Below are 109,899 nucleotides of genomic sequence, written 5' to 3'. Positions count from 1 at the left end.
GCCAGATGGTGCACTTCCATCTGAAGAACGCGGAGAGCTGGGGCAACGCGAAGACGGGCGCCGACCTGGCCGCGCAGGTCGACCCCGCCTTCGTGCTCGGGGAGGCGGTGACGCGCCTGTCGGTCTAACCGTCCCGGCGGGCACCGGTGGGCGCCGTCGCACGGGCGGCCACCTGGCCCGCGGGCTTGCCGCCGGCCGTCGGCGAGGTGTTCACCGCGGGGGCGGTGAGGAAGCGCTTCCAGCCCTCCGCGGGGGTCTGGCCGACCTTGAGCGTCCGCAGCTTGGCGAGTACGGCGGGGTCCTGGGCGTCGAGCCAGTCGGCGAGCTGACGGAACGACACGCAGCGGACCTCGGGCTTCACACAGACGTGAGCAATCGTTTCCTCAATGGCGCGCATGTACGTGCCGCCGTTCCAGGACTCGAAGTGGTTCCCGATGATCACGGGTGCGCGGTTGCCCTGGTAGGAGCGGTTGAAGGCCTGGATCAGGCCGTCGCGCATCTGGTTGCCCCAGAACCGGTGCATCGCCGGGTCGCCCTTGGTGGTGCCGGACTGGTTGACCATGAAGTTGTAGTCCATCGACAGCGTCTCGAAGGCCCGGCCGGGGACGGGGACGAGGTGCATCGACAGGTCCCACAGGGAGCCGTTCTTCTTGGGCCAGACCTGGTTGTTGACGCCGCTCGTGTCGTAGCGGAAGCCCAGTTCGCTCGCGGCGCGCACGAAGTTGTCGCGGCCTTCCAGGCAGGGGGTGCGGGCGCCGACGAGCTCCTTGTCGTAGTCGAAGGGGAGCGGCTCCTCCTTCACCAGGCCGGAGTTGGTCTTCCAGTTCTTCACGAAGGACTTGGCCTGGGCGATCTCGCTCTTCCAGTCCTCGACGGACCAGGTGCCGACCCCGCCGTTGGGGCCGCAGAAGTGCCCGTTGAAGTGTGTGCCGATCTCGTTGCCCTCGAGCCAGGCGCCGCGCAGTTCGCGCACGGTGTCGCGGATGCCCTCGGTGTCGTTGAAGCCGATGTCGGAGCGGCCGGGGGCGTGGCCGGGCGGGCTGTAGAGCGCGGCCTTCTCCTCCGGCAGCAGGTAGACGCCGCTGAGGAAGTACGTCATCTTCGCGTTGTACTGCTTGCCGACACGGCGGAAGTGGGAGAACAGCTTCTGGCTGTCCTCGCCGGCGCCGTCCCAGGAGAAGACGACGAACTGCGGGGGGCGCTGACCCGGCGCCAGACGCGTCGGCTTCTCCAGACCCGGCTGGAGGCCGGTGTAGGCGGTGGAGCCGTCGCCGATCAGCTTGACGCGGCTCTTCGGTGGAACGGCTCCCTTCTCGGGGCCCCGGGCACCGGCTCCGGGAGGCTCGTCGGAGCCTCCGCATCCCGCCAGCCCGGTGATCAGCGCCACCGCGACGGTGCCGATCACGATCCTCTTCCTGACAGCCCTCATCGGCCCACCCTTCCGTTTTGCCGGGTTCGTGTGCGAGCGTCGCCAACGTCGCACCGGAAGCCGCACAGAGCCGGTATGACGAGCCGTATAGAAGGATTAATCACCAACTCGGGTGAATCGCCGGGTCATGGCCTCGAACCGGGCACGGGCCGTCGCGACCGGGCGTTGGAGTGGGCGTGGGGTGAACCGGCGGCGGGGCGGGGACGTGGTGGGGGTGGGTGGCCTTCCTCGTCCACGCGCCCGGCGGCGACCCGGGAGGCCCGCCCGACCGTACGTGCCGTCCGGAGCGCCCGGCTGCAGCCATCCGCCTGAGAGGTCTAAACCAATGCGCTGGAAACCCTTGTCACCCGCGCATCCGGCTGGTGAGCTATGGGCCGGGACACATCGGACGCCCTGGGAATGGGAGATGTCGTGAGCAATGAGAGCCTGGCCAATCTGCTGCGGGAGGATCGCCGATTCGCCCCGCCCGCCGAGCTGGCCGCGCGGGCCAATGTGACGGCGGCCGCGTACGAGCGGGCGGCGGCGGACAGGCTCGGCTTCTGGGCCGAGCAGGCGCGCCGTCTCACCTGGGCCACCGAGCCCACCGAGACGCTCGACTGGTCGAATCCGCCGTTCGCCAAGTGGTTCGCCGACGGCACGCTCAATGTGGCGTACAACTGCGTGGACCGGCATGTGGAGGCCGGGCTCGGCGACCGGGTCGCCATCCACTTCGAGGGCGAGCCGGGCGACAGCCGCACCATCACCTACGCGCAGCTCAAGGACGAGGTCAGCCGCGCCGCGCACGCGCTGACGGAGCTCGGCGTCCGCAAGGGCGACCGGGTCGCGGTCTACATGCCGATGATCCCCGAGGCGGCCGTGGCCATGCTGGCGTGCGCGCGGATCGGCGCGGCGCACTCCGTGGTGTTCGGCGGCTTCTCGGCGGACGCCATCGCGGCCCGCATCCAGGACGCCGACGCCAAGGTGGTCATCACCGCCGACGGCGGCTACCGGCGCGGCAAGCCGTCCGCGCTGAAGCCGGCCGTCGACGAGGCCCTGGGCCGGGTCGACGGCGTCGAGCGGGTGCTCGTGGTGCGCCGCACCGGGCAGGACGTGGCCTGGACCGAGGGCCGGGACGTCTGGTGGCACGAGATCGTCGACCGTCAGAGCGCCGAGCACACACCCGAGGCGTTCGAGGCCGAGCACCCGCTGTTCATCCTCTACACCTCCGGCACCACCGGTAAGCCGAAGGGCATCCTGCACACCTCCGGCGGCTACCTCACGCAGGCCGCGTACACCCACCACGCCGTCTTCGACCTGAAGCCGGAGACGGACGTCTACTGGTGCACGGCCGACATCGGCTGGGTCACCGGCCACTCGTACATCGTGTACGGGCCGCTGGCCAACGGCGCGACGCAGGTCATGTACGAGGGCACGCCGGACACGCCGCACCAGGGCCGCTTCTGGGAGATCGTGCAGAAGTACGGCGTCACGATCCTCTACACGGCGCCGACCGCGATCCGGACGTTCATGAAGTGGGGCGATGACATCCCCGCGAAGTTCGACCTGTCGAGCCTGCGCGTACTGGGCTCCGTCGGCGAGCCGATCAACCCGGAGGCGTGGATCTGGTACCGGGAGCACATCGGCGGCGGGCGCTGCCCGATCGTGGACACCTGGTGGCAGACCGAGACCGGCGCGATGATGATCTCGCCGCTGCCCGGCGTGACCGAGGCCAAGCCCGGTTCGGCGCAGCGGCCGCTGCCCGGCATCTCCGCGACCGTCGTCGACGACGAGGCGAACGAGGTGCCCAACGGCGGGGGCGGCTATCTGGTGCTCACCGAGCCGTGGCCGTCGATGCTGCGCACCATCTGGGCTGACGACCAGCGGTTCATCGACACCTACTGGTCCCGCTTCGAGGGCAAGTACTTCGCGGGCGACGGGGCCAAGAAGGACGAGGACGGCGACATCTGGCTGCTCGGCCGGGTGGACGACGTGATGCTCGTGTCGGGCCACAACATCTCCACCACGGAGGTCGAGTCGGCTCTCGTCTCGCACCCCAAGGTCGCGGAGGCCGCCGTCGTCGGCGCCGCCGACGAGACGACCGGTCAGGCCATCGTGGCGTTCGTGATCCTGCGCGGCAGTGCGACCCAGGCGGCGGAGGCGGAGCCCGACGCGCTCGTCGCGGAGCTGCGTGACCATGTCGGCGCGACGCTCGGGCCGATCGCCAAGCCCAAGCGGATCCTGCCTGTCGCGGAGCTGCCCAAGACGCGCTCCGGCAAGATCATGCGGCGGCTGCTGCGCGATGTGGCCGAGAACCGGCAGCTCGGCGATGTCACGACGCTGACGGACTCGTCCGTGATGGACCTGATCCAGGCCAAGCTGCCGGCCGCGCCGAGCGAGGACTGAGCGACGACGCCTCCGGCGGGGCGAGGCCGACGGGGGCCGGGCTCGGGCGGTGCGCTTCGCAGCGCACCGAGCCTGGCACCCCGGTGGGTACGCTTCGCGGCGCGCTGAGCCCAGCGCCCCGTAGGGGTCCGGTACGGCGACTGAGGCCGGGCCTGTGCGGGCCTTGCCCGGCGGTGTGCTGTGCCGGGGGCCCGGCTGATGGACCGCGCTCCGCCGACGGACGGGCCTGGTGCCCCCTGGAGGTGCGCTGCGCCCACCGAGGTCGCCGCGCACCCGCCTGGGTGCGACCCGCGCCAGCGAGCCTGGCCTCCGGACAGCTCTGGATGCGTGGCAGAACGGGCCCGCGCCCGCCACCGCTGAACGTGCCCCGTGCCCGAGTGCGTGACGCGTTGGACAGGCACCCGCCAGGTCCGCTGTGTGCCCACCTCCCCCACCCTCGGCTTCGCTCGAGCAGGCCACCCCCATCGCCCCGCCCCCCTGGACGAAGTCCTCGGGGCAGGCACGCATGCCCACAGCGGGAAGCGGACGCGCGCGTCCCTGGCGCCCGGCGTGGATCCGCGACGTGCAGCAGCACCGGGATTCGGCGTCAGGACGGCGGCGGGCCCACGTCCGGAGGCGTGGGGGGACGGGTGCTGGGCAGGGGGGAGGGGGCGGTGACGCCGTGCCGCGGGTCCATTTTGGCTTTAAAGTGAGAATTGTCGGATAAGCCCTTGCGTCCTCGCGCCCTGCCTGTATGGTGTGCCGCGCATCTACAAAGCGATAAAAGTCCAAAGGGGCGCCGGGAAGTCTGGTCGGCATGTGAATCGCCATGTCCACCGACACCACCGGAGGTCCCCGTACCGTGGCCGCGTCCAAGGCGCCCAAGTCGCCTGACACCAACAGCCCCGACGGCACCAGCAGCACGGGCAGCAGCAGCACCGCCACCGCCGCCGAGCGCAGGCTCCTCGCACGCTTGTCGCTGCCCGAGCGGACCTTCGTGCTCGACGCCCTGCGCGCCGAGACTGTCGGCGGCGTCCTGCTCCTCGTCGCCGCCGTCGCCGCCCTGATCTGGGCGAACACACCGCTGAGCGACAGCTACGAGGCGGTCCGCGAGTTCCACATCGGGCCCTCCGCGATCGGGCTCGACCTCTCGATCCAGCACTGGGCGGCCGACGGGCTCCTCGCGATCTTCTTCTTCGTCGCCGGTATCGAGCTCAAGCGCGAGATGGTCGCGGGCGAGCTGCGCGACCCGAAGGCCGCCGCGCTGCCGGTCGTCGCCGCGCTCTGCGGCATGATCGCCCCCGCCCTCGTCTATGTGGTGGTCAACACGACCGGCGGCGGTTCGCTCGACGGCTGGGCCGTCCCGACCGCCACCGACATCGCCTTCGCGCTCGCCGTGCTGGCCGTCATCGGCACCTCGCTGCCCTCCGCGCTCCGGGCCTTCCTGCTCACGCTGGCCGTCGTCGACGACCTGTTCGCCATCCTGATCATCGCGGTGTTCTTCACCAGCGACCTGAACTTCGCCGCGCTCGGAGGCGCCGCCGCCGGACTGGCCCTCTTCTGGTTCCTGCTCCGCAAGGGCGTGCGCGGCTGGTACGTGTACGTGCCGCTCGCCGTGGCGATCTGGGGCCTGATGTACAACAGCGGGGTCCACGCCACCATCGCCGGCGTCGCCATGGGCCTGATGCTCCGCTGCTCCCGCCGCGAGGGCGAGGACCACTCCCCCGGCGAGCACATCGAGCACATGGTGCGCCCGCTGTCCGCCGGCTTCGCGGTGCCGATGTTCGCCCTGTTCTCGGCGGGTGTGGCCGTCTCCGGCGGCGCGATGCGGGACGTGTTCACCCAGCCGGAGACGCTGGGCGTCGTCCTCGGCCTGGTCGTCGGCAAGGCCGTCGGCATCTTCGGCGGCACATGGCTGACCGCCCGCTTCACCCGCGCCAAGCTGAACGAGGACCTCGCCTGGGCGGACCTGTTCGCCGTCGCCACCCTCGCCGGCATCGGCTTCACCGTCTCCCTGCTGATCGGCGAGCTCGCCTTCGAGGGCAACGCCCAGCTCACCGACGAGGTGAAGGCCGCCGTCCTCACCGGCTCGCTGATCGCCGCGCTGCTCGCCACCGTCCTGCTGAAGCTCCGCGTCCGCAAGTACCGGGCCATGGTCGAGGCGGAGGAGCGCGACGAGGACATGAGCGGCGTCCCCGACATCTACGAGGTCGACGACCCCGAGCACCACCGGCGCCTCGCCGCGATCTACGAGCGGAAGGCCGCCGAGCACCGCCGCCGGGCCGAAGAAGCGGGGGCAGCGCGCGGGAACGGCGACGGTCCGGCATGATCTGAGGTCGGACCGTTGACGAGAGAGGGAGCGAGACGATGAGCCACCCCGCCGGGAGGACCGGTATCGCCGGGAACGGTGCAGAGGCCAGTCTCGGTCAGCTGGTCGCCTCCGCGACCGCCGAGATGTCCGCGCTGGTGCACGACGAGATCGCCCTGGCCAAGGCCCAGCTCCGGCAGGACGTCAAGCGGGGCGCCATCAGCGGCATGGGCTTCGCGGCGGCCGGCATGGTGCTGCTCTTCTCGCTGCCGATGCTGAGCTTCGCGCTCGCGTACGGGTTCCGGGCGTGGACCGGCTGGCACATGTCGGTCTGCTTCCTGCTCTCCTTCGCCGTGAACGTCGTGGTGGCGGGCCTGCTGGGCCTCGTCGGCGCGGTGTTCGCGAAGAAGGCGAAGCGCGGCAAGGGCCCGCAGAAGACCGCCGCGTCCGTGAAGCAGACCGCCGCGGTGCTGCAGAACGTCAAGCCGCACCCCCGCCCCGACAGCTCCGCCGTCCAGGAGAAGGCCGCGGTTGTGGCACGCTCGTCCGTATGACCGTCCCAGAGAGCAGTACCGGCGCCCCCGGCGGCCCCGTCCGGATCGACGGCCCGTGGACGCACCGCGACGTGGCGGCCAACGGGGCGCGGTTCCACATCGCGGAGATGGGCGACGGTCCGCTGGTCCTGCTGCTGCACGGTTTCCCGCAGTTCTGGTGGACGTGGCGGCACCAGCTGCCGGCGCTCGCCGAGGCCGGGTTCCGTGCCGTCGCGATGGACCTGCGCGGCGTGGGCGGCAGCGACCGCACCCCGCGCGGCTACGACCCGGCCAACCTGGCCCTCGACATCACCGGGGTCGTACGGTCCCTGGGCGAGCCCGACGCGGCGCTGGTCGGCCACGACCTGGGCGGGTACCTGGCGTGGACGGCCGCGGTGATGCGGCCCAAGCTGGTCCGGCGCCTGGCTGTCTCGTCGATGCCGCACCCGCGGCGGTGGCGGTCGGCGATGCTCTCGGACTTCGCGCAGACCCGCGCCGGCTCCTATGTGTGGGGCTTCCAGCGCCCGTGGCTGCCCGAGCGGCGGCTGGTCGCGGACGACGCGGCGCTCGTGGGACGGCTGATCCGCGAGTGGTCCGGGCCGTGCGAGCCGGACGACGAGACCCTCGACGTGTACCGGCGGGCGATGGCGATCCCCTCGACCGCGCACTGCTCCATCGAGCCGTACCGGTGGATGGTCCGCTCGCTGGCGCGCCCCGACGGCATCCAGTTCAACCGGCGCATGAAGCGGCCGGTGCGGGTGCCGACGCTCCATCTGCACGGCTCCGCCGACCCGGTGATGCGCACCCGCAGCGCCGCGGGTTCCGGCCAGTACGTCGAAGCCCCGTACCGCTGGCGGCTGTTCGACGGACTTGGCCACTACCCGCACGAGGAGGACCCGTTGGCGTTCTCCGCGGAGCTCGTCAACTGGCTGAAGGACCCCGAGCCGGACCGCTGAGGCCGCGCGCCGCCGGGCCGCCGGTCGGCCGAAGGCACGTGAACCGGCGGGAACCGCTGTCCTACGATCGGCCAAATGCCCGACGCATAGGCCAATTGGCCGTCCCCCGGGCGGTTACCGACCTTGGGGCCCGGGCACACGTCCGGGTATGGGCTGGACGCACGACCAAGTTGACGCCGCACGCAACCGCCGCACCGCCGCGGTGCCGCCTCCCGAGAGGAGCGGCAGCCCGCGCGACCCGGAGCTGGACGCCCGCCTCGGCATCCCGCGCATCCTGCGCCGAAGGGCCCGCTGGGTCTCCGCCCGCCTGCGGCACCAGCGCGACTGACGGCGCGCGCCGCACGGCTGTACGAGTCCACGCGTCCTGGCGTCCCGCCGTACGGGCCGCCCCGCGCCCCGGCACCCGACCGCACCGCCAAGGCCGGCCGGACGCCCCGGAACCCGACCGCCGCGAACGGCGCGCCAGGCCCCGGTGAGCGCCAGGCCCCAGCACGAGGCCCGGTGAGCGCCAGGCCCCAGCACGAGGCCCGGTGAGCGCCAGGCCCCAGCACGAGGCCCGGTAGGTGCCAAGCCCCAGCGCCAGGCGCCAGGCCCCGGTGGGGCGTCAGAGCGCGCAGCTCTGGCTGTCCACCTGCTGATTGGCGCTCAGGCCGAGGGCGATGTCCTCGCGGATCTCGTCCACCGTCAGCGCGTATCCGGTGTTCGCGTCGTCCAGGGACCGCGCGAAGATCACGCCGTACACCTTGCCGTCCGCGGTGAGGAGCGGGCCGCCGGAGTTGCCCTGGCGGACCGTCGCGAACAGCGAGTACACGTCGCGGCGGACCTCGCCGCGCTGGTAGATGTCCGGGCCGCTGGCGTTGATCCGGCCCCGGACGCGCGCCGAGCGGACGTCGTACGCGCCGTTCTCCGGGAAGCCGGCGACGATGGCGCTGTCGCCGCTGCGCGCGTCGGTCTCGGTGAACTCCAGCGGCCTGGCCTTCAGCTCCGGCACGTCCAGTACGGCGATGTCGCGCTGCCAGTCGTAGAGGACGACCTTCGCGTCGTACAGCCGTCCCTGGCCGCCTATCTGGACGGTCGGTTCGTTGACCCCGCCCACCACGTGCGCGTTGGTCATGACGCGGCGCTCGCCGAAGACGAAACCGGTGCCCTCCAGGACCTTGCCGCAGCCGCTCGCCGTGCCCACGACCTTGACGATGGACTGCTGGGCGCGGGCGGCGACCGGGCTGTCCGCGAGCGCCGGGTCCGGCGGGCGGACCTCGGTGATGGGCTCGTTCGCGAAGGGGCTGAAGACCGGCGGGAAGCCGTTCTGCGCCAGCATCGACGTGAAGTCCGTGAACAGCGTGTCGGCCTTGAAGGGCATCACCTCGCTCACGCCCAGCAGCACCCGCGAGTCGCGGGCCTCCTTGCCGACCGCCGGCACCACCGTCTTCGCGAGGGCGCTGCCGAGGAGCCAGGCGACGAGGAGCATCGCCACCACGTTGACCAGCGCGCCGCCCGTGGCGTCGAGGGCGCGGGCGGGCGACCAGGTGATGTGGCGGCGCAGTTTGTTACCCAGGTGCGTGGTGAGGGTCTGCCCGATGGAGGCGAGGATCAGCACGACGGCGATCGCGACGATGGCCGCGGCCGTGGAGACCTCGGCGTCACCCGTGAGCGGGCCCCACACGAGCGGCAGCAGATAGACGGCGACGAGGCCGCCGCCGAGGAATCCGATCACGGACAGGATGCCGACCACGAACCCCTGTCGGTACCCGACGATCGCGAACCACACGGCGGCGACCAGCAGCAGGATGTCCAGCACGTTCACCGTCATTAGCCTCGCAGATTCGTCTCCGGTGGCCCCGTACGGCCGCGGAGCCCAGCAGTCAGCCTGTCATGCACGCCAGTCGAGCGGGACCTGCCGCCCCCGGTCCCAGGGCTCCTCCCACCCGGCGAAGTGCAGGAGCCGGTCGATCAGCCCGGCCGTGAACCCCCACACGAGGGCGGACTCGACCAGGAAGGCGGGGCCCTTGTAGCCGCTGGGGTGGACGGCCGTGGAGCGGTTGGCGGGGTCCGCGAGGTCCGCCACGGGCACCGTGAAGACCCGCGCGGTCTCGGCCGGGTCCACGGCGCCGACCGGGCTCGGCTGTCTCCACCACCCGAGTACGGGCGTGACGACGAAGCCGCTCACCGGGATGTACAGGCGGGGCAGCACGGAGAAGACCTGGACGCCCGACGGGTCGAGGCCGGTCTCCTCCTCGGCCTCCCGCAGCGCGGCGCGCAGCGGGCCGAGCGTGGCCGGGTCGCCGTCCTCGGGGTCGAGGGCGCCGCCGGGGAAGGACGGCTGCCCGGCGTGTGAGCGCAGCGTCCCGGAGCGCTCCATCAGCAGCAGCTCGGGGCCGCGCTCGCCCTCACCGAAGAGGATCAGCACGGCGGCCTGGCGGCCCCCCTCCGGCGGCGGCAGGAACCGGCTGAGCTGCTCGGGCTCGATCGTGCGGGCAGCCTTCGCCACGGGCTCCAGCCAGGCGGGCAGCCCTTCCACGCTGACGTCGACGGACGGCAGCCCGCCGACGCCCCCGGCGTCTTCCCTCGCACGCGTCATCGGCACCCCCACCTCACCCAACGCGTCCCGGCCCCGAGATCGTTCCGCCCGCTCAGACCGCCTCCTCGGCCGCGTCCGCGTCGCCCGTGCCCAGCGGGGCGGCCGGACGGCCCGGAAAGTCGGGCGGCGGGGCGAGACGCTGCCCCGGATACCCGCCCATCTCGTACTTCAGCAGCTTCTTCGCCTTCTCCGGGTCGGTCTCGCCCTCTCCGTAGGCGGGGCAGAGCGGCGCGATCGGGCAGGCGCCGCACGCGGGCTTGCGGGCGTGGCAGATGCGCCGGCCGTGGAAGATCACCCGGTGGGAGAGCATCGTCCACTCGGACTTCGGGAAGAGGCCGGCGACGACCACCTCCACCTTCTCCGGGTCCTCCTCGTCGGTCCACTTCCAGCGGCGGACCAGCCGGCCGAAGTGGGTGTCGACGGTGATGCCGGGGACTCCGAAGGCGTTGCCGAGGACCACGTTGGCCGTCTTGCGGCCGACGCCGGGGAGCGTGACCAGGTCCTCCAGGCGGCCGGGGACCTCTCCGTCGAACCGGTCGCGCAGGGCCGTGGACAGGCCGATCAGGGAGCGGGCCTTGGCGCGGAAGAAGCCGGTGGGCCGGATGATCTCCTCCAGCTCCTCCGGTACGGCCGCCGCCATGTCCTCGGGCGTGGGATACCTCGCGAAGAGGGCCGGTGTCGTCTGGTTCACCCGCAGGTCGGTGGTCTGGGCGGACAGGACGGTCGCCACGAGCAGCTCGAAGGGGTTGCGGAAGTCCAGCTCCGGGTGGGCGTACGGGTAGACCTCCGCGAGCTCGCGGTTGATCCGGCGCGCCCGGCGGACCAGGGCGAGGCGGGATTCCGGCACGCTCGCCTTCTTTGTCGCCTTTGCCCGCTTTCGTACGGATTTCCCGGACGCGGCCGGGGCGTGTTCGCCCACAGCGGAATTCTGCTCCCCGGACTCTTTCCCGGACACTCTCCCGGCCCCCTCGGCGTGCGCTCTCACCGGCGAATTGGACACCCGGCCAGCCTAAGCGGAGCCACCGACATCCGCCCTGGGCACGGGCGATGTGGACCCAATCGGGCCCCTGGCGTACGGACACGCGTACCAGTACGTCAAACTTGTTGTGATTGATCGCACGGCACATAACCTGCGGGGGCCGGACCCCCCGGGGGGCCGCGTCCCACAGCGTCCTCCGGAAGAGCACCGCACAGTCCGGCATCATGGGGACCAACGTCCCTGAGCAGGTCGACATAGGAGTGAACTCGTGGACGACGTTCTGCGGCGCGCCCCGCTCTTCGCGGCGCTCGATGACGAGCAGGCCGCGGAGCTCCGCGCCTCGATGAGTGAGGTGACGCTCGCCCGCGGCGACGCCCTCTTCCACGAAGGCGACCCGGGCGACCGGCTCTACGTGGTCACCGAAGGCAAGGTCAAGCTCCACCGCACGTCCCCCGACGGCCGCGAGAACATGCTCGCCGTCCTCGGCCCGGGCGAGCTGATCGGCGAGCTGTCCCTGTTCGACCCGGGTCCGCGTACGGCCACGGCGACCGCCCTGACCGAGGTCAAGCTGCTCGGCCTGGGCCACGGCGACCTCCAGCCCTGGCTGAACGCCCGCCCCGAGGTGGCCTCGGCCCTGCTGCGCGCCGTCGCCCGCCGGCTCCGCAAGACCAACGACCAGATGTCCGACCTGGTCTTCTCCGACGTGCCCGGCCGTGTCGCCCGTGCGCTCCTCGACCTGTCGCGCCGCTTCGGCGTGCAGTCGGAGGAGGGCATCCACGTGGTGCACGACCTCACCCAGGAGGAGCTGGCCCAGCTCGTCGGCGCGTCCCGCGAGACGGTCAACAAGGCCCTCGCGGACTTCGCCGGCCGCGGCTGGCTGCGCCTGGAGGCGCGCGCCGTGATCCTGCTGGACGTCGAGCGCCTGGCGAAGCGCTCCCGCTGACCGCCTCACGCGCGTTACGCACGCCGAAGGGCCGCCCCGCAGTCACTGCGGGGCGGCCCTTCGGCGTGCGCGTACGGCGCGGGGTGCCCGCGTCAGTTCTTCTTGCCGTCCACGATCACCGGCGTGCCGCCGCCGCTGCCGCAGGGCACCGCGTAGACCGGGTTCTGCGCGGCGGCCTCCTTGAAGGCCTCGATGCACTGGTTGAGCAGGACCTTGTCGCTCAGGGAGCTGGTGAGGATCTTGTTGGCGCGGGCGATGCCCTCCGCCTCGATCCGGCGCCGCTCGGCCTCCGCGGTGGCCGTACGGGCGGCCTCCTGGGCGCGCTCGGTGGCCTGCTGCTGCTGGATCTTGCGGTCGATCTGGTCCTGGAGCTGCTCGGACGGCTTGACGTTCCGCAGGTTCACGGTCGTCACGTCGATGCCGCGCGGCGCCAGGCGCTCCTTGATCAGCTCACCGATCTCGGCGTTGATCTTCTCGCGGGCGGAGGTGTAGCCCTCCTCGCTCGTGTGGCGCGCGAAGACGTTGCGGACGATCTCCCGGCTGTCCGGGAAGACCAGCCGCTGCTGGATGGCCGACTCGTTGCCCGCGAGCCGGTACAGCTCGACCGCCTTCGTCGGCGTGACCGCCCACTTCACGGTCAGCTCCGCGTACATCACCCCGCCCTGAGAGGAGCGGACCTCCACCACGTCCTTGTCGGAGAGGTTGAGGTCGACGGGGCGGGTGGAGAAGGTGGTGACGGTGGTGAACGGCGAGATGAGGTTCATGCCCGGCTTCATCGGCGTACCGACCTTGCCGAACGTCACCGGTACACCGACCTCGTACGCGCCGACGACGTGCACGCAGCTCACCACGCCCGCCAGCAGGCCCGCGAGCAGGGCGCCCACCGCGCCGAGCCGGAAGGGGCCGCGGCCCTCGCCGCGCCCGACGACGAACAGCACCACCGCGGCTATGAGCAGCAGGATGGACAGGACAAACACGAAGATCCCCCCGAGATACGGCATGTGGCCCGACGACAGATGTAAGCGGAGCGTAAAGCATGCTTCCCCGCCGGGGATCCCGCCGCTGTCGCGATCGCGTACCGACTTCGCCACGACCCGGCGTCAGCGCGCGCCGCACCGCCCCACACACCGTCAGGGCGGTGGCGCGTCAGATCAGACCGTGCTCCGAGAGGTATTCCAGCTGCGCCCGTACGGAGAGCTCGGCGGCCGGCCACAGGGACCGGTCCACGTCCGCGTACACGTGCGCCACGACCTCGGCGGGCGTGGTGTAGCCGTCCTCCACGGCGGTCTCCACCTGGGCGAGCCGGTTCGCGCGGTGCGCGAGATAGAACTCCACGGCGCCCTGCGCGTCGTCCAGGACGGGCCCGTGGCCCGGCAGGACGGTGTGCACCCCGTCGTCCACGGTCAGGGACCGCAGCCGGCGCAGCGAGTCCAGGTAGTCCCCGAGCCGCCCGTCCGGGTGCGCGACCATCGTCGTGCCGCGCCCGAGGACCGTGTCGCCGGTCAGCACGGCGCGGTCGGCCGGCAGGTGGAAGCTGAGCGAGTCCGCGGTGTGGCCGGGCGTCGGCACGACCCGCAGTTCCAGCCCGCCGACCTCGATGACCTGGCCCGCCGACAGACCCTCGTCGCCCAGCCGCAGCGCCGGGTCCAGGGCCCGTACGGGCGTCCCGGTCAGCTCGGCGAACCGGGCGGCGCCCTCCGCGTGGTCGGGGTGGCCGTGCGTGAGCAGCGTGAGGGCGACCCGCTTGCCGAGGCGCTCGGTGGTGTCCCGTACGCGCGCCAGATGTCCCTCGTCGAGGGGGCCGGGGTCCACGACGACGGCGAGCGGCGAGTCGGGCTCGGCCAGCACCCAGGTGTTGGTGCCGTCCAGGGTCATGGCGGACGGGTTGGGCGCCAGGACGTTCACGGCCCGCTCGGTGGCGGGTCCGGACACGACGGCGCCGCGGGGCTGGCCGGGCAGGGCGGCGGCGTCGGTCATACGGCGCCTCCGGTGCGCGCGGCCCCGGCGGCGCCGGGCGCGGTGGGGGCTTCGGGGCCGCCGGGCGAGCCGGGCACGTGCTTGGTGAACTCGTCGTGGCCGGGCCAGGTCAGCACCACCCGGTCCCCGTCGAGGCGGGCCTGCGCGAGCACGGGCGTGAGGTCCTGGTGCCGGGCCGCGGCGAGGACGGCCTCCGGGGAGTCGTAGGCGGTCAGGGCGCGCAGCGTCGCGATGGTGGGCGGCATCATCAGCAGCTCGCCCCGGTCGTAGCCGGCGGCGGCGTCGGCGGGGCGCGTCCACACGGTGCGGTCGGCCTCCGTGGAGGCGTTGGAGGCGCGCTGGCCCGCCGGGAGCGCGGCGACGAAGAACCAGGTGTCGTAGCGGCGCGGCTCGAACTCCGGGGTGATCCAGCGGGCCCAGGCGCCCAGCAGGTCGGAGCGCAGGACGAGGTCGCGCTCGTCGAGGAACTCCGCGAAGGACAGCTCGCGCGCCACGAGCGCGGCGCGGGCCTTCTCCCAGTCGCCGCCCGTCGTGTCCCCGACCACCGTGTCCGGGGTGGGACCGGCGAGCAGGACACCGGCCTCTTCGTACGTCTCGCGGACCGCCGCGCACACGATGGCCTGCGCCTCCTGCGGCGTGGCCACGCCGAGGCGCCCGGCCCACTCGGCGGGCGCGGGGCCCGCCCAGCGCACCGGCTGCTCGTCGCGCGGGTCGACACCGCCGCCGGGGTAGGCGTAGGCGCCGCCGGCGAAGGCCATGGAGGTGCGGCGGCGCAGCATGTGCACCTCGGTCGCCTCGCCGGCGCCGCGCAGCAACATCACGGTGGCGGCGCGCCGGGGCGCCACGGCCGTCAGCTCACCGGCCGCGAGGGCGCGGATGCGGTCGGGCCATTCCGGTGGGTACCACTGACCATTGGACATGGCCGGAGCCTATGCCGATCGGACCGGATGTTCGAGAGCGTCCGGGCGGCCGCCGCGCGGGGCGTCCACGCGCCCGCGCGGACGCGAAACGCGGCTCCACGCGCGCGTGGATACGGAACGCGGCTCCACGCGCGCGCAGGCACCGCCTACGCGCGCGTGGAACCGCGGAACGGACGTCGCGCCGGGGGCTCAGGCCTCCGGGCGCAGCTCCACCTGGATCTCCACCTCGACGGGCGAGTCCAGCGGCAGCACCGAGACGCCGACGGCGCTGCGGGCGTGGACACCGGCCTCGCCGAGGATCTCGCCCAGCAGCTCGCTCGCGCCGTTCAGCACGGCCGGCTGGCCGGTGAAGTCGGGCGCGGACGCGACGAAGCCGACGACCTTCACGACGCGCGCGATCCGGTCCAGGTCGCCCGCCACGGACTTCACCGCGGCCAGCGCGTTGAGCGCGCAGACGCGGGCCAGGTCGTGGGCCTCCTCCGGCGTGACCTCGGCGCCCACCTTGCCGGTGACCGGCAGCTTGCCGTCCACCATGGGCAGCTGGCCCGCCGTGTACACGTACACACCGCTGCGGACGGCCGGCTGGTACGCGGCCAGCGGCGGCACGACCTGCGGCAGCGTCAGGCCGCGCTCGGCGAGTGCGGCCTCGACGCGCCCGGTCACGCCTTCTCCCGCTTCAGGTAGGCCACGAGCTGCTCGGGGTTGTTCGGGCCGGGGACGACCTGGACCAGCTCCCAGCCGTCCTCGCCCCAGGTGTCCAGAATCTGCTTGGTCGCGTGCACGAGAAGCGGCACAGTCGCGTATTCCCACTTGGTCATGGGCCGACTGTAGCCGCTGCCGCGCACGGCCCCGGGGCAGCCTCCTGCGTGGGCCGACGCGCCACTGGTTACGCTCGCCCTGTGAGCAGGCTCCAGGTCGTCAGCGGCAAGGGCGGTACCGGTAAGACGACGGTCGCCGCCGCCCTCGCGCTCGCCCTCGCGACGGAGGGCAGTCGGACCCTCCTCGTGGAGGTCGAAGGCAGACAGGGCATCGCACAGCTCTTCGGGACGCGGCCGCTTCCCTACGAGGAACGCAAGATCGCCGTGGCGCCGGGCGGCGGGGAGGTGTACGCCCTCGCGATCGACGCCGAACAGGCCCTGCTCGACTACCTCCAGATGTTCTACAAGCTGGGTGCTGCGGGCCGGGCGCTGAAGAAGCTCGGCGCGGTCGACTTCGCGACGACGATCGCACCGGGCGTACGGGACGTGCTCCTCACCGGCAAGGCGTGCGAGGCGGTCCGCCGCAAGGACAGGTCGGGCCGGTTCGTCTACGACCACGTCGTGATGGACGCCCCGCCGACGGGCCGCGTCACCCGCTTCCTGAACGTCAACGACGAGGTCGCGGGACTGGCCCGGATGGGCCCGGTCCACCACCAGGCGCAGGCGGTGATGCGGGTCATCAAGTCGCCGGAGACGGCCGTGCACCTGGTGACCCTGCTGGAGGAGATGCCGGTCCAGGAGACCGCGGACGGCATCGCCGAGCTGCGCGCCGCGGAGCTGCCGGTGGGCAACGTCCTGGTGAACATGGTCCGCCCGCGCCTCCTCGACGAGGACGCGGTACGGGCCGCCGCCGGCGACCGGCGCGCGGACGTGGCCCGGGCCCTGGCGGCGGCCGGGGTGGAGGGCGCGGACCTGCTGGTGGACCCGCTGCTCGCGCAGGCCGCCGAGCACGCGCGGCGCGTGGAGCTGGAGCGGGAGCAGCGGGAGGCGCTGGCGAAGCTCCAGGTGCCGACGTACGAACTGCCGCTGCTGGGCGGGGGCGTGGACCTCGCCGGGCTGTACCGGCTGGCCAGGGAACTGCGGGGGAACCTCGGGGTGAGCGACGCATGACGGCCGTGGAGGCGGTACCGGCACCCGGCGCGGTGGGCGCGCTGGAGGTGGACCCGCTGCTGGACGACCCGGGGACCCGGATCGTGGTGTGCTGCGGTTCGGGCGGGGTGGGCAAGACGACGACGGCCGCCGCGCTGGGGCTGCGGGCGGCGGAGCGGGGCCGGAAGGTGGTCGTCCTGACCATCGACCCGGCCCGCCGGCTGGCGCAGTCGATGGGCATCGAGGAGCTGGACAACACCCCGCGCCGGGTGCCGGGCATCGACGCGTCGGCCGGTGGTGAGCTGCACGCCATGATGCTCGACATGAAGCGCACGTTCGACGAGATCGTCGAGGCGCACGCGGATCCGGAGCGGGCCCGCGCGATCCTGGCCAACCCCTTCTACCAGTCGCTGTCGGCCGGCTTCGCGGGCACGCAGGAGTACATGGCGATGGAGAAGCTGGGCCAGCTGCGGGCGCGCGACGAGTGGGACCTGATCGTCGTGGACACGCCGCCGTCGCGGTCGGCGCTGGACTTCCTGGACGCGCCGAAGCGGCTGGGGTCGTTCCTGGACGGCCGGCTCATCCGGGCGCTGATGGCCCCGGCGAAGGTGGGCGGCCGGGCGGGGATGAGGTTCCTGAACGCCGGCATGTCGATGATGACCGGCACCCTGGGGAAGCTGCTGGGGGGTCAGCTGCTGCGGGACGTGCAGACGTTCGTCGCGGCGATGGACACGATGTTCGGCGGCTTCCGTACCCGGGCCGACGCCACGTACCGGCTGCTGCAGGCGCCCGGTACGGCCTTCCTGGTGGTGGCCGCGCCGGAGCGGGACGCGCTGCGGGAGGCCGCGTACTTCGTGGAGCGGCTGGCCGCGGAGGACATGCCGCTGCAGGGCCTGGTGCTGAACCGGGTGCACGGGAGCGGTGCCGGGGAGCTGTCGGCGGAGCGCGCGCTCGCGGCGGCGGAAAATCTTGACGGGTCCGGCATGGCGGATCGGGCGGGCGGGCAAACTGGTGTGGGTGGCCCGGCGGCCACCTCCCCCGAGGCTCCCGCACCCGATTCCACGACCGAGGTCCCGCCCGCTGTCGCCGCGTTGACGGCGGGGCTCCTGCGGCTCCACGCGGAGCGGATGCAGGTGCTCGACCGTGAGCGGCGCACACGTGACCGGTTCTCCGAACTGCACCCGGACGTCCCCGTGACGGAGGTTCCGGCGCTCGCCGAGGACGTCCACGACCTGAAGGCCCTGCGCGCCATCGGCACGCATTTGGCGGCGCCGCGACAGGCCCGCTGAAGCCCCGCGCGGGGCTCCGCACGGCCACCGGCCGACCGTAGGCAGACACGCGGCGGCCGGGCACGGAGGCGTACCGCAGCACGGCGCGCCGGGACGGCGCATGTGCACCACCACACCGGCCTGCGGACCCACCGGGCCGGCGGACGCACCGCTCCCGGGGCGCGCCACGGCACCGATCGGCGCACCTCGACGGCGCGACGATCCCGGGGCGCGCGGACCGCGGGCCAGGCCGCACCGGCGGACGCACCGTCACACCGGCCGCGGACCACCCGCCCTGCGGGCACGACGGACCCGCGGACACACCGGTCCCGCACACGCGCCGCTGTGGGTGCGCGTCGGCGGGGTGCCGACGGCTCAGCCGGCCGCCGCGTACGTCTCGTACGTCTCGTCGTCGTCGAGCGCGACCGGCAGGATGCCCGCGCTGCGCTCGTATTCCGTACGCGCCGTCTCCAGGAGGCGCCGCCAGGAGGTCACGGTCGGCCGCCGCCGCAGCAGGGCGCGCCGTTCGCGTTCCGTCATCCCACCCCACACGCCGAACTCGACGCGGTTGTCCAGCGCGTCGGCCAGGCACTCGGTCCGCACCGGGCATCCGGTGCACACCGCCTTGGCCCTGTTCTGCGCCGCTCCTTGTACGAACAGTTCATCCGGATCGGTAGTGCGGCAGGCCGCCTGCGCACTCCAGTCAGCTACCCAGCCCATGCCGGCGCCGTCCTCTCCCGAATCGAGGCTCCCCCACGGCGACAGCGGCATATTCACCGCTGCCAGTTGAGGACGTTACGGAAGGTCGACACAGCGCAACACCCCCGACGGGCCCAATCTTGAATGGCCCGAACGGACTATGCGTGCGCGGCAGATCACCCAGGGGAGTGACCCCAGGACACACCGGACGAAAGACCCACAGCGGGCCATTCCCTACCGGGTCGGACGGGCCATATCCGCGCACACCGGGACACCGGCGGTGCGTCGCGCCGTCGTTGAACGCGAGGTGGGGGGTGGGACGTAGTACCGGGGTGGGCGGCGCCGTGGTGCCGTTCGGGAGAGCGGGCGGGGACGGTGCCCTGACCACGACGGCGCGCGGGTGCGACCGCTGTGACAGTTGTGAACAGCTTAGGCCAAGGCCTGTACGCGTGTCCGGGGAATGCGCACGTACGCGCCCGAGCGCGCCGTGAGGCCCCGCCGGCCGGCCCACGCGGTCCGGGGCCGACCCGGCCGGGAGAGAATCCGGGCATGGTGATGGCACGGCACTTGTACGCCTCGGCGCCCGTCGTGGACGGGCGCCCGCTGCTGGACGAACCCGGCTTCTGGCCCGCCTATCTGGCGGACCTGGCCGAGGGGTTCGCGCCCGAGGCGTTCGGATCGGACGCGGGCGACGCGGACGCCATGCTGGACACGCTCCGGGACCCGTCGGCGTGGCCCGTGTTCACCGTGCCGCTGACCGACGGCTTCGCGATCGTCGTGCACTTCTGCAACGGCGAGGAGTTCCCGACCGCGGACTGCTTCCTCACCCACCCCAAATGGGGCATCGACCTCGTCCTCGCCAGTGACGATCAGGACCGCGTCGGCCCCGGGCTGTGCTGGCCCGAGCTCGCCGCCCTGCTGGAGGCACCGCCCGGCGCGGCGGGCGTCACGGACCCCCACGCCCGCCTCCTCCTTCTCCTTCCGGTCCTCGGCGACGCGGACGTCCCGGAGGAGGCCGTGACGACCGTGGCGGCGGCACTGGCCGCTCAGGGCGCGCCCGAGCCGTGCGAGGCGCTGGCCGCGCGCCTGCTCCGGGGGCACCCCCTGTGGGGCGCCGGGCACTGGTGGTTCGACGAGGACGAACGGAGCTGGCTCTGCGAGGGCGACCACAGCCCCCGCAAGGTGCCGCTCGGCGACCACCTGCCGCCGCACCGGCGAGCCGCCCTCGAAGCCTGCCTCACCCCCCGCTGACCGGCTCGGCCGCGGTGACGGCGGCCGTCCACGCGGCCACCGGCGGCCTCTTCGGCGGTCCGGAGGCAGCCGGATGTCACGGTCTGGTACTCGAACTCTCCGAGAAGCACCCGCTCACACGGAACGCTCATAAGTACGGATTAGGCTTCCCCCATGCCAAAGAACCGCTCGGGCGGGGGTCTGACCGCGACCCAGCAGGCCGCCAAGTTCCTCGGTGTCAGCGTGCTCTCCGGAGTCGTACTCGCCGGCATCGCGATGCCCGCGGCGGGAGCCCTCGGCCTCGCCGCGAAGGGGACGGTCCAGGGGTTCGACGAGATCCCGGCCAACATGAAGAGGCCCCCGCTGAGTCAGCGCACCCAGATTCTGGACGCCGACGGCGGTCTGATCGCGACGGTCTACTCCCGCGACCGCACGGTGGTCCCGCTGGAGGACATCTCGCCGTACATGCAGAAGGCGATCATCGCGATCGAGGACTCCCGCTACTACGAGCACGGCGCGGTCGACCTCAAGGGCATCCTGCGCGCGGTCAACCGCAACGCGCAGGAGGGCGGCGCCACCCAGGGCGCCTCCACGCTGACGCAGCAGTACGTGAAGAACGTCTTCGTCGAGGAGGCAGGCGACGACCGCGACAAGGTCGCGCAGGCCACTCAGAAGACCCTGGGCCGCAAGATCCAGGAGCTGAAGTACGCGATCCAGGTCGAGAAGGAACTCGGGAAGAAGACGATCCTCGAGAACTACCTCAACATCACCTTCTTCGGCCAGCAGGCGTACGGCATCGAGGCGGCGTCGCAGCGGTACTTCTCCAAGCACGCCAAGGACCTGGAACTCGGCGAGGCCGCGATGCTCGCCGGGCTCGTCCAGTCGCCCAGCCGGTACGACCCGGTCAACGACGTGGAGGAGGCCACCAACCGCCGCAACATCGTCCTCCAGCGGATGGTCGCCGTCGGCGACATCAGCCAGGCCGAGGCCGACAAGGCGAAGGCCGAGCCGATCAAGCTGAAGGTGACCCGGCCCAAGAACGGCTGCATCACCGCGCGCGACGGCGCCGGCTTCTTCTGCGACTACGTGCGCGAGGTCTTCCTCTCCGACCCGGTCTTCGGCAAGTCCCGCGAGGAGCGCGCCAAGGTCTGGAACCGCGGCGGCCTGACGATCAAGACGACGCTCGACCCGCAGGCGCAGAAGGCCGCGCAGGACTCGCTGAAGGACCACGTCTACCAGTCCGACAAGGTCGCCGCCGCGATCACGATGGTCCAGCCCGGCACGGGCAAGATCCTCGCGATGGGCCAGTCCAAGCCGTACGGCTTCGGCAAGAACGAGACGCAGATCAACTACTCGGTCAACCGGGGCATGGGCGGGTCGAACTTCGGCTTCCCGACCGGTTCGACGTTCAAGCCGTTCGTCGCCGCGGCCGCCATCGAGCGGGGCAAGCCGGCGACGCAGATCTACCCGTCGCCGTACAAGATGCCGTACCCGGACTCGGTCCAGTCCTGCAGCGGCAAGCCCTGGCGCAACTGGGGCAACGACACGGTCGAGAACGAGAACGAGTCGGAGGTCGGCCCGTACGACCTCAAGGACGCCATGGCCATGTCGGTCAACACGTACTTCGTGCAGATGCTCGGCGAGATCGGCATGTGCCCGGTCGTGGAGATGACCGACAAGCTCGGCGTCACCATGGGCGACGACAAGAAGCTGCCCGAGAAGCCGTCCGCGCTGACCCTCGGCTCGCAGGGCATGTCGCCGCTGACCATGGCGTCCGCTTACGCGGCCTTCGCCAACCGGGGCACGTACTGCACGCCGACCGCCATCGAGTCGATCAAGACGAGCGACGGCCGCAGCCTGAAGGTGCCGCGCTCGACGTGCGAGCGCGCGATGAGCGAGCAGACGGCGGACACGATCAACACGCTGCTGCGCGGCGTGATCGACTCCGGTACGGGCAAGGCCGCCGGCCTGCAGTCCCGCGACAGCGCCGGCAAGACGGGTACGACCGACAGCCGCCGCAACGCCTGGTTCGTCGGCTACACCCCGAACCTGTCGGGCGCGGTCTGGGTGGGCAGCCCGACCCAGCAGGTGAAGATGGAGTACATCACCATCGGCGGGCGCTACCACGACAAGGTCTTCGGCGGGCAGGTGCCCGGCCCCATCTGGAAGGACGCCGTGTCGGGCGCCCTGGAGGGCCACCCGGCGCCCGACTTCGCCACCGTGCCGATCCCGGACGCCCCGAAGCCGCAGCCCCCGGCCGCCCCGGGCGGTGACAACCGGCCGGGCGGCGGAAACGGCGGAAACCAGCCGCGCCCGGGCTTCTCGTTCCCGACGGACCTGATCGGCGGCGGAAACGGCAACGGGAACGGCAACGGAGGCCGGGACCGCTAGCAGGAGCCGCGAACAGCAGGAGGGCGTCCCCCGGCCGGGGGACGCCCTCCTCGCGTCACCGGTCCGCCGGCTAGCCGGCCAGCAGCTGCTTGACCACGGCGGCGACGCGGCCGCCCTCGGCGCGGCCGGCCACCTTCGGGTTCACGATCTTCATCACGGCGCCCATGGCACGCGGCCCCTCGGCGCCGGCCGCCCGGGCCTCCTCGACCGCCTCGGCCACGATCCCGCTCAGCTCGTCGTCGGTCAGCTGCTTCGGCAGGTACGCGTCGAGGATCTCGCCCTCCGCGCGCTCCCGCTCGGCCTGCTCGGCGCGACCGCCCTGGGCGAACGCCTCGGCCGCCTCACGGCGCTTCTTCGCCTCCTTGGCGATCACCTTCTGCACCTCGTCGTCGGAGAGCTCACGGGCCTGCTTGCCCGAGACCTCCTCCTTGGTGACGGCGGCGAGGGTCAGCCGAAGGGTCGAGGAGCGGAGCTCGTCACGCGCCCTGATCGCCTCCGTGAGGTCTTCCTGCAACTTGGACTTGAGCGTGGTCATGCGCACCAGCATGACAGGTGGCCGACCGCCCCCGCCCGCCCATTTCCCGCACCCGGACCCCCGGGGCGCCCGCGCCCCCACCCGCGGTTCTGCCGCTCCCGCCCGCGGGGTGCCCGCGCCCCCGCCCGCGGTTCTGCCGCTCCCGCCCGCGGTTCTGCCGCTGCCTCCCCCGTCTGCGACCATGGTCGTCATGCGCGCGCGATACGGAGTACCCCTCGGCATCACTGCACTGGGCGCGGCCGGTCTGGCCTACGCCGCCGGTTTCGAAGCCCGCTCCTTCCGGCTCCGCCGGGTGACCGTCCCGGTCCTGCCGCGCGGCATGCGTCCGCTGCGGGTGCTCCAGGTCTCCGACATCCACATGGTGAGCGGCCAGCGCAAGAAGCAGCGATGGCTCCAGACCCTGGCCGGCCTGCGCCCCGACTTCGTGGTGAACACCGGCGACAACCTCTCCGACCCGGAGGGCGTACCGGAGCTGCTGGACGCGCTCGGCCCCCTCCTCGACTACCCGGGCGTGTACGTCTTCGGCTCCAACGACTACTACGGCCCGAAGCTCCGCAACCCGGCCCGCTACCTCTTCGAGAAGATGCAGGGCCGCCACGGCCTGAACGGCAACCCCCCGGCCGTCGGCGTCGTCCACAACCCGTGGGAGAAGATCCGGGACGCCTTCGACGCGGCCGGCTGGGTGGACCTCACCAACACGCGGGGCCGCCTCAAGGTGGAGGGCCTGGAGCTGGCCTTCACGGGCCTCGACGACCCGCACATCAAGCGGGACCGGTACGAGAAGGTCGCGGGCGGCCCGGAGCGGGACGCCGACCTCTCGGTGGGCGTCGTCCACGCCCCGTACCTGCGCTCCCTCGACGCGTTCACCGCCGACGGCTACCCGCTCATCCTGGCCGGCCACACCCACGGCGGGCAGCTGTGCGTCCCCTTCTACGGCGCGCTGGTCACCAACTGCGACCTGGACACGGACCGCGCGAAGGGCCTCTCCACCCACCGCGCGGGCGGCCACACGGCTTACCTCCACGTCTCCGCCGGCTGCGGCACCAACCGCTACACCCCGGTCCGCTTCGCCTGCCCCCCGGAGGCCACCCTGCTCACGCTGACCCCCCGCGCGTGAGCCCCCGCGAAACCGGATTTCGTCTCCGGCCGCCGGTGGGCTAAAGTAAACGTCGTCGCCAGGACAACAACGGCGACATCGGGGTGTAGCGCAGCTTGGCAGCGCGCTTCGTTCGGGACGAAGAGGTCGTGGGTTCAAATCCCGCCACCCCGACAGCCGAAACAGCAGGTGAGGCACCTACAGATATCTGTAGGTGCCTCACCTGTTTTGCGTGCTGCCGCCTGCTGCGTCGCGGCGATCGTCAGGAGTGCCGGCAGCGCAGCGCCAGGAGTCGGGCGGGGGCCGGCGCTGTCGGCGTGAGGAGGGCTTCGGCCGCCGTGGTGAGCGGGAGCAGGGCGGTCCCTCCCGGCGGTGCCGCTCCGCGGCGGTGTGACGGGGCGTCGGGCCAGCGGTCGTCCGTGCGGGCGTGTGGCACCGGGGTCAGTTCTCGGGGGTCGCCGTGTTCTGTGCGGGGGCCAGGACCGCGGTGACGACCTTGCCGGTCGTGGCCGCTACGTCCGCCACGAACCGCAGGCGTCCGACGCCGAGTCGGCGCAGGGCCGGGCCGTGGTCCGTGGCGACGAGGACGGCCGCCGCGTACAGGGGGAGTCGCCACAGGGCCATCACCGGGCGTCGTAGAGCGCGGGGCAACTCGGTCAGGGACGCGCGCAGTCGCTCGCAGTGGAACGGGATGTGGCGCCGCTCGTCGGCCAGGATGCGTCCCGCCACGTCCGTGGCGAGCGCGTCGTCGGCGCCCTCGTACAGGGCGCGGTAATAGCGTACCGCCACCACTTCCGCGATCATCAGCACGAGCAGTTCCGTGCGGAGGCCCAGCACGCGCCGCAGCCGTACGAAGGCCGTGTCGCTCCAGTGACCGGCCAGGGGTGGCACGCCGCCCGCCGCCAGCAGCCGGGCGAGGAGGCGGGCGTGGTTCTGCTCCTCGGCGACGAAGAGCCGGACCGCCCGCGCGTAGTCGCCGTCCCCGGCCTTGTCCGCCTTCCCGACCAAATTCGCGCCGTCCCCGTCCTCGCCGACCTGGAAGCGCTGGATACTCGCCCACACCGCCGGGTGCAGCGTCGCGCCGCGCTCCCAGTCCGGGTCCCCCTGGGCGCGCCGGCGTTCGCGCTCGTCCTCGAACCGCCGTGTCCATGTGGCGAAGGCGCCGCCCGTCCGCACCAGGTCCCCCTCTCCGGCGGCACGATCGTGTGCCCCGGAGAAGGGAGACGCCGCGTCCCGCCGAACCGTTCCCCCGGCGCGGTCGTGGTGGCCGGCCGACGGGGCGGCAGGCGGATGCCCCCGCCTCAGCCGTAGGTCTCCCGGCGGCGCCGCTCGTGGGGGCGGGTGCCCTGGCCCGCGCCGTTCACCGCGGTGAGGGACGGGAGGGACGCGCCGCTGTTCCAGAGGCCCAGGTGGTCTCTGTGGACGGCGACGATCTCGTTGTGCGTCGCGAACCGCTCGGCGGGGGCGGTGAAGTACGTCGTGGCCACGAAGACCGCCACGTCCGCCCTGAAGTGGACCTTCGCGCCCAGGAGGTCGCGGACCTCACGGCTCGGGATCTTGTTCCTGGGCGTGTACCGCTTGCACTGGATCACCATGCTGCGCCCGTCCGGGAGGCGGCCCAGCACGTCGGCGCCGTTGTCGTGGGAGCCGCCGACCCGCCGTACCTCCGTGCAGCCGTCCCGTCGGCACAGCCCCACGACGAAGTCCTCGAACTCGGTGCCGGTCATGGCGTCCACCTCGGCCAGGGTCCGGTGCCCCGCCCGTACCGCCTCCTCCCGGCGCCACCTCCGGTCGCCGCCCCTCAGCAGCCGGTCCGTGCGCCACAGCCACCAGCCGCCCGCGCAGGCGCCGCCGAGGACCAGCGCGGCGAGCAGGTAGGGCCAGATCACCGACCAGTACGCCACCAGTACGAACAGGGCCACCGCCCCGGCCGTCGCCGCCGCCTTCACCCGCTGCTCGCGCCGCTTACGCGCCGCCGTCCGTCGTGGTCTCCGTGCCGCCGCCATGGCCCCTCTCCCCCGTTCGGATCAGCTGTCAGCAGTCTCGGGAGGGCCGGCCGGGGCGGGGAAGGGCGCGGGTCGGCCAGTGGCCGAAAGGGGGGTGAGGGGTGAGATGCGGTCGCCGTCGCCCGTACGGGGTCTGCCGGGTCGCCGCGCGGGCGGGGGCGCCGCAGGCTGCTCGTACACATGGGTTGGCGTTCCCGGCCCGGCCGCCCTTCGGGGCGGTGGGCGGCGGCGAGAGGGCACGGCGATGAGCGATACGGCGGGGCACGGCCACGACCGGGCGCCGGGGCACGCCCGCGCGCACCACGAAGGCGAGGGGGCCACCCGGAGCGCCGCCCCCGTGCGCGGAGGCGGCGCGGCGGGCGGGCCGGGGTGGGCCTCGTCGGCCGGGGCGATGCTGGCGGGGGTCCTGCTGCTGGTGCAGGGCGTGCTGGGCATGGTCCAGGGCGTCGTGGGCATCGCCGAGGACGAGGTGTACGGCATCCTCGGCGACTACGTCTTCGAGTTCAGCGTCACCGCGTGGGGCTGGATCCATCTCGTCCTCGGCCTGGTCCTCGCCGTGATCGGTTGGGGCATCCTGCGTGGGGCGTCCTGGGCGAAGGCGGGCGGTGTGGCGCTGGCCTCCCTCGCGGTGATCGCCAACTTCGTCTGGCTGCCGTACCAGCCGGTGTGGGGCTTCGTCTCGATCGCGATCGGCGTCTTCGTCATCTGGGCCCTGTGCACCGTCGACACCCCGCCCGCGCCCCGCTGACCAGCCCCGCCACCGGTGAGCGGGCCGCCTGTGGACAAAGCCGGGAGTACTTGTCCACAGGCTCGGCGGGATGTCGGTGGGGCGGAGCATGATGGACGGCATGACTGAGCCGACCGACACCGCTTCCACGCCCGAGCCGATCACGTCCGCGGGTGCTTCCCCTGCCGCCACGACCTCGTCCGCCTCTGCCTCCTCCGCCGACGCGTGGTCCGCTCTGCCCGACTGGGAGAAGCGGTTCCGGGCCCCGAGGGTGTCGCTGCCCGACTGGGCGGAGGACGCCCCGAGCCGCGCGCTGTTCGTGTCGAACGCGACCGGGACGTACGAGCTGTACGCCTGGGACCGGGACACGGGCGAGCAGCGCCAGGTCACGGACCGGCCGAACGGCACAACCGACGGGGTGCTGTCGCCGGACGGCGAGTGGATCTGGTGGTTCGCGGACACGGACGGCGACGAGTTCGGGGTGTGGATGAGGCAGCCCTTCGCGGGCGGCGCCGACGAGCCGGCGGTGCCCGGGCTCGCCGCGTCGTACCCGGCGGGCCTGGCGATAGGCCGCGACGGCACGGCGGTCGTGGGCCGGTCCCTGGACGACGAGGGCTCGTCCGTCCATGTGGTCCGGCCGGGCGGCGAGCCGGTGGAGATCTACCGGCACCGCGAGTCGGCCGGCGTCGGGGACCTGTCGTACGACGGGTCGCTCGTGGCGATCGAGCACACCGAGCACGGTGACGCCATGCACGCGGCCCTGCGCGTGGTGCGGCTCGACGGCGCGCTGGTGGCCGAGCTGGACGACACGAAGGGCGGGACGAAGGCCCTGGGCCTGGCCGTGATGGGCTTCGCCCCGGTGGCCGGTGACGCGCGGCTGCTCGTGGGGCACCAGCGGCGCGGCCGGTGGGAGCCGATGATCTGGGACGTCGAGTCGGGCCGGGAGACCGAGCTGGGCCTGGACCTGCCGGGCGACGTGGGCGCGGAGTGGTATCCGGACGGTTCGGGGCTGCTGATCACCCATGACTTCGAGGCGCGTACGGAGCTGTGGCGGTACGACATCGCCTCGGCGCGGCTGACGCGGGTGGACACGCCGGCCGGTTCCGTGTCGGCCGCGACGGCCCGCCCGGACGGGACGGTGGAGTACCTGTGGTCGTCGGCGGCCGTGCCCCCCGTGGTGCGTTCGACGAGCGGCGCGGTCGTCCTGGACCCGCCCGGCCCGCAGGCCCCGCCCTCGGTGCCGGTGGAGGACGTGTGGGTGGAGGGGCCCGGCGGGCGGATCCACGCGCTGGTGCAGCGTCCGGCGGGGGCGACGGGCCCGCTGCCGACCGTGTTCGACCTGCACGGCGGCCCCGCCTGGCACTACAGCGACACCTTCGCGGCCGGTCCCGCCGTGTGGCTGGACCACGGGTTCGCGGTGGTGCGGGTGAACTACCGGGGCTCCACCGGGTACGGCCGGGAGTGGACGGACGCGCTGCGGCACCGGGTCGGCCTGATCGAGCTGGAGGACGTGGCGGCGGTGCGCGAGTGGGCCGTCTCGTCGGGCCTGGCCGACCCGGAGCGCCTGGTCCTCACCGGCGGCTCGTGGGGCGGCTACCTCACGCTGCTGGGCCTGGGCACGCAGCCTGACATATGGGCGGTGGGCATCGCCGACGTCCCGGTCGCCGACTACGTCACCGCCTACCAGGACCAGATGGAGGCGCTGCGGCCGCTGGACCGGACGCTGTTCGGAGGCTCCCCGGAGGAGGTGCCGGAGCGGTTCCGGGCCTCGTCCCCGATCACGTACGTGGACGACGTGCGGGCGCCGGTGTACATCGCGGCGGGCGTCAATGACCCGCGCTGCCCCATCCGGCAGGTGGAGAACTACGTGGAGCGGCTCGCGGCACGCGGCGCGGTGCACGAGCTGTACCGGTACGACGCCGGGCACGGCTCCCTGGTGGTGGAGGAACGGATCAAGCAGGTGCGGCAGGAACTGGAGTTCGCGCTGCGGCACCTGCCCGCCGCGACCGGGACCCGACCGGAGGGAAGGTGACGGCGTTCCGTACCGTGGAGGGGTGTACCGGTTCCTGACGACACCCCGCTGGTGGGGGATCAACGTCTTCGTGCTGCTGGCGATCCCGTTCTGCCTCTACATGGGGACCTGGCAGCTGGGCAGGTTCGAGGACCGCGTCGAGTCGCACCGGGAGGCGGAGCAGCGGCCCGCCGCCCAGGCCGAGCAGCCGGCGGTGCCGCTGGCCGAGCTGCTGCCGGTCGACAAGGAGACGTCGGGCCGCCAGGCGACGGCGAGCGGCCGGTACGGGAAGCAGTTCCTGGTGCCCGGCCGCGAGCTGGACGGCGAGACCGGGTCGTACGTGCTGACGCTGCTGCACACCCCGGAGGGCAAGGCCCTGCCGGTGGTGCGGGGCTGGCTCCCGAAGGGCGCCGCCGCCCCGGCCCCGCCGTCCGGCGAGGTGACCGTGACGGGGGCGCTCCAGGCGTCGGAGCACGCCGGCAGCGGGGGCGTCCGCGCCGCCGGCGGGCTCCCCGCCGGGCAGCTGGGCGTCATCAGCGCGGCGTCGCTGGTGAACCTGGTGCCGGACGACGTGTACGACGCGTGGGTGACGCTCACGGAGTCGCCCGCCGGGCTGAAGCCGGTGCCGGCCGCGGCGGCGGTGGGCACGGGGCTGGACCTGAAGGCGTTCCAGAACCTGGGCTACACGGGCGAGTGGTTCGTGTTCGCCGGGTTCGTGTTGTTCATGTGGTTCCGGCTGGTGCGCCGCGAGGCGGAGGCGGAACGCGACCGCGCCCTGGGCCTGGAGCCCGAGTCCCCCCTGACCTGAGCCACCGGTAGAGCCGACGGGGCGGTGACCGCTGCCGGGGCGATGGCCGGTGCGGGGGCGGTGACTGGTGCCGGGGCGATGGCCGGTGCGGGGGCGGTGACTGGTGCTGGGGCCGGTGCCGGGGCGGCGGTGCTGGGCTCCCCGCCTCATCGGGCGAGCCCTGGTGGCGGGCTGGCCCCTGCCGGGGTTCCCCCGCTCGTCCGGCCAGCCTGTGGCGGTGGGTCGGCCGGGTGATGGGGCGGCCTGGGCGGTGGGCCGACCCGGGCGGTGGACCGACCCGGGCGATGGGCTGGACCGGCGGGGGGGGCGGTGGATGGCGGGGAGGGTGACGCGGCGCGCCGCCTTCCGGCTCCCGTTCTCGGCTGTCGCTCCAGCGATCCCGGACGGGTTTCGGTAGCGCCGTGCCGGGCCCGGGATCCCGTGCTCCGAGTTCGGCCCTCGGTACGCCGGGTCCGGCCGGGAGCCAGACGCCTGCCTTGGCCTGCGGTGCCCCCGGCCGGCCGGACCGCGGGTGCCTGGCCTGCCCCAACGGGCTGAGCGGGCGCCCACCGCCCGGGCCCGCGGGCCTGGTCGGGCCGCGGGCCGGGTGGGCGCCTGTGCGCAGACGAGGCGGCCGGGCGGGTCAGGCGGGGAGGAGACCGGTGCGGTAGATGGTTCCCGCGCAGGCGTTGGGGATGGTGACGGCCGCCTGCGGGCCGCCCGCGCCCGGGGTATGGGTGACCGTCACGCTGCCGTCCGCCGTGTCCTCGGCGGGCAGCATCTGCGGTTCCACCGCCGTGCCCGCGTCCGTGTCCGTGCCGCCCTCGGCCGTGCCGGTGGTCGCGCCCGCCGTGGGCGGCGGCGGTTCCTCGGTGGGGGTCGACGGGGCGGTGGGCGTCGGGGACTGCTCGCCGCCGCCTCCGCTGCCGCCGCCGCTGCCGCCATCGCCGCTGCCGCCTCCGCCGTTCGCCGGGCAGGTCTCGCTCGGCACCCACGCGAACTTCACGTCGTACGCGCCCGACGGCTTCAGCACCAGGCTGCCGACCGTCGCGGACGGGTCGGGCAGGCCCGACGCGGCGTCGCCCGCCGTGTGCCGGACGACGCTGATGCGGCCCGGGTCGGCCGCGCCGCTCGTGCCGAAGCCGACCGTGCCGGACGCGGTGACCGCGCAGTCGCTGCTGGAGACGTTGGCGATGCGGAACGTTCCGTAGACCGTGCCGTCCCCGGTGGGGCCGCTCGTCTCCGCGAGGCTCACACCGAGCTGGCCGGCCTCGCACAGCGGCACGGTCGCGGGGGCGGACGTGGCCCTGTCGGGGGCGCCGTCCGCGCCGTCGGAGGCGCTGGTGCCCGCGCTGGTCGGCGTCCCGCTCGGGTTGGCGCCGTCCTTGCCGGAGCCGTTCAGCTCGCCGGAGGGGCTGCCCGCGGCCTCCTCGCCGGCGGGGCCCTGGGCGTCGCCGGTGCCGCCCTGGACCTGTTCGCCGTGCCCGGCGTTGACCGGGTTGGCCTCGGCCGCCGTGTCGGACGCCGCGACATGCACGAACGCGGGGACGCCCGTGCCCAGCAGGATCACCGCGGCCGCCGCGCCGACGAGCGCCTGCCGCTTGCGGGCCCGCCGCGCGGGTACGGCCCGCCGGAGGTGGTCGAGCGCGCCCGGTGAGGGTTCGAGGTCTTCCACGGCGCCCTGGAGCAGCCGTCGCAGCGCCAGCTCGTCCCCGCCGAGGCCGTCGGCCCCGAGGCCGGACCCGAGGTCGAACACGTCGGGACCGTCGGAGGAGGCGGAGCCTGAGAAGGCGGGAGCGGAGGAGGCAGGGGTGGAGAAGCCGGAGGGGGGCGTGGAGTGGCCGTGCGGGGTGGAGTCCGGCTGCGCGGACGCGGCGGATTCCTGCCGCGGGCCGGCCTCCGAACGAACGGCGTCCGGCTGCGCGGAGTCCGATCGCGCGGCCTCCGACCGCGCCGCGTCCGTCTGCGGCACGGCGTCCGACTGCGTGGAGTCCGACGGCGTGGAGTCCGGCTGCGTGGAGTCCGACCCCGTGGCGTCCGGCTGCGGTTCGTCCGGCTGGGGCGCGGCGTCCGGCTGTGCGTCGTCCAGCGCGGGCTCGTCGTCCCGCTGCGCGTCGCCCGCAGGTGCCGGGCCCGCGGGGGATGGGTCGGCAGGGGACGGGGCGGCCGGGGTGGTCTCGGACGCTGCGCCCTGCTCGGCCTGCGTTCCCGGTTCCTCGCCGGGGGCGGGCCGGGAGGCGGAAGGTTCTGGGGTGTTCACTGCGTCGTTTCCAGTCCGATGGTTCGACGGCCCGTCCGGCCCGTTGTGCTCGGTCATGCCTTCGCTCCCATGGCGACGCGCAGGGCGGCTATGCCGCGGGAGCCGTACGCCTTCACCGACCCGAGCGATATGCCCAGCGTCTCGGCGACCTGCGCCTCGGTCATGTCCGCGAAGTACCGCAGGACGAGGACCTCGCGCTGGCGGCGCTGCAGCCCGCGCATCGCCTTGATCAGCGCGTCGCGCTCCAGCTGGTCGTACGCGCCCTCCTCCGCGCTCGCCATGTCGGGCATCGGCTTCGAGAGGAGCTTCAGCCCGAGTATGCGGCGGCGCAGGGCGGACCGGGAGAGGTTGACGACCGTCTGGCGCAGGTACGCCAGGGTCTTCTCGGGGTCGCGGACCCGCTTGCGGGCGGAGTGGACGCGGATGAACGCCTCCTGGACGACGTCCTCGCAGGAGGCCGTGTCGTCGAGGAGCAGCGCGGCGAGACCGAGCAGCGACCGGTAGTGGGCGCGGTAGGTCTCGGTGAGGTGGTCGACGGTGGTGCCCGACGTCATCGTCTCGTCGGCCTTGTCACGCGGGTACGGGACGCCTGCGCGGCGCGTGGCGGGCATGGGCGCGATCACCGGCATGCCGCCGCCGCGGCGCCGTTCGCGCGGGGCCCGCTGGGGCGGCCGCAGGAGCGGGAGGACCGCCGCGCCGCCGCGAAGAGGGGCCGCTGCTGTGATGTCGAGTACCTCTGGCACGTCTGTTGGACACGTCGCCCCCCGTCAGGGTTGTACGCGCACGCCACCTGATCTGACGGTGCGTCGTTCGCCCTCATGCGTATCCGCTCTCCCATTGCCCCGTTCGCGCGGAGCGCGTGGAGCGACCCCGGAGACGCCCGTCCGCCGGCCACCGGTTGCGGCAGGGGGGCAGGAGCATCGTCGAACATGCCATCGCCCCAGTTCAAGCGGCGCAGGCCGAGGTCTTTCCCACAGGGCGTTCACAGATCCTACAAAGGTGCCGGGCCCCGTCCACCAGGTATTCGGAGCCTCGGCGCGGCAGCCGGCGCCGGGTCGCCGCCTCAGACGCGGGACGGGTCGCCCGCGGCGAGTTGCGCGGCGACGAGTTCGGCGATCTGCGCGGTGTTGAGCGCGGCGCCCTTGCGCAGGTTGTCGCCGCACGCGAAGAAGTCGAGGGCGTGTGCGTCGTCGAGGTCGCGGCGGACCCGGCCGACCCACGTGGGGTCGGTGCCGACGACGTCGGCGGGGGTGGGGAAGTCGCCCGCGACGGGGTCGTCGTAGAGGACGACCCCGGGCGAGGTGGCGAGGATCTCATGGGCGCGCGCCACGGTGACGGGCTGTCCGAACCGGGCGTGGACGGCGACGGAGTGGGTGGTGAGGACGGGTACGCGTACGCAGGTGGCGGCGACCCGCAGCCCCGGCAGCCCGAGCACCCGGCGGGTCTCGGCCCGTATCCGCAGCTCCTCCGACGACCAGCCGCCGTCCTCGGGCGTGCCCGACCAGGGGACGACGTTCAGGGCGAGGGGCGCGGCGAACGGCGCCGTCCCGTCGTCGCCGAGCGCCCTGCGTACGTCTCCGGGGGCGGCGCCCAGGCCGGTGCCGGCGACGGTCGCGAGCTGGGCGCGCAGCGCGTCGGCGCCGGCCTGTCCGGCGCCGGACGCGGCCTGGTAGGTGGAGACGACCAGTTCCTCGAGGCCGAACTCGGCGTGCAGCGCCCCGAGGGCGACGATCAGGGTGAGGGTGGCGCAGCCGGGTCCGGCGACGATGCCGCGCGGCCGGAGGCGGGCGGCGTGCGGGTTGACCTCGGGGACGACCAGCGGGACGTCCGGGTCGTCGCGGAACGCGGGGGACGCGTCCACGGCTACGGCGCCCAGGGCGACGGCTGTCGGCGCCCAGCGGGCGGCGACCTCCCGCGGCACCAGGAACACCGCGACGTCGACGCCCCGCAGCGCGTCCTCGTCCAGGGCCAGGACCTCGGTGGGGGCGCCGCGCACGGTGAGCTCGCGGCCGGCGGAGCGGGGCGACGCGAGCAGGCGTATCTCGCCCCAGACGTCGGCGCGCTGCGACAGGATCTGGAGCATGACGGCCCCGGCGGCCCCGGTCGCCCCGACGACGGCCAGCGCCGGTTTCCCGCCGTGCGGGCGGGTCGGGCCGGGCTGCGGCGGGATTTCGCGCAGGGCCCCGCCCGGCGGCTGCTCGGGCGGGGTCCGGGGCGGCGACTGCCAGTTCCTCACCGGGTCCGTCGGGGGGTCGCGGGGCGGGGCCCGGTGGGGGTCAGCGGCCCGTGCCGCCGTAGACGACGGCCTCGGCCGTGTCGCTGTCCAGGCCGAAGGCGGTGTGGACGGCGCGTACGGCCTCGTTGACGTCGTCGGCGCGGGTGACGACCGAGATGCGGATCTCCGAGGTGGAGATCAGCTCGATGTTGACGCCCGCGTTGGACAGCGCCTCGAAGAACGAGGCGGTGACGCCCGGGTTGGTCTTCATGCCCGCGCCGACCAGGGAGATCTTGCCGATCTGGTCGTCGTAGCGCAGGGACTCGAAGCCGATGGACTCCTTCTGCCTCTCCAGGGCGTCGATGGCCTTGCGGCCCTCGGTCTTGGGCAGCGTGAAGGAGATGTCCGTCAGGCCCGTGGACGCGGCGGAGACGTTCTGCACCACCATGTCGAGGTTGATCTCCGCGTCCGCGATGGTGCGGAAGATCGCGGCGGCCTCGCCCGGCTTGTCGGGCACGCCGACGACGGTGATCTTCGCCTCGGAGGTGTCGTGGGCGACACCGGAGATGATGGCCTGCTCCACCTTGCGGTCCCCTCGCGGTTCGTTGCTGACCCACGTGCCCTGGAGCCCCGAGAAGGAGGAGCGGACGTGGATCGGGATGTTGTATCGGCGCGCGTACTCGACGCAGCGGTGCAGAAGCACCTTGGAGCCGGAGCTGGCGAGCTCCAGCATGTCCTCGAAGGAGATCCAGTCGATCTTCTTCGCCTTCTTCACGACCCGGGGGTCGGCGGTGAAGACGCCGTCGACGTCGGTGTAGATCTCGCAGACCTCGGCGTCCAGCGCCGCGGCGAGGGCCACGGCGGTGGTGTCCGAGCCGCCCCGGCCGAGGGTGGTGATGTCCTTCTTGTCCTGGGACACGCCCTGGAAGCCGGCGACGATGGCGATGTTGCCCTCGTCCAGCGCGGTGCGGATACGGCCCGGCGTGACATCGATGATGCGCGCTTTGTTGTGGACCGAGTCGGTGATGACGCCTGCCTGGCTGCCCGTGAACGACTGGGCCTCGTGGCCCAGGTTTTTGATCGCCATGGCCAGCAGCGCCATGGAGATTCGCTCTCCGGCCGTCAGCAGCATGTCGAACTCACGTCCGGCGGGCATCGGGGATACCTGCTCGGCGAGATCGATCAGCTCGTCCGTCGTGTCGCCCATCGCGGAAACGACGACGACCACCTGGTGGCCGTTCTTCTTCGCTTCCACGATTCGCTTGGCGACGCGCTTGATGCCCTCGGCATCGGCAACGGAGGAGCCTCCGTACTTCTGCACGACAAGGCCCACGTGCGCTCCTCGCTCAGTCCGTTTGCGGTCGGCTCAGTCTAACGAGCGACCGGGAAACGCCCCCGGGATGTCACATCCTGAGATGTCCCGCTCATTACGTGATCAGCTCGGGGGCGTCACCCGGCCACGCCGGGCCCCTGCCCAGCGCCGACGCCCCCACGCGGAATGTGTCCCGGCTCACGTACGGGTCCCCGGCGGAACCCCGTGCGCCGGGCCTGGGGCCTACTTGCGGGTGCGGATGCCGAGCGGCGCGGCGATCTCCTGGATCATCACGCGCCCCGCCTCCTCGGCCAGCGCCTCGTCGGCCAGGTCCTCGTCCGTGTCGAGGCCGTCCAGCGCCTCCAGCGGCTGGTCCAGCCGTACGTGGGAGACCAGCGACTGCAGGGCCCTCAAGGTCGCGGAGGCGGTCGGGCCCCAGTTGGAGAAGTACGAGAACTGCCACCACCACAGCGCCTCGGTCGTGCGCCCCGCCCGGTAGTGGGCCAGCCCGTGCCGGAGGTCCATGATGATGTCGGCCAGGCTGTCGGAGATCCGGGACGGGACGGGTGCCTTGCGGGGCTCGTACGGGTCGAAGACCTCCGAGAAGACGTCCACCGGGTCCAGCATGGCGGCGAACCGTTCCCGCAGGTCGTCGACGTCCATGTCGGGACCCGTGTCCGGTTCGTACCGCTCCTCGGGGACGATGTCCTCGTGCGCCCCGAGCCGGCCGCCGGCGAGCAGCAGCTGCGACACCTCCAGCAGCAGGAACGGGATCGCGCTGTCGGGCTCGTCGCCCTTGGCCACTTCCGTGGTGGCCACGATGAAGGACTCGATGGAGTCGGCGATCTGGACCGCGAAGCTGTCGGGGTCCAGCGAGTGGGCGTGGAGAGTGGCGTCAGACATCGAGGAGTCGTCTCCCTTCGAACGCGCGACCGAGCGTGACCTCGTCGGCGTATTCCAGGTCGCCGCCAACGGGGAGCCCGCTGGCGAGGCGCGTGACCTTCAGGCCCATGGGCTTGACCATCCGCGCGAGGTACGTCGCGGTGGCCTCCCCTTCCAGGTTGGGGTCGGTCGCCAGGATCAGCTCGGTGACCGTGCCGTCCGCGAGGCGGGCCAGCAGTTCCCTGATCCGCAGGTCGTCGGGGCCCACGCCCTCGATCGGGCTGATCGCGCCGCCGAGCACGTGGTACCGCCCCCGGAACTCGCGCGTCCGCTCGATGGCGACGACGTCCTTGGGCTCCTCGACCACGCAGATGACCGCGTCGTCCCGGCGCGGGTCGCGGCAGATGCCGCACCGCTCCTCCTGGGCGACGTTCCCGCAGACCGCGCAGAACCGGACCTTCTCCTTGACCTCCAGGAGCGCGTGCGCCAGCCGGCGGACGTCCGTCGGCTCGGCCTGGAGGATGTGGAAGGCGATCCGCTGCGCGCTCTTGGGACCGACGCCTGGCAGCCTGCCCAGCTCGTCGATGAGGTCCTGGACCACGCCTTCGTACAACGGAACGCCTCTCCGGGAGTGCAGTCTTGATGGTTACGGTAGTTGCTGCGGGGTGCGCCGCAGAAGACTCGGCGTGAACCCGCCGCGTCCGCCGGATGATCGGCGCAGGTGCGGCGGGCGGCCGACTCGGGCCGGACGGGCAGGCCCGGCCCCGAGGGACGGGGCCCCGCCCCGCGAGGACAGCCCCCCGCAGGACAGGCGCCCCGCCAGGGCAGCCCGCCCCGAAGGGCGGCCCGGCCTCAGAAGGGCAGGCCCGGCATTCCGCCCAGCCCCTGCGCCAGCGGGCCGAGCTTCTGCTGCTGGAGCTGCTGCGCGTTCTCGTTCGCCGCCTGCACGGCCGCGACGACCAGGTCGGCCAGCGTCTCCGTGTCCTCCGGGTCGACCGCCTTGGGGTCGATGACCAGGGCCCGCAGCTCCCCGGAGCCGGTGACCGTGGCCTTCACGAGGCCGCCGCCCGCCTGGCCCTCGACCTCCGTGCGGGCCAGCTCCTCCTGGGCCCGCGCGAGGTCCTGCTGCATCTTCTGGGCCTGCTGGAGCAGCTGCTGCATGTTGGGCTGACCACCACCGGGGATCACGGTCACTCCTGCGCGTCGACGACGATTCTTCGGTTACGCCGAGCCTACGTGGTCGCCGCGCGGCGCGCCCCACGCACAGGTATCCACTCTTTCGGGTGAACGACGGGCGCGCCCTCTACCTGATCACGGCCCTCTTCCGTGCGGAAATCCCGCGATTACGTCTCCGGGGACCACCATTCGGCGGTAGGAAGGGCTCCGCACGACCACACCCACCCGTGAATCCCTACGGAACGTCACGCAGAGTCACGCAGAGCGCAGAGGAGTGCCCCGGTGAGCCAGCCGGAGATGCAGCCCGGGGGGCCAGCCCGGGGGGAGGACCTGACGGGACGGCCGTTCCCGCTCGGCGACTGGGGCGAGCCGGCCGAGCGGCTGCACGAGCTGTACCGGTGGGTCGAGGGGAACGCGCTGCGCACCGCCGACTGGTACCTCGCCGACCGGGTGTGGAAGCGGCGCGGAGCCCGCGCGCTGCGCACCGGCACGGCGCTGGGGGGCGTCCTGGGGGCCGCGCTGCCGCTGCTGGACCTGACGGACGCGCTGGACGGGGCGGCGGGGTGGGGGTACCTGTCGCTGCTGCTCGCGGCGGCCTGCCTGGCCTGCGACCGGTACTTCGGGGTGACGTCCGGCTGGATGCGGGACGTCGCGACGGCGCAGGCGGTGCAGCGGCGGCTGCAGGCGCTGCAGTTCGACTGGGCGTCGGAGAGCGTGCGGGAGGTGCTGGGCCCGGCCGAGGGCACGTCCGCGGAGGCCGCCGAGCGGTGCCTGGGGGTGCTGCGGCGGTTCTCGGAGGATGTGACGGAGCTGGTGCGGGCGGAGACGGCCGACTGGATGGTGGAGTTCCGGGCGGGCCCCGCGCCGCTGGCCACGCAAGCGCTGGGCAGCGCGCCGGTCCGTTCCGACGCGGCGCCCGGCCACTCGGGCAGCAGGCTCCTGTCCCCGCCCACCCGTCCGAACATGCCGCGCCAGCGGCCCCCGGAGCCCCGCTAGCCGCCGCCGGCCGTGCCCTCGCCACCGACGGCCGGGGCGCGCGTGGAGCGGCGGCGCGCTTCCGTCCCTAGCGGGCGGAGGCGAGCGCCGAAAGCCGCTGCCGCGTCTCCCTGAGCGAGGCCACCTCGGCGTCGAGGCGTCGCGCCAGGGCATCGAGCTCGGCCCGCAGGTCGGGGCACATCTCCAGGGAGATACCGTGCTCACCCGAACGGGCGCAGTCGAGGTAGCGGCGGATGGTCCCGGTCCCGAGACCCGCGGCGATCATCGCCCTGATCTGCGCCACACGCGCGATGTCGGACTCGGTGTAGACCCTGTAGCCGCTGCGGTCGCGCTCGGGGACGAGGAGCCCGCGGTCCTCGTAGTGGCGCAGCGCTCGCGCCGACACCCCGGTCAGCGCGGCGAGCTGACTGATACGCATGGGCCCCTCCCGTGATTTGACCTTCACGCCGGCGTGAAGCCTTACCGTCCAGCGCCATGACATTGAAGACAACCCCGCGGCGGGCCACGATCATCCACGGCTACGCCGCGACACCCGAGGATCACTGGTTCGGATGGCTCGCCGCGCGGCTCGAAGCCCGTGGCATCACCACGGCCGTTCCCGCCCTTCCGGACGCCGAGGCTCCCGACCCCGACCGCTGGTCGGCGGCCGTGGCGGCCCGTGTCGGTACGCCGGACGAGGGCTCGGCCCTGGTGGCGCACAGCCTCGGCTGCGTCACGGCCCTGCGCCATCTGCGCTCGCTGCGGGGTCCCTGGCGCCTCGGCGCGCTGGTGCTCGTCTCGGGGTTCGTCGACCCGCTGCCGGCCCTTCCGGCGCTGGACCCCCACGTCCGCGGGCCGCTGGACCTGGCGGGGATAGGCGACCACGTCGACCGGCTCACCGTGATCCGGTCGGACGCGGACCCCTTCGTACCACCGGGCCACACCGACCGCCTCGCCGGGCTCCTGGGGACGTCGGCACAGGTCGTTCCCGGAGCCGGCCATTTCCTCGCGTCCGACGGGGTGACGTCGCTTCCCGAGGCCCTCGCGGCGATCGCACCGCCAAGCCCGGCGGAGGGCTGACGCGCGCGGGCGCGGCGGGCCGCCCGGTCAGCTGAAGATGATCATCGAGCCCTGGCCCAGGCTCCGGGTGGCCGCCGCGTGCAGGCCCAGCCAGACGTGCCGCTCCCGCGCGAACGGGCTGTCGTCGTACGGGATCGGGGCCGCCGGCTCCTCCAGCGAGGTCGGGTGCCGGGGCGGCTCGGGCGCCGCCGGGGGGTTCGCCGGGTCGATGCCGATCGACGGCGCCACGTACTCCAGCTCCCGCAGCAGCCCCTGCGCCGAGCCCAAAGGGCCGCCGCCCGCGAGGAGTTCCTCGGTCGACAGCGGCGCGGGGAAGTCCACCGGGACGTACGCGCCCGCGTGGTCGTAGTGCCACACCAGGTGCGACCGCTGCGCGGTCGCCTCGAACATCTCCAGCAACTGCTCGTAGTCGCCGCCCAGTTCGTCGACCGGGGTGACGGCGAGGCCGCACACCTGGAGCAGGTACGCGCGGCGCAGGAAGTGCAGGGCGTCGTAGTCGAATCCGGCGACCGGCGCCACGTCGCCCGACAGGCCCGGCATGTACGCGAAGACCGGCACCGTCGGCAGCCCCGACTCGGTCAGCGCCCGGTCGTACGCCGCGATCTCCTCGGCGAACGGGTTGTCAGGGCTGTGGCACAGCACGTCGACCAGGGGGACCAGCCACAGGTCACAGGCCAAGGTGGGCTCGCTCTCGAGTCGGGATGCGGGTGTCCGCCGGTCGGCACAGGGTACGTCGGGTCAGTGAGTGATACCCCCGGGTCCCGCGCCCGAAGCCCCCGGGTCCTGGCGCCCGAAGCCCCGGGTCCCGCGCCCGAAGCCCCCGGGTCCTGGCACCCGCAGCGCCCCGGCACCCCCTGACGCCCGCGGGCACCCGCGCCGCGGCGCCCGGAGCCCGAACGCGCCGCGTACCGCCCCTACTCCGGGCGTTCGGGCGCGGTGCGCGGAGCCGGGAGGCGCTCCAGGTGGGCCGCCCAGTCCAGGGAGTGGGCCTGGTACGCGTCCAGCAGGGCCACGACCCGCCGGGCGTCGCCCGCCTCGACGGCGTCCACCAGTTCCTCGTGGCCGCTCCACAGCCAGTCCCGCACCCGCCGGTCGCCCCGCAGGTACGGCACGGCGAACACCCACGCCTGGACGCGCAGCCGGTGCAGGAACTCGGCGATGTAGTGGTTGGCCACCAGGCCCGCCAACTCCCGCCAGAACCTCAGGTCGTAGCCGATCAGGATGTCGAGGTCCCCGGCCCGCGCGGCCCGCGCCGCCGCCTCCGCACGGCGCCGCACCGACACCAGCGCCTCGACCGGCACGCAGGAGCGGGGGGCGGCAGCGCCGGGCTCGGGCGGGGAGCACGGGCGGGCGCCGGCGGACGGCGGCTCGGGCGCGACGCACGGGCGGGGGTCGGCGGACAGCGCCTCGCCGGCCGCGCCGCGCCGGCTGCGCAGGATGCCGTCGACGATCAGCGAGCGGGCCTCCACCATCCCCCGGTAGTCCTCCACCGTGAACTGGTGGACGCGGAAGCCCTTGTGCTGGTCGGAGTCGAGCAGGCCCTGCGCGGACAGGTCGACCAGCGCCTCGCGCACCGGCGTCGCGGACACCCCGTACTGCTCCGCGATCTGCTTGACCGTGAATTCCCGCCCCGGCTGGAGACGCCCCGCGAGCACCTCGTCACGCAGCGCGTCCGCGATCTGCTGGCGCAGAGTACTGCGGGTGACAGGTCCGCTCGCGGGCATGTGGCAGGTCCCCTCCGTCCGGTTTCGGACACCTTAAGCCAGTCGGAGGGGGTCACCCGTAGGGGTCGGGCGAGGCGCGGATCACACCGGAGGGTTACGCGGTGTACTCGTCCACCACCGAGAGCGCTTCGTCCAGCGCCGCGAGGCCCTCCTTCGCCTCGGCGTCCGTCAGGTTGCACGCCGGTACGACGTGGGTGCGGTTCATGTTGACGAACGGCCACAGTCCGCGCGACCGGCAGGCCGCCGCGAACGCGGCCATCGGGGCGTTGGCCTCCCCCGACGCCCCGTAGGGGACGAGCGGCTCCCGCGTCTCCCGGTTCCGTACGAGCTCGAGCGCCCAGAAGGCGCCGAGCCCTCGCACCTCGCCCACCGACGGGTGCCGCTCGGCGAGCGCGCGCAGGCCCGGCCCGAGGACCTCGGCGCCCAGCCGGTCGGCGGCCTCCACGACGCGCTCCTCGTCCATGGCGCGGATCGTCGCGACGGCGGCCGCGCAGGCCAGGGGGTGGCCCGAGTAGGTGAGCCCGCCCGGGTAGGGGCGCCGGTCGAAGGTCGCGGCGATCTCCCCGGACAGGGCGACACCGCCCAGGGGGACGTACCCGGAGTTCACGCCCTTGGCGAAGGTCAGCAGGTCGGGCACCACGTCGTGGTGCTCGGCCGCGAACCAGCGGCCGGTCCGCCCGAAGCCGGCCATGACCTCGTCCAGGACGAGGACGATGCCGTGCCGGTCGCACAGTTCCCGTACGCCCCGCAGGTAGCCGGGCGGCGGCGGCATGATCCCGGCCGTGCCGGGGACCGTCTCCAGCACGATCGCGGCGACGGTGGCGGGGCCTTCGAAGACCAGGGTGTCCTCCAGGTGCGCGAGCGCCCGCTCGCACTCCTGCGCCTCGCTGTCGGAGTGGAACGGCGAGCGGTAGAGGAACGGCCCCCAGAAGTGGACCACCCCGGCCGCGCCCGTGTCGGACGGCCAGCGCCTCGGGTCGCCGGTCAGGTGGATGGCCGTGGAGGTGGCGCCGTGGTACGAGCGGTACGCGCTGAGCACCTTGTGGCGGCCGGTGTGCAGCCGGGCCATCCGTACGGCGTTCTCGACGGCCTCGGCGCCGCCGTTGGTGAAGAAGATCTTGTCCAGGTCGCCGGGGGTGCGCTCGGCGATGAGCCGGGCGGCCTCCGACCGCGCCTCCACGGCGAAGCCGGGTGCGAAGGTGACGAGCCGGGCGGCCTGCTCCTGGATCGCGGCGACGACCCTCGGGTGCTGGTAGCCGATGTTGGTGAAGACGAGTCCGCTGGTGAAGTCGAGGTAGCGGTTGCCGTCGTGGTCCCAGAAGTACGCGCCCTCCGCGCCGGCGACGGCCGGCGGGTCGATGAGCGCCTGGGCGGACCAGGAGTGGAAGACGTGCGCCCGGTCGGCGGCCTTCACGGCGGCACCGCGGGCCGGGTCGGGAACGGCGGGGGACGGTATCCGGTCAGGGGTCATGGGGGCGAGCGTAAAAGCGTTGGCAGGGCGCGGACAGGGCCAGGTTGTATGGCCGTGGCCGCCGGGGTCGGCAGGGTGTCCGGCCACTGCGGTCCTCGTTGACAGCATTCTGTCTTTTTGACAGACTGCTGTCATCACAGCGTGAAGGTTCGCAGGTACGGATACGGGCGCAGCGCCCAGGAGGCCGCCATGACCAGCACCACCGGCACCACGCACACCACCACCCCCCGCAAGACCGTCCATCTGGCCGTGTACGACACGTTCGCCGACTGGGAGACGGGCCACGCGACCGCCTGGCTGGCACGCGGCGGGTACGAGATCCGCACGGTCGGCCCGACGACCGACCCGGTCACCACCATCGGCGGTCTGCGCATCACCCCCGACCTGGCGCTCGCGGAGCTGTACGCGGACGACAGCGCCATGCTGATCCTCACCGGCGCCGACCTGTGGGACGAGACCGACGACCTGGCGCCGTTCGCCGCGAAGGCCCGCGCGTTCCTCGACGCGGGCGTGCCCGTCGCGGCGATCTGCGGGGCGACCGCCGGGCTGGCCCGCGCGGGGCTGCTCGACGACCGGCCGCACACCAGCTCCGCCGCCCCCTATCTGGAGGCCACCGGCTACAAGGGCGGCAAGCACTACGTGGAGGCCGACGCCGTGACGGCCGAGGACCTCATCACCGCCGGTTCGACGGAGCCGGTCGCCTTCGCCCGCGAGGTGCTGGGCCGCCTCGGCGTGTTCGAGGGCGAGCGGCTGGACGCCTGGTACCGGCTGTTCCACCACTCGGACCCGGCCGCGTACGAGCTGCTCGCCGCCGAGGAGCCGGAGGACGCGTGAGCTCCCGCACCGAGGACCCGGGCGGCCGCGACGGCGGGCACCGCGAGGACGCCGCCGGGGGCCGGGCCCGGCAGGAACTGCTGTCGCGCACGGCGCTGGGCGTGTTCCGGCTGAACGGCCAGCTGCTCGCCGTGTCCGAGGAGTTGGCACGCCCGGCCGGTCTGACGGCCGCCTGGTGGCAGGTGCTGGGCGCCGTCCTGCGCGAGCCGCTGCCGGTCGCCGGGATCGCCCGCGCCATGGGCATCACCCGGCAGAGCGTCCAGCGGATCGCGGACCTCCTGGTGGAGCGGGGCCTCGCCGCGTACGCCCCGAATCCGGCGCACCGCCGCGCCAAGCTGCTCGCGCCGACCGAGGAGGGCCGCGCGGCGGTGGCCCGGATCGCGCCGGGCCACGCGGACCTCGCGGCGCGGCTCGCCGCCGAGCTGGGCGACGAGGCGTTCGCGGAGACCGCCCTGGTGCTGGAGCGCCTGTCGCGCGCCCTCGACGCGGTCAACGCCCGAGGCGGGCACGTCGGGTAAGGTGCCCGGGACGTCACCGGCACATACGGCACCGAGGAGGTGGGACCCATCAACGCCAGGCAAGGCAGGGTGCTCCCCTCGACGGGCGGTACGGCGGTCACGCCGCGGCCGTAGCGGATCCGCCGGGAGCACCGCGCGCATCGCGTACGCGGCCCCGAAAGGCTTCCACGTGTCCACGACCCCCGAAGCACACCCCCGGCACACCCCCGCGTCCGGTCACACCCCGGCGCCCCCGCCCACCCCTTCGCCCCCGCACACCTCCGCCTCCCACGCCCCCGCACCGGAGCCGTCCGGCCACCTCGCGCCCGTCGTCGCGGCGCTGCGTGCCGCCGGGTGCGTGTTCGCGGAGGAGGAGGCGCGGCTGCTGCTGGCCGCCGCCCGCGACAGCGGCGAGCTGGCGGCGATGGTCGCCGCACGGGCCGCCGGCCGGCCGCTGGAACACATCGTCGGCTGGGCCGAGTTCGGAGGCCTGCGCGTGGCGGTGGACGAGGGCGTCTTCGTACCGCGCCGCCGCACCGAGTTCCTGGTGGAGCGGGCGACCGCCCTCGTGCGCGGCCGCGCCCGCCCGCTCGTCGTGGACCTGTGCTGCGGTACGGGCGCGCTGGGCGCCGCGCTCGTCGCGGCCCTGGGCGGCGCGGCCGACCTGCACGCGGCCGACATCGACCCGGCGGCCGTGCGCTGCGCCCGCCGCAACATCGCGCCGCTGGGCGGCCGCGTCCACGAGGGCGACCTGTTCGCGGCGCTGCCGCCCGACCTGCGCGGCCGGGTCGACGTGCTGCTGGCGAACGTCCCGTACGTCCCGACCGCCGAGGTGCCCCTGCTCCCCGCCGAGGCGCGCGTCCACGAGGCGCTGGTCGCCCTCGACGGGGGCGCGGACGGGCTGGAGGTGCTGCGCAGGGTCGCCGCCGACGCGGGCGACTGGCTCGCGCCGGGCGGCAGCCTGCTGTTCGAGACGAGCGCCGCGCAGGCGCCCGCCGCCGCCCGGATCGCGGAGGCGTCCGGGGTGCTCGGCGCCCGGATCGCGTCGTGCGAGGACCGGTACGCGACGGTCGTCATCGCCACCCGGCACCCGCGCCCCGGCCGCACGCCCCGCGGCGACCGCCCGGCCCGCGGCGGCATCGCGCCCCGCGGCCCCCGGGACTGATCGCCCAGCGGCGGTTTCCCGTCAACCACACCAGCCCCACCCGACATCACCGCGGGTCGCAAGGGGTCGGCTCACCGGCGGTACGGCGCTTTCCAGCCGTCCATGCCGCTTTGTGACCGCGCTCACTTCGCCATGATCCGTACCGGACTAGCGTCAACAGCGGCTGACCACCACACAACCGAAAAACCGAAACAGGGGGAACATCATGACGCGTACCCGTGCGCGCATAGTCGCCGTCGGTCTGACCGCCGCGCTGGCCCTTCCGGCCGGCGTCGCCGTCGCCGGCGAGATCAACAACAGCCGCCTGCCCTTCTCGATCGCCACCGCGGGGTCGAAGGAGGACGGCGACCGCTGGAAGGGCACGAGCACCAACCGCGCCAAGGCGTGCGGTGACGTCCCGACCAGCGACCTGAAGACGTTCAGCGCGTACGTCTACCAGGACAAGTCGCTGATGCCGGACCCGAAGATCGCGTCGACGTCGCGGAACTACAAGGACGCCTTCGGCTGCGGCTCCGCGGGCACGACGACCCGGAATGGTAATTACTACACGAAGGCGACCTGGGCGGGCGTCCCCGGAAGCCGTGCCGTCGGCTTCGTCTCCGCCCACAACTGACGCCCCTCACCCACCAGGGAAGTCGTGTCCGTAGAAAGTGACATCGCCGCGGCCGGCACCACGCCGGTCGCGGCGGTCGAGGGCGCCACGGTCCGCTACAAGACCGTGGTCGCCCTCGACGCCGTGCGAGCGGAGTTCCGCCCCGGCACCACCGCGCTGCTCGGCCCGAACGGCGCGGGCAAGACGACGCTGCTCTCGCTGCTGAGCACCGCCCGCCGCCCCGACGAGGGGACCGTCTCGCTGCTGGGCGAGCCGGTCGGCGGGCGGGCCCGGGTGCGCCGGGTCCGCGAGCGCGTCGGCGTGCTGCCCCAGTCGTTCGGCTACTACCCGCGCTTCACCGTCCGCGAGTTCGTCGAGTACGCGGCCTGGCTGCGCAAGGTGCCGCGCGCCCGGCGGGCCGAGCGGACCCGGGAGGCGCTGCGCCTGGTCGAGCTGGAGAAGTACGCCGACCGGCGGATGGGCGAGCTGTCGGGCGGCATGCTGCGCCGCGCCGGGATCGCCCAGGCCGTGGTGAACGAGCCCGCGCTCGTCCTGCTGGACGAGCCGACGGTCGGCCTGGACCCGGCCCAGCGGGTCGGCTTCCGCGGCCTGATCCAGAACCTCGGGGAGCGTGCCGCCGTGGTGATGAGCACCCACCTCGCGGAGGACGTGGCGCACGTCTGCGACCGCGTCCACGTCCTGCTCGACGGGCGGGTCCGCTTCACCGGCTCCATCGGCGAGCTGTGCGCGCGGGCCCCCGGCGACGCGCCCGGCGAGGAGATCAGCGGCCCGGCCGTGGAGGCCGGTTACCTGGCCGTGGTCGGGCCCGGCGGGAACGGGGCCGGGTCGTGACGCGTGTCCTCCTCCACGAGATGCGGCGGGGAGAGGCCGGCAAGGTGGCCCTCCTGTCGGCCGTCGCCGGCGCCTGGTACCTGGCGTCCGCCGACCCCGCGTCCAGCGACTGGATCGGCTGGTGGAACCAGGCGTCCATCAAGGTGCAGGTCTTCGGCGTCATCGTGATGGGCTCCCTGATGAGCGCCGCCGCCGCGTGGAGCGCGAGCCGCTCCCGGCGCACCCGCACCGCCCTGTGGGCGGACACGACACCCCGGGGCGGCTGGCCGCAGGCCCTGCTGCTGTGGGCGGCGGCGTGGCTGTGGTCGCTGGTCGCCTACGCCGTGATGACCGCCATCGCCTTCCAGCGCACCGCGGCCGTCAGCGACGTCACCGAGCCGGTCTGGTCGCCGCTGCTGCTGGGCGCCGCGATGACCGGCCTCCAGATCGCCGCCGGGGTCGCCGCGGGCACACTGCTGCCGACGCGGATCACCGCGCCCGTCATGGGCCTGTTCTGGTACGCGCTGTTCGTCGTCTTCGCGTTCGTGCCCGAGCTGCCCCTCGCGCACCTCTTCCCGGCCATCGACGAGCATCTCGACACGGCGTACGAGCCGCACACGGCCCGCCTGCTCGTCGCGACCGCCTGGTGCGCCGCCGCCGCGCTCACGCTGCTCGCCGTGCCCGCGCTGGTGCGCCGCGCGACGCTGTCGCCGGGCCCGCTCGTCGTGGTGCCCGCGCTGGTCGCCGTGGTGGCCGGGGGCGCGCTGCTCGCCTTCCGCACGCCGGAGTCCCATTCGTACTGGGCGGTGCCGGCGGAGCAGCCCGCGCGGCCGCTCTGCGTCACGGAAGGCCGTACGAAGGCGTGCCTGTGGCCCGCCGACCGGCATCTGCTGCCGGAGGTGACGGCGGCGGCCCGCACGGTGGACCGCGCGCTGGGCACGCTCACCGGCTTCCACCGCTCCTTCTACGAGACCGGCCTCACCCCGCCCGCGGGAGCGGCGAACGGCCCCGGCGGCGCGGGCCCCGGCGGTCCGGGCGCCGCCGAACTGCCCGTCAACCGCCCCGTGGTGGACGAGCGGTCCATGGCCGGGACGATGCTCGACGCCGCGCTCCCGCAGCCGCCCGCCGACTGCGAACCGCGCGTGCTCGACGAGTCGGGCGGCTACCCCGACACGTTCCTGGTCCAGGCCGTGATCCACTCGCGCGCCGGCTTCCCGGCCCCGTACTACGGCGACCGGTTCGGCGCCGCCGTCGAGCGGGTCCTCAAGGCACCGGCCGCCGAGCAGGACGCCTGGCTGAGCGCCGCCGCCCGCGAGATCGCCGCCTGCCGCCCCGTACCGCCGCTCCCCCGGACCGGCCGGTGAACCCCGTCCTCGCGCTCGCCCGCAGCCGCAACGTGCCGCGCGCCGCCGCCGGGGCGCTGCTCGTCGCCCTGGCCGCGACCGTGTTCACCGGCGCCCGGCTGGACTTCCCGGACTTCCGGTACCTGGTGGACTTCAGCGTCCCGATCGCCGCCGTGGCCCCGGTGGCGTACGCGGTGGTCCTGGGCACCACCCTGCACTCCCCCATGGCGCTGCTGGAGCACACGGCGGCGCAACCCCTGGAGGCGTACCGCCGCGCGCACCTGTGCGCCCTCACGCTGCTGGCCGTCGCCCTGTCGGCGCTGCCCATGGCGGCGGGCCTGCCCTTCGAGGTCTTCGCGGCCTCGGCCCGCAACGCGGCCGGATACCTGGGCCTCGCGGTGATCAGCGCCCGCTTCCTCGGCAGCGGCCTGGCGTGGCTGCTGCCGCTCGGCACGTTCGGGCCGACGCTGCTGCTGGGCGTGGGCGAGGACAACACCCCGGAGTGGTGGGCCTGGTCCATCGAGAACGCCGCCACGCCGTCCGCCCTGGTCATCGCCGCCGTACTGTGGCTGACGGCCCTGGTCCTGCCCGGCGCGCCGCCGCGCGCGGACGACCGGGCGGAGGAGTAGGGCCCGCTCCCTGCCTGCCGGGGCGGCGCACCGGGCTCGGCGTGCGCGTTCCGCGCCGGGCGGGGCCCGCTGCCCGGCGGCCCGGCGAAGGCAGGTGCGTACGCGCGGCGGTATGCGAGGATGCGGGCACAGGCCCTGGACCCCCCGTGAAACGCCGGGCCGCATCGAGCAGTTGGCAGGAGGGCAGCCATGAGCGACACACTCCGGTGGTCCACGTCCGGCCGCGGTGACTCCGGTGGCGGCGCGTGCGACGAGGCCGCGGCCTGCTCGCAGGCCGTCCACGGCCGCGACTCCGGGACCCCCGACGGCGGTTCGTCCGCCGTCACCCCCGCGACCAGGGCGGCGTTCCCCGTGGGCGCCACCGCTCCGTGAGAACCGTGATCGCCGGGCGGCTGGTCGAACTGCCCGGCACCATCGCGGCGATCAGGGCCGCGCTGGACGAGGACCGGGTGAAGGTGTTCGACGCGGAGATCCCGCACGTTCCGGTGGCCGAGCTGCCGCTCGCGCTGGCGCGGTGGGCGCTGTCCACGACGGACGCGGACCGGGAGGACGCCGAGCTGTTCGAGCGCCTGTCGCGGGGCGAGGACGTACGGGGGTGAACTGCTACCGCCTCCAGTACGCGCCCCCGGCCGACCTGGCGCTCGACTCGATGGACGCGGCGCTGCGCACGCGCTTCGACGCGGGGATGCGGACGCTGCTGGTGCCGGACCCGTACGGATCCGGCTCGGTGCCGATAGGCCCGGACGAGGACCGGCGGGAGGCCACGGTGTCGGGTGTGGTGATCCGGTACTACGTCAGCCGCGGCGTGGCGACGGTGACGGTGGTACGCGTCGTGTACGTCTGAGGAACCGGCGCGCGCCCCGGCCGCGGACGCCCCCGCCGGCGGCGGCCGGGGCCGGCAGGGCGCCGGCCGTCCCCGGGACGGCGGACAGCGCGGTCGGACGGTCAGGTCGCCCCGGCGGGTGCACCCGCCGGGGGGCCCAGCCGGACCCGGCGTCCGCGGAAGTCGATTGACGCGCCTTCAGGCGGGCGGTTGGCTGCCGGGATGAGTGAAGAACTTCGCATCGAACGGGTCGACGGCGAGCGCGGCGTCGAGGACTGGCAGTTCGTCCACAACACCGTCATCCCCACGCATCTGCTCTCCCTGGACGACGTCCGCGAGCGGTCCGGGCGGAACGTCCTGGAGGTCGCCTACCTCGGTGACACCGTCGCGGGGTGCACCACCGTACGGCCGCCGGGCGGCGACGCGCCGGACACGGCGACGGTGATCGCGCGCGTCCTGCCCGACCACCGGGGCCGGGGCCACGGGCGCGAGCTGTACGCGCGGGCGCTGGGGCAGGCCCGCGAGCTGGGCGCCGCGCGGATCGAGACGGTGGTGTTGTCCTCGAACGAGTCGGGGCTGCGCTTCGCCCTGCGGAACGGCTTCGTGGAGATCGAGCGGTACCTCCTGGAGGGCGACACCATCCCGTGGATAGACCTGCGGCTGGCGTGAAACAGCCGCCCGGGCCCGCCCGCCGGGAAAAACCCTGGGGGGCGGGCCCGGTCATGCGCTACGGTGTACCCATCGAACGAGACGAGACGTCTCGTCTCGCACTACCGAAGCAGACAAGGGGCCGCTCATGCACCGTGAACACCTCGTCACCGCCGCACCCGGCGTCACCCTGTGGGCCGAGGAGCGGGGCGCGGCCGACGCCCCGCCGCTGCTGCTGATCATGGGCGCCCAGGCGTCCGGGATCGCCTGGCCCGACGCGCTGGTGGACGCGCTGGCCGCCCGTCACCGGGTCATCCGCTACGACCACCGCGACACCGGCCGGTCCACCTGGTCCTACGACACGGAGCCGTACGCCGTGACCGACCTGGCGCGGGACGCGGTCGCCGTGCTCGACGCCCTCGGCGTGGACCGGGCGCACGTGGTCGGCATGTCGCTGGGCGGGATGCTGGCCCAGCTGCTCATCGCCGACCGCCCGGAACGGCTCCACAGCGCCACGCTCATCGGCACGAGCGCGCTCAGCACCACCCCGTACACCGCGCCCGACGGGACCGTCACGCCCGTGGAGGAGCTGCCGTCCATCGACCCGCGCATCCTGGAGATGTGGGCCGGCCGGCCCGAGGACCTCGACACGGAGGCCGAACTGGACTGGCGGGTCGAGCACTGGCGGCTGCTGAACGGCGACGGGGTCCCGTTCGACGCGGCGGAGGCGCGGGCGCTGGAGCGGCGCGTGCTGGACCACACCGGTCACGCGCGGGTCAGCACCGCCCACGCGCGCGCCGAGCACTCGGGGATGCTCCGCACCGAAGAGCTGGCGGCGACGGAGGTGCCGACGCTGGTCGTGTCGGCCACCGCCGAGCCCGTGTTCCCGCCGCCGCACCCGCAGCACCTGGCGCAGGTCATCCGGGGCGCCCGCCTGGCGGAGATCCCCGGCATGGGGCACGCCCTCCCGGCCCCGGTGCTGGAGCCGCTGGCGAAGGCGATCCTGTCCCACACGGCGGCGTGAGCCGCGGGCACGGGGATCCTCGCGCGCGCGTCCACGCGCGCGAGGGGGGCACCGGAAGGGGCGGGCCCGTACCGGAGGACGTCCGTACGGGCCCGCCCCCAGGCCTCAGCAGTACAGGTTCGCGCCGGGCGCGACGCCCAGGATCTGGGTGAACTGCTGGTACTTCGTCACCCGGCTCTGCACCTGGGCCGGGTTGCGGCCGTCGCACTCCAGGGCGCCGTTGATGGAGCGGATCGTCTGGCCGAAGCCGGCGCCGGTCACCATGGCGTTGTGCGCGGTCATCGTGCCGGGGCCGTTCTGGGTGTTCCAGTACCAGAGGGCGGTCTTCCACGCGACGGCCGCCTCGCGCTCCACGCGGTGCGGGTTGTTCAGCAGGTCGATGCCGAGGGCGTCGCCGGCCGCCTTGTAGTTGAAGTTCCAGCTGAGCTGGATCGGTCCGCGGCCGTAGTACGCGGCCTGGCCGGCCGGACAGCCGTACGGCTGCGTCGCGTCGCAGTAGTGCGGGTAGTTGGCGGTGTTCTGCTCGACGATGTGGACGAGGCCGCCCGTCTCGTGGCTGACGTTCGCCAGGAAGGCCGCCGCCTCCTGCTTGCTGACGGTGGCGCCGCCGGTCGTCGCGAAGGCCGGGTAGGCGCTGAGCGCCGCCTTGAGGCCGCTGTACGTGTAGAAGGGGTTCCTGTTCGGGAACATCTGGTTGAACTGCGCCTCGGAGACGACGAATCCGGACGGCGCGGGGTCGGTCGGGCCGGGGCCGGGCGTGCCGGAGCCGCAGGCACCCTGGTCGGACCAGACGTCGGAGGCGCCCGGACGCTCGTTCTGCGTCCACCACTTGGCCTGCCAGTTGCGGCCGTTGTACGAGGCGGTGTTGCCGCCCACGTACACGGAGGACGAGCTCCACGGGGCGGCGCAGTCGGCGGCGGACGCGGTGGAGGCGGGGAGGAGGACCGTGAGGCCCGCGGCCGTGGCGAACGCGGCGAGCAGGGCACCGAAGCGTCGTGACACGTCAACACTCCTTCGACGGGTGTGGGGGTGCCGGTCACTCCACCGCATTGGTCTGGACCTGTCAATAGGTCCAGACCAAAAACCGCCAAAGGTCCATGCGCACGACGGGCACGCCCCCCGCCCCGCCCGCACCCCGCACCCGCCCGCGTACGCGAAGGGGCGTCCGGCCACGTCGGCCGGGCGCCCCGTACGCCACCGGGGACCCGCGCCCCCGTCAGCTCGGCACGCGCAGGGCCAGCAGGGCCACGTCGTCCTCGTTCTGCGGAGGCCGCGCCCGCTGGAGCAGCTCGTCCGTGAACGACTCCAGCGGCCGGTGCGCCAGCGACGCCGCGTGCCGCCGCAGCCGGTCCAGGCCCTCGTCCAGCGAACGGCCCGGAGCCTCGATCAGGCCGTCCGTGTACAGCAGCAGCGTCGAGCCCGGCGGCAGTTCGGCCGACGCGTCCGTACGGCTCACCCGCACCCGGTGCGCGCCCAGGCCCAGCAGCACCCCGTGCCCATCGGTCAGATACCGCGCCACCCCGTCACGCGTCACCAGCAGCGGCGGCGGATGGCCGGCGTTCGTCCACGACAGCTCGCACCGCCCCTCGTCCGACACGGTCAGCCGTCCGAACGTCATCGTCGCCATGGACACCTCGGCGATGTGCAGCGACGCGTGGTCCAGCCAGTCCACGATCTTGCTGGGCGGCTCCTTCTGCGACCAGGCGTACGCCCGCAGCATGTTCCGCAGCTGCGCCATCCCCGCCGCCGCGTCCAGGTCGTGGCCCACCACGTCACCGATGGCCAGGGCCAGCACCCCGTCGCTGAGCGCGAACGCGTCGTACCAGTCGCCGCCCACGTGCGACGCGTCCGGCGCGGCCAGGTACCGGGCCGTGATGCCCAGGCCCGGCACCCTCGGCAGCTGCGGCAGCAGATGCCGCTGCATCGTCTCCGCGACCATCCGCTGCCGCTGGTACAGCCGGGCGTTGGCCAGCGCGAGCCCGGCCCGGCGCGTGATGTCCTCCAGCAGCGCCACGTCCGCCGCCGTGAACGCCTCCGGCCGCTGCGACCGGCCCAGCGTCAGCGCCCCGAGGATCTCCCGCAGGCCGCGGATCGGCGAGATCACCGCCGAGTGCATCCCCGTCGCCTCGAACAGCCGCCGCTGCTCCAGGGCCACACCCGAATCCGGCGGCCCCTGATACGTCTCGGGGCCGGCCAGCGCCGACGACTCCCCGCGCAGCGCGCGCGACAGCGGCATCGGCGACTCCTCGGGAACCGGCGGCATCGGGCCCTCCAGGTCCTCCCGGTGCACCAGCGCGTCGCCCTTGGCGTGCACCACCGCCGTACGCCACACCTCGTCGTTCTCGGTGATCAGGTCGACGACCGCCCAGTCCGCGAGCCGGGGCACCACCAGCGCGACCAGCCGCCGCAGCGCCTCGTCCACGTCGAGCGTGGAGGTCAGCGTCGTGGTCGTCTCGGCCAGCAGGGCCAGCCGCTCCAGCTCGCTCAGGGACGCGGCCGGCTCCGGGTTCTCGGCCGGCGCCTGTACGGCGGCGCCCTCCTCGGCGTGGACCACCACCAGCGTCGACGCCGCACCGTCGCCCGGCGCGCACGGCACCGCCAGCCACGACACGGGCAGCAGCGAACCGTCGCCCCGCTCCAGCCACTGCTCCTCACCCTGCCGCGGCCGTCCCGAGAGGATCGCCTGCCGCACCGGGCAGCTGGCGCGGGGCGTCACCTCGCCGTGCCGGTCGCGGTGCAGCACGTCGTGGGCGTCCCGGCCGACGAGCTCCGCCGCCGACCTGCGCAGCAGCGCCTCCGCGTGGCCGTTCACCGCCAGGACCCGGCCGCCCTCGTCCACGAGGTACGCCGCCGCTCCCAGCACGCGCAGCGCCGCCGCGGCGACCGGTCTCGGAGCCTCCCCGGCCCGGTCCGGGGACGGGCCCGCGGACGCGCCGGGAGCCCCGTCCGGTGACTCCTGCCCGGACGGGTCAGCCGCCTGGCTCGCCGTCATCGCTCCTCGCCTCCCGCCCCTGCCCCGGATCGCGCCCCGGAGCTTCCAGTCCCGCCTTCCCCGGCGCCCGGGGCTGACGCCTCGCTGCCGACCATAAGCGGACGGCACGGCACCGCGCACCGCCGCCCGCCCCGGAGACGTACGGAGTTGAACGTCCCATGAACGTACGGCGCCCTCACCCGCCCCACTCCCCCGCACGCCCTACCGTGACCCCACATGTCCCGCCGGACAGCTGTGCGAGCGAGGGGGAGCGCCCGTGGAGTGGTTCAGCGCAGAGAACGTCATCGCCGTCCTGACCGCCGTCCTCGGCGTGCTCGCGTCCATCGCCGCGCTCTGGTACGAGCGCCGGGTCCCGCGCCGCAAACGCCTCGGCTACCGGGTCCAGATGGACACCCCGATCGGCAGCAACGTCCAGGACGGCGCCCGCGCCAACGTACGGCTCGGCCTCTTCGGCGAGGGGCCGGGCGTCGACCTGTCCGACGCCACCCTGGTCCTGCTGCGCATCGAGAACGACGGCCCGCAGAGCGTCGGCGACAACGACTACACGGGCCGCCCGCCGCACGGGCTGACCGTCGAGTTCACCGGCCGGGTGATCCGGGGCGTCGCCGTCACCCAGCCCGGAGACGCCGACCACCTGATGGAGTACTTCACGCCCGACGCCGGGATGCGCCGCGAGGACGGCAAGCTGCACCTGCCGCGCATCCCGCTCAACACGGGTGAGCACTTCAAACTGCTGTTCCTGCTGACCGGCGGCCCGGTCGGCAGCCCCGTCCGCGTCACCGGCGGACTGCTCGACGGGGAGGTGCGGCCCAACACCGCGATCCCCGCCGACGACAAACCGCCCCTGTTCAGCCGCACGGCCCGGCTGATCACCGTGCTGCTCACCGTGTGCGTGATCACCCTGGCCGGACTCGTCGTCGGCGACGACACCCGCCCGCCCATCGGCTGCGCCACCGGCAGCCTCACCCTCGTCGGCTCCACCGCGTTCGCCCCGGTCGCGCAGGAGGCGGCGCGGAAGTACGAGAAGGACTGCCCCGGCTCGAAGGTCACCGTCGACACGCGCGGCTCCACCACCGGCATCCGCGCCCTCGCCGAGGCCGGCGCCCGCGACAGGAGCGGCGCGCCGGCCGTGATCGCCCTGTCCGACGGCCCGAAGCCCGGACGCGGGTACGAGGCGCTGCGGGGCAACCGGGTCGCGGTGTCCGTGTTCGCCATGGTCGTCAACGACCGGGTGCGGCTGCGCGGGCTGACCACGGCGCAGGTGCGGCGCGTCTACCGGGGCGAGGTGCGGCGCTGGTCCGAACTGGGCGGCCCCGACCTGCCCATCGCCCTGGTCAGCCGCAACACCAACTCGGGCACGCGCGAGGTGTTCCAGCGGCGCGTGCTCGGCGGCTACGAACCGGCACCCTCGTCCGTGGACTGCCGCGAGAAGGCCGATCCCTCGGCGCGGGTGCTGCGCTGCGAGGTCGACTCGACGGCGCAGGTGATGGCGACGGTGGCGCAGGTGCCGGGGGCGCTGGGCTACAGCGAGGTGCGGTCCGGGCAGGACGTGCCGGGGGTGCGGCGGCTCGCCCTCGACGGGCGGGAGCCGTCGGTGGACGACACGGCGGAGAGCGGGTACCCGTACCGGGAGATCGAGTACGCGTACACGTACGGGCGGCCGCCCGCGGACTCCCTGGCCTCGAGCTTCCTCCACTACCTGCTGCGGGGCCCTGGCCAGGAGGTCATCCGCACGCACGGCCACACCCCCTGCGCCTCCCCCGACGCCTACCCCCTCTGCACCTGACCCCCTCCGGACCCGCTACCGCAGCGGGCCGCACCCGCCCCCGTTGTGGGCAGTCGTTCCGCTGTGGCGGAACGGGTGGGCACAACGGGGTGCCCCGCCCGGGAGAGGGCCCACCTGGGCGTGAGGCGCGGTAACGGGGCGGGGGGCGCAGGCCCCGAAGGCAGCGGGTGCGGAAAGAAGAAAGACTCCCGGGTGTGCCGGGAGTCTTCGGAGCCGCCTGTCGGAATCGAACCGACGACCTCAAGATTACAAGTCAAGCGCTCTAGCCAACTGAGCTAAGGCGGCAGCCCGGCCAGTGTAACCAACCCCAGCAGCGCCGAAGGCGAAAATTTCGGCCGCCCCGAACTGCTGACACAACCCGTCCCGCCAGGTACCGTCACCGGGAAGTTCACCTAGGTGGACGAGACACACATCCTTCCTTTACTCGGATCGTCCGGCACGTTCCTGCCGGTGAAGGGACCCATCACCATGGCGTCTGTCACGTTCGACAAGGCCACCCGGCTCTACCCGGGCGGCACCAAGCCCGCCGTCGACCAGCTCGACATCGAGATCGCGGACGGCGAGTTCCTCGTCCTCGTCGGTCCCTCCGGCTGCGGCAAGTCCACCTCGCTGCGCATGCTCGCCGGCCTGGAGGACGTCAACAGCGGCGCGATCCGCATCGGTGACCGCGACGTCACCCACCTGCCGCCGAAGGACCGGGACATCGCCATGGTGTTCCAGAACTACGCGCTCTACCCGCACATGACCGTCGCCGACAACATGGGCTTCGCCCTGAAGATCGCCGGCGTGAACAAGGCGGAGATCCGCAAGAAGGTCGAGGAGGCCGCGAAGATCCTCGACCTGACCGAGTACCTCGACCGCAAGCCGAAGGCGCTCTCCGGCGGTCAGCGCCAGCGCGTCGCGATGGGCCGCGCCATCGTCCGCGAGCCGCAGGTCTTCCTCATGGACGAGCCGCTGTCGAACCTCGACGCCAAGCTCCGCGTCTCGACCCGTACGCAGATCGCCTCGCTGCAGCGCCGCCTGGGCATCACCACCGTGTACGTCACGCACGACCAGGTCGAGGCCCTCACCATGGGCGACCGGGTCGCGGTCCTCAAGGACGGCCTCCTCCAGCAGGTCGACACCCCGCGCAACATGTACGACCGCCCCGCGAACCTCTTCGTCGCCGGCTTCATCGGCTCCCCCGCCATGAACCTGGTCGAGGTCCCGATCACCGACGGCGGCGTGAAGTTCGGCAACAGCGTCGTGCCCGTCTCGCGCGAGGCCCTCTCCGCGGCCACCGCCAAGGGCGACACGACCGTCACGGTCGGCATCCGCCCCGAGCACTTCGACGTCGTCGAGCACGGCGGCGCCGACGCCGCGCAGAGCCTCGCCAAGGACTCCGGCGCCCCGGCCGGCCTGGCCGTCCTGGTCAACGTGGTCGAGGAGCTCGGCGCCGACGGCTACGTCTACGGCTCCGCCCACGTCGGCGGCGCCCAGAAGGACCTCGTCGTCCGCGTCGGCGGCCGCTCCATCCCGGCGAAGGGCTCCGAGCTGCACGTCGTCCCGCGCCCGGGCGAGCTGCACGTCTTCTCCACCTCCACCGGCGAGCGCCTCAGCGACTGACGCCCGACCGGCCGCGCCCCGAGGGGCGCGCACCGACCGCCGTACGGCTCCGCGTGCTCCACGCGGAGCCGTACGCGTTTGGGGATCTTGCAAAACAACACGTACCGAAAAACCCCGGCACTTCGCCCATTCCGGGTGACGCCGTCAACATCGAGGCGCGGCGGAGGTAACGAAACCTCCCTCGTGAGAGTGACTAAGCGTCCCCGAAACTTCACCGAGCGCTACGCTCGCCTCCGTGAACCAGACAGCCCGCCGCATCGGCCGCTCCCTCGCCCTCGTCCTGCCCGTCGTCCTGGTCCTCTCCGGCACGCTCGCGGTCTCCAGCGTGCCCTGGGCGGGCCAGCAGCGTTCGGACCAGCTCCTCACCGCGTCCGCGGAGAACGTCTCGGTGCCGCCGGCCAAGGACACGCCGCGCGCCCCGCAGGACGTGCTCCGCGACCGCCTCGTGAGCGAGCTGGAGCGCAAGGACCCCGGCGTCGCCCTCACCGCCCTCCAGCGCGCCGTGGAGAACAGCCCCTCCCTCGCCCCGCACTGCATGGCGATCGCCCGCGACCTCGGCGCCGCCGCCGTGCGCGTCTACGGCCCGACGAAGGCGCAGTCCTACTCGCGGCCTGTGTGCGACACGTCGTTCGCCGGTGGCGTCGCCTCCGCGAGCTGAGCACGCGACCCGCGCACGGCCCGCACGGCGACCGCCGGGTGCCGCGTCCCGCACGCGGGCTCCGGGCCCGGCCCGCACCGGGCGGCCAGCCGTCCGCGGACCGGCGCCGTACGCCTATCGTGCCCGGTATGCACACCACTCCGACGCAGGCCGTGGTCCTGGCGGGCGGCCAGGGCTCGCGACTGCGCCCCTACACCGACGACCGCCCCAAGCCGATGGTCGAGATCCCGGGTACCGGGACCCCGATCATCGGCCATCAGCTGTCCTGGCTCGCCGCCGAGGGCGTGTCCCACGCCGTCGTCTCCTGCGGGCACCTCGCCGACGTCCTGCGCCAGTGGCTCGACGGCGCCGACCTGCCGCTGCACGTCACCACCGTCGTGGAGGACGAGCCGCTGGGCCGCGGCGGCGGCCTCAAGTACGCGGCGGCGCACCTGCCGCACCCCGACGAGCCCTGGTACGCGACGAACGGCGACATCTGGACCCGGTTCTCGCTGCGCGAGATGGCCGGCTTCCACGCCGAGCGCGACGCGACCGCCACCCTCGCCCTGGCCCGCCCCCGCATCCCGTGGGGCGCCGTCGAGACCGACGCGTTCGGCCACATCACCGACTTCATCGAGGCGCCGCCGTCGCCGTATCTGATCAACGCGGGCGTATACGTCTTCTCCGCCGCCTTCCGCGACCTGCTGCCCGAGCGGGGCGACCACGAGCGCACCACGTTCCCCCGCCTCGCCCGTGAGCGCCGCCTCGCCGGCTTCCCGCTGCCGCAGGGCGCGTACTGGAGGGCCATCGACACGGCGAAGGACCTGACGGAGGCCGCCAGGGAACTGGCCGCCCACACCCCCGTACCGGACGCCTAGGCCCGCTCGTCGCGGCGGGTGCGGGCGCGGACGTGCATGCGCTCGCCCTGGCGGCCGAAGATCGACAGGATCTCCACCGGGCCGCTCCCCGCGCTGCCGAACCAGTGCGGCACGCGGGTGTCGAACTCGGCGGCCTCGCCGGGCCCCAGCACCACGTCGTGGTCGCCGAGCACCAGCCGCAGCCGGCCCGCCAGCACGTACAGCCATTCGTGTCCCTCGTGCACCCGCGGGTCGGGCGTGGACCGGTCGGCCGGGATGACCATCTTGTACGTCTGGAGCGGGCCGGGCTGCCGGGTGAGCGGCACCACGGTCGAGCCGTGCACGGTGCGCGGCTTGAGCCGTACCCGCGGATCGCCCACGTCGGGCGCGCCGACCAGTTCGTCCAGCGGCACCTGGTGGGCCTGCGAGAGGGGCAGCAGCAGCTCCAGCGTGGGGCGGCGCTGACCGGTCTCCAGGCGGGACAGGGTGCTGCGGGAGATCCCGGTCGCCTCGGACAGCGCGGCGAGGGTCACCCCGCGCCGCCTGCGCAGCTCCCGCAGCCGGGGCCCCACCCCGGCGAGCGCCCGCTCCAGGCCTGCGGGCCCCTCCTCGGAGGGCCGCCGGGCGTGGTCCTTGGTGTCGTGCTGCCGCATGCCGGTCATTGCACCCCGCCCGTTCCCGCACCGGCAACAGCTGTTGCCGTTTCCGGGAAAGCCGCCGCGACCGCGAGACCCCGGACACGCCGGAGGGCGGCCACCCGGCACCTGTCCGTGCCGGATGACCGCCCTCGTGCGGCTGGTGGAGGTCAGCCGAGGAGGCCGCCCAGCGGATTGCGGTTGCCTCCCGAGCCGCCGCCCGAGGTGCCGCCCGACGAGCCGCCGCCGTCGTCCGTGCCGCCCGTCCCCGAGCCCTCGTCGCCGCCGCCCCCGCTGTCGGAGCCGCCGCTGGAGGTGGGGCCGGCGCTGGTCACCGGGGGCGGCTCGGGGCGGGGCTCCTGCGGTGCCTCGCCGACGCCCTGGGTGGCCGTGGGCTGCTCCTCCCGGACGGACCCGGACTCGGACACCGGGTCCTCCTCGGACTGCAGGCCGGCCGTCGGGCTCTCGCTAGGCGCGGCCGACTCGGACGGGGACGCCGACTCGGACGGCTCCGGCTCCTCGGCCGACGTGCTCGCGGACTCGCTCTGCGCGGGCTCCTCGGGGAGCGGCTGGCCCGGCAGGTGGTTGGTCGGGTCGTCGTTCGGACCCGGCACGGTGATCAGGTCGGACGACCGTACGGCCCCGCCGAGGACCGAACCGACCAGCAGCGTCAGGCCCACTACGACGGCCGCGACGACCGCGCCCCGCCGCAGCACCCGGCGGCGCAGCGCCCACAGCGCGGCGCGCGGGCCGAGCGTCCGCCACGCCTCGCCGGCGAGGCGGCCGTCCACGGAGTACACCGGCGCCCCGGCGATGATCAGCGGCGACCAGGCGGCCAGGTAGATGATGTCGGGCGCGTCGTACACGGGCACGGCCCGCCAGCTCACGGTCAGCAGCAGCGCCGCCGACAGCAGCGCGCCGAACACGGCGGCGACCCGCTGCCACAGGCCGAGGATCGTCAGGACACCCACGATGACCTGGGCGAACGCCACGGTGAGACCCGATCCGACCGGATGGGCCAGCGCGAAGTCCCGCAGCGGCTCGGCGAGCGGCCACGGGTCCAGCGAGGTCAGCCAGCGGACCATCGAGCCGCGCTCGCCGCCGTCGAAGTAGACCGGGTCGCAGAGCTTGCCCATCCCGGCGTACACGGAGATGAGGCCGAGGAAGACGCGCAGGGGCAGCAGCACCACCCCGAGGTTCATCCGGCGGCCGGGGTAGTAGGCGTGCCGCTGGTGCGCGGCGGAGCCCTCGCTGTACGTGCGGTGGCCGTCGGTCCCGTACCGCTCGTCCTCGTCGAGCCGGTCGTCGGCGGTGTCGTACCCGTCCTCGTACCGCTCGCCGTAGCCGCCGGTGCCGTACGCGCCGCCGTGGCCGGAGCCGTACGCGGGCTCGTAGCGGGAGCCGTACCCGCGTGCGCCCGTGTCCGCGGTGTCGTCGGGGCGGTCGTAGGCGCCCTCGGCGCGCCGCATGGGCGGCAGCAGCGGGGCGTCGGGGAGGGGCGCGGGGGCGCGCTGCCCGCCGACGACCGGCGTCGGCAGCGTGTCGTCGCCGTAGCCGACGCGCGGGAGGGTCTGGGTGGTGCCCGCTCCCGCGTCGGCGCCGAGCTCCACGCGCGGCACGGCCGCCGTGCGGTCGTAGGTGTCGAGGGCCGCCGAGTCGCGCACGGCCTGGAGGAGTCCGGTCGCTCCGGGGTCGCCGGGCGAGGACTTGCCGGTCCACACGAGCGGCGCCCGCCGCCGGACCCCGCCGGGTGCCGCGCCGCTCATGGCGGGGACGCGGGCGGGGTCGGCGAACCGGGGCTTCCTGACCGGGGCGAGCTGTACCCGGAAACTGGCGTGGTTCACGATGACCTGCGCGGGGTCGCTGTTCACCTTGACCATGCTCAGCGCGGGCTGATCATCGAAGCCGGGCCGGGGCGTTCTGGTGTCCACACTCATCTAACCGAGTGACGGCGGGTTAGGACACTGCCTTGACGGCCCCCAAATGTCCGAGACCCGTCAACATCGTGACGGGTCCCGGAACTCCGCGTGCCGGGGCGTTCCCCGCGGCGCGGTGCGGTCAGGCGCGGCGGCGCGCCGCCTCGTACAGCACGACCCCGGCCGCGACGCCGGCGTTCAGCGACTCGGCGCCGCCCGGCATGGGGATGCGCACCAGGTAGTCGCAGGTCTCGCCGACGAGGCGGGACAGGCCCTTGCCCTCGCTGCCGACCACGATGACGACCGGACCGGCCAGCGCCTCCAGGTCGCCGACCTCCGTCTCGCCCTCGGCGGCGAGGCCGACGACGGTGAGGCCGGCCTTCTGGTACGCCTCCAGGGCGCGCGTCAGATTGGTGGCGCGCGCGACCGGCGTACGGGCGGCCGTACCGGCGGACGTCTTCCAGGCGCCCGCCGTCATGCCGGCCGCGCGGCGCTCCGGGACGACCACACCGTGACCGCCGAAGGCCGACACGGAACGGACGATCGCGCCGAGGTTGCGCGGGTCGGTGACGCCGTCGAGGGCGACGATCAGCGGCTCCTCGCCCTCGTCGTACGCGGCGGCGGCCAGGTCCTCCGGGTGGGCGTACTCGTAGGGCGGGACCTGGAGGACGAGGCCCTGGTGGTTCAGGCCGTTCGTCATCCGGTCGAGCTCGGCGCGCGGGGCCTCCATCAGGTGGATGCCGCCCCGGTCGGCGGCGAGCTTCAGCGCGTCGCGCACCCGCTCGTCGTTGTCGATGAACTGCTGGACGTACAGGGTCGTCGCGGGCACGCCGTCGCGCAGCGCCTCGAAGACCGGGTTGCGCCCGACGACCATCTCGGACTGGCCCTTGCCGCCGCGCCGGGCGACCGGGCGGCGCGCGGCCTGCTTGGCCTTGGCGTTGGCGACGCGGTTCTTCACATGGCCCTTGCGCATGTGCGCGGGCGGCGTCGGGCCCTTGCCCTCGAGGGAGCGGCGCCGGTTGCCACCGCTGCCTACCGTCGCGCCCTTCTTGTTGCTGGTGCGGCGGTTCCTGCGCTGGCTGTTTCCGGCCATGACCTACCTGTCTGTCGTCAAACGTCAAGTCGTGCGTGCGTGTGCGGGGTGCCGCCCGGCCGGACCGGGCGGCACCTCAAGAGTGCGTCAGCGGGCGCCGAGCGTCCAGCGAGGCCCGTCCGGGCCGTCCTCGATGACGAGCCCGGACTGCCCGAGCTGGTCGCGGATGGCGTCCGCGGTGGCCCAGTCCTTGCGGGCGCGGGCCGCCTCCCGCTGGTCGAGGACCATCCGTACGAGGCTGTCCACGACGCCGTGCAGGTCCTGGCCCGCTCCGGCCTCACCCGCCCAGTGCGGGTCGAGCGGGTCGAGCCCGAGGACGCCGAGCATCGCCCGGACCTCGGCGAGCCGGGCGACGGCCCCGTCCTTGTCGTCGGCGGCCAGCGCGCTGTTGCCCTGCCGGACCGTGTTGTGGATGACGGCCAGCGCTTGCGGGACGCCCAGGTCGTCGTCCATGGCCTCGGCGAACGCGGGCGGCACCTCGGCGGCGGGCTCCACGGTCCGGCCGGCCTTCTCGACGACGCGCTGGACGAAGCCCTCGATCCGCGCGTACGCGGCGTCCGCCTCGCGCAGGGCCTCCTCGCTGTACTCGATCATCGACCGGTAGTGCGGGGTGCCCAGGTAGTAGCGCAGGACGACGGGGCGCCACTGCTTGACCATCTCGGAGACGAGCACCGAGTTGCCGAGCGACTTCGACATCTTCTCGCCGCTCATGGTGACCCAGGCGTTGTGCACCCAGTACCGCGCGAACCCGTCGCCGTACGCCTTGGCCTGGGCGATCTCGTTCTCGTGGTGCGGGAAGACCAGGTCGAGGCCGCCGCCGTGGATGTCGAACGACCCGCCCAGGTACTTGTGGGCCATGGCCGAGCACTCCAGGTGCCAGCCGGGGCGGCCGCGGCCCCACGGGGTCTCCCAGGTCGGCTCGCCGGGCTTGGCGGCCTTCCACATGGCGAAGTCCCGCGGGTCGCGCTTGCCGGTCTCGCCCTCGCCCGACGGCTGGCGGAGGTCGTCCAGGTCCTGCCGGGACAGCTCCAGGTAGCCGGGGAAGGAGCGCACGTCGAAGTAGACGTTGCCGTCCGCCTCGTAGGCGTGGCCCCGCTCGATGAGGCCGCGCATCATCTCGACCATCTCGGTGACGTGCCCGGTGGCTCGCGGCTCGTACGTGGGCGGCAGGCAGCCGAGGGCCCGGTAGCCGTCGTTGAAGGCGAGCTCGTTCTCGTACCCGATCGACCACCACGGGCGGCCCTGCTCGGCGGCCTTGGCGATGATCTTGTCGTCGATGTCGGTGACGTTGCGGACGAACGTCACGTCGTAGCCGCGGTAGGCGAACCAGCGGCGCATGATGTCGAAGTTCAGCCCGGACCTGATGTGCCCGATGTGCGGGGCCGCCTGCACGGTGGCGCCACACAGGTAGATCGAGACACAGCCCGGTTCGAGGGGGGCGAAGTCGCGGATCTGCCGGGCGCTGGTGTCGTACAGCCGAATAGTCACCACTCCAGGGTAGTGGGCGGCCGCCTGTGCCCACGCCCGTCCCTCGCGGCGGGCCGCGGGGGACGGGGCCGTGCGTCCGGCGGTGCGGGGGGCGCGGCCGGACGCGGTGCTAAGGGCGGCGGACGACCAGGGCGGTGGCGATGGCGGCCAGGCCCTCGGCGCGCCCGGTGAGCCCGAGCCCGTCGGTGGTCGTGCCGGACACGGCGACGGGCGCGCCGACCGCCGCGCTCAGCGCCGCCTGGGCCTCGGCGCGCCGCTTGCCGACCTTGGGGCGGACGCCGATGACCTGCACGGCGACGTTCCCGATCTCGTACCCCTCCGCGCGGACGATCCGGGCCGCCTCCGCGAGGAGCGTGACGCCGGAGGCGCCGGACCACTCGGGGCGGCCGGTGCCGAAGTGCGCGCCGAGGTCGCCGAGCCCGGCGGCGGAGAACAGCGCGTCGCACGCCGCGTGCGCGGCCACGTCGCCGTCGGAGTGCCCGGCGAGCCCGAACTCCTCGCCCTCCCAGAGCAGTCCGGCGCACCACAGCTCCCGGCCGCGCTCGAAGGCGTGGACGTCCGTGCCGATGCCGACCAGCGGCAACGCGAAGCCGTTCTCAGAAGCCATCGTTGACCCTCCTGCGCGCCAGGACCGCCTCCGCGAGGACGAGGTCGAGCGGGCGCGTCACCTTGAACGCCTCCTCGTGGCCGGGCACGGCGACGACCGGGACGCCGAGCCGCTCCACCATGCTCGCGTCGTCGGTGACCTCGCCGGTGACCTCCCGGTGGGCGCGCACGAGCGTGGCCCGGTCGAAGCCCTGCGGGGTCTGCACGGCGCGCAGCCGGGCCCGCTCGGGCGTGCCGAGGACCGGCTCGGGCGCGCCGCCGGCGGCCGGTTCGACCTCCTTGACGGTGTCCGCGAGCGGCACTGCGGGCACGACGGCGGGCGCGCCCCCGTCCCGTACGGCCTCGATGACCGCGTCGACGGTGTCGACCGGGACGAGGGGGCGGGCGGCGTCGTGGACCAGGACGGTGGTGACCGATTCGGGCAGCGCGTCCAGTCCGTGGCGTACGGACTCCTGGCGCGTCGCGCCGCCGGGGACGACGACGACCTCGGTGCGCTCGGGCGCAGGGTACTCGTCGAGCAGCGCCCGTACGCCGGCCACGTCGTCCGGCGGCGCCACGACGACGACCAGGGACACGGCGCGCGACGCGGACATGGCCCGCACGGCGTGGACCAGCATGGGGGTGCCGCCCAGGGTGCGGAGCGCCTTGGGGGCGCCCGGTCCGAGCCGTACGCCTCGGCCCGCGGCGGGGATGACCGCCGCGGTACGGGCAGGAGGTGCTGCGTCTGACATCGGTTGCACTCCGGCAGGTTTGTTTACTCGGCCGACATGGGTATGGCCACAGCGCGGGCGCGACGCCCTGACCGGACCCTTCCGTGACGCCGGTCGAGCGGGCCGCCTGGTACGGGGATTTCGTACGGGTACGAACATGCCGCAGCGCCCGGCGACGGAGCTGTGGGATCACAGCATGTCATCGGGCACCGCGGCAGTGTCGCTGCATGGGCCATCTGAGGCGTACCGCACAGGGGGAACCGCTCAGGCGGCGACCCACTCGGGCAATCAGCGCTCGGGACTCGCGGTCCGGCCGCTTCCCGCCGGTGCGGCGGGGGAGGCGGTGGTGCCGCGGGCCGGAAGGCCGCGCGTCAGGACGCGAGGACCTCGTCGAGCAGGGCCTCGGCCTTGTCTTCGTTGGTGTTCTCCGCGAGCGCGAGCTCGCTGACGAGGATCTGGCGCGCCTTCGCGAGCATCCGCTTCTCTCCGGCGGAGAGACCGCGCTCACGCTCGCGGCGCCACAGGTCGCGCACTACTTCCGCGACCTTGATGACATCGCCGGAGGCGAGCTTCTCGAGGTTCGCCTTGTAGCGACGGGACCAGTTCGTGGGCTCCTCGGCGTACGGCGCGCGCAGCACCTCGAAGACCCGGTCCAGCCCGTCCTGGCCGACCACATCGCGCACACCGACGAACTCCGCATTGTCCGCCGGGACACGTACCGTCAAGTCACCCTGGGCGACCTTGAGCACCAAGTAGGTCTTGTCCACGCCTTTGATCTGGCGAGTTTCGATGGCCTCGATCAGCGCGGCCCCGTGATGGGGATAGACCACGGTGTCGCCAACCTTGAACGTCATGTGACAGGTACCCCTTCCGTGGCTATCCAGAGTAACACGGATACGGCTTCTTCTGAATGGCGTTTTCGCAGGTCAGGGCATATCTCAGGGCTTGACAACAGCTGCGCGGACGTGCTGCGGCGGGCCCGCGCGGGCGGGTATCCGCAGGTCGGAGCGGCTGTGGACGCGGTCCGAAACGCCTCGATCACGGACACCCGGAGGGTCGACGGAGGGGTGGAACATCCGGTTTTGTCGGGTTCGATGGCGTCCAGTTCCGGTACTCCGTTCGGTTGTCGGTCACCCGTACGGACGGTTGCCGGGCACTTTCCCGAATTGATCACAGGTGGCTTTTCCGTGGGGAATGTGTGAGCGCCGCAGAATTGATCAAGCCACTTATGCGAACGCGCCGAGAACGCCGCCGGCGCCCCGGGGCGGCCGCCGCCCGCCGCGCCCCCGGCGCGCGGCCCGCCGGGGGCGCGGGCGCGGCCCGGTGGCCGTACAGGGCGGGTCGGGTGCGGGGCGGGGACACGGGGTCGGTAACCTGAGCCCGCTGACCGCTCCTTGATCCGGTCCGGTCCCGCCGGTCCGGCACGGGGAGGTGGCAGTCGCACCGACCGTGCCCGTCCTCTAGTCCGTACGTCTAGGAGTTGCCGCCGCCGTGAGCCGCAGCCTTCGACGCGGCGCCATCGCCGCCACCGCCCTCGTGATCTCCCTCGCCTCGCTCACCGCTTGCGGCGCGGGCAACGACGCACAGACCCTCCAGATCAGGCCGGACAACGCCACCACCACGGTGGGCGACATCAAGGTCCAGAACGCCCTGATGATCACCCCGGTCGAGGGCGAAGGCCCGGCGGCCGTCTCCGCGACCCTCTTCAACGACGGCTCCAAGGCCGAGACGCTCGAGGGCGTCCAGCTGCCGGGCTCCGGCGCCAAGGCCGAGCTGAAGCCCGCCAAGGGCTCCGGCCCGCTCACCATCCCGGCGGGCGGCTCCCTGATCCTGGGCGGCGAGGGCAACGCCTCCGTCGTGGTCGAGGGCCTGAAGGGCTCCGCCAAGGGCGGCGTCCAGGAGGTCGTCTTCCAGCTCAGCGAGACGGGCGACGTCAAGCTCAAGGCGCTCGTCTTCGCCTCGGAGGGCTACTACGAGGGCTTCGGCCCGACCGGCGCCCCGTCCTCCCCCGCCGCGTCCCCGACCGGCTCCCCCGCCCCCTCGGGCTCGCCGTCCGGCTCCCCGGCCCCGACCGGCTCCCCCGCCGGTACGCCGGGCGCGTCGCCGGCCGGTTCGGCCCCGGCCTCGCAGCCGGCCCACGGCGAGGGCGGCGACAGCCACTGACGCCCCCGCCCCGGCGTACGCGCGGGGCGCGAGCACCACGAAGGGCGCCCCACCGGTCCGTACGACCGGTGGGGCGCCCTTCGTGTACGGGGGCGATGCGCGCGGCGGGTCCGGCAGCGCCCCTCGGCGCCGCTCTACGGCTCGAACTTGTAGCCGAGGCCGCGGACCGTGACCAGGTAGCGCGGGGCGCCCGGGTCCGGCTCGATCTTGGCGCGCAGCCGCTTGACGTGCACGTCGAGGGTCTTGGTGTCGCCCACGTAGTCCGCGCCCCACACCCGGTCGATGAGCTGCATCCGCGTCAGCACGCGGCCCGCGTTGCGCAGCAGCATCTCCAGCAGGTCGAACTCCTTCAGCGGCAGGTCCACCTTGCTGCCGTCCACCGTCACCACGTGCCGGTCGACGTCCATCCGGACCGGGCCCGCCTCCAGGGCCGCCGGGGCGGTCTCCTCCGGCTCCCCGCGGCGGCGCAGCACCGCGCGGATGCGGGCGACCAGCTCCCGCGACGAGAACGGCTTCGTCACGTAGTCGTCGGCGCCTATCTCCAGGCCGACGACCTTGTCGATCTCGCTGTCCTTGGCGGTGACCATGATGACCGGCACGTTCGACCGGCCGCGGAGCTGGCGGCACACCTCCGTGCCCGGCAGCCCGGGGAGCATCAGGTCCAGCAGGACGAGGTCGGCGCCGTTGCGCTCGAACTCGTCGAGGCCGTCCGGCCCGGTGGTCGCGACTGCTACCTCGAATCCCTCCTTGCGGAGCATGTACGACAGGGCGTCGCTGAAGGACTCCTCGTCCTCGACGACAAGCACTCGGGTCACGGAAGGACCTCCGGGGCGGTGAAAGGTTCGTTGGCGATCTCGGAGCCGGTGGTACGGCGGTCCCGATCACGGCCGGCGGCCGCTTCGGGAAGACGAAGGGTGAAGGTGGAACCCTGGCCCTCGGTGGACCATACGGTCACCTCGCCGCCGTGCGAGGCGGCCACGTGCTTGACGATGGCCAGGCCCAGGCCCGTACCGCCGGTGGCGCGGGAGCGGGCCGGGTCGACGCGGTAGAAGCGCTCGAAGATGCGCTCCTTGTCCTTGTCGGGGATGCCGATGCCCTGGTCGGTGACGGCGATCTCGACGAGGTCCCCGCCGGGCGCGGTGACCCGCCGGGCGGCGATGCCGACGCGGGTGTGGGCCGGGGAGTAGTTGACGGCGTTCTCGACGAGGTTGCCGAGGGCCGCGGCCAGCTGGCCCCGGTGGCCCCAGACCCGCAGGTCGGTGGCGCCGCCGGCGGCCATGGTGATGTTCTTGGTGGTGGCCGTGTGCCGGGAGCGGTCGATGGCCTCGGCGACCAGCTCGTCCACGCGGACCGGCTCGGCGTCCTCCAGCGGGTCGTCGTTCTGCACGCGGGAGAGGTCGATCAGCTCCTGCACCAGGTTGGTCAGCCGGGTCGCCTCGATCTGCATGCGCCCGGCGAACCGGGTCACCGCCTCCGGGTCGTCGGCGGCGTCCATGACCGCCTCGGACAGCAGGGACAGCGCGCCGACGGGCGTCTTCAGCTCGTGGCTGACGTTCGCGACGAAGTCGCGCCGTACGGCCTCGATGCGGCGGGCCTCCGTCAGGTCCTCGACCAGCAGCAGCACCAGCCGGGAGCCGAGCGGCGCCACCCGCGCGGAGACCGCCAGGGCCTCGCCGCGTCCCGTGCCGCGCCGGGGCAGGTCGAGCTCGACCTGGCGTATCTCACCGTCGCGGCGGGTGTCGCGCGCCATCTGGAGCATCGGCTCGACGGCCAGCTTCCCGCCCCGCACCAGGCCCAGCGCGTACGCCGCCGAGCTGGCCTTCACCACGGAGTCGCTCTCGTCCAGCACGACGGCGGAGGAGCGCAGCACGGAGAGGACCGTGTCCACGCCGGGCGGCAGTACGGCGTCGGTGTGCAGGGAGGTCCGGGTGGGCCTCGCCTGGTCGCGCTCGCTCCAGCGGAACGCGAGCATGGCGATGACACCGGTGAGCAACCCGGCGATCGCTGCCACTGCGGCGACCGCCGCGTTCACGTCCATGCATCCAGGTTAGGCATGGTCAACGGTGCGCTCCCAGCCGTCCGAGTGGCTGCTCGAACAGTCGTCGCCCAGAGTTCACCGAGGGGACGGTGACGGTTCACTTGTGAGGGAGGCACCCGACTTGTCCCCGCCGGACCGTGGGAACGTGGGGTCCTGGCACCACCAGAGCACGAACCAGCCCCACCGGGACCCCGAGCGTAGTGAGAGAGGGACATCCATGCGGGACGCGTACCACGAGGAACTGGACTCGATCGGCGAAGGCCTCGTCGAGATGGCCCGGCTGGTCGGGTCGGCGATCGGGCGCGCCACGACGGCGATGCTCGACGCCGACCTGAAGCTGGCGGAGGCGGTGATCGCCGCCGACCAGAAGATCGACGACCTCCAGCACGACCTGGAGGCCCGGGCGATAGCCCTGCTGGCCCGCCAGCAGCCGGTGGCGACGGACCTGCGCATCGTCGTGACCTCGCTGCGCATGAGCGCCGACCTGGAGCGCTCCGGCGACCTGGCGCAGCACGTGGCGAAGCTGGCCCGGCTGCGGTTCCCGGACCGGGCGGTCCCGGGCGACCTGCACGCCACGATCCTGGAGATGGGCCAGCTCGCCCAGCGCCTGATGGCCAAGGCGGCGGAGGTCATCATCACCAAGGACGTCGACCTGGCGCTCCAGCTGGAGCAGGACGACGACGAGATGGACCTGCTGCACCGGACGCTGTTCCAGCACCTGATGGACGACCGCTGGAAGCACGGCATCGAGACGGCCGTGGACGTGACGCTGCTGGGCCGGTACTACGAGCGGTTCGCGGACCACGCGGTGTCGGTGGCGAAGCGCGTGGTGTACCTGGTGACGGGCGAGCACGCGGACGAGCTCCAGCAGCCGGAGGCGCCGGTGGAGGGGGCGTAGGCCCCGGCCGGCGGCGGCTGCCGGGCCGGGGGGTCCGGCCGGGGGGCGGGCTGCCTGGCCGGCCGGCGGCGGCTGCCGCGCCGGGCGGTCAGGCCCGGCGGGGTCGGCGTGCTCGGCCGTTCGGGTGAACGCCGTCTCACCCCCATGCGCCGTTGATGCGCCCTCCCCGGTGGGCGTGCAATGGGGGCGAGGCGACACAGGCCCCCCGCTGAGGAGGAAGCCATGGCAGATTCCCCCACCACCCGGACCGAGCAGGAGACCCCGGCCCACCCGACCCGTCTGCCGCTCGTCGGCGCCTGCGGCTGCGGCTCCGGCTGCAGCTGCGGGTGCCAGTCGGGCGGCCCCTGCGCGTGCAGCGGCAGCTGCGGCTGACGGTTCCGGATCACGAGCGCGGCCGGGGTGGCGGAGGAGGCGACCGCCACCCCGGTCGCGCGCTCAGGGACGTACGAGAAGGTCCCGCACCGCGCCGGGGGTCCAGTGCCCTGCGGCTCCGGGGCGGGCCGCCAGGTAGGCCGCGACGACGGTGGCGTCCCAGCACCCGGCCCCGGTCAGCCCGCGCGCCAGGCACCGCAGGTACGCGGCGGACGGCGCCCGCCAGGCGACGGCGTCCATCCGCCAGGGCGCGGTGAGCGTCAGCATCGGCCTGCCGCCCAGGGACCCGAGGCACACCACGGTCTCGTACCGCCCGCCGCCCAGCGCCAGCCGCCCGTCCCGCACGGCGGCGCCGAGGTCGACGTCCCGCCCCGCGTCCAGGTACATCTCCTGCGCGGCGAGGTCGCGGAACTGCCCGGCGGAGATCAGATGGGCCCGCGCCAGGGTCCGCCCGGCGGCGTCGGGGTCGTGGAAGGCCCGCCCGCCGCCCCACACGGGCGACTCGGTGGCGAAGTACACGGACCCGGGCACCACGACGGCTCGCGAGTCCCGGGGCGCGGCGCGGTCGCGGCACCCGCGGTACGCCCGCAGCGCGCCGGCCGGCCGCCCGCCGCGCAGGTAGCACCGCAGCCGCGCGGTGTCGGTGTTCGACCCGTAGGCCACGTACCAGACCGCGTCCACCCCTCTATGGTGGCGCCATGACCGCCGTGCCGCCGGATCGCCCGCTGCTCTTCCTGGACGTCGACGGGCCGCTGATCCCGTTCGGCGCGGGCGCCCCCGCCTTGGGCGACGCGCCCGCCGGGCCCGGCGGCAACCCCCTGCTGGGCCGCCTCGACCCCGCGGTGGGCCCGCGCCTGCTGGGTCTGGGCTGCGAGCTGGTGTGGGCGACGACGTGGGGGCAGGAGGCGAACGAGACCGTCGCGCCGAGGATCGGTCTGCCGCGCCTGCCGGTGCTGGAGCTGCCGGACGGCCCTGCGTACGGCGTTCCGCGCGGCCTGCACGTGAAGACCCCGCACGTGGTGGCGTGGGCGGCGGGCCGCCCGTTCGTGTGGGTGGACGACGAGATCGGGGAGCTCGACCGCCTGTGGGTGGAGGGCCGGCACGGGGGCCGGGCGCTGCTGCACCGGGTGGCCGCGCAACGGGGCCTGACGTCCGCGGACTTCACGGCACTGGAGCGCTGGGTCGCGGCCGTCGGCCCGTAGCGGGGGCGCGTCGCGCGAGCGGGTGCGCGTGGGGCATGCTCTGGCGCCATGACCTTGCTCCGCGCGCTCGCCGTCGGCCTCCTCGTCGGGGCGGTGGGCGCCCTGTTCCCCGACCCGAGGGGCGCGGGCGCGGACCATGTGCGCCTGGCCCTGCTGACGGGCCTGCTGGTCGGGCAGTTCCTCACGGTCCCGCCGGCCCTGCTGACCGGAGCCGTCCGCGCCTGCACCCGGAAGGGCGGGGCGTCCCGTGCGTACGACGTCCCCCTGGGCGCGCTGCTCCTGGGCGCGGGCGTGGCGGTGGTGCCCCCGGCGCGGGCGGTCCTGGCGTGGCTGGCCACGGAACCGGCGCCGGGCGGTGTGGGCGACCCGGACGGCGAGACGTCGATCGCCCTGCTGGCCGCGGTGTCGGGCTGTGCCATGGCCCTGACGGGGCTGGCGCTGCTGGTGTCCGGCCTCAGGGCCCGCAGGCGCCTCGGTACCCCGGCCGGGAGCCGGCCGGGTTCCTGAGCTCGGGCCGCGACCGCGTGCGGCTACGCCGGGCGGCCACGGCACGGGCCACGGCTCGGGCCGCGCTCAGGCCGGGACGTGTCCGTGCGGCTCCTCGTATCCGGTGTCCTCGTCCTCCCCGAAGTCGGGGGCCTGGAAGGGGTTCGTCGCCGGAGGCGGCACGGTCGCGGCGGAGGAGCGGGGTGCCCCTTCCAGCGCGGAGAAAAGCGGGGTCGAGTCGATGGGAGGTCTCCCTGTCGGGGTACGGAGGGGCCGCGGCGTGCCGTGACGGAACGCGCGGGCCCTTCAGAGTTTGGTCATCTTGGCGTACGGGCTCAGGATCCGCCGCCGCGTGGAGCCGAAGTCCACGAGCGCGGCGATCCCCTCCTCGACGCCGAGCACCCGGCCGAGGCCGTACACGTCGTGCGTGACCTGGTCGCCCACGGCGAGGACCTTGGGAGCCGGCACGACGCGGGCTTTGAAGGGGCTGGTCGGCAGATGCCGCTTCACGGCAGGAGGCTTTGTCATCGTCCCCAGTATGCGCGCGCGACCCTTCCCCGCGCTGCGCCCGCCCCTGTCGCCTTCGGCACAGCCCCACCACCGCGAGCGGCCCGCGGCGAGCGGCCCGCGGCGAGCGGCCCGCGGCGAGCGGCGAGGCCCCCTGCCGCGGCGACAACACCACGAGCAGAGGGCCTGCGGGCCAGGGGCTGGTTACTTCTTCTTGCCCTGGTTCTTCACGGCTTCGATCGCCGCCGCCGCGGCCTCCGGGTCGAGGTACTTGCCGCCCGGGGTGACCGGCTTGAAGTCGGCGTCCAGCTCGTAGGCGAGCGGGATGCCCGTCGGGATGTTCAGGCCCGCGATGTCCGCGTCCGAGATGCCGTCCAGGTGCTTGACCAGGGCGCGCAGGCTGTTGCCGTGGGCGGCGACCAGGACCGTGCGGCCGGCGAGCAGGTCCGGGACGATGCCGTCGTACCAGTACGGCAGCATGCGGGCCACGACGTCCTTCAGGCACTCCGTGCGGGGGCGCAGCTCCGGCGGGATCGTGGCGTAGCGGGCGTCGTTCGCCTGCGAGAACTCGCTGTCGTCGGCGAGGGCCGGCGGCGGCGTGTCGTACGAGCGGCGCCACAGCATGAACTGCTCCTCGCCGAACTCGGCCAGGGTCTGCGCCTTGTCCTTGCCCTGCAGCGCGCCGTAGTGCCGCTCGTTCAGCCGCCAGGAGCGGTGGACCGGGATCCAGTGGCGGTCGGCCGCCTCCAGGGCGAGCTGCGCGGTGCGGATGGCGCGCTTCTGGAGGGACGTGTGGAGTACGTCGGGGAGCAGACCGGCGTCCTTCAGCAGCTCACCGCCCCGGACCGCCTCCTTCTCGCCCTTCTCGGTGAGGTTGACGTCCACCCAGCCGGTGAACAGGTTCTTCGCGTTCCACTCGCTCTCGCCGTGGCGGAGGAGGATCAGCTTGTACGGTGCGTCGGCCATGCGTACGAGATTAATGGACGCCTCCGACGCCCGGACGCTTGACGGTCCCCGTCAATTCACTGGCCGTCGGGCCGCACGGGCTCGTAAGTTCCGGGTAAGCAGCCAGCCGCTTACAGGGGGAGCCCACGTGTCCATCGTTCCGCTCATACGATCAGCCCGGCGCACCGTGTCCGGGCTTCCCGGCGGTTTCTGGTGGCTGTGGCTGTCGACGCTCGTGAACCGCACGGGCGCGTTCGTCCTGACCTTCCTGTCGCTGTTCCTCACCCAGGAGCTCGGCTTCTCCGGCTGGTACGCCGGCCTCGTGGTCGCCCTGCACGGGCTCGGCGGCATCGCCGGTTCGCCGCTGGGCGGCATGCTCAGCGACCGGTGGGGCCGCCGCCCCACCATGGTGACCGGGCACCTCGCCGCCGCCGCCTGCGCGGCGTCCCTCGCGGTGGTCACCAGCCCCTGGGCGGTCGCCGCGGTGGTCCTGCTGATGGGCGTCGCCATGCAGTCCGTACGGCCCGCCATCGGCGCCACCATCGCCGACCAGGTGCCCGAGCACGACCGGCGCCGCGCGTACGCGCTCAACTACTGGGCCCTCAACCTGGGCTTCGCCATCGCCGCGATCGGCGGCGGCGCCGCGCTGTTCCTCGGCTACCGGACGCTGTTCCTGCTGGAGGCCGTCGCGACCACGCTGTGCGCGCTGATCGTGTTCGTACGGCTCCCGGAGACCCGCCCCGAGGTACCGCTGGACGCCGACGGCAAGCGGGAGGCCGGCCCCCGGCTGACCACCCTGGACGTGCTGCGCGACGGGCCGTTCCGGACGCTCGTGCTGCTGAGCCTGCTCGTGTGCACCGTCTTCAGCACCCCGTGGGTCGGCCTCCCGCTGACCATGACCCACCAGGGTCTCTCCGCGGAGTCGTACGGCGTGGTGATCGCGGTGAACGGTGTCGTCATCGTCGGCTTCCAGCTGCTGGTCAACCGGATCACCGAGAAGCGCTCCCCCGTCGCGCTGCTCGTCACCTCCTCGCTGCTGTTCGCCGTCGGCACGGGCGCCACCGCGCTGGTGGGCACGCAGCTGATGTTCGCCGTGACCGTGGTCGTCTGGACGATCGGCGAGATGGTGTACGTCCCGGTGAACGCCGCCGCGACCGCCCGCCTGGCGCCGGTCCACGCCCGCGGCCGGTACCAGGGCGTGATGGGCATGGCGTGGTCGATCGGCGGGTTCATCGCCCCGGTCACGGCCGGGTGGGTCGTCGAGGGCCCCGGCCCCGAGGCGCTGTGGTTCGGCTGCGCCGCCGTCGCGATGGTCGCCGCCGCCGGGTACGCGCTGCTGCTGCGGCGCGCCCTGAGCGGGGAGGAGCCGGCGGGGGAGCCGGTCGCCGGCGGGGTGGCGGCCTCCGGCTCCGGGACTTCGGGGAGCGGGGCTTCCGAGGCGGCTCGGGCCGTGGTCCCGCGGGACGCGGGGAAGGCGCCGGCGGCGGCCGCGTCGCAGGTTCCCCCGGTGGCCGTGCCGTCGCAGACCGGTCCGGCGACCGCTCCGGAGGCGGCTTCGGCCGGTGCCCGCGAGGGGTCCGGGGCGGCGGCGGGCGGCGGCACGAAGGGCGAGGTCAGCGCCGTATGACGGGCACCTCGCGCGGTTGAGACTCTGGGGGCGTACGGACACGGGGGTGCCGTACGCCCCCAGGCCGTCGGCGGCCGGATCCGGGACCCTCCGCCCGCTGTCCCGCCCCCGGAAGGAGACTGGCGGAGTGTCAACCGCCGGGGTCGAGGGGCGGGTTCGCGGGAGGGCCGCCCTTCTGGCGGGGCGTTACTTCGAGGGCTGCGTGAGGTGGCTGAACGCCTCGAGGTTGCGGGTGGACTCGCCGCGCGAGACCCGCCACTCGTACTCCCTGCGGATCGCCGTCGCGAAGCCCATCTCCAGCAGCGTGTTGAACGCCCCGTCCGCCGCCTCCAGGACCGAGCCCATCAGGCGGTCCAGCTCGTCGGCCGTGACGGCGGACAGCGGGAGCTTGCCGGTGATGTAGATGTCGCCGAGCGGGTCCACGGCGTAGCCGACGCCGTACAGCTTCAGGTTCCGCTCCAGCAGCCAGCGGTGGACGGCCGCCTCGTTCTCCTCCGGGTGGCGGATGACGAAGGCGTTGAGGGACAGCGAGTGGTTGCCCAGGCGCAGCGAGAGCGTGGTGGACAGCTTCTTGGTGCCGGGGAGCGTGACGACGTACGAGCCGGGCTCCGGTGACTCCCAGGCCAGGTCGGCGTCGCGCAGTGCGGACTCGATGATCTGCTGTGCGTCAGCCATGGGGCGAGCGTACGCGACGGCGGTGCTCGTGCATGGCAGCCGCGTACACCTCCGCCGTGGCCGACGCGGCCCGGTCCCAGCCGAACGACCGGGCGTGGCGGGCGGCGGCGTCGCCGAGGCGGCTCGTGAGGTACGGGTCGGCGGCGAACCGGGCCAGCACGCGCGCGTAGTCGCCCGGATCGTGCCCCTCGACCAGGAAGCCGGTCTCGCCGTCCCGTACGGCCACCGGCAGGCCCCCGACAGCCGCGGCCACGACGGGCGTGCCGGTCGCCTGGGCCTCGATCGCGACGAGCCCGAAGGACTCGCTGTGCGACGGCATGACCAGCACGCTCGCCGCGCGGAACCAGTCGGCCAGCTCCTGCTGGGCGACCGGCGGGTGGAAGCGCACCACGTCGGCGATGCCCAGCTTGGCGGCGAGTTTCTGCAGGCCCTCCGGTTTGGCCAGGCCGCTGCCGCTGGGCCCGCCGACGACGGGGACGACCATGCGGGAGCGGAGCGCCGGGTCGGTCTCCAGGAGGCGGGCCGCGGCGTGCAGCAGCACGTCGGGGGCCTTCAGCGGCTGTATGCGGCCGGCGAAGAGCGGTACGAACGCGTCCTGCGGCAGGCCGAGGCGGGCGCGCGCGGCGGCGCGGCCGTCGGCGGGGCGGAACCGGTCCAGATTGACGCCGGGGTGGACGACGGCGACCTTCGCGGGGTCGGCGTCGTAGTGGTGGATCAGCTCGTCGGCCTCGCCGGACGTGTTGGCGATGAGCCGGTCGGAGGCCCGTACGATCTGCGTCTCGCCGATCACCCGCGCGGCGGGCTCCGGCGTGTCGCCCTCGGCGAGCGCGGCGTTCTTGACCTTGGCCATGGTGTGCATCGCGTGGACCAGCGGGGCGCCCCACCGCTCGGCGGCCAGCCAGCCGACATGGCCGCTGAGCCAGTAGTGGGAGTGGACCAGGTCGTAGTGGCCGGGCCGGTTGCGGGCCCAGGCGCGCATGACGCCGTGGGTGAAGGCGCACAGCTGGGCGGGGAGGTCTTCCTTGTTGAGCCCCTCGTACGGGCCGGCCTCCACGTGCCGTACGAGGACGCCGGGCGCCAGCTCGACCGACCGGGGCAGGCCGCCGGAGGTGGCGCGGGTGAAGATCTCGACCTCGACGTCGATGGCGGCGAGACGTTTCGCCAGCTCGACGATGTAGACGTTCATACCGCCCGCGTCGCCCGTGCCGGGCTGGTGCAGGGGGGAGGTGTGGACGCTCAGCATGGCGACCCGCCGCGGCCCGCGACGGTGCCGCCCGGGCAGCCGGAGCCGTGGCGGCGGTACCAGGGTGCCGGCGAACCGGGACACGTACTGGCTCACGTCGTCGGTCCTTCCGCTCAGGGGTGCTTCGGGTCGGTCGGTCGCGTCGGGGACGGGCAGGGCGCGCATGGCGAAGGAGAGGCCCGATGCTCCTCTCCGCCGGGCACAACAGCGGGGGGGCGCGGTTTCATTTCCCGCTTTGCCAATTCATTACGGGGGCGGGAGGTGGCGGGTTCGCCACGGGGTGAGCGGTGGGCGGTGGGCGGGGCGGGAGGGGGGTCCGGGGGCGGGAGGGGGGTCCGGGGGCGGGAGGGGGGTCCGGGGAGCGTTTACGCTCGGTGGCATGGCTCCGCGTATGACACGCCCTGTCGGGAGTCCCACGCGCGGGACCACCAACCCCAACCGCCTGCGCCGCATGGACCGCTGGATCGCCGACGCGCACGGCCCCGCGCTGCGGCGCGCCGCCGTCCCGCCGGTCGCCGTCGACCTGGGGTACGGCGCCGCTCCCTGGACCGCCGTCGAGCTGCTGGACCGCCTCCGCCGGGACGCCGACCCGCGCGCCCGGGTGGTGGGCGTGGAGATCGACCCCGCGCGCGTGGCCGCCGCGCAGCCCTACGCGCGCGAGGGCCTGTCGTTCGCGCACGGCGGCTTCGAGGTGCCCGTCGACGGCCCCGTGGACCTGATCCGCGCGGCGAACGTCCTGCGCCAGTACGACGAGGACCAGGTCCCCGACGTGTGGGGCCGCCTGTGCGGGCGGCTGGCCCCGGAGGGCGGCCTCCTCGTGGAGGGCACCTGCGACGAGATCGGGCGCCGCCATGTGTGGGTGGCGCTCGGGTCGGAGGGGCCCCGCACGGTGACGTTCGCCACGCGCCTGGGCTCCCTGGACCGCCCGTCCGATCTGGCGGAGCGGCTCCCCAAGGCGCTGATCCACCGGAACGTGCCGGGTGAGCCGGTGCACGCCTTCCTGCGGGACTTCGACCGGGCCTGGGCGGCGGCCTCCCCGTACGCCTCGCTGGGGGCCCGGCAGCGGTGGATCGCGACGGCCTCGGCCCTGGCGGCGGACTGGCCGCTGAGCGACGGGCGGCGTCGCTGGCGGCAGGGCGAGCTCACGGTCCGCTGGGACGCGCTGGCCCCCCGGGGCTGGGCGGCGGGCGGCTGACACACGCGCCCGCGAGGGCCGGGGAGTCGTACGGGCCGGACGTCGGGCTCGGTACCGGTCGTACGGGCCGGCTGTCGGGCTCGCTACCGGTCGTACGGGCCGGCTGTCGGTCCTGTACCGGTCGGGTCGCGTGGAGCACGGCCGCCCCTCCCGCGCAACCGCGCCCTGTGGAAAACCGGCGTGGTGGCGCCGATCGTCCCCGGCCTGTGGACAGCCGGTCCGGCGCCCTTCGCGACCCTGTTACTTTCGCGGATGACATGGCACGATCGCCAGCGGCACCGGAAGTTACTGACGGTAAATCAGACGGGGTGCGGTGCCGCCTGGTCGGTCGACGTCCGGAGGGGGAAGCCTGTGAATCGACGCCGTCGCGTCATCATCGCGATCACCGCGGTGTGCGCCCTGACCGTTCTCGCGGCGCCGGCCCACGCCGCGCCCGTCCCCGCGCCCACGCCGCCGCCGGCGGGTGCGGGCGCGCAGCAGCCGAAGAAGAGCCTGGAGGAGGTCCGCGCCGAGATCGAGGCGCTGTACCGGCAGGCCGCGTCCGCCACCGACGCGTACAACCTCGCGGAGGAGCAGGCGAAGAAGCAGTCGGCCGAGATCGTGAAGCTGTCCAGGAGGATCGTGGACGGCCAGGCGAGGATCGACGAGCTGAAGCGGCGCGCCGGTGCGGCCGCCCGCGCCCAGTACCGCAACGGCGGCATCCCGGAGGAGGCGAAGTTCGCCCTCGCCGACGACCCGCGGGTGTTCCTGGAGGGCGCCAACCGGCTCGCGCAGGGCCAGAAGGCCACCCGGGACCTGCTGTCGGAGCTCCAGCGGGGCCAGGAGGAACTGGAGGCGTACACCAGGGACGCCAGCGTCGAGTACACCCGCCTGGAGGCCAACCGGGCGCGCCAGGCCCGGACGAAGAAGCTGATAACGGAGAAGATCGCCGCGGCGGAGAAGCTGGAGTCGCAGCTGGAGGCCGCCGAGCGGGAGCGGCTGCGGCGCCTGGAGCGGCAGGCCCAGCTCGACGCGCAGACCGAGTGGCTGGCGTCGGGCGCCCTGAAGGAGGCCAACCGCAGCGCGAGCGGCCAGGGCAGGGCGGCCATCGGGTTCGCCATGGCGCAGATCGGCAAGCCGTACGTGTGGGGCGCCGAGGGCCCGGACTCGTACGACTGCTCGGGGCTGACGCAGCGGGCCTGGGGCGCGGCCGGGCGCGGCATCCCGCGCACGTCGCAGGAGCAGTGGCGGCTGCTGCCGCGGGTGGCCGTGGGGGACATGCGACCCGGCGACCTGATCATCTACTTCGGTGACGCCAGCCACGTGGGGATGTACATCGGGGACGGGCAGATGGTCCACGCCCCGCGCCCCGGCCGGCACATCACGGTGGCGGGCGCCGGTTCGATGCCCATCCTGGGAGTCGTGCGGCCGGACAAGTAAGGGAGCGCGCGCCCGGACAAGTGGTGTCATTCCCGGCGCGTCGGGCCGCTGCCCGGCCGTGTGCCGTGCGCGTCGTGCGGATCACACCGCTCGCGTGATGTTTCTCATGGGACGGTGGCCAACTACCTCCCCTTGCGCGGCATATGCCGGGGGCTCTTCGTTGATCGCCATTCCGTTCGGGCGCCGGGTGCCGCTATGGTCCCCGTCGGCGGGGCGTCGTCCGGCGCTCCACCGCACCCTCGGGGGGAGGGAAGGAAACCGAACCGATGCCCGTACCCGCGCCCCTGCCCGCACAGCGCCAGAGGCTGAGCACCCTCGACGTGTCGAGCGGTGACCTCACCCTGCTGGTGATCGCGGACGACCCGGCGGGCACCTTCACCGTCCCGGAGCTGATCGACGCCGCCGGGGCGCGCGTCCGCATACGCACCGCGCGGAACCTCACGGAGGCGGAGCGGCTGCTCACCGACGATGTGCACTGCGTGCTCGTCGATCTCGACCTGCCGGCGGACGCGCGGCGCGGCGGCGACGACCCGCTGTCGGCGCTGCGCCATGTGCTGCGGGTCGCCCCGCGCCACGCCGTGCTGGCCCTGGCGACATCGGAGGACGCGGAGCTGGCGGCGGAGGCGGTACGGGCGGGCGCGCAGGACCGGCTGTTCCGCGAGGAGCTGGACGGGCCGCTGCTGAGCCGGGCCATCCGGTACGCGGTGGAGCGCAAGCGCGCCGACTCGGTGCAGGTGAAGCTGGCCGAGTCGCGGCTGCGGGCCCAGGAGAACGCCCGGCTGGAGCGTGGCCTGCTGCCGACGCCGCTGCTGCAGGGCTCCGATCTGAGGTTCGCCGCGCGTTACCGGCCGGGCCGCTCACGGGCCCTGCTGGGCGGTGACTTCTACGACACGGTGCGCACCCCGGACGGCACGGTGCACGCCATGATCGGCGACGTGTGCGGCCACGGCCCGGACGAGGCCGCGCTCGGTGTGGAGCTGCGCATCGCGTGGCGGGCGCTGACGTTCGCCGGGCTGTGCGGCGACGAACTGCTGTCGACGCTGCAGCAGGTGCTGGAGCACGAGCGGGAGAGCGAGGAGATCTTCGCGACCCTGTGCACCGTGGACATCGCGCCCGACGGGCGCAGCGCCGGGCTGTGCCTGGCCGGGCACCCGGCGCCGCTGGTGGCCCGCCCCGCGCAGGGCGCGCAGCTGCTCCCGTACGAGGACGGCGGCCCGGCGCTCGGGGTGCTGCCGAACGCCCGCTGGCCGCGGCGGCAGGTGGAGCTGGGCGGGGTGTGGAGCCTGATGATGTACACGGACGGGCTGATCGAGGGCCGCTCGGCGGGCCCTGGTTCGCCGCGCCTCGGCCAGGAGGGGATGGTCGAGATGGTCAACCGCCAGCTGGCCCGCGGCCTCGCGGGCGAGGAGCTGCTGGAGGCTGCCGTGGCGGAGGTCCGCCATCTGAACGACGGTGAGCTGACGGACGACGTGGCGGTCCTGCTCCTGGACCGCGCCGCCCGCTGAGCGGGGGTCCGGGAGCCCGGGGGCGTTCGGACGTGCGCGGTGGCCGGCCCGGTCGCGGGCGGGCGGGGTCGCGGTGAGAGGGCGGCGCAGGGTCCGGCCGTCCGGCCGTGCGGGTCGGTCCGGGGGGCCGGTACGGGCGGGGCGGTCCGGGCGGGGTCAGCGGCCGCCGTTGTAGGGGCCGTAGGGGCCGTCGCTGCTGGAGCCCCGGCGGCCGCCGCCCGAGACCTGGCGGAGTGCGGGGCGGACGTCCACGAGGAAGACGATGCTCGCGATGAGCCCGGCCAGCTGGAGGACCAGGAAGTTGATGAAGAGGTCCACGGCGACCGTGACGCCCAGGATGATCAGCCAGAACGACTTGGTCTGCTTGTCCGCCGCGCGGTAGGCGTCCTCGCGCGCCAGGGCGGCGAAGACCAGCGCGACGAACGCGAACCCGAGCGTCGCGATGGAGAAGACCAACTCGACCATCGAGTTGAAACCGATCATCAGCATGGTGAGCACCGCCTGGTAGGTGGATGGAGCGCCTCGCCGCCAAGGTACCCGTACAACGCTCCGACAAGCGTGAATGTGCCCGGCCGGGCCGCACACCGATCCGGCGGCGGCCCGGGGCGGGCGGTCGGGCTCACTTCTCGTCGGCGGTACCCGAGGCGGCGGCCTTGCGGGCGGCGGCCCTGCGGGCGGCGCTGTTGCGGGCGGGGCCCCCGGCCGGCTTGGCGTCGGCCGGTTCGGCGTCGGCCGCGGCGGTCCCGGGCTCGGCCGCCGCCGGCTCGCGGTCGCCGGAGGTGGGCTCGGCGGCCGGCTTGGACGTGGACGTCTTCGCGGCCGGGGCGGAGTCGGGCTCGACGGCGATGGCGATCTCGGTGATCTCCTCGGCGGCCTCGCCGCGCCACGCCTTGACGGTCTGCTCGCCGTGCTCGGCGACCTTCTCGTACGTCTCGCGGGCCTTCACCGCGTACTCCGCGGCCACGCCGACGCCCCGCAGGGCCAGGCCCTGCGCGGTCTCGCCGAGCTTTTTGAGGTCCGTGTCGAGCCCGCCGACCAGCTCGGCGAACTTGGCCTGGAGGGTCGCCTGGGCCTCCTTGGCCTGGGCGGCGACCTTCTCCTGGACGGCCTTCGGGTCCGCGTTGCGCACCGCGTCCAGCTTGGACGGGGCCTCGGCGGCGATCTTGCGGGCCTGCTGCACGGCGAGGTCGGCGGTACCGGCGGCGAAGTAGAGGGGCGTACGCAGCTCGTCGATGATGGCCATGGTCTGGTGGTCCTCCCGTGTCGCGGGTTCGTCGCGCGGCGGTGCGCGCGAGCGTCGTCGGAGTCAGAGTTCGGTGGATCCTGTGCCTGCTCCGGCATCACCGGTGCCGTCGGCCGATTCGAGCGCGTTCTCCTTGCGGAAGGAGTCGTAGATCTGGAGCAGCACCTGCTTCTGCCGCTCGTTGATCGACGGGTCGGCGAGGATGGCGGCCCGCGTCTCCAGCTCCTCACGGTCCCGCTCGTCGAGGATCCCGGCCCGCACGTACAGCGTCTCGGCGGAGATCCGCAGCGCCTTCGCGACCTGCTGGAGCACCTCCGCGCTCGGCTTGCGGAGCCCGCGCTCGATCTGGCTCAGATACGGATTCGACACCCCGGCCGCCTCCGCGAGCTGCCGCAACGACAGCTGCGCCGTGCGCCGCTGCTCGCGCAGATACTCACCGAGGTTGCCGACGTTCAGTGATGCCATGCCCTGATGCTGCCTCAACTTCGCTAACAATTGCAAGCGGACGCTTGCGGCAGTTACACAGTCCGGACACAGGGCGCCGTCGCGCATCGCCCTTGCCGGTTGCCCGCCGGACCCCACGGAGGGCGCTCCGGGCGGGAGGAGACACAAGGGCCCCGTGCGGACGCGCCGTTGGCCCTGCGGCGGGGTCGGTGCCCGTGTCAGCATGGGTGAGACGCGTGGTAACGGGGAGGCGGGCCATGGCAGTTGAGCGGGTGTGGCTGGACGTACCGTTCGCCGAGAAGGACGAGGCGAAGAAGTGCGGGGCGCGGTGGGACCCGGCGGCCAAGCGGTGGTACGCGCCGCGGCCGGGGATGGAGGGGCTCGCGCGGTGGGCCGCCGCCGACGAGGTGCCCGATCTGCTGCCGGGCGAGGACCGGAGCCTGGGCAGCGGGCTGTTCGTGGACCTGGTGCCGCGGACCTGCTGGTTCACCAACGTCCGGTCCTGCGTGGACCAGAAGGACTGGGAGCGGCTCCGCCGGATGCTCACACGGCGGGCCGGGCGGCGCTGCGAGGCGTGCGGGGCGGGCGAGGACCGCGAGCGGCGGCGCTGGCTGGAGGCCCACGAGCGGTGGACGTACGACGACGCCGCGCGCGTGCAGACGCTGAAGCGGCTCATCTGCCTGTGCACCGACTGCCACACGGTCACCCACTACGGCTACGCGCAGGTGCGCGGCGTCGAGGCGCAGGCCTTCGCGCATCTGATGAAGGTCACACGCATGCCGCCGGCGCGGGCGCGGGAGCACATCGCGGCGGCGTTCGAGGTGTGGGAGCGGCGTTCGCGGATCGCCTGGAAGCTCGACCTCGGCATCCTCACCGGCGCGGGGATCACCCTCGCCCCGCCTCCCGGCGCGACGGACCGGGCCCGGGTCTCCGACGCGGTGCTGCGGGCCGAGGGACGGCCGGCGGTCCCCCGCCAGCACCCGGGCACCGGGCGGGTGGAACGGCGCTGAGCCCCCGGCGGGCGGACTCACCGGCGGGCGGACGGCCCGGCGGGCGGACTCACCGGCGGGCGGACGGCCCGGCGGGCGGAACGGCGCTGACCCGGCACCCGGGCGGCCCCCGGCGGGCGGAACGGCGTTGGCCGCCGCTCGGCGACCGGGACGGCGTCCTGCTGAACGGGGTCACCGACCCGATGCGCCTCGACGAACTGGCGGTGCTGCTACGGGCGTTCGGCCTCCGGTTCGGGCTGGAGCTGTACGACGAGAGCGACGCGCTGGTCCGGGAGATCACCGGGTGACGCCCGCCTGGCCCCGCGCCACCGGCAGGTCCGACGGACGCCCCCAGTCGCTCCACGAACCGTCGTACACCGCGAGGTTCCCGTACCCGGCGAGTTCCGCGCCCAGGGCCAGGACGCACGCCGTCACGCCCGAGCCGCAGCTGAACACCAGCCGCCCCGGCCGCTCCCCCACCAGCGGCGCGAACAGCCCGCGCAGCTCCGCCACCGGGCGCATCCGCCCCTCCGCGTCCAGCAGCTCCCCGAACGGCAGGTTCACCGCGCCGGGCATGTGGCCGCCGCGCAGCCCGCCGCGGGGCTCGGGCTCCGTACCGGCGAAGCGGCCGCGCGTCCTGGCGTCCAGCACGACGGCGTCCGGGTCGGCGAGGGCCCGCGCGACCTCTCCGCTCCCGACGAACCAGCCGTCGCGCGGCCGGGCCGTGAAGCCGCCCGGCACCGGGGCCTCCGCGGCCGGCGGCCCGTCCTCCACCGGCAGCCCGGCCGCCTCCCAGCCGGGCAGTCCGCCATCCAGTACGGCCACCCGGTCGAAGCCCGAGGCGCGGAGCATCCAGCGGGCGCGGGCCGCCGAGTAGATCCCGGCCGTGTCGTACACGACGACCGTGCCGGTGTCGTCCACGCCCAGCTTTCGCACCTCCCGCGTGAACCGCGCGGCGTCCGGCATCGTGTGCGGCAGCGGCGCGTCCGGGTCCGACAGGGCGCCGTCGATGTCGAAGCGCAGCGCGCCCGGCACACGGCGTGCGGCGTCGCGGTGGGCGCCCACCGACGCGTCCAGGACGACCAGGCTGGGCGTCCCGAGCCGCTCCCGCAGCCAACGCGGCGGGACGAGCGGGCCGGGGAGGGGTTCGCGGGGGTTCATGTGCCTGCTTCCTCGTGGGTGCGGGTGGTGACGGTCGCGCGCGACCTCAGCTCCTCGACGGCCGCCGCGCAGGCGTCCGTGCTGTCCGCCGTCAGCAGCGCCATGCCAAGCCGGTCCGCCGACGACCGGAGCGGGGTCACCGGGTCGCCCGGTTCGACGGGTACGTCCCAGTGCTCCAGCCGCCACGCGGCCGGGGCGGGCGGCGGGGCGACCGACGTGACGCGGCCGGGCGGCGCGGTGACGAAGACGGTCGCCGCCGCCACCGCACGCGCGGGCTCCTCGCGCGGCCCCTCGCCGACCGCCCAGCCCAGCGCGGCGCGCCGCCAGTCGACGCCCCGGGTGAAGCGCACGAGGTCGGGGATGCCGTCGCCGCCGGGGCGGTTGTGGGTCTCGATCACGGTGACCCGGTCCCCGTCGACCTTGACCTCGGTGTGCGCGGGGCCGTCCGTGAGGCCGATGGCGTCGAGGAGGTCCGCGACGGCCCGCTCCACGCGCCGCCGCCCGGCCGCGTCCAGCGACGGCGGCGGCATCAGATGGGCGACCTCCACGAACGCCCCGCCCTCGGTGTGCTTCTCCGCGATCCCGAGGCAGGTGTGGCGCCCGCCCGCAGAGAACGTCTCGACGCTGAACTCCCGCCCCCCGACGTACTGTTCGAGCAGCGTGGCGCTGTGCCTGCGCTCCTCGGGCAGGTCGTCGGGCGTGCGCAGGAGCGTGACGGCGTTGCTGCCCGTGCCCGCCACCGGCTTGGCGACCACCGGGGCGCCCGCGCGGGAGGTGTCGAACAGCCGCGCCACCGCCTCGGCGTCGTCCGCCGCGGCGAACGGCGGGTTTAGGTGCGGGGCCGCCCGCTCCAGTACGCGCCGCATCTCCAGCTTGTCGCGCGTCGCCCGTACGACCTCCGGGGGCGTGCCCGCCGCGCCGAGGCGCCGCGCGGCCGACGCGGCCGGCTCCAGGCCGAGTTCGGTGAGCGAGACGACGGCGGCCGGGGCCAGCGGGCGCAGCACCTCGTCGGTGAACGCGCGGAACGTCGGACCGTGCTGGTAGTCGGCGGTGTGGTGCGCGGCGGCCGGTACGCCGAGGGGCGCGGCGCCCGGCAGGCGTACGTGGACGACGTCGACGGGCAGCGTGGCCGCCGCCCGGGCGACCGCCGCGTCGGCGCCGAGGACCACGAGCGTCACGGCGCCCGCTCCGGGGCGCGCCCACGACCGGCGCGGTGGCCGTACCCCCACTCCACACGGCCGATCGTAGCCGCCGGCTTACCGCCGCAGGGGGCATATGCCCGGCTCAACCGGGCCGGTGGGGGACCGGATTGGTTGCGGTCGGCCGGTTGCGGGCCGGCCGGTCGCGGCCGGCCCTCGCCGGGGCGGGGCCCGGCCGTCGTCGGCGGGGTGGTTCAGTGCTCTTCGGCCGACGCGTCGAAGAAGGCGAGGATCCGGGGCAGGGCCTGGCGCACCGACGTGTTGTGGTCGTGGTCGCCGACGTCGGTCAGCCGGTGGGCTGCGCCATTCCGGGTCAACTGGCGGGCGCAGTGCGCGGCGTGGCCGAAGTCGACGTCCTTGTCGCCCCGGCTGTGGAAGATCTCCACCGGTACGTCCGGCCGCCAGTCGCAGGTGTGGTCCATCGGGCGCAGCCTCTCCTTCAGGACGCCCTCGGGCTTGCGGATCTTGTTCAGGAAGTCCTCGGTGAACAGGTCCCGGGAGGCCGCCGGGAGCTCGGCGACGATCTGCCGGGCGGTGTGGTGGCCGTCGAAGAGGCCCTCGACCCTGGTGTCGTAGGGCGAGCGGAAGGCGTCGCCGGGTGTCGCGTAGAGGCCGTACATCCGGTTCCAGGCGGTGGCGAAGTAGGCGAGGTAGATGCCGGAGTTGGCGATCCTGTCGTCGGCCGCGGCGGCCTCGAACGCCGACGCGTCGAAAGGGCCGCCGACCGGGGCGAGCGCCCCCGGCCGGAAGTACCGGTCGGCCCCCTCCCGCTGGAGCGCCCGGCCCACCAGCATGGTCGCGGGGCCGCCCTGGGAGAACCCGCTGACCTGGACCTTCCCCTTCAGCTCCCGGCCCGTGCGGTGTGCGAGGGCCCGGGCCGCGCGCAGGCCGTCCACCGAGGCCGCGACGGTGGCCGCGGGGTCGCCGTAGGGGTGGAAGCCCTCGCCCAGGCCGAGACCCACGTAGTCGGGTGCCGACACGGCCCGCCCGGTCGAGGCGAACAGCAGCGCGACGAGCCGGTCGTTGGACTTCGGGTTGAGCGAGGCCACGTCCTTGCGGTAGACGGTCGTGCCGTGCAGCCAGGAGACGGCGGTCAGGTGGCGCGCCCGGCGCTTGGGCAGGACGACGAGCTGGCTCGCCGTCGTGGGGGCGCCCGCGCTGTCGGTGGTGCGGTAGGTGACCCGGTAGGCGGTCACGCCGTAGCGGACCCGGGACGTGTCGATCTTTCCGTGGAGCTGTTCGGCCACCTCCGCCGCCGAGAGGTCGGCCACCGGCTCGGCGGTAAGCAGCGCCCCGCCAGGTAACCGCTCGGCGGGGGCGTCCGCCGCCGCGGGGACCGGCGCCACCAGGGCGGTGAGGGTGCCGAGGACCGCCGTGCCGGCTACGGTCCGGATGCGTGTTCGATATGAGGTCATGGGCGGAAGCATGCCCGTCGGGCGCTCCCCCGGGACATGGAGCGGCCCCCCGGAGGGCGAAGGGGGAGAACCCCCGCCGCCGCCTCCGCCTCCGCCCGGTCGCCCGCCACGCGCCGGATCCGGGCCCGTGCCGCCCCCGCGCCGCGCCCCGCCCCCGCCCAGGCCCGGTCGCCCACCGCGCGACGCCCCGCCCCCGCGCGACGCCCCGCCCGCGCCCTACCGCCCCGGCGCCGGCCCCAGCTCCGGCGGCAGCGGCCGGGCGTGCAGGACGTCCAGGCGGGTCACCGCGCGGGTCAGCGCCACGTACAGGCGGTTCAGGCCCCGCGGGCCGGCCTCCGCGATGGCGGCGGGCTCGACCAGGACGACGTGGTCGTACTCCAGGCCCTTCGCGAGGCCGTCCGGCACCAGCGTGACGCGCGGCGCTCCGGCGGCCACCTCGCCGGGGTGCCCGGCCGGTATGCCCGCGCATGCCAGCACGTCCCGCAGCCGCTCGTACGCCGCGTCCGCCACGACCACGCCGACCGAGCCCTCCCGGCCGAGCGCCGCCCGTACGGCGTCCACCACCGCCGCCTCCAGGTCGGTCACCGCGCGTACGGCCACCTCGCCGTCCCGCCGCACCGACCGGGCGGGCGGCACGTCCGCGGGCAGGGCGGCGAGCAGCCGGTTGGCCAGCTCCACGACGGCGCGCGGCACGCGGTACCCGGCCGTCAGGGCGGTGACCCGCGCGTCCGGCCGGCCCAGGTGCGCCAGTTGCTCCCGCCAGTCGGCGGCCGCCCAGGGCGCGGTGCCCTGCGCCAGGTCGCCGAGGACGGTCAGCGAGCCCGAGGCGGCGGTGCGGCGCGCGACCGCCCGGCACTGCATGGGCGACAGGTCCTGTGCCTCGTCCACCACGATGTGCCCGTACCCGGCGGGCCGTTCGAGCTGTCCGGCCAGTTCGTCCAGGAGGACCAGGTCGGCGGCGGTCCAGCGGGCGGAGCGGTACGAGCGCGGGGGCCTCGGCCAGCGGATCGCGGCGCGCTCGGCCCCGGTGAGCGCCGGGTCGCGCGGGTCGGCCAGCACCTCGGCGAGCACCTGCTCGGGGACGGCCCTGGGCCAGCACGCGTCGAGCAGGGAGGCCACCGGGCGGGACCGGCCGACCCTGCGCTCCCAGGCGGCGCCCACCGGTCCGGCGCGCCGCTCGGCACGCGCGCGCACGGCCCGTACGACCCGGCTGCGCAGGCGTTCGCGGCCCACCAGGTACGGCGGGGCCTCCGCCCGCACGTCCGCGACGAGCGCGGCGAGTTCACCCGCGGGGACGCGCCACCGGTAGGCGCCGTCCGGGACGGTCAGCTCCTCGGAGGGGGCGGCCACGCGCGCGTGGAGGGCGCGGCGCAGGACACCGGCCATGCGGGCGTCGTGCTTGACGGCCGCCGCCGCTTCGCCGTCCTCGGCGCGCGGCCGGTGGCCGACGGCGCGGGCGATCTCCTCGTCCACGGTGGTCTGGCGGACGTCCCGCTCGCCGAGCGCGGGCAGCACCTCGGAGACGTACGCGAGGAACGCCCGGTTGGGCCCCAGGATGAGCAGCCCGCCGGCCTGGACCCGCCGCGGGTGGGCGTAGAGGAGGTACGCGGCCCGGTGCAGGCCGACGGCGGTCTTGCCGGTGCCCGGGGCGCCCTGCACGCACAGGGACGTGCCGAGGGGGGCGCGTACGAGGTCGTCCTGCTCGGGCCGGATGGTCGCCGCGATGTCCCGCATGGGCCCGACGCGCGGCCGTTCGATCTCGGCGGCGAGCAGCCCGCCCCGCCCGGCGCCGTCGGCGGCCGCGCTCATGTCGGGGGCGCCGTCGAGGTGTTCGTCCTCCAGGCCGGTCAGGTCGGCGGAGTCGCCCTTGCTGTACGGCGCCCAGCCGAAGCGCCGCCGGACCCGCACGCCCTGCGGGTCGTCGGGGCGCGCCTGGTAGAACGCGCGGGCCACGGGCGCCCGCCAGTCCACGACGAGCGGCGGTTCGGCCGGGTGGGCGCTGATCCGGCGGCGGCCGATGTGGTGGCTGCGCCCGTCGGTGCGGTCGAGGCGGCCGAAGAACAGCGGGCCGGGCGCCTCCTCGCGCAACTCCTTGGCGTGGCTGCGCAGTCGGTGGCCGAGGACCTCGGCGTCGGCGCCGGACGCGGAGACGTCCTCGCAGGTGATGACGCGTTCGTCGGCGCCGTCCGCCATGCGGTCGAGCGTGGCGCGGCAGAGGTCGTGGAAGGCCCGTTCCCGGTGCAGGTCATGGTCGAGTGGCGTCATTCCCCCGAGAATAACGCAACTGAGTAACTTCTTTAACCGAGTAACGCTTTACTGGCCGTGGTCCGCCAGCCCCTCCGCGAGCTGCCGGAACGCCGCCTCCGCCGCCGCGACCGCGTCCGGATGCACCGCGTCCGCGCTCTCCCCGGACGCGATCCGCCGCCAGTTCTCCTCCGCGAGCACCCGCAGCACGGCGATGATCTGCCCCGCCGCGAGCCGCGCGCCGACGTCCGGTTCGCCCGGCGCGCCGAGCGCCTCCGCGAGGGCGCGCTCGGACTCGCCCTGGTAGGCGTACAGCCGCGCCAGGAGGCTCGGCGTGCCGTACACCAGCCGGTGGAAGGCGAGTACGGACGGCTCGTCGTTCAGGCCGGTGACCGGGTCGCGGCGGGCGAGCCCGTCGAGGTGGTGCCGGCGCAGGGCCTCCAGCGGGCCGACGCCCCCGCCGCGGGCGGCGACCACCCGCGCGGCCTCGTCGCGGTGGTCCGCGAACCGGTGGACGACCAGGTCCTCCTTGGCCGGGAAGTACCGGAACAGCGTCGGCTTCGACACCTCGGCGGCCGCCGCCACCTCGGCGACGGACACCCGGTCGAAGCCGCGCTCCAGGAAGAGCGCGACGGCCGCGTCGGAGATGGCCCGGTACGTCCGCGCCTTCTTCCGCTCCCGCAGCCCCGGCCCCGCGGCACCGCCCTCGCGCGCCTCAGCCATCGAGCCGCTCCACCAGCACCTGGACACCGTCCAGCAGCCGTTCCAGGCCGAAGCGGAACTCGTGGTCCGGATCGTCGGGGCCGTCCATGATCCCGGCCGCCACCGCCCGCGCGACGGACGGGTACCGCTCCGGATCCGCCAGCAGCCGCAGCGCGCGGGCGTAGCGGCCCATGACCTGCTCGGGCGCGTCGCCCGTGGCCGCGGCGGCCGCCAGGATGTCGGCCATGATGCGGGTCTCGTTGCGCACGAACCCGCCGAGCAGCAGCACCACCGAGATCTTGGCGCCCTCGTCCAGCGGCGTGTCCTCCATCGCCGCCATGCCGGCCTCCCACCAGGCCACCGAGTTGGGCGTGACCGGCGGGCCGGAGACGGGGACGTGCAGCACCCACAGGTTGCGCCGGAACATCTCGCGCTGCGCCCACGTCCAGCGGGCCAGGGCCTCGCGCCAGCCGGTGCCGGGCGGCGGCGGGTCGGGGGGCGAGCCGATCGCGGCGTCCTGCATCAGGACGTACAGCTCGTCCTTGGAGGCGACGTACCGGTACAGCGACATGGTGGAGGCGCCGAGCTCCTTGGCGACCCGGCCCATGGAGACCGCGGGGAGCCCCTCCGAGGCGGCCACCGCGACCGCCGCCTCCACGATCCGGTGGACGCTCAGTCCGGGCCTCGGCCCCTTGGCGGGGCGTTCACGCAGGCCCCAGGCGGCCTCAAGGCCGGGCGTGAGCCCCGTGTCGCCGCTCTCCGCCACCGGCTCACCCCTCCTGGTATCCGGCCCGCGCGCCGGGCCGCTTGACGCCCATCCTAGTAATGCGTAAGGCTTACACAGTAACGCGTATGCCATACGCAGTAGAGGGGATCACCATGCCCGGCAGTACATCGAGCACCATCCGCCGCCGCGAGGGCACCGGCGGCGCCGCCGTCGAGGCCGCGGGCCTCCGCAAGTCGTACAAGGACCGGCGCGTCCTGGACGGGCTGGACCTGCGCGTGGAGCGCGGCACCGTCTTCGCCCTGCTCGGCCCGAACGGCGCGGGCAAGACCACCACCGTCCGCGTCCTGGCGACGCTCACCCCGCCGGACGGCGGCAGCGCGCGGGTCGCCGGGCACGACGTGGTCGCCGACCGGGCCCGAGCGCGCCGGGCGATCAGCCTGACCGGGCAGTACGCCGCCGTCGACGACCTCCAGACCGGCACCGAGAACCTGCGCATGATGGCCCGGCTCTCGGGGCTCTCCCGCAGGGCCGCGCGCCGCCGCGCCGCCGAGCTGCTGGAGCGCTTCGACCTCGTCGACGCCGGCGGCCGCCGGGCCGGCACCTACTCGGGCGGCATGCGGCGCAGGCTCGACCTGGCGGCCGGGCTCGTCGGGCGGCCCGAGGTGGTCTTCCTGGACGAGCCGACGACCGGCCTGGACCCCCGCAGCCGCCAGGAGCTCTGGCAGGTGGTGCGCGACCTGGCGGCGGGCGGGGCCGCGGTGTTCCTGACCACCCAGTACCTGGAGGAGGCCGACCAGCTGGCCGACCGGATCGCCGTGATGGACGGCGGGCGGGTCGTCGCCGAGGGCACCGCCGATGCGCTGAAGTCGCGCGTGGCCGGGCACCGGCTGGACCTGGTGGCCACCGGCGCGGAGGCGTACGGCCGCCTCGCGGCACAGGCCGGGGCCCTCGTCTCCGGGACGACGCTCACCGGCCACGGCGCGGCCCCTGCCGAACCGGCCCTGCGCCACTCCCCCGACGAGCTCGCGCTGAGCCTGCCAACCGACGGCACCGCCCCGCAGGTCAGGGCGCTGCTGCTCGCTCGACCCCTCCGGCGCGGACATCGCCCGCTTCGCGCTGCACACCGCCACGCTCGACGACGTGTTCCTCGCGCTGACCGGCACCCCGGCCACCGCGTCGGCCGCGACCACCCCCACCGAGGAGACCAGCCGTGTCTGACGCCGCACTCACCCTCGTCGGCCGGGGCATCCGGCTCAGCCGCCGCAACGTCGACGCGCTCATCACCGCCATGGTGCTCCCGGTGATGCTGATGCTCGTCTTCGTCTACTTCTTCGGCGGCGCCATCGACACCGGCACCCGCACCTCGTACGTCACCTACGTCGTGCCGGGGGTGCTGCTGCTGTGCGCCGGGTTCGGCGCGTCCACCACCGCCGTGCGGGTCAGCGAGGACATGCGGGCGGGCATCGTGGACCGGTTCCGGTCGCTGGACGTGGGCGCGACGCCGATCCTGGCCGGGCACGTCGGGGCCAGCATCCTGAGGAACGTCCTGTCGACGGCGCTCGTCATCGCCGTCGCGTTCCTGATCGGCTTCCGCCCGCAGGCGGGGTTCGCGGGCTGGGCGGCGGCGCTGGGGCTCCTGCTCGCGTTCGTCCTGGCCGTGTCGTGGCTGTCGGCGGCGGCCGGACTGCTGGCGCGCACCCCGGAGGCGGCCAGCGGGTTCACCTTCTTCATGATGTTCCTGCCGTACCCCAGCAGCGCGTTCGTCCCGATCGACACGATGCCCGACTGGCTGCACGGCTTCGCCGAGCACCAGCCCGTCACCCCGGTCATCGAGTCCCTGCGCGGGCTCCTGCTCGATCAGCCGGTCGCTGACGCCCCGTGGACCGCGCTGGCCTGGTGCGGCGGGATGCTGGTGGTGGCACTGGCCCTGTCGGGCGCGCTGTTCCGGGCCCGTACCCGCTGACCGTACGGCCGGGAGGCGACGCACCGGGGCGGCCCCCGTCCACAGGGCCGCCCCGCTCACGCGCCCGGCCGCAGCGGGGCGCGCCACCGCCGGGCCGCCCACATGGTCGCCGCGACGCTGCTCCACCCGGCCGCCCGGAAGGCGCCGCGCGTCAGAAGATGTCGGGGCACCACGCCCGGCGCGCCGCCCGGAACAGCGCGTCCGCCCGCGCGGCGGCCCCCGGCGCGGACTCCTCCACCCGGCCCAGCGCCACCAGCCGCTCCACCGACTCGTCGCCCAGGTACAGCGCGCCCAGTTCGGCCACGTCCAGCGTCAGGTCGGCAGCCTGAGCGGTCCGCGCGCAGGAGGCGCCCTCGGGCGCGGCGTCCAGCCGGTACCGGCCGCCCGCGATACCCCCGGCGTCCCGCACGTCCAGCACCAGCGAGCCGGCCGTCCCGTACGTCCGCGCCTCCAGCGCCCGTATGACGTCCAGCACCCGCACCCACAGCATGTCCGAGTGCGTCACCACCCGCGCGGCCCTCGGGTCCGGCAGGAGCATCGGGAGCAGGTCGTCCGGCGCGCGGTGGCCGCTCTTGACGAACGTCACCCAGTCGATCGCGCACACGTACCGCCACAGTGCCCGCTCGGCCGCCGGAGTCGCCGCCACCAGGTCCCGCACGGTCAGCGTGAGCAGCGGCTGGTTGCCGTCGTCCCACCCCTCGTCGGCGGCGTACGTGACGTACCCCTCCACCGCCCCGGACGCGGCGCGGTACGTGGCGTGGAACGGCTCCCGCCAGGTGTCGTCGGGCACCAGGTTCCAGCCGGTGCGGCGCTCCCAGTCGCGGGTGCAGCGGCTCACCATCCCGTGCCGCGCCGCCCGCGCCGCCTCGTACACCTCGGGGCCGAGCTTGCGCAGCGCCTCGCCGTCCACGAGGTCGATCCGGCCGCCGTCCTCCGGGCCGGACCAGCGCGGGTCGAGCGCGGCGCGGCGCAGGTCCACCTTCCACTGGGTGTACCAGGCGGCCGGCCCGAACCCGAACCTGCCGTAGATCGGGTACTCGGCGGCGATCAGCGTCGCGAGCACGTCCCCGCGCTCCCTCGCCTCGGCGAACTCGGCCTCCATCATCCGGCTCAGCAGGCCCCGGCGGCGGTGCGTCGCCGACACGGAGACGTTCGTGACCGCCGTGGCCGTCACGGGCGCGCCGCCGACCGCCGTCACCTCCTGCGCGAACGACCGGAACGTCGCCACGCACCGCCCCGCGTCGAACACCCCGCGCGTGCGCGCCAGGTCGAAGTGCGGCAGCCGCACCGCCACCTCCTCCGGGGAGGGCGTCGGCGGGCGGACGAAACCGGTGTGCAGCGCGCGGATCCAGTCCGCCGCGTCCTCTTCGGTGAGGGTGCGCTGGACGAGGCCGGCGGGCAGCGAGGGGGCGCCGGGAAGGGCGGGGTCGAACGTCATGCCGCCACGCTAGACAGCGGCCCGTCCCACCCGCATCAGGGTTTCCCCGCACCCCTCCCCCGCCGGCCCCTCACGGCCACGGGGCGGCCGGGCCGCTCAGACCAGCAGGTCGTCCACCTGCGCCTCGCCGTCCCGGTAGCGGCGGGCGATCTCCGCGCTGCAGTCGTCCGCCGTGCGCTGCAGCTCCTGGCGGAGCCGCGACACGACCTGCTCGTACCCGGCCAGCCGGCCCATCGCCTCGCCCAGTTCCTCGTCCGTGCGGGCCGCCAGGTCGGACAGCTCCACCTCGGCGAGCATCTCGGCGGCCAGCATCCGGTACTCCTCGCTGCGCGGCGTGGACAGCGTGACGTGCCGCGCCGAGCTGGGGCGGCGGCCCGACGGCGCGTCCGCGAGGATCTCCGAGAGCCGGTGCATGACCGGCACCTCGGGCGCGGCCCGGCGGGCCAGCTCCGCGCGCAGGATGTCGATCCGCCCCTGCAACAGCCGCCGCACATAGCTGAGATCGGCCTCGTCGGTGTGCGAGTCCCGCCGCAGCGCCCGCAGTTCGTCCAGGCGCAGGGACCTCAGATCGGGCGCCATGACGGCCTCCGGGGGGCGTACGGCCTCCAGCGCGGCGAAGCCGACGGCCCGTGTGGTGCCCGCCGCGACCCTCGTCGCCGTCCCCGCCGTCCCCGCCGACGCGCGGGCGGCGGCGGGGGGTTCGGCCGCGGGACGCTGTATCGGCGGGCGGGACCGCTCGGACTCCGGCCCGGCACAGGTGGTCGACGCGGGGCCGGGCTGGTGCCCGGCGCCAGTTGTGCTCATGGTGTTCCGTCCCCTCGACCGGTGCTTCACGCGCACCGCCTGCAAGGCATGGTGCCACTCCGCCATGCGATGCGCAGTCGTGTGCACCCGTTCGGCCCTCGGTAAGTTGGGGGCCATGCGAGCAGTGGTACAGAGGGTCGACGGGGCACGGGTCGAGGTAGCGGGCGAGACGGTCGGTGAGATCACCGGCGAGGGGCTGTGCGTCCTCGTCGGCGTCACCCACGACGACACCCCCGAGAAGGCGGCGCAGCTGGCGCGGAAGCTGTGGAGCCTGCGCGTGCTGGACGGCGAGAAGTCCTGCTCCGACGTGAACGCGCCGCTGCTGGTGATCTCCCAGTTCACGCTGTACGGGGACGCCCGCAAGGGCCGCCGGCCCACCTGGAACGCGGCGGCGCCCGGCCCGGTGGCCGAGCCGCTGGTCGACGAGGTCGTGGCGCGGCTGCGGGAGGCGGGCGCGACCGTGGCGACGGGCCGCTTCGGCGCGCAGATGCGGGTCTCCCTCACCAACGACGGCCCGTTCACGGTGCTGCTGGAGGTCTGAGAACCCCGGCCCTACGGCTCGACGACGGTCTCCTGCGCGGCGGCCGTGCCGTCGCCGACCACCAGCGGCGCGTCCACCGGAACGTTCCGCTTCACCAGGGCGAGCGCGATGGGGCCCAGCTCGTAGTGGCGTACCGCCGTGGTGACGAAGCCGAGCTGCCGCCCCTCCGGGCCGTCGGACGCGAGCCGGACCGGCGCGCCGTGCGGCGGCAGGTGCACCTCGCTGCCGTCCAGGTGCAGGAAGACCAGGCGGCGCGGCGGCTTCCCCAGGTTGTGGACGCGCGCGACGGTCTCCTGGCCCCGGTAGCAGCCCTTCTGGAGGTGGACGGCCTGCCCGATGAGGCCGATCTCGTGCGGGATCGTGCGGTGGTCGGTCTCGAAGCCGAGCCGCGGCCGGTGCGCCTCCACGCGCAGCGCCTCGTACGCCAGCAGCCCGGCGGCGGGGCCGTGCCGCTCGGCGTACGCCTCCAGCTCCGCGCGCGGCAGGAACACCTCGCGGCCGTGCGCGACCTCCCGGACGACGGCGCCGTCCGGGACCTCGGCGATCGACCCGGCGGGCAGGTGCACGACGGCGTACTCGTCGGTGCGGTCGGCCACCTCGACCCGGTAGAAGAACTTCATCGACTCCAGGTACGCGATGAGCGCCTCGCGCGTGCCCGGCTCGACGTGCGCCCACACGGTGGCGCCGTCGTCCACCAGGTACAGGGCGTGCTCGATGTGGCCGTTCGCGGAGAGGATCAGCGCGTCCGTGGCGCGGCCCGCGGGCAGCTCGCTGACGTGCTGGGTGAGCAGCAGGTGCAGCCAGCTCAGCCGGTCGTCGCCGCTGACGGTGACGACGCCCCGGTGCGAGAGGTCCACGAAACCGCTGCCGCCGGCGAGGGCCCGCTGCTCGCGGAACGGGTCGCCGTAGTGCGCGGCGACACCCTCGTCGCGGCCCTCGGCGGGGACGGCGCCGGGCAGGGACAGCAGGGGGCTGGTCGGTGAAGGTCGCTGCATGGCGTCCAGCCTACGACTCGCCGTTCGACGCCTACGACTCGCCGTGCGACGCCTCCGCCTGCGCCTTCCCGGTGCAGGTGCGGCAGCGGCCGTAGATCGCGAAGTGCTTCATGTCGGTGTCGAAGCCGAAGGAGTCGAGGAGCGTGCGGGTGAAGTCCGCGGCGACCGCCACGTCCGCCTCGATGACGTCCCCGCAGTCCCGGCACACCAGGTGCAGATGGTGGTGGCGGTCGGCGAGGTGGTAGGTCGGCGCCCCGTGCCCGAGGTGGGCGTGGGAGACCAGGCCCAGCTCCTCCAGGAGTTCCAGCGTCCGGTAGACGGTGGAGATGTTCACCCCGGACGCGGTCTTGCGCACCTCGGTCAGGATGTCGTCGGGCGTGGCGTGCTCCAGCGCGTCCACCGCCTCCAGGACGAGCTGGCGCTGGGGCGTCAGCCGGTAACCGCGCTGCCGAAGATCGCTCTGCCAGTCGGTGCTCACCACGCGCTCCAGTGTAGGAGCACCGACCGGCCGGGCCGGGGCTGCCGGGAAAATCGGCCTACTTGAAGAAGGCGATGCCGTCGTCCGGCAGGTCGCCCAGGCTCTTCGCCATGGCCTCGACCTCCTCGGGCGTGACGACCTTCTTCAGGTGCGCCGACATGTACGGGCGGAGCGGCACCTCGGGGGTGGCCTTCTCGCCGACCCACATCAGGTCGCTCTTGACGTACCCGTACAGCCGCTTGCCGCCGCTGTACGGGCCGGACGCGGCGGTGCGGGCGACGGCGTCGGTCGCCAGGTCGATCTGCGGCTTCTTGTCGGCGAGCTCGCCGTACCAGACCTCGACGATGCCCTGGTCGCGGACCATGACCACCTCGACCTTGCGGTCCTTGTCGACGCGCCAGTAGCCGCTCTCGCTCTCCAGCGGGCGGACCTTGTTCCCCTCGGCGTCCAGGACCCAGGTGCGGGAGGTGTACTCGATGAAGTCCCGGCCGTCGTGGCTGAACGTCACGGACTGGCCGAAGTTGCACTTCTCGGCGCCGGGGAAGTCGGAGACGCCCGCGCCCTCCCACGTGCCGAGCAGGAACGCGAGGGGGACGAGGTCCGGGTGCAGGTCGGACGGGATCTGGATCATGATGTCAGGCTGCCTGGCGTTCTATGGGGGTGCGGGGGGTCAGCGCTGGCCCTGGTACAGCTTCTTCACGGTCAGACCGGCGAAGGCGAGGACGCCGACGCAGACCAGGACCAGCAGGGCGGAGAAGAAAGCCTCAAGCACGGGGTGCTCCTCGGGTGAGCGGCGGTTCGGTATAGGGGCCGGGTCCCAGCCTAATGGGTGCGACCCGGCCCTTTCCTGCGAGGTGCGGCACGCTGCGCGGCGGCACCGTCCGGTGGAACGCGCCCGGGGCCCCGCCTCCACTGACACGCACAAGCGGACCGGGTCGTACGCCCGCGCATTACAGTTCGGAACATGGCGAAAAAGCTCGTGATCAAGGTGACCGCCGGGGCCGACGCCCCCGAGCGGTGCTCGCAGGCGTTCACGGTGGCGGCGGTGGCCGCGGCCAGCGGCGTCGAGGTGTCGCTCTGGCTGACCGGCGAGTCCTCGTGGTTCGCCCTGCCGGGCAGGGCGGCCGAGTTCGAGCTGCCGCACGCCGCGCCGCTCCCCGACCTGATCGCGTCGGTCCAGGCGGCCGGCCGGATCACCCTGTGCACGCAGTGCGCGGCCCGCCGGGAGATCACGGAGGAGGACCTGATCGAGGGCGTGCGGATCGCGGGCGCCCAGGTGTTCCTGAGCGAGATCATGGAGGACGGGGTCCAGGCCCTCGTCTACTGAGCCGGGCCGGGCCTACGGGCCCGGCTTCCTCTTGCCGTCCAGTTCGTCCCACCACTCGTCGGACTGCGGGTCCCCGCTGGGGTCGTCCCACCAGCGGTCGTCGGGGCCGCGCCGGTTCGCCGCCCAGGAGGCGAGCGGCGGCAGGAGCATCGCGGCGAACGCCATCCCGGCGGCGGCCTCCACGGACCACAGCCGCACGAAGGACCACGCGCTGACGAAGAGGGCCAGGCACGTGCCCATCAGCACGAAATAGGTGCGCCGGCGCCGTGCGTACACACCTTCAGGGTATGTCCCGCACCGTCACGCCGGCGGGCATGACCGAAGGGCCGCACCTCAAGTCCCGGAAAGCGTCCAACCCCCAGGAGGTGCGGCCCTTCGGCCGTTCGGGTACCGCCGGTCAGACGGCGATCGCGACCTCGGCGAGGCCGCCCGTCTGGACGACGACCTGCCGGTCCGCCGTGCCGCCCGGCACGAGCGCGCGGACGGTCCAGGTGCCCTCCGCGGCGTAGAACCGGAACTGGCCGGTCGCGGAGGTCGGGACCTCGGCGGTGAACTCGCCGGTCGAGTCCAGCAGCCGGACGTAGCCGGTCACGGGCTCGCCGTCGCGGGTCACCTGACCCTGGATCGTGGTCTCACCGGGCTTGATCGCGGAGGCGTCGGGGCCGCCGGCCTGGGCTCCACACATGTCGTACCTGTCCTTACGCGTCGCGGGTGGGGCGGATTACTTGGCGGGGCCGAGCTCGATCGGCACGCCGACGAGGGAGCCGTACTCGGTCCACGAGCCGTCGTAGTTCTTGACGTTCTCCTGGCCGAGCAGCTCGTGCAGGACGAACCAGGTCAGCGCGGAGCGCTCGCCGATGCGGCAGTACGCGATGGTGTCCTTGGACAGGTCCACCTGCTCGTCGGCGTAGAGGGAGCGCAGCTCCTCGTCCGACTTGAACGTGCCGTCGTCGTTGGCGTTCTTCGACCACGGGATGTTGCGGGCGGTCGGCACGTGGCCGGGGCGCTGCGACTGCTCCTGCGGGAGGTGCGCCGGGGCGAGCAGCTTGCCGCTGAACTCGTCGGGCGAGCGGACGTCGACCAGGTTCAGGCTGCCGATGGCGGCCACGACGTCGTCGCGGAAGGCGCGGATCGAGGTGTCCTGCGGCTTGGCCTTGTACTCGGTGGCCGGGCGGCTGGGAACCTCGGAGCCGTCGACCAGGTCACGGGAGTCGAGCTCCCACTTCTTGCGGCCGCCGTCGAGGAGCTTGACGCTCTCGTGGCCGTACAGCTTGAAGTACCAGTAGGCGTACGCGGCGAACCAGTTGTTGTTGCCGCCGTAGAGGACGACGGTGTCGTCGTTGGCGATGCCCTTCGCGGAGAGGAGCTTCTCGAAGCCCTCCTGATCCACGAAGTCGCGGCGGACCGGGTCCTGGAGGTCGCTCTTCCAGTCGATCCGGACGGCGTTCTTGATGTGGTTCTTGTCGTAGGCCGAGGTGTCCTCGTCGACCTCGACGATGACGACCTTCGGGTCGTCGATGTGGGCCTCGACCCAGTCGGCGTCTACCAGGACGTCGCTGCGGCTCATGCTGTCTTCTCCTCCGGGGCAGTGTGCGGCGGGATGATGCGGATGCGACACGTCGCGCCGAGCGCTCTACGCGTACGAGGGTGCGGCGCGGCTACGGCGCGGGGAAGGCCCCCCAGGGCGGAAGGGCCGAAAAACGCGGGGTGGGAGAGCCCGCTCAGACAGTGCGACAGAGCATGGCGGCGACGCGGCACAGGTCTACTGCCCGCCGCTTCGTGAGGTCCGCCTGTCGCTTCATCATGGGTCCGATCGTAGGGACGGACAGGCGGCCGTGTCACCGGCGTGTCGCATGGTGAGACGAGAACATCCGCATGGCGGGACGAGAAGGCCCCCGGCACCGGCTCGCGGCCGGTCGCTCCGGGGGCGTTCCCGCAGTTCGTCTATGGGGCGGACGGGTCCGTCTCGCCATGTGGGAAGTGCGTGGTGCGAGGCCCGCCGATGGCCCGGACGGGGAGGCGGGTCAGCCGGCCAGGACCACGTTCTGCCCGGTCACCGAGATCTGGAGGCCGTCGGGGGCGGCCTCCACCTTCTGGATCCTCAGCCCGGCGGGGAAGCCCTTCACCTGGCGGTCGAAGTCGGTCCGCTCGCGGACCAGCTCCTCGACGCCGGGGATGCCCTCGCCGGGCACCTTGTCCGCCCGCACCCGGAGCGTGTCGCCGTCGACGACGCTCACCGTGGACAGCACGCTGCGCGTCACCGTCCGGCCCAGCAGCTCGATGCCGCCCGTGACCTTGAGCTTGCCGTTGCCGCCGTAGCCGAGGGTGACGTCGTGGTCGGAGGCCTTGCGCAGCTCCTCGTACGAGATGCGGGCCGTGCCCGTCGCGGACGCGGCGACCGCGCGCGCGTAGCCGTTCTCCAGCCGTACGCCGCGCAGTTCGGCCGTCAGCTCGCCGAGCCGGACCGTGCGGCTGCCGGCCGTCGCCTCGACGCCGGTCATGGCCACGTCCACCTGGTCCAGCTCCCCGCCCATGACCTGGGTGAGGAAGGGGAAGCCGCGGATCGACACGTCGGGCGTGGCGGACAGGCCCTGTCTGGCCTGAATCCGGTCGGCGGCCTCGGACTCGGCGGCGGCGACCGCCAGCCGGTCCGCGATGGTGAACAGTCCGCCGAGAACGACGGCGATGATCAGCAGTGTGCGCAGTGCTCGCATGGCTCGGTGTTTCCCCCGCCCTGTTGGTGCCCGGCCCCCGACGACTCAATGATCGACGTCCGGGGGCCGGACAATGGTTCCCCGACGCCCCGGCCGGCACACCCGTCACAGCGGTCACACCCGTCCCATCCGGCGGTGGGCCGGGCCGGGCGGAGGGGGGCGGCGGCGGGGGTCAGACCAGCACGCGCCCCAGCAGGTACACGGCGGGCGCGGCCAGCGCGAGCGGCAGCGCGACACCGGCGGTCATGTGCACGAACCGCGACGGGTAGTCGTACGCGGCCACCCGCAGTCCGGTCACCGCGCACACGCCCGCGGCCAGGCCCAGTACGGCGGCCACCGCGCCCAGGCCGGTCACCGCACCGGCCGCGAGTCCCGCGCCCGCGCCCGCGGCCAGCGCGGCCACCAGGGACGCGGGTCCGGGCAGCGGCAGCGCGCGGACGACCGTGGCGGCGGCCGCGGCCAGGGCGCCGGCCACGACCGCGTCCGGCTCGGCGGCCAGGAACGCGGTGGCCACGACGGCGAGCGCCGAGGACACGACGGTCGCCATCAACCCGTACAGCCGCTCCTCGGCCGCCGCGTGGCTGCGCAGTTGCAGGACGAGGACCAGCAGGACCCAGACGCCGAGGGTGCCGAGGATCGCGGCGGGCCCGTGCTCCCGTCCCGTGGCGAGCAGCGCGGCGTCCGCGACGAGGCCGCCGAGGAACGCCAGGGCGATGCCCTGCCGGGCGGGCCACATGCCGTTGAGCCGGAACCATCCGGCGGCGGTGACCGCCTGGAGCAGCACCAGCGGGACGAGCAGCGCGTACGGGCCGAGCGCGGCGCCCCCGGCGAGCAGGAGGCCGAACAGGGCGGTGAGCCCGGCGGGCTGGATGCCCGGATCGATGATCGGCGACCGGCCCTCGGCGCGGGCGCGCTGGGCGTCGGTGATGCGGGTGTTGCCGAGGGTCGTGGGGGCGCTGTACTCCGGCTCGTGCGCGGCGCCGGCCGGGGCGTGCCCGCCGTGGTCCGCCGCTGCGGGCGCTCCGACGGCCGCGGGCACGGCGCCGGTGTGCGCGGGGGCGTGCGCGGCGGGCGCGGGGGCGCTCGGTGCCGGGGCCGCCGGCGCGGGGGCGTGCGGCGCGGGGGCGTGCGGCGCGGGGGCCGGCTGCCCGTACGGGGCCGGGCCCTGGCCGGTGACGGGCGGCAGGTACGCGGTCGGCGCGTCGAACCCCTGCGCGGGCGGCTGCCCGTACGGGGCGGGGCCCTGGTCCGTGACCGGCGGCAGGTACGCGGTCGGCGCGTCGAACCCCTGCGCGGCGGGCTGCCCGTACGGGGCGGGGCCCTGGTCCGTGACCGGCGGCAGGTACGCGGTCGGCGCGTCGTACGCCTCGGCCCGCGGGGCCTCCGGGGGCAGTGGGTGGGCGCCCGGGCCCTGCTGCGGCGGCCATCCCGTGCCGTTCGCCGCCGGCGGCAGCGGGTCGGGGTCCGACGGGACGGCCGGCTGGTAATGGGTGTCCCAGGTCTGGCCCTCCCAGGTCTGCGCGACGCCCGGGTCGTGCGGGTACTGCTGATCGCTGCTCATGCTGTGCGGCTCACCCTCCTGCGAACGGCGGGAGCACCTCTACCGTGCCGCCCTCCGCCAGCCGTACCGTCTCATGCCCGCGCGTCCCCACGGGGTCGCCGTCCACCAGGAACGAGCACCTCTGCAGCACCCGGACCAGCTCCCCCGGGTGCCGTTCGCGTACGGCGTCCAGCGCCTCGGCGAGGGTCTCGGCGGCGTACGGCTCCTCGGCGGTACCGGCGGCGGCCTTGGCCGCGGCCCAGTAGCGGATCGTTCCCGCTGCCATGGAGGGCTCCTTTCGTCAGACCTCCATGATGGGCCACGCCCCTCACGCCCCCGACGCGCCCGCCGTCACGCCCCCTGCGCGCCCGTCACCCACGCCCCGCACGCCCCCGCCCTCACGCCCCCCGTCCCCCTCACGCCCCCCGTCCCCCTCACGCCCCCGGCGCGGCCGTCAGCCACCGGGCGATCCGGGTGAGCAGCTCCTCGCCCGCGGCGTTCTCGGCGTGCCCCATGCCCGGCTCCAGCCACAGCTCGGCGTGCCCGCCCGAGGCCGCGGCCAGCGACCGGGGGTGGTCGACCGGGAAGTACGGGTCCCGGTCCCCGTGCACGACCAGCAGCGGCGTCGGCGCGATCAGCGGCACCGCCTCCACCGGCGACAGCGGCACGGGGTCCCAGTCCCGGTCGTGGATGCGGGTGCGCAGCCCGTACCGGCCCACGAGGCGCCCCGCCGGGCGGGTGATCAGCCAGTGCACGCGCCGCATCGGTGCCGTGCCCCGGTAGTACCAGCGCGCCGGCGCGCTCACCGCGGCCACCGCGTCCGTACGCCCCTGCGCGCGCTGCGCACCACCGTCCCGGCCGCCTTCACGCCCCGAGGGCCCCGCCGTGCCCCGCCACTCCGACGGACCAGCCGGCTCCGGGGAATCCCCGGCCGCCTCCCCGTACAGCGCCGCGTGCCGCAGCACCACCGAGCCGCCCATGGAGAAGCCGACCGTCACCACTCGCGCGTGCCCCCGCCGCCGGGCCCAGGCCACCGCCGCCGCCAGGTCCAGCACCTCCCGGTCGCCCACCGTGGAGCGCCCGCCGGAGCGGCCGTGGCCCCGGAAGGAGAAGGTCACGACCGCCGCGTGCCGGGCCAGCACGGCCGCGGCGCGGCGCAGGGCCGGGCGGTCCACCGACCCGGTGAAGCCGTGCGCCACGACGATCGCCGTGTCCGCCGGACCCGCCGAGCAGGGGTCGTAGCGCGCCTCGAGAAGGACTCCGTCAGGAGTACGCAAAGACATACGCAAGGTTTCATCCGGAGGGACGCACGTGAGCGAGGAAACATCCACACTGTGAAATAGGCCCTCTGTCCCGGATCTCATGTGGGCTATTGTTGCTGGGAGAGGACCCGGCAAAGCAGCCCCCGGGTCCTTTTGTGTTTTCCCGCCTTTGTTACGGACGGGTGAACAAAAGCTCTCGAAGGCACAAGGGCCGCCGCAGGACCAGAAGGAAGCAGTGCCGCAACGTCCTCGCACGGACCGAGGAGGAACCGACGTTATGGGCGAGCCGACCGTGCACGACCGGACGACGACCCGCAGGACGACGACCCGGACAGGCCGGGAAAGCCAGGCGACGAAGGCCACGCAGGCGACCCGGGCGGGTGGGACACGATGAGCTCTCTGCTGCTGCTGACCAATGCCCTCCAGCCGTCGACCGAGGTGCTTCCCGCCCTCGGACTGCTGCTGCACCAGGTGCGGGTGGCCCCCGCCGAGGGCCCCGCGCTGGTGGAGACCCCCGGCGCCGACGTGATCCTCGTGGACGGCCGCCGCGACCTGCCGCAGGTGCGGTCGCTGTGCCAGCTGCTGCGCTCCACGGGCCCCGGCTGCCCCCTGATCCTGGTCGTCACCGAGGGCGGCCTCGCGGCCGTCACGGCCGACTGGGGCATCGACGACGTGCTGCTCGACACGGCGGGCCCCGCCGAGGTCGAGGCGCGGCTGCGGCTCGCCATGGGCCGCCAGCAGATCACCGCCGACGACTCCCCGATGGAGATCCGCAACGGCGACCTGTCGGTGGACGAGGCGACGTACAGCGCCAAGCTGAAGGGCCGGGTCCTGGACCTCACCTTCAAGGAGTTCGAGCTGCTCAAGTACCTCGCGCAGCACCCGGGCCGGGTCTTCACGCGGGCGCAGCTCCTCCAGGAGGTGTGGGGGTACGACTACTTCGGCGGCACCCGCACGGTCGACGTCCACGTGCGGCGGCTGCGCGCCAAACTGGGCCCCGAGCACGAGTCGCTGATCGGCACCGTGCGCAACGTGGGGTACCGGTTCGTGGCGCCCGAGAAGGCCGAGCGCGCCGCCGACGAGGCGCGGGGCACCACGCGCGCCGAACCGCGTGCGGGAGCCCGTACCGGAGCACGTACGGAGGCCCGCGGCAAGGAGGCGGCACCGGAAGTCATCCGGATGGCGGACGGATAAGATCCGCGGCAAGCGGCCGCACGACCTGCCCAGAGGGAGGTCACCCCGCGTAGACTGCCGCGCGTGGCCAAGGTGACGCGGGACGACGTGGCACGACTGGCGGGTACTTCCACCGCGGTCGTGAGCTATGTCATCAACAACGGACCCCGGCCGGTCGCCCCGGCCACGCGCGAGCGTGTCCTCGCCGCCATCCAGGAGCTGGGCTACCGGCCCGACCGGGTGGCCCAGGCGATGGCTTCGCGGCGGACCGACCTCATAGGCATGATCGTCCCGGACGCGCGGCAGCCGTTCTTCGCGGAGATGGCGCACGCCGTGGAAAGAGCCGCCGCCGACCGGGGGAAAATGGTCCTGGTCGGCAATTCGGACTACCGCGACGAGCGGGAGATCCACTACCTGCGGGCGTTCCTCGGAATGCGGGTCGCCGGTCTGATCCTCGTGAGCCAGGGCATGAGCGAGCGCGCCGCCCAGGAGATCGAGGCGTGGGACGCGCGGGTCGTGCTGCTCCACGAGCGCCCCGAGGCGCTGGACGACGTGGCCGTGGTGACCGACGACATCGGCGGCGCCCAGCTCGCCACCCGCCATCTGCTGGAGCACGGCCACGCGTACGTCGCGTGTCTGGGCGGCACCGAGGCGACGCCGTCCGTCGGCGACCCGGTGGCCGACCACATCGAGGGCTGGCGCCGCGCCATGCGCGAGGCGGGCCGCTCCATCGAGGGGCGGCTGTACCAGGCCGAGTACAACCGGTACGACGCCTACGAGACCGCCCTGAAGATCCTTTCGGGCCCGGACCGGCCGCCCGCGATCTTCTGCGCCACGGACGACCAGGCGATCGGTGTGCTCCGCGCGGCGCGGGAGCTGCGCATCGACGTGCCGGGGGATCTGGCGGTGGCCGGGTTCGACGACGTGAAGGAGGCGGCGCTGACCGACCCGCCGCTGACGACGATCTCGTCGGACCGCCCGGCGATGGCCCGCGCGGCGGTGGACCTGGTCCTCGACGACGGGCTGAAGGTGTCGGCTTCGCGCCGGGAGCGGGTGAAGTCGTTCCCCTCGGCGCTGGTGATCCGCCGCAGCTGCGGCTGCAACGGCGCGTAGGCCGCGGTTCTTCGGCGTCTCTCACGGCGCCTTCAGGAATCTCTCATCCGCGCGGGCCACAGTCGTGGCATGACGGACCGCAGCGCCACCCCGCAGGGGACGACCGGAGGACCGCACCCGTACGCCGGGGCCCCGGCCGCCTCCGCCCACCCGGCCGCCCCGGCCGACACGGCCGCCCTGGCCGGCCGCGTCGGAGCCCTCTGCCCTCCGCCGCCCGCGTATCCCCCCGTGCCCCCTCCGTCCGCCGCCACCGGCGAGGCGCCGCCGCGACGGCGGGCCCGGCGGCCCGCGCTGCTGATCGCCGCCGCCGCGCTCGTGGCCGCGGCCGGCGGCGGCGGGACGGGCGCCCTCGCACAGCACCTCGCCGCGGACGCCCCGGCCGCCGCGCCGGCGGCGGCCACGGGGACGGCCATCGGGCAGCGCTCCGGAGCGGGCACGGTCGCCGCGGCCGCGGCGGCCGTGGCGCCGAGCATCGTGGAGATCAAGGCCGTCACCGGCCAGGACACCGGCTCGGGGCAGCCGGCCGGCTACGGCGGGTCCACCGGTTCGGGGCAGTCCACCGGTTCCGGCGTGGTGATCACGGCGGACGGCGAGGTCGTCACCAACCACCACGTGGTCGCCGGCGCCTCCGAGGTGCGGGTCCGGCTCGCGGACGGCACCGCGTACACCGCCGACGTCGTCGGCAGCGACCCCGGCAAGGACCTGGCGCTGCTGCGGCTGCGCGGCGCGAAGGGCCTCAAGGCGGCGCCGCTCGGCGACTCCTCCCGGCTCCGCGTGGGCGACCAGGTCGTCGCGATCGGCTCCCCCGCGGGCCTCACCGGCACGGTGACCAGCGGCATCGTGTCCGCGCTCGACCGGGACGTGACGGTCGGCGGCGACGGGGGCCGGGGCGGGCCGTACGGCGGCCAGGGCTTCGGGGACGGCACGGGCGCGTCGAAGACGACGTACAAGGCGATCCAGACCGACGCGTCCCTCAATCCGGGCAACTCCGGCGGCGCCCTGATCGATCTGCGGGGCCGGGTCGTCGGTGTCAACTCCGCGATGTACGCGCCGAGCACGGGGTCCGGCGCGGGCAGTGTGGGGCTGGGCTTCGCGATCCCCGTGAACACCCTGAAGGCCGCTCTGGACTCCCTCCGCGGCTCCTGACCCGCGTGCGACGCTGATCCGCATGAACACCACCGCCGAGCCCGACCGCATCCTCGTCGTCGACGACGAGCCCGCCGTCCGCGAAGCGCTGCTGCGCAGCCTGGCCTTCGAGGGGTACGGCACGCTCGCCGCCGCCGACGGCGCGGACGCGCTGGAGAAGATCGACGCGTACGCGCCGGACCTGGTCGTCCTCGACATCCAGATGCCCCGCATGGACGGGCTGACGGCCGCCCGCCGCATCCGGGCGTCCGGCTCCACCGTGCCGATCCTGATGCTCACCGCCCGCGACACGGTCGGCGACCGGGTGACGGGGCTCGACGCGGGCGCCGACGACTACCTGGTCAAGCCGTTCGAACTGGACGAGCTGTTCGCCCGTATCCGCGCGCTGCTGCGGCGCAGCTCGTACGCGGCCGGGGGCGGCGCCGGGCCGGGCGGCGGGGACGAGGTGCTGGCCTTCGGGGACCTGCGGATGAACCTCACCACCCGCGAGGTGGCGCGCGGCGGACGGCGGGTGGAGCTGACGCGGACCGAGTTCACGCTGCTGGAGATGTTCCTCGCGCACCCGCGCCAGGTCCTCACCCGCGAGCAGATCCTCAAGGCCGTGTGGGGCTTCGACTACGAGCCGACCTCCAACTCCCTGGACGTGTACGTGATGTATCTGCGGCGCAAGACCGAGGCGGGCGGCGAGCCCCGGCTCGTGCAGACGGTGCGCGGGGTGGGGTACGTGCTGCGGGAGGGCGGCGCCGAGTGACTCCCGGAGCCGTACGGCGCTTCCGCGCGCTGCCGCTGCGCTCCCGGCTGGCCCTGCTGACGTCGCTGGCGGTGGCCGTGGCGGTGGCCGCGGTGTCGGTGGCGGCCTGGCTGCTCACCCGGGCGCAGCTGCGCGACGAGCTGGACCGGTCGCTGGAGAACACGGCGGCGCCGCGCGAGCAGGTGGTGGACGCGCTGGTGCGGTGCCAGGCCGGGGTGTCGCCGGAGCCGCCCGCGCCCGGGCAGGCCGGGTTCGCGTACACGCAGCTGGTCGGGGCGGACGGCGAGCGGTGCGTCGCCCGGTACTCACGGGCGGTGCGGGTGACGGCGCGGGACGTGGACGTCGCGGCGGGCCGGGCCGAGGAGGCGCTGCACACCTCCGCGACGGACAGCGGCGAGACGGTGCGGGTGCACACCGTGCGCGAGACGGTGACCGTGCCGGGGACGGCGCGGCGGGTGTCCGTCGCCGTGTCGCTGGCGCGCCCGCTGACGGAGGTCGACGCGGCGCTGAGCCGGCTGGCGCTGCTGCTGACCGCGCTGGCGGGGATCGGCGTGGTCGGCGCGGGCGCGGCGGGGCTGTGGGTGGCGCGGGCCGGGCTGCGGCCGGTGGACCGGCTGACGGGCGCGGTGGAGCACGTGGCGCGCACCGAGGACCTGACGGTGCGCATCCCGGTGGAGGGCGAGGACGAGATCGCCCGGCTGTCGCGGTCGTTCAACGCGATGACGGCCGCGCTGGCGTCGTCCCGCGACCGGCAGGCGCAGCTCATCGCGGACGCCGGACACGAGCTGCGGACGCCGCTGACGTCGCTGCGGACCAACGTGGAGCTGCTGGCCCGGATCGAGGAGTCCGGCCGGGCGATCCCGGCGGA

Annotated in this window: 113 protein-coding genes, 2 tRNA genes and 1 pseudogene (2 of these 116 cut by a window edge); 53 read left to right on the top strand and 63 right to left on the bottom strand. The window is 74.0% G+C overall.

Translation table 11 applies throughout. The features are described 5' to 3' along the window. Positions 1-128: the end of an ATP-binding protein gene (locus ACSUPT_RS16320; RefSeq protein ID WP_351963945.1), read on the top strand. 856 nt of this gene lie to the left of the window's left edge; the window shows 128 of its 984 coding nt (coding positions 857-984); the start codon falls outside the window, past its left edge; its stop codon occupies positions 126-128. Here the strand turns inward: ACSUPT_RS16320 and ACSUPT_RS16315 are convergent. After that, on the bottom strand, positions 125-1,429 hold the full coding sequence (locus ACSUPT_RS16315; RefSeq protein ID WP_351963944.1) for a hypothetical protein: 1,305 nt from the start codon (positions 1,427-1,429) through the stop codon (positions 125-127). The two genes, ACSUPT_RS16320 and ACSUPT_RS16315, sit on opposite strands and share 4 nt — an antisense overlap. A 369-nt stretch (positions 1,430-1,798) precedes the next feature. Between ACSUPT_RS16315 and acs the strand changes: the two genes are divergently transcribed. From acs to ACSUPT_RS16290, 5 genes are all read left to right on the top strand, one after another. Then, on the top strand, positions 1,799-3,811 hold the full coding sequence (gene acs, locus ACSUPT_RS16310; protein WP_436944747.1) for an acetate--CoA ligase: 2,013 nt from the start codon (positions 1,799-1,801) through the stop codon (positions 3,809-3,811). Positions 3,812-4,619: 808 nt separating this feature from the next. Continuing rightward, on the top strand, positions 4,620-6,119 hold the full coding sequence (nhaA, locus tag ACSUPT_RS16305) for a Na+/H+ antiporter NhaA (RefSeq protein ID WP_436944746.1): 1,500 nt from the start codon (positions 4,620-4,622) through the stop codon (positions 6,117-6,119). Positions 6,120-6,157: 38 nt separating this feature from the next. Further along, a complete protein-coding gene (locus tag ACSUPT_RS16300) occupies positions 6,158-6,652 on the top strand; it encodes a phage holin family protein (RefSeq protein WP_351963941.1) in 495 nt (164 codons plus the stop codon). Next, positions 6,649-7,587 (top strand): alpha/beta fold hydrolase, encoded by a 939-nt coding sequence (locus ACSUPT_RS16295; protein WP_351963940.1) that lies wholly within the window; start codon positions 6,649-6,651, stop codon positions 7,585-7,587. The genes ACSUPT_RS16300 and ACSUPT_RS16295 overlap by 4 nt, the downstream gene beginning before the upstream one ends. 148 nt (positions 7,588-7,735) lie before the next feature. Further along, entirely contained in the window at positions 7,736-7,915 is a 180-nt protein-coding gene (locus ACSUPT_RS16290) for a hypothetical protein (RefSeq protein WP_023587350.1), read from the top strand. 276 nt (positions 7,916-8,191) lie between these two features. On the opposite strand, the gene ACSUPT_RS16285 is transcribed toward ACSUPT_RS16290, so the two are convergent. From ACSUPT_RS16285 to nth, 3 genes are read right to left on the bottom strand one after another with little or no spacing between them, the layout of a single operon-like run. Further along, positions 8,192-9,397 carry a MarP family serine protease gene (locus ACSUPT_RS16285; protein ID WP_351963939.1) on the bottom strand — a complete coding sequence of 402 codons (1,206 nt, stop codon included), beginning with the start codon at positions 9,395-9,397 and terminating at the stop codon, positions 8,192-8,194. Positions 9,398-9,457: 60 nt separating this feature from the next. Beyond that, entirely contained in the window at positions 9,458-10,165 is a 708-nt protein-coding gene (locus tag ACSUPT_RS16280) for an NUDIX hydrolase (RefSeq protein ID WP_351963938.1), read from the bottom strand. 52 nt (positions 10,166-10,217) lie between these two features. Next, the gene (gene nth, locus ACSUPT_RS16275) at positions 10,218-11,084 is read right to left on the bottom strand and encodes an endonuclease III (protein WP_436944743.1); all 867 of its coding nucleotides are present in this window, start codon (positions 11,082-11,084) and stop codon (positions 10,218-10,220) included. A 328-nt stretch (positions 11,085-11,412) separates the two neighbouring features. Between nth and ACSUPT_RS16270 the strand changes: the two genes are divergently transcribed. Continuing rightward, a complete protein-coding gene (locus tag ACSUPT_RS16270) occupies positions 11,413-12,087 on the top strand; it encodes a Crp/Fnr family transcriptional regulator (protein ID WP_010473292.1) in 675 nt (224 codons plus the stop codon). Between the two features lie 92 nt (positions 12,088-12,179). On the opposite strand, the gene ACSUPT_RS16265 is transcribed toward ACSUPT_RS16270, so the two are convergent. The 5 genes from ACSUPT_RS16265 to ACSUPT_RS16245 form a co-directional block, all read right to left on the bottom strand. After that, entirely contained in the window at positions 12,180-13,088 is a 909-nt protein-coding gene (locus tag ACSUPT_RS16265) for a prohibitin family protein (protein WP_351963936.1), read from the bottom strand. A 145-nt stretch (positions 13,089-13,233) separates the two neighbouring features. Beyond that, entirely contained in the window at positions 13,234-14,064 is an 831-nt protein-coding gene (locus ACSUPT_RS16260) for an MBL fold metallo-hydrolase (RefSeq protein WP_436944742.1), read from the bottom strand. Further along, the gene (locus ACSUPT_RS16255) at positions 14,061-14,984 is read right to left on the bottom strand and encodes an NUDIX hydrolase (protein WP_436944741.1); all 924 of its coding nucleotides are present in this window, start codon (positions 14,982-14,984) and stop codon (positions 14,061-14,063) included. Before ACSUPT_RS16255 ends, ACSUPT_RS16260 begins: the two co-directional genes overlap by 4 nt. A gap of 189 nt (positions 14,985-15,173) precedes the next feature. Further along, positions 15,174-15,647, bottom strand: coding sequence for a RidA family protein (locus tag ACSUPT_RS16250; protein WP_403503560.1), 474 nt, complete (start codon positions 15,645-15,647; stop codon positions 15,174-15,176). Beyond that, complete coding sequence (locus ACSUPT_RS16245) at positions 15,644-15,802, bottom strand: DUF4177 domain-containing protein (RefSeq protein WP_003967454.1); 159 nt, start codon at positions 15,800-15,802, stop codon at positions 15,644-15,646. The genes ACSUPT_RS16250 and ACSUPT_RS16245 overlap by 4 nt, the downstream gene beginning before the upstream one ends. A gap of 81 nt (positions 15,803-15,883) precedes the next feature. Between ACSUPT_RS16245 and ACSUPT_RS16240 the strand changes: the two genes are divergently transcribed. Together ACSUPT_RS16240 and ACSUPT_RS16235 are read left to right on the top strand one after the other, a co-directional pair. Beyond that, positions 15,884-16,852, top strand: coding sequence for an ArsA family ATPase (locus ACSUPT_RS16240; RefSeq protein ID WP_351963932.1), 969 nt, complete (start codon positions 15,884-15,886; stop codon positions 16,850-16,852). Further along, a complete protein-coding gene (locus ACSUPT_RS16235) occupies positions 16,849-18,120 on the top strand; it encodes an ArsA family ATPase (protein ID WP_399219550.1) in 1,272 nt (423 codons plus the stop codon). The genes ACSUPT_RS16240 and ACSUPT_RS16235 overlap by 4 nt, the downstream gene beginning before the upstream one ends. Positions 18,121-18,474: 354 nt before the next feature. On the opposite strand, the gene ACSUPT_RS16230 is transcribed toward ACSUPT_RS16235, so the two are convergent. Continuing rightward, on the bottom strand, positions 18,475-18,819 hold the full coding sequence (locus ACSUPT_RS16230; RefSeq protein ID WP_023587362.1) for a WhiB family transcriptional regulator: 345 nt from the start codon (positions 18,817-18,819) through the stop codon (positions 18,475-18,477). A 528-nt stretch (positions 18,820-19,347) separates the two neighbouring features. On the opposite strand from ACSUPT_RS16230, the gene ACSUPT_RS16225 reads away from it, so the two are divergent. Both ACSUPT_RS16225 and ACSUPT_RS16220 read left to right on the top strand, forming a co-directional pair. Then, positions 19,348-20,049, top strand: a complete 702-nt coding sequence (locus tag ACSUPT_RS16225) for a hypothetical protein (RefSeq protein ID WP_436944738.1) — start codon at positions 19,348-19,350, stop codon at positions 20,047-20,049. A gap of 153 nt (positions 20,050-20,202) precedes the next feature. Continuing rightward, the gene (locus ACSUPT_RS16220; protein WP_436944737.1) at positions 20,203-22,419 is read left to right on the top strand and encodes a transglycosylase domain-containing protein; all 2,217 of its coding nucleotides are present in this window, start codon (positions 20,203-20,205) and stop codon (positions 22,417-22,419) included. Positions 22,420-22,489: 70 nt separating this feature from the next. Here ACSUPT_RS16220 and ACSUPT_RS16215 read toward each other — a convergent pair whose 3' ends face one another. Continuing rightward, entirely contained in the window at positions 22,490-22,954 is a 465-nt protein-coding gene (locus ACSUPT_RS16215) for a GatB/YqeY domain-containing protein (protein WP_399219548.1), read from the bottom strand. A 190-nt stretch (positions 22,955-23,144) separates the two neighbouring features. Here ACSUPT_RS16215 and ACSUPT_RS16210 point away from each other — a divergent pair, with 190 nt between their 5' ends. Together ACSUPT_RS16210 and ACSUPT_RS16205 are read left to right on the top strand one after the other, a co-directional pair. Then, on the top strand, positions 23,145-24,071 hold the full coding sequence (locus ACSUPT_RS16210; RefSeq protein WP_399219547.1) for a metallophosphoesterase: 927 nt from the start codon (positions 23,145-23,147) through the stop codon (positions 24,069-24,071). A 79-nt stretch (positions 24,072-24,150) separates the two neighbouring features. After that, positions 24,151-24,224: transfer RNA gene (locus ACSUPT_RS16205), tRNA-Pro, on the top strand. A gap of 267 nt (positions 24,225-24,491) precedes the next feature. Here the strand turns inward: ACSUPT_RS16205 and ACSUPT_RS16200 are convergent. Both ACSUPT_RS16200 and ACSUPT_RS16195 read right to left on the bottom strand, forming a co-directional pair. Next, positions 24,492-25,226: a ferritin-like domain-containing protein gene (locus ACSUPT_RS16200; RefSeq protein ID WP_436944735.1), complete on the bottom strand. Its 735-nt coding sequence runs from the start codon at positions 25,224-25,226 to the stop codon at positions 24,492-24,494. A gap of 125 nt (positions 25,227-25,351) precedes the next feature. Next, positions 25,352-26,056 carry a restriction endonuclease gene (locus ACSUPT_RS16195; RefSeq protein ID WP_351963924.1) on the bottom strand — a complete coding sequence of 235 codons (705 nt, stop codon included), beginning with the start codon at positions 26,054-26,056 and terminating at the stop codon, positions 25,352-25,354. 244 nt (positions 26,057-26,300) lie between these two features. Between ACSUPT_RS16195 and ACSUPT_RS16190 the strand changes: the two genes are divergently transcribed. The 3 genes from ACSUPT_RS16190 to ACSUPT_RS16180 all read left to right on the top strand — a co-directional run bounded on the left by ACSUPT_RS16190 (position 26,301) and on the right by ACSUPT_RS16180 (position 29,602). Further along, complete coding sequence (locus ACSUPT_RS16190) at positions 26,301-26,804, top strand: DUF7144 family membrane protein (protein WP_436944734.1); 504 nt, start codon at positions 26,301-26,303, stop codon at positions 26,802-26,804. 100 nt (positions 26,805-26,904) lie between these two features. Continuing rightward, positions 26,905-28,815, top strand: a complete 1,911-nt coding sequence (locus ACSUPT_RS16185; protein ID WP_436944733.1) for a prolyl oligopeptidase family serine peptidase — start codon at positions 26,905-26,907, stop codon at positions 28,813-28,815. A 22-nt stretch (positions 28,816-28,837) separates the two neighbouring features. Further along, the gene (locus tag ACSUPT_RS16180; RefSeq protein WP_361657216.1) at positions 28,838-29,602 is read left to right on the top strand and encodes an SURF1 family protein; all 765 of its coding nucleotides are present in this window, start codon (positions 28,838-28,840) and stop codon (positions 29,600-29,602) included. Between the two features lie 622 nt (positions 29,603-30,224). Here ACSUPT_RS16180 and ACSUPT_RS16175 read toward each other — a convergent pair. The 7 genes from ACSUPT_RS16175 to ACSUPT_RS16145 all read right to left on the bottom strand — a co-directional run bounded on the left by ACSUPT_RS16175 (position 30,225) and on the right by ACSUPT_RS16145 (position 37,438). Further along, a complete protein-coding gene (locus ACSUPT_RS16175) occupies positions 30,225-31,841 on the bottom strand; it encodes a hypothetical protein (protein ID WP_436944731.1) in 1,617 nt (538 codons plus the stop codon). A gap of 53 nt (positions 31,842-31,894) precedes the next feature. Then, a complete protein-coding gene (locus ACSUPT_RS16170) occupies positions 31,895-32,584 on the bottom strand; it encodes a SigE family RNA polymerase sigma factor (protein WP_351963920.1) in 690 nt (229 codons plus the stop codon). A gap of 320 nt (positions 32,585-32,904) precedes the next feature. Beyond that, positions 32,905-34,020: an aspartate-semialdehyde dehydrogenase gene (locus tag ACSUPT_RS16165; RefSeq protein WP_436946222.1), complete on the bottom strand. Its 1,116-nt coding sequence runs from the start codon at positions 34,018-34,020 to the stop codon at positions 32,905-32,907. 97 nt (positions 34,021-34,117) lie between these two features. Continuing rightward, positions 34,118-35,389: an aspartate kinase gene (locus ACSUPT_RS16160; RefSeq protein ID WP_351963919.1), complete on the bottom strand. Its 1,272-nt coding sequence runs from the start codon at positions 35,387-35,389 to the stop codon at positions 34,118-34,120. 222 nt (positions 35,390-35,611) lie between these two features. Next, positions 35,612-36,271, bottom strand: a complete 660-nt coding sequence (locus ACSUPT_RS16155) for a DUF5063 domain-containing protein (protein WP_351963918.1) — start codon at positions 36,269-36,271, stop codon at positions 35,612-35,614. After that, a complete protein-coding gene (recR, locus tag ACSUPT_RS16150; RefSeq protein ID WP_023587387.1) occupies positions 36,264-36,863 on the bottom strand; it encodes a recombination mediator RecR in 600 nt (199 codons plus the stop codon). Before recR ends, ACSUPT_RS16155 begins: the two co-directional genes overlap by 8 nt. 239 nt (positions 36,864-37,102) lie before the next feature. Further along, complete coding sequence (locus ACSUPT_RS16145; protein WP_351963917.1) at positions 37,103-37,438, bottom strand: YbaB/EbfC family nucleoid-associated protein; 336 nt, start codon at positions 37,436-37,438, stop codon at positions 37,103-37,105. A gap of 270 nt (positions 37,439-37,708) precedes the next feature. Between ACSUPT_RS16145 and ACSUPT_RS16140 the strand changes: the two genes are divergently transcribed. After that, the gene (locus tag ACSUPT_RS16140; RefSeq protein WP_399219533.1) at positions 37,709-38,422 is read left to right on the top strand and encodes an SLATT domain-containing protein; all 714 of its coding nucleotides are present in this window, start codon (positions 37,709-37,711) and stop codon (positions 38,420-38,422) included. 67 nt (positions 38,423-38,489) lie between these two features. On the opposite strand, the gene ACSUPT_RS16135 is transcribed toward ACSUPT_RS16140, so the two are convergent. Then, complete coding sequence (locus ACSUPT_RS16135; RefSeq protein ID WP_436944730.1) at positions 38,490-38,840, bottom strand: MerR family transcriptional regulator; 351 nt, start codon at positions 38,838-38,840, stop codon at positions 38,490-38,492. Positions 38,841-38,896: 56 nt separating this feature from the next. Between ACSUPT_RS16135 and ACSUPT_RS16130 the strand changes: the two genes are divergently transcribed. Then, entirely contained in the window at positions 38,897-39,481 is a 585-nt protein-coding gene (locus ACSUPT_RS16130) for an RBBP9/YdeN family alpha/beta hydrolase (protein WP_436944729.1), read from the top strand. A 27-nt stretch (positions 39,482-39,508) separates the two neighbouring features. Here ACSUPT_RS16130 and ACSUPT_RS16125 read toward each other — a convergent pair whose 3' ends face one another. From ACSUPT_RS16125 to ACSUPT_RS16115, 3 genes are all read right to left on the bottom strand, one after another. Further along, positions 39,509-40,159 (bottom strand): hypothetical protein, encoded by a 651-nt coding sequence (locus tag ACSUPT_RS16125; protein ID WP_351963914.1) that lies wholly within the window; start codon positions 40,157-40,159, stop codon positions 39,509-39,511. A gap of 236 nt (positions 40,160-40,395) precedes the next feature. Further along, positions 40,396-41,205 (bottom strand): GntR family transcriptional regulator, encoded by an 810-nt coding sequence (locus tag ACSUPT_RS16120; protein ID WP_361657231.1) that lies wholly within the window; start codon positions 41,203-41,205, stop codon positions 40,396-40,398. 94 nt (positions 41,206-41,299) lie between these two features. Further along, positions 41,300-42,676 (bottom strand): aspartate aminotransferase family protein, encoded by a 1,377-nt coding sequence (locus ACSUPT_RS16115; protein ID WP_436944726.1) that lies wholly within the window; start codon positions 42,674-42,676, stop codon positions 41,300-41,302. Between the two features lie 189 nt (positions 42,677-42,865). Here ACSUPT_RS16115 and ACSUPT_RS16110 point away from each other — a divergent pair, with 189 nt between their 5' ends. From ACSUPT_RS16110 to ACSUPT_RS16055, 12 genes are all read left to right on the top strand, one after another. Then, positions 42,866-43,510: a DJ-1/PfpI family protein gene (locus tag ACSUPT_RS16110; RefSeq protein ID WP_351963911.1), complete on the top strand. Its 645-nt coding sequence runs from the start codon at positions 42,866-42,868 to the stop codon at positions 43,508-43,510. 77 nt (positions 43,511-43,587) lie between these two features. Further along, a complete protein-coding gene (locus ACSUPT_RS16105; RefSeq protein ID WP_351964071.1) occupies positions 43,588-44,028 on the top strand; it encodes a MarR family winged helix-turn-helix transcriptional regulator in 441 nt (146 codons plus the stop codon). Positions 44,029-44,347: 319 nt separating this feature from the next. Then, positions 44,348-45,172, top strand: coding sequence for a putative protein N(5)-glutamine methyltransferase (locus ACSUPT_RS16100; RefSeq protein WP_436946221.1), 825 nt, complete (start codon positions 44,348-44,350; stop codon positions 45,170-45,172). Positions 45,173-45,377: 205 nt separating this feature from the next. Then, positions 45,378-45,785, top strand: a complete 408-nt coding sequence (locus tag ACSUPT_RS16095) for a hypothetical protein (RefSeq protein WP_351963910.1) — start codon at positions 45,378-45,380, stop codon at positions 45,783-45,785. Between the two features lie 24 nt (positions 45,786-45,809). Continuing rightward, positions 45,810-46,616 (top strand): ATP-binding cassette domain-containing protein, encoded by an 807-nt coding sequence (locus ACSUPT_RS16090; RefSeq protein WP_403498922.1) that lies wholly within the window; start codon positions 45,810-45,812, stop codon positions 46,614-46,616. Then, positions 46,613-47,959 (top strand): DUF7224 domain-containing protein, encoded by a 1,347-nt coding sequence (locus ACSUPT_RS16085; RefSeq protein ID WP_399219528.1) that lies wholly within the window; start codon positions 46,613-46,615, stop codon positions 47,957-47,959. Before ACSUPT_RS16090 ends, ACSUPT_RS16085 begins: the two co-directional genes overlap by 4 nt. Further along, positions 47,956-48,567, top strand: coding sequence for a hypothetical protein (locus ACSUPT_RS16080; protein ID WP_351963907.1), 612 nt, complete (start codon positions 47,956-47,958; stop codon positions 48,565-48,567). The genes ACSUPT_RS16085 and ACSUPT_RS16080 overlap by 4 nt, the downstream gene beginning before the upstream one ends. Before the next feature lie 189 nt (positions 48,568-48,756). Continuing rightward, positions 48,757-48,939 (top strand): DUF397 domain-containing protein, encoded by a 183-nt coding sequence (locus ACSUPT_RS16075; protein WP_361657242.1) that lies wholly within the window; start codon positions 48,757-48,759, stop codon positions 48,937-48,939. Beyond that, entirely contained in the window at positions 48,936-49,166 is a 231-nt protein-coding gene (locus ACSUPT_RS16070) for a hypothetical protein (RefSeq protein ID WP_351963905.1), read from the top strand. Before ACSUPT_RS16075 ends, ACSUPT_RS16070 begins: the two co-directional genes overlap by 4 nt. Then, positions 49,163-49,411: a hypothetical protein gene (locus ACSUPT_RS16065; RefSeq protein ID WP_399219526.1), complete on the top strand. Its 249-nt coding sequence runs from the start codon at positions 49,163-49,165 to the stop codon at positions 49,409-49,411. Before ACSUPT_RS16070 ends, ACSUPT_RS16065 begins: the two co-directional genes overlap by 4 nt. 201 nt (positions 49,412-49,612) lie before the next feature. Continuing rightward, positions 49,613-50,059, top strand: a complete 447-nt coding sequence (locus tag ACSUPT_RS16060; protein WP_436944725.1) for a GNAT family N-acetyltransferase — start codon at positions 49,613-49,615, stop codon at positions 50,057-50,059. Positions 50,060-50,186: 127 nt separating this feature from the next. Continuing rightward, on the top strand, positions 50,187-51,062 hold the full coding sequence (locus ACSUPT_RS16055; RefSeq protein WP_351963903.1) for an alpha/beta fold hydrolase: 876 nt from the start codon (positions 50,187-50,189) through the stop codon (positions 51,060-51,062). Positions 51,063-51,167: 105 nt separating this feature from the next. Here ACSUPT_RS16055 and ACSUPT_RS16050 read toward each other — a convergent pair whose 3' ends face one another. After that, positions 51,168-52,064 carry a glycoside hydrolase family 19 protein gene (locus ACSUPT_RS16050; protein WP_361657248.1) on the bottom strand — a complete coding sequence of 299 codons (897 nt, stop codon included), beginning with the start codon at positions 52,062-52,064 and terminating at the stop codon, positions 51,168-51,170. Positions 52,065-52,278: 214 nt separating this feature from the next. After that, on the bottom strand, positions 52,279-54,054 hold the full coding sequence (locus tag ACSUPT_RS16045) for a SpoIIE family protein phosphatase (RefSeq protein WP_436944723.1): 1,776 nt from the start codon (positions 54,052-54,054) through the stop codon (positions 52,279-52,281). Positions 54,055-54,310: 256 nt separating this feature from the next. On the opposite strand from ACSUPT_RS16045, the gene ACSUPT_RS16040 reads away from it, so the two are divergent. Then, positions 54,311-55,840: a substrate-binding domain-containing protein gene (locus ACSUPT_RS16040; protein ID WP_361657254.1), complete on the top strand. Its 1,530-nt coding sequence runs from the start codon at positions 54,311-54,313 to the stop codon at positions 55,838-55,840. Positions 55,841-56,051: 211 nt separating this feature from the next. Here ACSUPT_RS16040 and ACSUPT_RS16035 read toward each other — a convergent pair. Further along, positions 56,052-56,125 (bottom strand) — tRNA-Thr (locus ACSUPT_RS16035). 183 nt (positions 56,126-56,308) lie between these two features. Between ACSUPT_RS16035 and ACSUPT_RS16030 the strand changes: the two genes are divergently transcribed. The 3 genes from ACSUPT_RS16030 to ACSUPT_RS16020 all read left to right on the top strand — a co-directional run bounded on the left by ACSUPT_RS16030 (position 56,309) and on the right by ACSUPT_RS16020 (position 58,960). After that, positions 56,309-57,445 carry an ABC transporter ATP-binding protein gene (locus ACSUPT_RS16030; RefSeq protein ID WP_351963899.1) on the top strand — a complete coding sequence of 379 codons (1,137 nt, stop codon included), beginning with the start codon at positions 56,309-56,311 and terminating at the stop codon, positions 57,443-57,445. Positions 57,446-57,680: 235 nt separating this feature from the next. Then, a complete protein-coding gene (locus ACSUPT_RS16025) occupies positions 57,681-58,103 on the top strand; it encodes a hypothetical protein (RefSeq protein WP_351963898.1) in 423 nt (140 codons plus the stop codon). A gap of 128 nt (positions 58,104-58,231) precedes the next feature. Then, positions 58,232-58,960, top strand: coding sequence for a nucleotidyltransferase family protein (locus ACSUPT_RS16020; protein WP_436944721.1), 729 nt, complete (start codon positions 58,232-58,234; stop codon positions 58,958-58,960). Here ACSUPT_RS16020 and ACSUPT_RS16015 read toward each other — a convergent pair. The 7 genes from ACSUPT_RS16015 to ACSUPT_RS15985 form a co-directional block, all read right to left on the bottom strand. Next, a complete protein-coding gene (locus ACSUPT_RS16015) occupies positions 58,957-59,592 on the bottom strand; it encodes a helix-turn-helix domain-containing protein (protein WP_404149502.1) in 636 nt (211 codons plus the stop codon). The genes ACSUPT_RS16020 and ACSUPT_RS16015 overlap by 4 nt on opposite strands. A 152-nt stretch (positions 59,593-59,744) precedes the next feature. Beyond that, on the bottom strand, positions 59,745-61,511 hold the full coding sequence (locus ACSUPT_RS16010; RefSeq protein WP_361657264.1) for a DoxX family protein: 1,767 nt from the start codon (positions 61,509-61,511) through the stop codon (positions 59,745-59,747). A 121-nt stretch (positions 61,512-61,632) separates the two neighbouring features. Continuing rightward, positions 61,633-62,583, bottom strand: a complete 951-nt coding sequence (gene rlmB, locus ACSUPT_RS16005) for a 23S rRNA (guanosine(2251)-2'-O)-methyltransferase RlmB (protein WP_351963894.1) — start codon at positions 62,581-62,583, stop codon at positions 61,633-61,635. Positions 62,584-62,670: 87 nt separating this feature from the next. Next, complete coding sequence (gene cysS / locus ACSUPT_RS16000; protein WP_351963893.1) at positions 62,671-64,071, bottom strand: cysteine--tRNA ligase; 1,401 nt, start codon at positions 64,069-64,071, stop codon at positions 62,671-62,673. A gap of 109 nt (positions 64,072-64,180) precedes the next feature. Next, complete coding sequence (ispF, locus tag ACSUPT_RS15995) at positions 64,181-64,678, bottom strand: 2-C-methyl-D-erythritol 2,4-cyclodiphosphate synthase (protein ID WP_351963892.1); 498 nt, start codon at positions 64,676-64,678, stop codon at positions 64,181-64,183. Next, positions 64,668-65,408, bottom strand: a complete 741-nt coding sequence (ispD, locus tag ACSUPT_RS15990) for a 2-C-methyl-D-erythritol 4-phosphate cytidylyltransferase (RefSeq protein WP_351963891.1) — start codon at positions 65,406-65,408, stop codon at positions 64,668-64,670. Before ispD ends, ispF begins: the two co-directional genes overlap by 11 nt. Before the next feature lie 350 nt (positions 65,409-65,758). Beyond that, complete coding sequence (locus tag ACSUPT_RS15985) at positions 65,759-66,241, bottom strand: CarD family transcriptional regulator (RefSeq protein WP_003953493.1); 483 nt, start codon at positions 66,239-66,241, stop codon at positions 65,759-65,761. A 637-nt stretch (positions 66,242-66,878) separates the two neighbouring features. Here ACSUPT_RS15985 and ACSUPT_RS15980 point away from each other — a divergent pair. Beyond that, positions 66,879-67,550, top strand: coding sequence for a DUF461 domain-containing protein (locus ACSUPT_RS15980; protein ID WP_351963890.1), 672 nt, complete (start codon positions 66,879-66,881; stop codon positions 67,548-67,550). 134 nt (positions 67,551-67,684) lie between these two features. Here ACSUPT_RS15980 and ACSUPT_RS15975 read toward each other — a convergent pair whose 3' ends face one another. Further along, positions 67,685-68,365 carry a response regulator transcription factor gene (locus ACSUPT_RS15975; protein WP_023587428.1) on the bottom strand — a complete coding sequence of 227 codons (681 nt, stop codon included), beginning with the start codon at positions 68,363-68,365 and terminating at the stop codon, positions 67,685-67,687. Beyond that, positions 68,362-69,588: a sensor histidine kinase gene (locus ACSUPT_RS15970; protein WP_351963889.1), complete on the bottom strand. Its 1,227-nt coding sequence runs from the start codon at positions 69,586-69,588 to the stop codon at positions 68,362-68,364. The genes ACSUPT_RS15975 and ACSUPT_RS15970 overlap by 4 nt, the downstream gene beginning before the upstream one ends. Positions 69,589-69,805: 217 nt before the next feature. Here ACSUPT_RS15970 and phoU point away from each other — a divergent pair, with 217 nt between their 5' ends. Next, a complete protein-coding gene (gene phoU / locus ACSUPT_RS15965; protein WP_351963888.1) occupies positions 69,806-70,486 on the top strand; it encodes a phosphate signaling complex protein PhoU in 681 nt (226 codons plus the stop codon). A gap of 222 nt (positions 70,487-70,708) precedes the next feature. Beyond that, positions 70,709-70,858: a hypothetical protein gene (locus tag ACSUPT_RS15960; RefSeq protein WP_351963887.1), complete on the top strand. Its 150-nt coding sequence runs from the start codon at positions 70,709-70,711 to the stop codon at positions 70,856-70,858. A gap of 63 nt (positions 70,859-70,921) precedes the next feature. On the opposite strand, the gene ACSUPT_RS15955 is transcribed toward ACSUPT_RS15960, so the two are convergent. Further along, entirely contained in the window at positions 70,922-71,539 is a 618-nt protein-coding gene (locus ACSUPT_RS15955) for a histone deacetylase (protein ID WP_365725156.1), read from the bottom strand. Positions 71,540-71,556: 17 nt separating this feature from the next. Between ACSUPT_RS15955 and ACSUPT_RS15950 the strand changes: the two genes are divergently transcribed. Together ACSUPT_RS15950 and ACSUPT_RS15945 are read left to right on the top strand one after the other, a co-directional pair. Beyond that, the gene (locus ACSUPT_RS15950) at positions 71,557-72,060 is read left to right on the top strand and encodes a hypothetical protein (protein WP_361657277.1); all 504 of its coding nucleotides are present in this window, start codon (positions 71,557-71,559) and stop codon (positions 72,058-72,060) included. 48 nt (positions 72,061-72,108) lie between these two features. After that, complete coding sequence (locus ACSUPT_RS15945; protein ID WP_351963884.1) at positions 72,109-72,567, top strand: hypothetical protein; 459 nt, start codon at positions 72,109-72,111, stop codon at positions 72,565-72,567. A gap of 285 nt (positions 72,568-72,852) precedes the next feature. On the opposite strand, the gene ACSUPT_RS15940 is transcribed toward ACSUPT_RS15945, so the two are convergent. Then, positions 72,853-73,074, bottom strand: coding sequence for a hypothetical protein (locus ACSUPT_RS15940; protein WP_351963883.1), 222 nt, complete (start codon positions 73,072-73,074; stop codon positions 72,853-72,855). 183 nt (positions 73,075-73,257) lie between these two features. Beyond that, the gene (locus tag ACSUPT_RS15935) at positions 73,258-74,019 is read right to left on the bottom strand and encodes a phosphoglyceromutase (protein ID WP_361657281.1); all 762 of its coding nucleotides are present in this window, start codon (positions 74,017-74,019) and stop codon (positions 73,258-73,260) included. A gap of 166 nt (positions 74,020-74,185) precedes the next feature. On the opposite strand from ACSUPT_RS15935, the gene ACSUPT_RS15930 reads away from it, so the two are divergent. Then, entirely contained in the window at positions 74,186-75,625 is a 1,440-nt protein-coding gene (locus tag ACSUPT_RS15930; protein ID WP_436944718.1) for an MDR family MFS transporter, read from the top strand. Positions 75,626-75,811: 186 nt separating this feature from the next. Here the strand turns inward: ACSUPT_RS15930 and ACSUPT_RS15925 are convergent, their stop codons facing one another. Next, complete coding sequence (locus tag ACSUPT_RS15925; RefSeq protein ID WP_436944717.1) at positions 75,812-76,300, bottom strand: YbjN domain-containing protein; 489 nt, start codon at positions 76,298-76,300, stop codon at positions 75,812-75,814. Beyond that, the gene (mshA, locus tag ACSUPT_RS15920; RefSeq protein ID WP_351963879.1) at positions 76,293-77,639 is read right to left on the bottom strand and encodes a D-inositol-3-phosphate glycosyltransferase; all 1,347 of its coding nucleotides are present in this window, start codon (positions 77,637-77,639) and stop codon (positions 76,293-76,295) included. Before mshA ends, ACSUPT_RS15925 begins: the two co-directional genes overlap by 8 nt. A gap of 283 nt (positions 77,640-77,922) precedes the next feature. On the opposite strand from mshA, the gene ACSUPT_RS15915 reads away from it, so the two are divergent. The 3 genes from ACSUPT_RS15915 to ACSUPT_RS15905 all read left to right on the top strand — a co-directional run bounded on the left by ACSUPT_RS15915 (position 77,923) and on the right by ACSUPT_RS15905 (position 81,662). After that, positions 77,923-78,738, top strand: a complete 816-nt coding sequence (locus tag ACSUPT_RS15915) for a class I SAM-dependent methyltransferase (protein ID WP_365725169.1) — start codon at positions 77,923-77,925, stop codon at positions 78,736-78,738. A gap of 351 nt (positions 78,739-79,089) precedes the next feature. After that, positions 79,090-80,157: a C40 family peptidase gene (locus tag ACSUPT_RS15910; protein WP_361657293.1), complete on the top strand. Its 1,068-nt coding sequence runs from the start codon at positions 79,090-79,092 to the stop codon at positions 80,155-80,157. 266 nt (positions 80,158-80,423) lie between these two features. Beyond that, positions 80,424-81,662, top strand: a complete 1,239-nt coding sequence (locus ACSUPT_RS15905; protein ID WP_351963876.1) for a PP2C family protein-serine/threonine phosphatase — start codon at positions 80,424-80,426, stop codon at positions 81,660-81,662. Between the two features lie 156 nt (positions 81,663-81,818). On the opposite strand, the gene ACSUPT_RS15900 is transcribed toward ACSUPT_RS15905, so the two are convergent. From ACSUPT_RS15900 to ACSUPT_RS15890, 3 genes are all read right to left on the bottom strand, one after another. Next, on the bottom strand, positions 81,819-82,151 hold the full coding sequence (locus ACSUPT_RS15900; protein ID WP_361657300.1) for a DUF2516 family protein: 333 nt from the start codon (positions 82,149-82,151) through the stop codon (positions 81,819-81,821). A gap of 130 nt (positions 82,152-82,281) precedes the next feature. Then, entirely contained in the window at positions 82,282-82,905 is a 624-nt protein-coding gene (locus tag ACSUPT_RS15895) for a hypothetical protein (RefSeq protein WP_436944716.1), read from the bottom strand. A 63-nt stretch (positions 82,906-82,968) separates the two neighbouring features. Next, on the bottom strand, positions 82,969-83,370 hold the full coding sequence (locus ACSUPT_RS15890; protein ID WP_351963873.1) for a helix-turn-helix domain-containing protein: 402 nt from the start codon (positions 83,368-83,370) through the stop codon (positions 82,969-82,971). Between the two features lie 236 nt (positions 83,371-83,606). Between ACSUPT_RS15890 and ACSUPT_RS15885 the strand changes: the two genes are divergently transcribed. Beyond that, a complete protein-coding gene (locus tag ACSUPT_RS15885) occupies positions 83,607-84,359 on the top strand; it encodes a DUF5710 domain-containing protein (protein ID WP_436944714.1) in 753 nt (250 codons plus the stop codon). Between the two features lie 276 nt (positions 84,360-84,635). Here ACSUPT_RS15885 and ACSUPT_RS15880 read toward each other — a convergent pair whose 3' ends face one another. From ACSUPT_RS15880 to ACSUPT_RS15855, 6 genes are all read right to left on the bottom strand, one after another. Beyond that, positions 84,636-85,499 carry a sulfurtransferase gene (locus ACSUPT_RS15880; protein ID WP_436944713.1) on the bottom strand — a complete coding sequence of 288 codons (864 nt, stop codon included), beginning with the start codon at positions 85,497-85,499 and terminating at the stop codon, positions 84,636-84,638. Then, a complete protein-coding gene (locus tag ACSUPT_RS15875; protein WP_436944712.1) occupies positions 85,496-86,677 on the bottom strand; it encodes an ATP-grasp domain-containing protein in 1,182 nt (393 codons plus the stop codon). The genes ACSUPT_RS15880 and ACSUPT_RS15875 overlap by 4 nt, the downstream gene beginning before the upstream one ends. 215 nt (positions 86,678-86,892) lie before the next feature. Continuing rightward, complete coding sequence (locus ACSUPT_RS15870; RefSeq protein WP_436944711.1) at positions 86,893-88,113, bottom strand: hypothetical protein; 1,221 nt, start codon at positions 88,111-88,113, stop codon at positions 86,893-86,895. Between the two features lie 216 nt (positions 88,114-88,329). Next, entirely contained in the window at positions 88,330-90,378 is a 2,049-nt protein-coding gene (locus ACSUPT_RS15865) for a HelD family protein (protein WP_436944710.1), read from the bottom strand. Positions 90,379-90,426: 48 nt separating this feature from the next. Further along, on the bottom strand, positions 90,427-91,080 hold the full coding sequence (locus ACSUPT_RS15860) for a TetR/AcrR family transcriptional regulator (RefSeq protein ID WP_365727189.1): 654 nt from the start codon (positions 91,078-91,080) through the stop codon (positions 90,427-90,429). Beyond that, positions 91,073-91,825 carry a TetR/AcrR family transcriptional regulator gene (locus ACSUPT_RS15855; protein ID WP_351963866.1) on the bottom strand — a complete coding sequence of 251 codons (753 nt, stop codon included), beginning with the start codon at positions 91,823-91,825 and terminating at the stop codon, positions 91,073-91,075. The genes ACSUPT_RS15860 and ACSUPT_RS15855 overlap by 8 nt, the downstream gene beginning before the upstream one ends. Before the next feature lie 113 nt (positions 91,826-91,938). Here ACSUPT_RS15855 and ACSUPT_RS15850 point away from each other — a divergent pair. After that, positions 91,939-93,004: pseudogene (locus ACSUPT_RS15850) on the top strand (ATP-binding cassette domain-containing protein). Next, a complete protein-coding gene (locus tag ACSUPT_RS15845; protein WP_436944708.1) occupies positions 92,997-93,749 on the top strand; it encodes an ABC transporter permease in 753 nt (250 codons plus the stop codon). Before ACSUPT_RS15850 ends, ACSUPT_RS15845 begins: the two are co-directional and overlap by 8 nt. A 151-nt stretch (positions 93,750-93,900) precedes the next feature. Here ACSUPT_RS15845 and ACSUPT_RS15840 read toward each other — a convergent pair whose 3' ends face one another. Together ACSUPT_RS15840 and ACSUPT_RS15835 are read right to left on the bottom strand one after the other, a co-directional pair. Next, positions 93,901-95,187, bottom strand: a complete 1,287-nt coding sequence (locus ACSUPT_RS15840; protein ID WP_436944706.1) for a GNAT family N-acetyltransferase — start codon at positions 95,185-95,187, stop codon at positions 93,901-93,903. A gap of 96 nt (positions 95,188-95,283) precedes the next feature. Next, on the bottom strand, positions 95,284-95,991 hold the full coding sequence (locus ACSUPT_RS15835; RefSeq protein WP_436944704.1) for an RsiG family protein: 708 nt from the start codon (positions 95,989-95,991) through the stop codon (positions 95,284-95,286). A 115-nt stretch (positions 95,992-96,106) separates the two neighbouring features. Here ACSUPT_RS15835 and dtd point away from each other — a divergent pair, with 115 nt between their 5' ends. After that, positions 96,107-96,532, top strand: coding sequence for a D-aminoacyl-tRNA deacylase (gene dtd, locus ACSUPT_RS15830; protein ID WP_351963862.1), 426 nt, complete (start codon positions 96,107-96,109; stop codon positions 96,530-96,532). A gap of 11 nt (positions 96,533-96,543) precedes the next feature. On the opposite strand, the gene ygfZ is transcribed toward dtd, so the two are convergent. From ygfZ to ACSUPT_RS15815, 3 genes are read right to left on the bottom strand one after another with little or no spacing between them, the layout of a single operon-like run. After that, positions 96,544-97,527 carry a CAF17-like 4Fe-4S cluster assembly/insertion protein YgfZ gene (ygfZ, locus tag ACSUPT_RS15825; protein WP_365727185.1) on the bottom strand — a complete coding sequence of 328 codons (984 nt, stop codon included), beginning with the start codon at positions 97,525-97,527 and terminating at the stop codon, positions 96,544-96,546. A 31-nt stretch (positions 97,528-97,558) separates the two neighbouring features. Next, positions 97,559-98,008, bottom strand: a complete 450-nt coding sequence (locus ACSUPT_RS15820) for a Fur family transcriptional regulator (protein ID WP_436944702.1) — start codon at positions 98,006-98,008, stop codon at positions 97,559-97,561. Between the two features lie 55 nt (positions 98,009-98,063). Further along, positions 98,064-98,636: an FABP family protein gene (locus ACSUPT_RS15815; RefSeq protein ID WP_351963860.1), complete on the bottom strand. Its 573-nt coding sequence runs from the start codon at positions 98,634-98,636 to the stop codon at positions 98,064-98,066. Positions 98,637-98,969: 333 nt separating this feature from the next. On the opposite strand from ACSUPT_RS15815, the gene ACSUPT_RS15810 reads away from it, so the two are divergent. After that, positions 98,970-99,332 (top strand): DsrE family protein, encoded by a 363-nt coding sequence (locus ACSUPT_RS15810; protein ID WP_351963856.1) that lies wholly within the window; start codon positions 98,970-98,972, stop codon positions 99,330-99,332. Positions 99,333-99,344: 12 nt separating this feature from the next. On the opposite strand, the gene ACSUPT_RS15805 is transcribed toward ACSUPT_RS15810, so the two are convergent. The 8 genes from ACSUPT_RS15805 to ACSUPT_RS15770 all read right to left on the bottom strand — a co-directional run bounded on the left by ACSUPT_RS15805 (position 99,345) and on the right by ACSUPT_RS15770 (position 104,950). Further along, positions 99,345-99,608 carry a DUF3099 domain-containing protein gene (locus tag ACSUPT_RS15805; protein ID WP_351963855.1) on the bottom strand — a complete coding sequence of 88 codons (264 nt, stop codon included), beginning with the start codon at positions 99,606-99,608 and terminating at the stop codon, positions 99,345-99,347. Positions 99,609-99,729: 121 nt separating this feature from the next. After that, entirely contained in the window at positions 99,730-100,017 is a 288-nt protein-coding gene (locus ACSUPT_RS15800; RefSeq protein ID WP_023587464.1) for a DUF1416 domain-containing protein, read from the bottom strand. A gap of 36 nt (positions 100,018-100,053) precedes the next feature. After that, positions 100,054-100,899, bottom strand: a complete 846-nt coding sequence (locus ACSUPT_RS15795) for a sulfurtransferase (protein ID WP_351963854.1) — start codon at positions 100,897-100,899, stop codon at positions 100,054-100,056. Positions 100,900-101,053: 154 nt separating this feature from the next. Then, a complete protein-coding gene (locus ACSUPT_RS15790) occupies positions 101,054-101,134 on the bottom strand; it encodes a putative leader peptide (RefSeq protein WP_350203226.1) in 81 nt (26 codons plus the stop codon). Between the two features lie 222 nt (positions 101,135-101,356). Then, positions 101,357-102,046: an LmeA family phospholipid-binding protein gene (locus ACSUPT_RS15785; protein ID WP_351963853.1), complete on the bottom strand. Its 690-nt coding sequence runs from the start codon at positions 102,044-102,046 to the stop codon at positions 101,357-101,359. 172 nt (positions 102,047-102,218) lie between these two features. Next, a complete protein-coding gene (locus ACSUPT_RS15780; RefSeq protein ID WP_436944699.1) occupies positions 102,219-103,607 on the bottom strand; it encodes a hypothetical protein in 1,389 nt (462 codons plus the stop codon). A 10-nt stretch (positions 103,608-103,617) separates the two neighbouring features. Next, positions 103,618-103,872 carry a MoaD/ThiS family protein gene (locus ACSUPT_RS15775; protein ID WP_351963851.1) on the bottom strand — a complete coding sequence of 85 codons (255 nt, stop codon included), beginning with the start codon at positions 103,870-103,872 and terminating at the stop codon, positions 103,618-103,620. Between the two features lie 148 nt (positions 103,873-104,020). After that, positions 104,021-104,950, bottom strand: a complete 930-nt coding sequence (locus tag ACSUPT_RS15770) for an alpha/beta hydrolase (RefSeq protein WP_436944697.1) — start codon at positions 104,948-104,950, stop codon at positions 104,021-104,023. 288 nt (positions 104,951-105,238) lie between these two features. Between ACSUPT_RS15770 and ACSUPT_RS15765 the strand changes: the two genes are divergently transcribed. From ACSUPT_RS15765 to ACSUPT_RS15745, 5 genes are all read left to right on the top strand, one after another. Further along, positions 105,239-106,042 carry a response regulator transcription factor gene (locus tag ACSUPT_RS15765; protein WP_351963849.1) on the top strand — a complete coding sequence of 268 codons (804 nt, stop codon included), beginning with the start codon at positions 105,239-105,241 and terminating at the stop codon, positions 106,040-106,042. A gap of 63 nt (positions 106,043-106,105) precedes the next feature. Beyond that, positions 106,106-107,134: a LacI family DNA-binding transcriptional regulator gene (locus ACSUPT_RS15760; RefSeq protein WP_351963848.1), complete on the top strand. Its 1,029-nt coding sequence runs from the start codon at positions 106,106-106,108 to the stop codon at positions 107,132-107,134. A 69-nt stretch (positions 107,135-107,203) separates the two neighbouring features. After that, positions 107,204-108,280, top strand: coding sequence for a S1C family serine protease (locus ACSUPT_RS15755; RefSeq protein WP_436944695.1), 1,077 nt, complete (start codon positions 107,204-107,206; stop codon positions 108,278-108,280). 22 nt (positions 108,281-108,302) lie between these two features. Beyond that, entirely contained in the window at positions 108,303-109,031 is a 729-nt protein-coding gene (locus tag ACSUPT_RS15750) for a response regulator transcription factor (RefSeq protein ID WP_436944694.1), read from the top strand. Next, positions 109,028-109,899, top strand: partial view of a HAMP domain-containing sensor histidine kinase gene (locus tag ACSUPT_RS15745; RefSeq protein ID WP_436944693.1) — the 5' portion only. 574 nt of this gene lie beyond the right edge of the window; 872 of the gene's 1,446 nt are visible here — the first part of the coding sequence; the start codon lies at positions 109,028-109,030; its stop codon lies beyond the right edge, outside the window. Before ACSUPT_RS15750 ends, ACSUPT_RS15745 begins: the two co-directional genes overlap by 4 nt.

This window comes from Streptomyces sp. SudanB25_2051, assembly GCF_964272635.1.
Classification (GTDB): domain Bacteria; phylum Actinomycetota; class Actinomycetes; order Streptomycetales; family Streptomycetaceae; genus Streptomyces.
Note: the sequence above shows the minus strand (reverse complement) of the source record. Positions and strands in the feature narration are given on the sequence as shown.

Bases quoted from the DNA above. Each gene is read 5' to 3' on its own strand.
- phoU (WP_351963888.1), top strand. From the start codon at position 69,806: ATGCGGGACGCGTACCACGAGGAACTGGACTCGATCGGCGAAGGCCTC.
- ACSUPT_RS16190 (WP_436944734.1), top strand. From the start codon at position 26,301: ATGAGCGATACGGCGGGGCACGGCCACGACCGGGCGCCGGGGCACGCC.
- ACSUPT_RS15815 (WP_351963860.1), bottom strand. From the start codon at position 98,636: ATGATCCAGATCCCGTCCGACCTGCACCCGGACCTCGTCCCCCTCGCG.
- ACSUPT_RS16280 (WP_351963938.1), bottom strand. From the start codon at position 10,165: ATGACGCGTGCGAGGGAAGACGCCGGGGGCGTCGGCGGGCTGCCGTCC.
- ACSUPT_RS15750 (WP_436944694.1), top strand. From the start codon at position 108,303: ATGAACACCACCGCCGAGCCCGACCGCATCCTCGTCGTCGACGACGAG.
- ispF (WP_351963892.1), bottom strand. From the start codon at position 64,678: ATGGCTTCTGAGAACGGCTTCGCGTTGCCGCTGGTCGGCATCGGCACG.
- ACSUPT_RS16265 (WP_351963936.1), bottom strand. From the start codon at position 13,088: ATGCCGTATCTCGGGGGGATCTTCGTGTTTGTCCTGTCCATCCTGCTG.
- ACSUPT_RS15775 (WP_351963851.1), bottom strand. From the start codon at position 103,872: ATGGCAGCGGGAACGATCCGCTACTGGGCCGCGGCCAAGGCCGCCGCC.
- ACSUPT_RS16060 (WP_436944725.1), top strand. From the start codon at position 49,613: ATGAGTGAAGAACTTCGCATCGAACGGGTCGACGGCGAGCGCGGCGTC.
- ACSUPT_RS16230 (WP_023587362.1), bottom strand. From the start codon at position 18,819: ATGGGCTGGGTAGCTGACTGGAGTGCGCAGGCGGCCTGCCGCACTACC.
- ACSUPT_RS16015 (WP_404149502.1), bottom strand. From the start codon at position 59,592: ATGCGGCAGCACGACACCAAGGACCACGCCCGGCGGCCCTCCGAGGAG.
- ACSUPT_RS15765 (WP_351963849.1), top strand. From the start codon at position 105,239: ATGAGCTCTCTGCTGCTGCTGACCAATGCCCTCCAGCCGTCGACCGAG.
- ACSUPT_RS16055 (WP_351963903.1), top strand. From the start codon at position 50,187: ATGCACCGTGAACACCTCGTCACCGCCGCACCCGGCGTCACCCTGTGG.
- ACSUPT_RS16120 (WP_361657231.1), bottom strand. From the start codon at position 41,205: ATGCCCGCGAGCGGACCTGTCACCCGCAGTACTCTGCGCCAGCAGATC.
- dtd (WP_351963862.1), top strand. From the start codon at position 96,107: ATGCGAGCAGTGGTACAGAGGGTCGACGGGGCACGGGTCGAGGTAGCG.
- ACSUPT_RS16135 (WP_436944730.1), bottom strand. From the start codon at position 38,840: ATGCGTATCAGTCAGCTCGCCGCGCTGACCGGGGTGTCGGCGCGAGCG.
- ACSUPT_RS15785 (WP_351963853.1), bottom strand. From the start codon at position 102,046: ATGCGAGCACTGCGCACACTGCTGATCATCGCCGTCGTTCTCGGCGGA.
- ACSUPT_RS15925 (WP_436944717.1), bottom strand. From the start codon at position 76,300: ATGGCTGACGCACAGCAGATCATCGAGTCCGCACTGCGCGACGCCGAC.
- ACSUPT_RS15880 (WP_436944713.1), bottom strand. From the start codon at position 85,499: ATGAACCCCCGCGAACCCCTCCCCGGCCCGCTCGTCCCGCCGCGTTGG.
- ACSUPT_RS15895 (WP_436944716.1), bottom strand. From the start codon at position 82,905: ATGGCCATCATCGACGAGCTGCGTACGCCCCTCTACTTCGCCGCCGGT.
- ACSUPT_RS15885 (WP_436944714.1), top strand. From the start codon at position 83,607: ATGGCAGTTGAGCGGGTGTGGCTGGACGTACCGTTCGCCGAGAAGGAC.
- ACSUPT_RS16030 (WP_351963899.1), top strand. From the start codon at position 56,309: ATGGCGTCTGTCACGTTCGACAAGGCCACCCGGCTCTACCCGGGCGGC.
- ACSUPT_RS15960 (WP_351963887.1), top strand. From the start codon at position 70,709: ATGGCAGATTCCCCCACCACCCGGACCGAGCAGGAGACCCCGGCCCAC.
- ACSUPT_RS15950 (WP_361657277.1), top strand. From the start codon at position 71,557: ATGACCGCCGTGCCGCCGGATCGCCCGCTGCTCTTCCTGGACGTCGAC.
- ACSUPT_RS15900 (WP_361657300.1), bottom strand. From the start codon at position 82,151: ATGCTGATGATCGGTTTCAACTCGATGGTCGAGTTGGTCTTCTCCATC.
- ACSUPT_RS15770 (WP_436944697.1), bottom strand. From the start codon at position 104,950: ATGAGATCCGGGACAGAGGGCCTATTTCACAGTGTGGATGTTTCCTCG.
- ACSUPT_RS15940 (WP_351963883.1), bottom strand. From the start codon at position 73,074: ATGACAAAGCCTCCTGCCGTGAAGCGGCATCTGCCGACCAGCCCCTTC.
- ACSUPT_RS15800 (WP_023587464.1), bottom strand. From the start codon at position 100,017: ATGTGTGGAGCCCAGGCCGGCGGCCCCGACGCCTCCGCGATCAAGCCC.
- ACSUPT_RS16315 (WP_351963944.1), bottom strand. From the start codon at position 1,429: ATGAGGGCTGTCAGGAAGAGGATCGTGATCGGCACCGTCGCGGTGGCG.
- ACSUPT_RS16290 (WP_023587350.1), top strand. From the start codon at position 7,736: ATGGGCTGGACGCACGACCAAGTTGACGCCGCACGCAACCGCCGCACC.
- ACSUPT_RS16020 (WP_436944721.1), top strand. From the start codon at position 58,232: ATGCACACCACTCCGACGCAGGCCGTGGTCCTGGCGGGCGGCCAGGGC.
- ACSUPT_RS15780 (WP_436944699.1), bottom strand. From the start codon at position 103,607: ATGAGCAGCGATCAGCAGTACCCGCACGACCCGGGCGTCGCGCAGACC.
- ACSUPT_RS16185 (WP_436944733.1), top strand. From the start codon at position 26,905: ATGACTGAGCCGACCGACACCGCTTCCACGCCCGAGCCGATCACGTCC.
- ACSUPT_RS15810 (WP_351963856.1), top strand. From the start codon at position 98,970: ATGGCGAAAAAGCTCGTGATCAAGGTGACCGCCGGGGCCGACGCCCCC.
- ACSUPT_RS15795 (WP_351963854.1), bottom strand. From the start codon at position 100,899: ATGAGCCGCAGCGACGTCCTGGTAGACGCCGACTGGGTCGAGGCCCAC.
- ACSUPT_RS16295 (WP_351963940.1), top strand. From the start codon at position 6,649: ATGACCGTCCCAGAGAGCAGTACCGGCGCCCCCGGCGGCCCCGTCCGG.
- ACSUPT_RS16225 (WP_436944738.1), top strand. From the start codon at position 19,348: ATGGTGATGGCACGGCACTTGTACGCCTCGGCGCCCGTCGTGGACGGG.
- ACSUPT_RS16045 (WP_436944723.1), bottom strand. From the start codon at position 54,054: ATGACGGCGAGCCAGGCGGCTGACCCGTCCGGGCAGGAGTCACCGGAC.
- ACSUPT_RS16095 (WP_351963910.1), top strand. From the start codon at position 45,378: ATGACGCGTACCCGTGCGCGCATAGTCGCCGTCGGTCTGACCGCCGCG.
- ACSUPT_RS16210 (WP_399219547.1), top strand. From the start codon at position 23,145: ATGCGCGCGCGATACGGAGTACCCCTCGGCATCACTGCACTGGGCGCG.
- ACSUPT_RS15840 (WP_436944706.1), bottom strand. From the start codon at position 95,187: ATGACGTTCGACCCCGCCCTTCCCGGCGCCCCCTCGCTGCCCGCCGGC.
- ACSUPT_RS16285 (WP_351963939.1), bottom strand. From the start codon at position 9,397: ATGACGGTGAACGTGCTGGACATCCTGCTGCTGGTCGCCGCCGTGTGG.
- ACSUPT_RS16260 (WP_436944742.1), bottom strand. From the start codon at position 14,064: ATGACCGACGCCGCCGCCCTGCCCGGCCAGCCCCGCGGCGCCGTCGTG.
- ACSUPT_RS16075 (WP_361657242.1), top strand. From the start codon at position 48,757: ATGAGCGACACACTCCGGTGGTCCACGTCCGGCCGCGGTGACTCCGGT.
- ACSUPT_RS15865 (WP_436944710.1), bottom strand. From the start codon at position 90,378: ATGACGCCACTCGACCATGACCTGCACCGGGAACGGGCCTTCCACGAC.
- ACSUPT_RS15755 (WP_436944695.1), top strand. From the start codon at position 107,204: ATGACGGACCGCAGCGCCACCCCGCAGGGGACGACCGGAGGACCGCAC.
- ACSUPT_RS16010 (WP_361657264.1), bottom strand. From the start codon at position 61,511: ATGAGTGTGGACACCAGAACGCCCCGGCCCGGCTTCGATGATCAGCCC.
- ACSUPT_RS16130 (WP_436944729.1), top strand. From the start codon at position 38,897: ATGACATTGAAGACAACCCCGCGGCGGGCCACGATCATCCACGGCTAC.
- ACSUPT_RS16215 (WP_399219548.1), bottom strand. From the start codon at position 22,954: ATGACCACGCTCAAGTCCAAGTTGCAGGAAGACCTCACGGAGGCGATC.
- ACSUPT_RS16245 (WP_003967454.1), bottom strand. From the start codon at position 15,802: ATGACCAAGTGGGAATACGCGACTGTGCCGCTTCTCGTGCACGCGACC.
- ACSUPT_RS15870 (WP_436944711.1), bottom strand. From the start codon at position 88,113: ATGACCTCATATCGAACACGCATCCGGACCGTAGCCGGCACGGCGGTC.
- ACSUPT_RS15945 (WP_351963884.1), top strand. From the start codon at position 72,109: ATGACCTTGCTCCGCGCGCTCGCCGTCGGCCTCCTCGTCGGGGCGGTG.
- ACSUPT_RS16155 (WP_351963918.1), bottom strand. From the start codon at position 36,271: ATGTCTGACGCCACTCTCCACGCCCACTCGCTGGACCCCGACAGCTTC.
- ispD (WP_351963891.1), bottom strand. From the start codon at position 65,408: ATGTCAGACGCAGCACCTCCTGCCCGTACCGCGGCGGTCATCCCCGCC.
- ygfZ (WP_365727185.1), bottom strand. From the start codon at position 97,527: ATGCAGCGACCTTCACCGACCAGCCCCCTGCTGTCCCTGCCCGGCGCC.
- ACSUPT_RS15835 (WP_436944704.1), bottom strand. From the start codon at position 95,991: ATGAGCACAACTGGCGCCGGGCACCAGCCCGGCCCCGCGTCGACCACC.
- ACSUPT_RS16115 (WP_436944726.1), bottom strand. From the start codon at position 42,676: ATGACCCCTGACCGGATACCGTCCCCCGCCGTTCCCGACCCGGCCCGC.
- ACSUPT_RS16255 (WP_436944741.1), bottom strand. From the start codon at position 14,984: ATGTCCAATGGTCAGTGGTACCCACCGGAATGGCCCGACCGCATCCGC.
- acs (WP_436944747.1), top strand. From the start codon at position 1,799: ATGGGCCGGGACACATCGGACGCCCTGGGAATGGGAGATGTCGTGAGC.
- ACSUPT_RS15860 (WP_365727189.1), bottom strand. From the start codon at position 91,080: ATGGCTGAGGCGCGCGAGGGCGGTGCCGCGGGGCCGGGGCTGCGGGAG.
- nhaA (WP_436944746.1), top strand. From the start codon at position 4,620: ATGTCCACCGACACCACCGGAGGTCCCCGTACCGTGGCCGCGTCCAAG.
- ACSUPT_RS16300 (WP_351963941.1), top strand. From the start codon at position 6,158: ATGAGCCACCCCGCCGGGAGGACCGGTATCGCCGGGAACGGTGCAGAG.
- ACSUPT_RS15915 (WP_365725169.1), top strand. From the start codon at position 77,923: ATGGCTCCGCGTATGACACGCCCTGTCGGGAGTCCCACGCGCGGGACC.
- ACSUPT_RS15985 (WP_003953493.1), bottom strand. From the start codon at position 66,241: ATGACGTTCAAGGTTGGCGACACCGTGGTCTATCCCCATCACGGGGCC.
- ACSUPT_RS16220 (WP_436944737.1), top strand. From the start codon at position 20,203: ATGCCAAAGAACCGCTCGGGCGGGGGTCTGACCGCGACCCAGCAGGCC.
- ACSUPT_RS15935 (WP_361657281.1), bottom strand. From the start codon at position 74,019: ATGGCCGACGCACCGTACAAGCTGATCCTCCTCCGCCACGGCGAGAGC.
- ACSUPT_RS15905 (WP_351963876.1), top strand. From the start codon at position 80,424: ATGCCCGTACCCGCGCCCCTGCCCGCACAGCGCCAGAGGCTGAGCACC.
- ACSUPT_RS15790 (WP_350203226.1), bottom strand. From the start codon at position 101,134: ATGAAGCGACAGGCGGACCTCACGAAGCGGCGGGCAGTAGACCTGTGC.
- ACSUPT_RS16195 (WP_351963924.1), bottom strand. From the start codon at position 26,056: ATGGCGGCGGCACGGAGACCACGACGGACGGCGGCGCGTAAGCGGCGC.
- ACSUPT_RS16235 (WP_399219550.1), top strand. From the start codon at position 16,849: ATGACGGCCGTGGAGGCGGTACCGGCACCCGGCGCGGTGGGCGCGCTG.
- rlmB (WP_351963894.1), bottom strand. From the start codon at position 62,583: ATGGCCGGAAACAGCCAGCGCAGGAACCGCCGCACCAGCAACAAGAAG.
- ACSUPT_RS15970 (WP_351963889.1), bottom strand. From the start codon at position 69,588: ATGGACGTGAACGCGGCGGTCGCCGCAGTGGCAGCGATCGCCGGGTTG.
- ACSUPT_RS15890 (WP_351963873.1), bottom strand. From the start codon at position 83,370: ATGGCATCACTGAACGTCGGCAACCTCGGTGAGTATCTGCGCGAGCAG.
- ACSUPT_RS16110 (WP_351963911.1), top strand. From the start codon at position 42,866: ATGACCAGCACCACCGGCACCACGCACACCACCACCCCCCGCAAGACC.